Annotated in this window: 106 protein-coding genes (2 of these 106 running past the window's edge); 52 read left to right on the forward strand and 54 right to left on the reverse strand. The window is 71.7% G+C overall.

Annotated features, from left to right (window positions below):
• Positions 1–521, reverse strand: the 5' portion of a protein-coding gene (locus AB0C38_RS27585) for a PIG-L family deacetylase (RefSeq protein ID WP_360678449.1). The gene continues 274 nt to the left of window position 1, outside the view; the window shows 521 of its 795 coding nt (coding positions 1–521); it begins with the start codon at positions 519–521; its stop codon lies off the left edge, out of view.
• A 75-nt stretch (positions 522–596) separates the two neighbouring features.
• Here AB0C38_RS27585 and AB0C38_RS27590 point away from each other — a divergent pair, with 75 nt between their 5' ends.
• Positions 597–1,079: a DinB family protein gene (locus AB0C38_RS27590; protein WP_360678451.1), complete on the forward strand. Its 483-nt coding sequence runs from the start codon at positions 597–599 to the stop codon at positions 1,077–1,079.
• Here AB0C38_RS27590 and AB0C38_RS27595 read toward each other — a convergent pair.
• Both AB0C38_RS27595 and AB0C38_RS27600 read right to left on the reverse strand, forming a co-directional pair.
• Entirely contained in the window at positions 1,076–1,867 is a 792-nt protein-coding gene (locus AB0C38_RS27595) for a DNA-formamidopyrimidine glycosylase family protein (protein WP_360678453.1), read from the reverse strand. The genes AB0C38_RS27590 and AB0C38_RS27595 overlap by 4 nt on opposite strands.
• A 37-nt stretch (positions 1,868–1,904) precedes the next feature.
• On the reverse strand, positions 1,905–3,092 hold the full coding sequence (locus AB0C38_RS27600; protein ID WP_360678455.1) for a helix-turn-helix domain-containing protein: 1,188 nt from the start codon (positions 3,090–3,092) through the stop codon (positions 1,905–1,907).
• 21 nt (positions 3,093–3,113) lie between these two features.
• Here AB0C38_RS27600 and AB0C38_RS27605 point away from each other — a divergent pair, with 21 nt between their 5' ends.
• The gene (locus AB0C38_RS27605; protein WP_360678457.1) at positions 3,114–3,752 is read left to right on the forward strand and encodes a hypothetical protein; all 639 of its coding nucleotides are present in this window, start codon (positions 3,114–3,116) and stop codon (positions 3,750–3,752) included.
• Positions 3,753–3,804: 52 nt separating this feature from the next.
• Here AB0C38_RS27605 and AB0C38_RS27610 read toward each other — a convergent pair whose 3' ends face one another.
• Entirely contained in the window at positions 3,805–4,959 is a 1,155-nt protein-coding gene (locus AB0C38_RS27610) for an MFS transporter (RefSeq protein ID WP_360678459.1), read from the reverse strand.
• Positions 4,960–5,006: 47 nt separating this feature from the next.
• On the opposite strand from AB0C38_RS27610, the gene AB0C38_RS27615 reads away from it, so the two are divergent.
• Entirely contained in the window at positions 5,007–6,419 is a 1,413-nt protein-coding gene (locus tag AB0C38_RS27615; protein ID WP_360678461.1) for a PLP-dependent aminotransferase family protein, read from the forward strand.
• Here AB0C38_RS27615 and AB0C38_RS27620 read toward each other — a convergent pair.
• A complete protein-coding gene (locus AB0C38_RS27620) occupies positions 6,405–7,031 on the reverse strand; it encodes a glyoxalase (protein WP_360678463.1) in 627 nt (208 codons plus the stop codon). The genes AB0C38_RS27615 and AB0C38_RS27620 overlap by 15 nt on opposite strands.
• A 109-nt stretch (positions 7,032–7,140) precedes the next feature.
• Between AB0C38_RS27620 and AB0C38_RS27625 the strand changes: the two genes are divergently transcribed.
• Entirely contained in the window at positions 7,141–7,557 is a 417-nt protein-coding gene (locus tag AB0C38_RS27625) for a hypothetical protein (RefSeq protein ID WP_360678465.1), read from the forward strand.
• On the opposite strand, the gene AB0C38_RS27630 is transcribed toward AB0C38_RS27625, so the two are convergent.
• Together AB0C38_RS27630 and AB0C38_RS27635 are read right to left on the reverse strand one after the other, a co-directional pair.
• Positions 7,545–8,915: a phosphatase PAP2 family protein gene (locus AB0C38_RS27630; protein ID WP_360678467.1), complete on the reverse strand. Its 1,371-nt coding sequence runs from the start codon at positions 8,913–8,915 to the stop codon at positions 7,545–7,547. The two genes, AB0C38_RS27625 and AB0C38_RS27630, sit on opposite strands and share 13 nt — an antisense overlap.
• Positions 8,916–8,951: 36 nt before the next feature.
• Positions 8,952–9,833, reverse strand: coding sequence for an aminoglycoside phosphotransferase family protein (locus AB0C38_RS27635; protein ID WP_360678469.1), 882 nt, complete (start codon positions 9,831–9,833; stop codon positions 8,952–8,954).
• Between the two features lie 82 nt (positions 9,834–9,915).
• On the opposite strand from AB0C38_RS27635, the gene AB0C38_RS27640 reads away from it, so the two are divergent.
• From AB0C38_RS27640 to AB0C38_RS27650, 3 genes are all read left to right on the forward strand, one after another.
• Entirely contained in the window at positions 9,916–10,473 is a 558-nt protein-coding gene (locus tag AB0C38_RS27640; protein ID WP_360678471.1) for a hypothetical protein, read from the forward strand.
• 67 nt (positions 10,474–10,540) lie between these two features.
• Positions 10,541–13,576 (forward strand): BTAD domain-containing putative transcriptional regulator, encoded by a 3,036-nt coding sequence (locus tag AB0C38_RS27645; RefSeq protein WP_360678473.1) that lies wholly within the window; start codon positions 10,541–10,543, stop codon positions 13,574–13,576.
• A 64-nt stretch (positions 13,577–13,640) separates the two neighbouring features.
• Positions 13,641–13,943, forward strand: a complete 303-nt coding sequence (locus AB0C38_RS27650; RefSeq protein WP_360678475.1) for a hypothetical protein — start codon at positions 13,641–13,643, stop codon at positions 13,941–13,943.
• A gap of 59 nt (positions 13,944–14,002) precedes the next feature.
• Here the strand turns inward: AB0C38_RS27650 and AB0C38_RS27655 are convergent, their stop codons facing one another.
• From AB0C38_RS27655 to AB0C38_RS27665, 3 genes are all read right to left on the reverse strand, one after another.
• On the reverse strand, positions 14,003–14,464 hold the full coding sequence (locus AB0C38_RS27655) for a phage tail protein (protein ID WP_360678477.1): 462 nt from the start codon (positions 14,462–14,464) through the stop codon (positions 14,003–14,005).
• Between the two features lie 94 nt (positions 14,465–14,558).
• Positions 14,559–15,554, reverse strand: a complete 996-nt coding sequence (locus AB0C38_RS27660; RefSeq protein WP_360678479.1) for an aldo/keto reductase — start codon at positions 15,552–15,554, stop codon at positions 14,559–14,561.
• An 11-nt stretch (positions 15,555–15,565) separates the two neighbouring features.
• Positions 15,566–16,435, reverse strand: a complete 870-nt coding sequence (locus tag AB0C38_RS27665) for a helix-turn-helix transcriptional regulator (RefSeq protein ID WP_360678481.1) — start codon at positions 16,433–16,435, stop codon at positions 15,566–15,568.
• 167 nt (positions 16,436–16,602) lie between these two features.
• Here AB0C38_RS27665 and AB0C38_RS27670 point away from each other — a divergent pair, with 167 nt between their 5' ends.
• Positions 16,603–19,377, forward strand: a complete 2,775-nt coding sequence (locus tag AB0C38_RS27670) for a tetratricopeptide repeat protein (protein WP_360678483.1) — start codon at positions 16,603–16,605, stop codon at positions 19,375–19,377.
• 22 nt (positions 19,378–19,399) lie between these two features.
• On the opposite strand, the gene AB0C38_RS27675 is transcribed toward AB0C38_RS27670, so the two are convergent.
• The 3 genes from AB0C38_RS27675 to AB0C38_RS27685 all read right to left on the reverse strand — a co-directional run bounded on the left by AB0C38_RS27675 (position 19,400) and on the right by AB0C38_RS27685 (position 20,963).
• Positions 19,400–19,978: a hypothetical protein gene (locus AB0C38_RS27675; RefSeq protein ID WP_360678485.1), complete on the reverse strand. Its 579-nt coding sequence runs from the start codon at positions 19,976–19,978 to the stop codon at positions 19,400–19,402.
• 48 nt (positions 19,979–20,026) lie between these two features.
• The gene (locus AB0C38_RS27680) at positions 20,027–20,479 is read right to left on the reverse strand and encodes a DUF6790 family protein (protein WP_360678487.1); all 453 of its coding nucleotides are present in this window, start codon (positions 20,477–20,479) and stop codon (positions 20,027–20,029) included.
• Between the two features lie 136 nt (positions 20,480–20,615).
• The gene (locus AB0C38_RS27685) at positions 20,616–20,963 is read right to left on the reverse strand and encodes a nuclear transport factor 2 family protein (RefSeq protein ID WP_360678489.1); all 348 of its coding nucleotides are present in this window, start codon (positions 20,961–20,963) and stop codon (positions 20,616–20,618) included.
• A gap of 71 nt (positions 20,964–21,034) precedes the next feature.
• On the opposite strand from AB0C38_RS27685, the gene AB0C38_RS27690 reads away from it, so the two are divergent.
• From AB0C38_RS27690 to AB0C38_RS27700, 3 genes are all read left to right on the forward strand, one after another.
• Positions 21,035–21,850: a MerR family transcriptional regulator gene (locus AB0C38_RS27690; RefSeq protein ID WP_360678491.1), complete on the forward strand. Its 816-nt coding sequence runs from the start codon at positions 21,035–21,037 to the stop codon at positions 21,848–21,850.
• A 134-nt stretch (positions 21,851–21,984) separates the two neighbouring features.
• Positions 21,985–22,539 carry a sigma-70 family RNA polymerase sigma factor gene (locus AB0C38_RS27695; RefSeq protein ID WP_360678493.1) on the forward strand — a complete coding sequence of 185 codons (555 nt, stop codon included), beginning with the start codon at positions 21,985–21,987 and terminating at the stop codon, positions 22,537–22,539.
• A 28-nt stretch (positions 22,540–22,567) separates the two neighbouring features.
• The gene (locus AB0C38_RS27700; RefSeq protein ID WP_360678495.1) at positions 22,568–23,593 is read left to right on the forward strand and encodes a hypothetical protein; all 1,026 of its coding nucleotides are present in this window, start codon (positions 22,568–22,570) and stop codon (positions 23,591–23,593) included.
• 66 nt (positions 23,594–23,659) lie between these two features.
• Here the strand turns inward: AB0C38_RS27700 and AB0C38_RS27705 are convergent, their stop codons facing one another.
• On the reverse strand, positions 23,660–24,334 hold the full coding sequence (locus AB0C38_RS27705) for a dienelactone hydrolase family protein (RefSeq protein WP_360678497.1): 675 nt from the start codon (positions 24,332–24,334) through the stop codon (positions 23,660–23,662).
• Between the two features lie 66 nt (positions 24,335–24,400).
• Here AB0C38_RS27705 and AB0C38_RS27710 point away from each other — a divergent pair, with 66 nt between their 5' ends.
• Positions 24,401–25,753 (forward strand): TrpB-like pyridoxal phosphate-dependent enzyme, encoded by a 1,353-nt coding sequence (locus AB0C38_RS27710; protein WP_360678499.1) that lies wholly within the window; start codon positions 24,401–24,403, stop codon positions 25,751–25,753.
• A 21-nt stretch (positions 25,754–25,774) separates the two neighbouring features.
• Here AB0C38_RS27710 and AB0C38_RS27715 read toward each other — a convergent pair whose 3' ends face one another.
• Positions 25,775–27,049 (reverse strand): diguanylate cyclase, encoded by a 1,275-nt coding sequence (locus AB0C38_RS27715; protein ID WP_360678501.1) that lies wholly within the window; start codon positions 27,047–27,049, stop codon positions 25,775–25,777.
• A gap of 207 nt (positions 27,050–27,256) precedes the next feature.
• Here AB0C38_RS27715 and AB0C38_RS27720 point away from each other — a divergent pair, with 207 nt between their 5' ends.
• Positions 27,257–27,514, forward strand: a complete 258-nt coding sequence (locus AB0C38_RS27720; protein ID WP_360678503.1) for a hypothetical protein — start codon at positions 27,257–27,259, stop codon at positions 27,512–27,514.
• A gap of 30 nt (positions 27,515–27,544) precedes the next feature.
• Here the strand turns inward: AB0C38_RS27720 and AB0C38_RS27725 are convergent, their stop codons facing one another.
• The 3 genes from AB0C38_RS27725 to araD all read right to left on the reverse strand — a co-directional run bounded on the left by AB0C38_RS27725 (position 27,545) and on the right by araD (position 32,523).
• Positions 27,545–28,744: an MFS transporter gene (locus tag AB0C38_RS27725; RefSeq protein WP_360678505.1), complete on the reverse strand. Its 1,200-nt coding sequence runs from the start codon at positions 28,742–28,744 to the stop codon at positions 27,545–27,547.
• A gap of 51 nt (positions 28,745–28,795) precedes the next feature.
• Positions 28,796–30,595, reverse strand: a complete 1,800-nt coding sequence (locus AB0C38_RS27730) for a VanW family protein (RefSeq protein WP_360678507.1) — start codon at positions 30,593–30,595, stop codon at positions 28,796–28,798.
• Positions 30,596–30,813: 218 nt separating this feature from the next.
• Positions 30,814–32,523: an L-arabinonate dehydratase gene (araD, locus tag AB0C38_RS27735; RefSeq protein WP_360678509.1), complete on the reverse strand. Its 1,710-nt coding sequence runs from the start codon at positions 32,521–32,523 to the stop codon at positions 30,814–30,816.
• A gap of 76 nt (positions 32,524–32,599) precedes the next feature.
• Here araD and AB0C38_RS27740 point away from each other — a divergent pair, with 76 nt between their 5' ends.
• Genes AB0C38_RS27740 through AB0C38_RS27750 form a run of 3 tightly spaced genes read left to right on the forward strand, consistent with a single transcriptional unit; the run spans position 32,600 to position 34,737 of the window.
• Complete coding sequence (locus AB0C38_RS27740) at positions 32,600–33,253, forward strand: GntR family transcriptional regulator (RefSeq protein ID WP_360678511.1); 654 nt, start codon at positions 32,600–32,602, stop codon at positions 33,251–33,253.
• Entirely contained in the window at positions 33,250–33,741 is a 492-nt protein-coding gene (locus AB0C38_RS27745) for a metallophosphoesterase (protein WP_360678513.1), read from the forward strand. Before AB0C38_RS27740 ends, AB0C38_RS27745 begins: the two co-directional genes overlap by 4 nt.
• A gap of 9 nt (positions 33,742–33,750) precedes the next feature.
• On the forward strand, positions 33,751–34,737 hold the full coding sequence (locus AB0C38_RS27750; RefSeq protein WP_360678515.1) for a PHP domain-containing protein: 987 nt from the start codon (positions 33,751–33,753) through the stop codon (positions 34,735–34,737).
• Here AB0C38_RS27750 and AB0C38_RS27755 read toward each other — a convergent pair.
• From AB0C38_RS27755 to AB0C38_RS27765, 3 genes are all read right to left on the reverse strand, one after another.
• The gene (locus AB0C38_RS27755; protein WP_360678517.1) at positions 34,727–35,284 is read right to left on the reverse strand and encodes a L,D-transpeptidase family protein; all 558 of its coding nucleotides are present in this window, start codon (positions 35,282–35,284) and stop codon (positions 34,727–34,729) included. The genes AB0C38_RS27750 and AB0C38_RS27755 overlap by 11 nt on opposite strands.
• On the reverse strand, positions 35,284–36,129 hold the full coding sequence (locus tag AB0C38_RS27760) for a chitosanase (protein ID WP_360678519.1): 846 nt from the start codon (positions 36,127–36,129) through the stop codon (positions 35,284–35,286). The genes AB0C38_RS27755 and AB0C38_RS27760 overlap by 1 nt, the downstream gene beginning before the upstream one ends.
• 264 nt (positions 36,130–36,393) lie before the next feature.
• Entirely contained in the window at positions 36,394–36,984 is a 591-nt protein-coding gene (locus AB0C38_RS27765; protein ID WP_360678521.1) for a TetR/AcrR family transcriptional regulator, read from the reverse strand.
• Between the two features lie 65 nt (positions 36,985–37,049).
• Here AB0C38_RS27765 and AB0C38_RS27770 point away from each other — a divergent pair, with 65 nt between their 5' ends.
• Both AB0C38_RS27770 and AB0C38_RS27775 read left to right on the forward strand, forming a co-directional pair.
• A complete protein-coding gene (locus tag AB0C38_RS27770; protein WP_360678523.1) occupies positions 37,050–38,516 on the forward strand; it encodes an NAD(P)/FAD-dependent oxidoreductase in 1,467 nt (488 codons plus the stop codon).
• A complete protein-coding gene (locus AB0C38_RS27775; RefSeq protein WP_360678525.1) occupies positions 38,503–39,336 on the forward strand; it encodes an SDR family oxidoreductase in 834 nt (277 codons plus the stop codon). The genes AB0C38_RS27770 and AB0C38_RS27775 overlap by 14 nt, the downstream gene beginning before the upstream one ends.
• A gap of 49 nt (positions 39,337–39,385) precedes the next feature.
• Here AB0C38_RS27775 and AB0C38_RS27780 read toward each other — a convergent pair whose 3' ends face one another.
• Together AB0C38_RS27780 and AB0C38_RS27785 are read right to left on the reverse strand one after the other, a co-directional pair.
• Positions 39,386–40,546: a saccharopine dehydrogenase NADP-binding domain-containing protein gene (locus AB0C38_RS27780; protein WP_360678527.1), complete on the reverse strand. Its 1,161-nt coding sequence runs from the start codon at positions 40,544–40,546 to the stop codon at positions 39,386–39,388.
• A 49-nt stretch (positions 40,547–40,595) separates the two neighbouring features.
• On the reverse strand, positions 40,596–41,231 hold the full coding sequence (locus AB0C38_RS27785) for a GPP34 family phosphoprotein (RefSeq protein WP_360678529.1): 636 nt from the start codon (positions 41,229–41,231) through the stop codon (positions 40,596–40,598).
• A 174-nt stretch (positions 41,232–41,405) separates the two neighbouring features.
• Between AB0C38_RS27785 and AB0C38_RS27790 the strand changes: the two genes are divergently transcribed.
• The 5 genes from AB0C38_RS27790 (at position 41,406) to hrpA (ending at position 49,105) form a co-directional block, all read left to right on the forward strand.
• Positions 41,406–42,869: an APC family permease gene (locus AB0C38_RS27790; RefSeq protein WP_360678531.1), complete on the forward strand. Its 1,464-nt coding sequence runs from the start codon at positions 41,406–41,408 to the stop codon at positions 42,867–42,869.
• Complete coding sequence (locus AB0C38_RS27795) at positions 42,866–43,483, forward strand: GNAT family N-acetyltransferase (protein WP_360678533.1); 618 nt, start codon at positions 42,866–42,868, stop codon at positions 43,481–43,483. Before AB0C38_RS27790 ends, AB0C38_RS27795 begins: the two co-directional genes overlap by 4 nt.
• The gene (locus tag AB0C38_RS27800) at positions 43,480–44,643 is read left to right on the forward strand and encodes a lactate 2-monooxygenase (protein ID WP_360678535.1); all 1,164 of its coding nucleotides are present in this window, start codon (positions 43,480–43,482) and stop codon (positions 44,641–44,643) included. Before AB0C38_RS27795 ends, AB0C38_RS27800 begins: the two co-directional genes overlap by 4 nt.
• A gap of 116 nt (positions 44,644–44,759) precedes the next feature.
• Positions 44,760–45,095: a hypothetical protein gene (locus AB0C38_RS27805; RefSeq protein ID WP_360678537.1), complete on the forward strand. Its 336-nt coding sequence runs from the start codon at positions 44,760–44,762 to the stop codon at positions 45,093–45,095.
• 116 nt (positions 45,096–45,211) lie between these two features.
• Complete coding sequence (gene hrpA, locus AB0C38_RS27810; RefSeq protein ID WP_360678539.1) at positions 45,212–49,105, forward strand: ATP-dependent RNA helicase HrpA; 3,894 nt, start codon at positions 45,212–45,214, stop codon at positions 49,103–49,105.
• Between the two features lie 170 nt (positions 49,106–49,275).
• On the opposite strand, the gene AB0C38_RS27815 is transcribed toward hrpA, so the two are convergent.
• Positions 49,276–50,967 carry a bifunctional 3'-5' exonuclease/DNA polymerase gene (locus AB0C38_RS27815; protein WP_360678541.1) on the reverse strand — a complete coding sequence of 564 codons (1,692 nt, stop codon included), beginning with the start codon at positions 50,965–50,967 and terminating at the stop codon, positions 49,276–49,278.
• A gap of 151 nt (positions 50,968–51,118) precedes the next feature.
• Here AB0C38_RS27815 and AB0C38_RS27820 point away from each other — a divergent pair, with 151 nt between their 5' ends.
• The gene (locus tag AB0C38_RS27820; RefSeq protein WP_360678543.1) at positions 51,119–52,753 is read left to right on the forward strand and encodes an acyl-CoA synthetase; all 1,635 of its coding nucleotides are present in this window, start codon (positions 51,119–51,121) and stop codon (positions 52,751–52,753) included.
• Here the strand turns inward: AB0C38_RS27820 and AB0C38_RS27825 are convergent.
• Positions 52,748–53,122: a nuclear transport factor 2 family protein gene (locus AB0C38_RS27825; protein ID WP_360678545.1), complete on the reverse strand. Its 375-nt coding sequence runs from the start codon at positions 53,120–53,122 to the stop codon at positions 52,748–52,750. The genes AB0C38_RS27820 and AB0C38_RS27825 overlap by 6 nt on opposite strands.
• Between AB0C38_RS27825 and AB0C38_RS27830 the strand changes: the two genes are divergently transcribed.
• Complete coding sequence (locus AB0C38_RS27830) at positions 53,121–56,084, forward strand: LuxR C-terminal-related transcriptional regulator (RefSeq protein WP_360678547.1); 2,964 nt, start codon at positions 53,121–53,123, stop codon at positions 56,082–56,084. The two genes, AB0C38_RS27825 and AB0C38_RS27830, sit on opposite strands and share 2 nt — an antisense overlap.
• A 129-nt stretch (positions 56,085–56,213) precedes the next feature.
• Here AB0C38_RS27830 and AB0C38_RS27835 read toward each other — a convergent pair whose 3' ends face one another.
• Positions 56,214–57,140, reverse strand: a complete 927-nt coding sequence (locus AB0C38_RS27835) for a hypothetical protein (protein WP_360678549.1) — start codon at positions 57,138–57,140, stop codon at positions 56,214–56,216.
• 438 nt (positions 57,141–57,578) lie between these two features.
• On the opposite strand from AB0C38_RS27835, the gene AB0C38_RS27840 reads away from it, so the two are divergent.
• From AB0C38_RS27840 to AB0C38_RS27855, 4 genes are read left to right on the forward strand one after another with little or no spacing between them, the layout of a single operon-like run.
• Positions 57,579–58,331 (forward strand): SDR family oxidoreductase, encoded by a 753-nt coding sequence (locus tag AB0C38_RS27840; protein WP_360678552.1) that lies wholly within the window; start codon positions 57,579–57,581, stop codon positions 58,329–58,331.
• Complete coding sequence (locus AB0C38_RS27845; protein WP_360678554.1) at positions 58,328–59,383, forward strand: phosphotransferase family protein; 1,056 nt, start codon at positions 58,328–58,330, stop codon at positions 59,381–59,383. The genes AB0C38_RS27840 and AB0C38_RS27845 overlap by 4 nt, the downstream gene beginning before the upstream one ends.
• Complete coding sequence (locus tag AB0C38_RS27850) at positions 59,384–60,040, forward strand: histidine phosphatase family protein (RefSeq protein ID WP_360678556.1); 657 nt, start codon at positions 59,384–59,386, stop codon at positions 60,038–60,040.
• 10 nt (positions 60,041–60,050) lie between these two features.
• Positions 60,051–60,968, forward strand: coding sequence for an SMP-30/gluconolactonase/LRE family protein (locus AB0C38_RS27855; protein ID WP_360678558.1), 918 nt, complete (start codon positions 60,051–60,053; stop codon positions 60,966–60,968).
• A gap of 4 nt (positions 60,969–60,972) precedes the next feature.
• On the opposite strand, the gene AB0C38_RS27860 is transcribed toward AB0C38_RS27855, so the two are convergent.
• On the reverse strand, positions 60,973–61,488 hold the full coding sequence (locus tag AB0C38_RS27860) for a hypothetical protein (RefSeq protein WP_360678560.1): 516 nt from the start codon (positions 61,486–61,488) through the stop codon (positions 60,973–60,975).
• A gap of 36 nt (positions 61,489–61,524) precedes the next feature.
• On the opposite strand from AB0C38_RS27860, the gene AB0C38_RS27865 reads away from it, so the two are divergent.
• The gene (locus AB0C38_RS27865; protein WP_360678563.1) at positions 61,525–61,908 is read left to right on the forward strand and encodes a VOC family protein; all 384 of its coding nucleotides are present in this window, start codon (positions 61,525–61,527) and stop codon (positions 61,906–61,908) included.
• A 39-nt stretch (positions 61,909–61,947) separates the two neighbouring features.
• Positions 61,948–62,649, forward strand: coding sequence for a tyrosine-protein phosphatase (locus AB0C38_RS27870; protein ID WP_360678565.1), 702 nt, complete (start codon positions 61,948–61,950; stop codon positions 62,647–62,649).
• Positions 62,650–62,653: 4 nt separating this feature from the next.
• Here AB0C38_RS27870 and AB0C38_RS27875 read toward each other — a convergent pair whose 3' ends face one another.
• From AB0C38_RS27875 to AB0C38_RS27890, 4 genes are read right to left on the reverse strand one after another with little or no spacing between them, the layout of a single operon-like run.
• Complete coding sequence (locus AB0C38_RS27875) at positions 62,654–63,481, reverse strand: enoyl-CoA hydratase family protein (RefSeq protein ID WP_360678567.1); 828 nt, start codon at positions 63,479–63,481, stop codon at positions 62,654–62,656.
• Positions 63,478–64,170: an SDR family oxidoreductase gene (locus AB0C38_RS27880; RefSeq protein WP_360678569.1), complete on the reverse strand. Its 693-nt coding sequence runs from the start codon at positions 64,168–64,170 to the stop codon at positions 63,478–63,480. The genes AB0C38_RS27875 and AB0C38_RS27880 overlap by 4 nt, the downstream gene beginning before the upstream one ends.
• Positions 64,167–65,684, reverse strand: coding sequence for a benzoate-CoA ligase family protein (locus tag AB0C38_RS27885; RefSeq protein WP_360678571.1), 1,518 nt, complete (start codon positions 65,682–65,684; stop codon positions 64,167–64,169). Before AB0C38_RS27885 ends, AB0C38_RS27880 begins: the two co-directional genes overlap by 4 nt.
• Complete coding sequence (locus AB0C38_RS27890) at positions 65,677–66,429, reverse strand: creatininase family protein (RefSeq protein WP_360678573.1); 753 nt, start codon at positions 66,427–66,429, stop codon at positions 65,677–65,679. Before AB0C38_RS27890 ends, AB0C38_RS27885 begins: the two co-directional genes overlap by 8 nt.
• Before the next feature lie 47 nt (positions 66,430–66,476).
• Between AB0C38_RS27890 and AB0C38_RS27895 the strand changes: the two genes are divergently transcribed.
• From AB0C38_RS27895 to AB0C38_RS27915, 5 genes are all read left to right on the forward strand, one after another.
• A complete protein-coding gene (locus AB0C38_RS27895) occupies positions 66,477–67,292 on the forward strand; it encodes a PaaX family transcriptional regulator C-terminal domain-containing protein (protein WP_360678575.1) in 816 nt (271 codons plus the stop codon).
• Entirely contained in the window at positions 67,289–68,083 is a 795-nt protein-coding gene (locus tag AB0C38_RS27900; RefSeq protein WP_360678577.1) for a tryptophan 2,3-dioxygenase family protein, read from the forward strand. Before AB0C38_RS27895 ends, AB0C38_RS27900 begins: the two co-directional genes overlap by 4 nt.
• Positions 68,080–69,273, forward strand: coding sequence for a kynureninase (locus AB0C38_RS27905; protein ID WP_360678579.1), 1,194 nt, complete (start codon positions 68,080–68,082; stop codon positions 69,271–69,273). The genes AB0C38_RS27900 and AB0C38_RS27905 overlap by 4 nt, the downstream gene beginning before the upstream one ends.
• A gap of 168 nt (positions 69,274–69,441) precedes the next feature.
• On the forward strand, positions 69,442–70,515 hold the full coding sequence (locus tag AB0C38_RS27910) for a Glu/Leu/Phe/Val dehydrogenase dimerization domain-containing protein (RefSeq protein WP_360678581.1): 1,074 nt from the start codon (positions 69,442–69,444) through the stop codon (positions 70,513–70,515).
• Complete coding sequence (locus AB0C38_RS27915; RefSeq protein ID WP_360678583.1) at positions 70,512–71,321, forward strand: serine hydrolase; 810 nt, start codon at positions 70,512–70,514, stop codon at positions 71,319–71,321. The genes AB0C38_RS27910 and AB0C38_RS27915 overlap by 4 nt, the downstream gene beginning before the upstream one ends.
• On the opposite strand, the gene AB0C38_RS27920 is transcribed toward AB0C38_RS27915, so the two are convergent.
• Entirely contained in the window at positions 71,306–72,253 is a 948-nt protein-coding gene (locus AB0C38_RS27920) for a LysR substrate-binding domain-containing protein (RefSeq protein WP_360678585.1), read from the reverse strand. The genes AB0C38_RS27915 and AB0C38_RS27920 overlap by 16 nt on opposite strands.
• 84 nt (positions 72,254–72,337) lie before the next feature.
• On the opposite strand from AB0C38_RS27920, the gene AB0C38_RS27925 reads away from it, so the two are divergent.
• Positions 72,338–73,291, forward strand: a complete 954-nt coding sequence (locus AB0C38_RS27925; RefSeq protein ID WP_360678587.1) for an MBL fold metallo-hydrolase — start codon at positions 72,338–72,340, stop codon at positions 73,289–73,291.
• Between the two features lie 51 nt (positions 73,292–73,342).
• Here AB0C38_RS27925 and AB0C38_RS27930 read toward each other — a convergent pair whose 3' ends face one another.
• Both AB0C38_RS27930 and AB0C38_RS27935 read right to left on the reverse strand, forming a co-directional pair.
• Positions 73,343–73,528: a DUF5302 domain-containing protein gene (locus tag AB0C38_RS27930; protein ID WP_360678589.1), complete on the reverse strand. Its 186-nt coding sequence runs from the start codon at positions 73,526–73,528 to the stop codon at positions 73,343–73,345.
• Between the two features lie 82 nt (positions 73,529–73,610).
• Positions 73,611–74,567 carry a winged helix-turn-helix transcriptional regulator gene (locus AB0C38_RS27935; protein WP_360678591.1) on the reverse strand — a complete coding sequence of 319 codons (957 nt, stop codon included), beginning with the start codon at positions 74,565–74,567 and terminating at the stop codon, positions 73,611–73,613.
• A gap of 137 nt (positions 74,568–74,704) precedes the next feature.
• Between AB0C38_RS27935 and AB0C38_RS27940 the strand changes: the two genes are divergently transcribed.
• From AB0C38_RS27940 to AB0C38_RS27960, 5 genes are read left to right on the forward strand one after another with little or no spacing between them, the layout of a single operon-like run.
• Positions 74,705–76,177: a carotenoid oxygenase family protein gene (locus AB0C38_RS27940; protein WP_360678593.1), complete on the forward strand. Its 1,473-nt coding sequence runs from the start codon at positions 74,705–74,707 to the stop codon at positions 76,175–76,177.
• On the forward strand, positions 76,174–77,871 hold the full coding sequence (locus AB0C38_RS27945) for a class I adenylate-forming enzyme family protein (RefSeq protein WP_360678595.1): 1,698 nt from the start codon (positions 76,174–76,176) through the stop codon (positions 77,869–77,871). Before AB0C38_RS27940 ends, AB0C38_RS27945 begins: the two co-directional genes overlap by 4 nt.
• A gap of 4 nt (positions 77,872–77,875) precedes the next feature.
• Positions 77,876–79,072, forward strand: a complete 1,197-nt coding sequence (locus AB0C38_RS27950) for an acetyl-CoA acetyltransferase (RefSeq protein WP_360678597.1) — start codon at positions 77,876–77,878, stop codon at positions 79,070–79,072.
• Positions 79,069–80,052 carry an LLM class F420-dependent oxidoreductase gene (locus AB0C38_RS27955; protein ID WP_360678599.1) on the forward strand — a complete coding sequence of 328 codons (984 nt, stop codon included), beginning with the start codon at positions 79,069–79,071 and terminating at the stop codon, positions 80,050–80,052. The genes AB0C38_RS27950 and AB0C38_RS27955 overlap by 4 nt, the downstream gene beginning before the upstream one ends.
• A 2-nt stretch (positions 80,053–80,054) precedes the next feature.
• On the forward strand, positions 80,055–80,573 hold the full coding sequence (locus AB0C38_RS27960) for a pyridoxamine 5'-phosphate oxidase family protein (RefSeq protein WP_360678601.1): 519 nt from the start codon (positions 80,055–80,057) through the stop codon (positions 80,571–80,573).
• On the opposite strand, the gene AB0C38_RS27965 is transcribed toward AB0C38_RS27960, so the two are convergent.
• Positions 80,563–81,405 (reverse strand): SGNH/GDSL hydrolase family protein, encoded by an 843-nt coding sequence (locus AB0C38_RS27965; RefSeq protein WP_360678697.1) that lies wholly within the window; start codon positions 81,403–81,405, stop codon positions 80,563–80,565. The two genes, AB0C38_RS27960 and AB0C38_RS27965, sit on opposite strands and share 11 nt — an antisense overlap.
• A 111-nt stretch (positions 81,406–81,516) precedes the next feature.
• On the opposite strand from AB0C38_RS27965, the gene AB0C38_RS27970 reads away from it, so the two are divergent.
• Entirely contained in the window at positions 81,517–82,755 is a 1,239-nt protein-coding gene (locus tag AB0C38_RS27970; protein WP_360678603.1) for a helix-turn-helix domain-containing protein, read from the forward strand.
• Positions 82,756–83,020: 265 nt separating this feature from the next.
• On the opposite strand, the gene AB0C38_RS27975 is transcribed toward AB0C38_RS27970, so the two are convergent.
• Together AB0C38_RS27975 and AB0C38_RS27980 are read right to left on the reverse strand one after the other, a co-directional pair.
• The gene (locus AB0C38_RS27975) at positions 83,021–83,446 is read right to left on the reverse strand and encodes a hypothetical protein (RefSeq protein ID WP_360678605.1); all 426 of its coding nucleotides are present in this window, start codon (positions 83,444–83,446) and stop codon (positions 83,021–83,023) included.
• Positions 83,447–83,529: 83 nt separating this feature from the next.
• Positions 83,530–84,396 (reverse strand): alpha/beta hydrolase, encoded by an 867-nt coding sequence (locus tag AB0C38_RS27980; RefSeq protein WP_360678607.1) that lies wholly within the window; start codon positions 84,394–84,396, stop codon positions 83,530–83,532.
• Positions 84,397–84,463: 67 nt separating this feature from the next.
• On the opposite strand from AB0C38_RS27980, the gene AB0C38_RS27985 reads away from it, so the two are divergent.
• Complete coding sequence (locus tag AB0C38_RS27985; protein WP_360678610.1) at positions 84,464–85,219, forward strand: TetR family transcriptional regulator; 756 nt, start codon at positions 84,464–84,466, stop codon at positions 85,217–85,219.
• A gap of 97 nt (positions 85,220–85,316) precedes the next feature.
• Here the strand turns inward: AB0C38_RS27985 and AB0C38_RS27990 are convergent, their stop codons facing one another.
• The 10 genes from AB0C38_RS27990 to AB0C38_RS28035 all read right to left on the reverse strand — a co-directional run bounded on the left by AB0C38_RS27990 (position 85,317) and on the right by AB0C38_RS28035 (position 95,814).
• Positions 85,317–85,961: a TetR/AcrR family transcriptional regulator gene (locus AB0C38_RS27990; RefSeq protein ID WP_360678612.1), complete on the reverse strand. Its 645-nt coding sequence runs from the start codon at positions 85,959–85,961 to the stop codon at positions 85,317–85,319.
• A gap of 80 nt (positions 85,962–86,041) precedes the next feature.
• Positions 86,042–87,733, reverse strand: a complete 1,692-nt coding sequence (locus AB0C38_RS27995; RefSeq protein ID WP_360678614.1) for an NAD(P)/FAD-dependent oxidoreductase — start codon at positions 87,731–87,733, stop codon at positions 86,042–86,044.
• A complete protein-coding gene (locus tag AB0C38_RS28000) occupies positions 87,730–88,485 on the reverse strand; it encodes a carbon-nitrogen hydrolase family protein (protein ID WP_360678616.1) in 756 nt (251 codons plus the stop codon). The genes AB0C38_RS27995 and AB0C38_RS28000 overlap by 4 nt, the downstream gene beginning before the upstream one ends.
• Entirely contained in the window at positions 88,482–89,873 is a 1,392-nt protein-coding gene (locus AB0C38_RS28005) for an amino acid permease (RefSeq protein ID WP_360678618.1), read from the reverse strand. The genes AB0C38_RS28000 and AB0C38_RS28005 overlap by 4 nt, the downstream gene beginning before the upstream one ends.
• Positions 89,874–89,947: 74 nt before the next feature.
• A complete protein-coding gene (locus AB0C38_RS28010; RefSeq protein WP_360678620.1) occupies positions 89,948–91,276 on the reverse strand; it encodes a HAMP domain-containing sensor histidine kinase in 1,329 nt (442 codons plus the stop codon).
• Between the two features lie 2 nt (positions 91,277–91,278).
• Positions 91,279–91,989: a response regulator transcription factor gene (locus AB0C38_RS28015; protein ID WP_360678622.1), complete on the reverse strand. Its 711-nt coding sequence runs from the start codon at positions 91,987–91,989 to the stop codon at positions 91,279–91,281.
• Between the two features lie 16 nt (positions 91,990–92,005).
• Positions 92,006–92,671 (reverse strand): IclR family transcriptional regulator, encoded by a 666-nt coding sequence (locus tag AB0C38_RS28020; protein ID WP_360678624.1) that lies wholly within the window; start codon positions 92,669–92,671, stop codon positions 92,006–92,008.
• A 51-nt stretch (positions 92,672–92,722) separates the two neighbouring features.
• Positions 92,723–93,535, reverse strand: coding sequence for a sugar phosphate isomerase/epimerase family protein (locus tag AB0C38_RS28025; protein WP_360678626.1), 813 nt, complete (start codon positions 93,533–93,535; stop codon positions 92,723–92,725).
• Positions 93,535–94,668, reverse strand: a complete 1,134-nt coding sequence (locus AB0C38_RS28030; protein WP_360678628.1) for a DUF993 family protein — start codon at positions 94,666–94,668, stop codon at positions 93,535–93,537. The genes AB0C38_RS28025 and AB0C38_RS28030 overlap by 1 nt, the downstream gene beginning before the upstream one ends.
• A 105-nt stretch (positions 94,669–94,773) precedes the next feature.
• Positions 94,774–95,814, reverse strand: a complete 1,041-nt coding sequence (locus AB0C38_RS28035; protein WP_360678630.1) for a LacI family DNA-binding transcriptional regulator — start codon at positions 95,812–95,814, stop codon at positions 94,774–94,776.
• A 216-nt stretch (positions 95,815–96,030) separates the two neighbouring features.
• Between AB0C38_RS28035 and AB0C38_RS28040 the strand changes: the two genes are divergently transcribed.
• From AB0C38_RS28040 to lpdA, 3 genes are all read left to right on the forward strand, one after another.
• Positions 96,031–96,435: a nitroreductase family deazaflavin-dependent oxidoreductase gene (locus tag AB0C38_RS28040; RefSeq protein WP_360678632.1), complete on the forward strand. Its 405-nt coding sequence runs from the start codon at positions 96,031–96,033 to the stop codon at positions 96,433–96,435.
• Between the two features lie 54 nt (positions 96,436–96,489).
• A complete protein-coding gene (locus AB0C38_RS28045) occupies positions 96,490–97,260 on the forward strand; it encodes a lysophospholipid acyltransferase family protein (protein ID WP_360678634.1) in 771 nt (256 codons plus the stop codon).
• 103 nt (positions 97,261–97,363) lie between these two features.
• On the forward strand, positions 97,364–98,755 hold the full coding sequence (gene lpdA, locus AB0C38_RS28050; protein WP_360678636.1) for a dihydrolipoyl dehydrogenase: 1,392 nt from the start codon (positions 97,364–97,366) through the stop codon (positions 98,753–98,755).
• Here the strand turns inward: lpdA and AB0C38_RS28055 are convergent.
• Positions 98,745–99,197: a GNAT family N-acetyltransferase gene (locus AB0C38_RS28055; protein WP_360678638.1), complete on the reverse strand. Its 453-nt coding sequence runs from the start codon at positions 99,195–99,197 to the stop codon at positions 98,745–98,747. The two genes, lpdA and AB0C38_RS28055, sit on opposite strands and share 11 nt — an antisense overlap.
• Before the next feature lie 152 nt (positions 99,198–99,349).
• On the opposite strand from AB0C38_RS28055, the gene AB0C38_RS28060 reads away from it, so the two are divergent.
• From AB0C38_RS28060 to AB0C38_RS28070, 3 genes are all read left to right on the forward strand, one after another.
• On the forward strand, positions 99,350–100,237 hold the full coding sequence (locus tag AB0C38_RS28060) for an NADP-dependent oxidoreductase (protein WP_360678640.1): 888 nt from the start codon (positions 99,350–99,352) through the stop codon (positions 100,235–100,237).
• 136 nt (positions 100,238–100,373) lie between these two features.
• Positions 100,374–102,275, forward strand: coding sequence for a S8 family serine peptidase (locus AB0C38_RS28065; protein ID WP_360678642.1), 1,902 nt, complete (start codon positions 100,374–100,376; stop codon positions 102,273–102,275).
• A 61-nt stretch (positions 102,276–102,336) separates the two neighbouring features.
• The gene (locus AB0C38_RS28070) at positions 102,337–103,071 is read left to right on the forward strand and encodes an SDR family oxidoreductase (RefSeq protein ID WP_360678644.1); all 735 of its coding nucleotides are present in this window, start codon (positions 102,337–102,339) and stop codon (positions 103,069–103,071) included.
• Here the strand turns inward: AB0C38_RS28070 and AB0C38_RS28075 are convergent.
• Positions 103,068–104,072, reverse strand: coding sequence for an SDR family oxidoreductase (locus tag AB0C38_RS28075; protein WP_360678646.1), 1,005 nt, complete (start codon positions 104,070–104,072; stop codon positions 103,068–103,070). The two genes, AB0C38_RS28070 and AB0C38_RS28075, sit on opposite strands and share 4 nt — an antisense overlap.
• Before the next feature lie 71 nt (positions 104,073–104,143).
• Here AB0C38_RS28075 and AB0C38_RS28080 point away from each other — a divergent pair, with 71 nt between their 5' ends.
• Positions 104,144–105,022, forward strand: coding sequence for a LysR family transcriptional regulator (locus AB0C38_RS28080; protein ID WP_360678648.1), 879 nt, complete (start codon positions 104,144–104,146; stop codon positions 105,020–105,022).
• Positions 105,023–105,280: 258 nt separating this feature from the next.
• On the opposite strand, the gene AB0C38_RS28085 is transcribed toward AB0C38_RS28080, so the two are convergent.
• A complete protein-coding gene (locus tag AB0C38_RS28085) occupies positions 105,281–106,729 on the reverse strand; it encodes an ABC transporter substrate-binding protein (protein WP_360678650.1) in 1,449 nt (482 codons plus the stop codon).
• Positions 106,730–106,826: 97 nt separating this feature from the next.
• On the opposite strand from AB0C38_RS28085, the gene AB0C38_RS28090 reads away from it, so the two are divergent.
• Entirely contained in the window at positions 106,827–108,161 is a 1,335-nt protein-coding gene (locus AB0C38_RS28090) for a hypothetical protein (protein WP_360678652.1), read from the forward strand.
• On the opposite strand, the gene AB0C38_RS28095 is transcribed toward AB0C38_RS28090, so the two are convergent.
• The 4 genes from AB0C38_RS28095 to AB0C38_RS28110 form a co-directional block, all read right to left on the reverse strand.
• The gene (locus AB0C38_RS28095) at positions 108,151–108,684 is read right to left on the reverse strand and encodes a GNAT family N-acetyltransferase (protein WP_360678654.1); all 534 of its coding nucleotides are present in this window, start codon (positions 108,682–108,684) and stop codon (positions 108,151–108,153) included. The genes AB0C38_RS28090 and AB0C38_RS28095 overlap by 11 nt on opposite strands.
• Before the next feature lie 105 nt (positions 108,685–108,789).
• A complete protein-coding gene (locus tag AB0C38_RS28100; RefSeq protein WP_360678656.1) occupies positions 108,790–110,367 on the reverse strand; it encodes a glycoside hydrolase family 13 protein in 1,578 nt (525 codons plus the stop codon).
• A gap of 34 nt (positions 110,368–110,401) precedes the next feature.
• On the reverse strand, positions 110,402–111,271 hold the full coding sequence (locus tag AB0C38_RS28105) for a carbohydrate ABC transporter permease (RefSeq protein WP_360678658.1): 870 nt from the start codon (positions 111,269–111,271) through the stop codon (positions 110,402–110,404).
• A protein-coding gene (locus tag AB0C38_RS28110) for a sugar ABC transporter permease (RefSeq protein ID WP_360678660.1) crosses the window boundary here: on the reverse strand, positions 111,268–111,692 show its 3' end. 550 nt of this gene lie beyond the right edge of the window; 425 of the gene's 975 nt are visible here — the last part of the coding sequence; its start codon lies beyond the right edge, outside the window — the gene reads right to left on this strand; the stop codon is at positions 111,268–111,270. The genes AB0C38_RS28105 and AB0C38_RS28110 overlap by 4 nt, the downstream gene beginning before the upstream one ends.

Here is a 111,692-nt window from a genome sequence, read left to right on the forward strand (position 1 = left end):
TCCACCGCCGTTTCGAAGCCGCGTTGCATGAACTCGCGGTTGAACGTCGCCTGGAACACGCGCGGCGTGCCCGCCAGTTCCGCCGCCCGGAGCCCGACGCGGTGCACCTGGATGTGGTCCGGGTGGCCGTAGTCGCCGTTGTCGTCGTAGACCGTCAGGACGTCCGCGGACTCCTCGCGCAGGATCGCCGCCAGCTGCTCGGCCGCCTTCTCGACGTCCGCCCGCCAGAAGCACGCCGGCTCGTCGTTCGTCGGCTCGCCCATCATCCCGGAGTCGCGGTAGCCGAGGAACTCGACGCGTTCCACCCCGAGGATCTCGGCGGCCGCCTGCGACTCCTGCACGCGCCGCTCCCACAGTTGTTCGCCCTCGGCGAGAAAGCCCTCGGGGACCTCGCCGACCTCGCCCCGGGTGGCGACGACGAGCACGACGCGGTGCCCCTCGGCGACGGCCTTGGCCATCACCCCGGCGGTGCGCAGGCATTCGTCGTCCGGGTGGGCGTGGAAGGTGACCAGTGTTGCCATGTCTCCGACGCTACCGAACGCCACCGACAAAAACCGCCCGCCAAGGTGCGCTCCTGCCCGTTAGGGTCCGCGGTCGTGGCCGACGACGAGAAGCGCACGCTGCTGACTTTCCTGCACGCCCAGCGCGAAAGCGTCCTGGCGATCCTCGGCGGACTCGGCGAGGACGCCCTCACGACCCCGGTCCAGCCGGTCGGCTGGACCCCGCTCGGCATGGTCGAGCACCTCGGGTACGCCGAGCGGCACTGGTTCCAGGAGATCGTCACCGGGACCGCGGACCCGGTCGCGTGGCCGGACGACCACGAGCCGTTGACCACACCCCGATCCCCGGACGTCGTCTTCGCCTTCTACCGCGAGCAGTGCCGCCGGTCCGACGAGATCTTCGCCGCGACGCCGTTGTCGGCGGTGCCGGAGCTGCGCCACCCCACGCCGCTCGCGGACGACATCGCCGACCTGCGCGGGGTGGTCCTGCACATGATCGAGGAGACGGCCCGGCACGCCGGCCACCTGGACGTCGTCCGCGAGCTGATCGACGGCCGCACCGGGCTCGGGCCGCGCTAGGCCTGTTCCTTCGCGCACCACCAGGTCGACCGGCCGCCGACGGTGCCGTGTGCCATCTCCGCGCCGCAGCGGGGGCAGTGCCCGCCCGCCCGGCGGTGGCCGATGATCTCGCCCGTGTGCACGCCGCCGTGCCTGATCGCCGCGCGCAACGCCTTGCGGAGTGCCCGGTGGAGGTTCGCGAGGTCGTCGCCGCCCAGTTCGTGCACCGGGCGGGCCGGGCTCACCGCCGCTTGCCACAGGGTTTCGTCGGCCAGCAGGTTCCCGATCCCCGCCAGCACGGACTGGTCCAGCAGCCGCGCCTTCACCGGCGCCCGCCCCCGGCCGACGCGCGATCGGAAGTCCGCGCGCGACACCTCGCCGGCGTCCGGGCCGAGCGCGTCGAGGTCGGGGTCGAGCCGCACGCGGCCGAGCCGGCGGGTGTCGAACAGCCGCAGCTGTTCGCCGTCGGCGAAGGTGATGCCGAAGCGGAACCACTCGGGCTTCTCTTCGCGGTCGTAAGAGCGTCCGGGCGGCCCGCTCCGGCCGGCGAACCGCAGCTGCCCGGCCATCCCGAGGTGCAGGCCGAGGTTCGGGCCGGGCTGCCCGTCACCGTCTTCCGTTTCGCACCACAGCGTCTTGCCCCGCCGGTGCGCCTCGGTCAGCCGCCCGCCCCGCAACGCGCCGGCGATGTCCCCGGGCGCGTGCGGCCGGCAGACCCAGTCGTCGTGGTCGTCGACGTCGCGGATCTCGCGGCCGAGCGCGTCGGCGAGGACCTGGCGGGCGAGCTCCACTTCGGGCAGTTCCGGCACGCCGACCAGTCTGGCGGCTCCGGCGCCCGGCCGCAGGTCACTCCGGTCGCATCCACTCGTAGAGCCGGTGCCCGGGATCGGTGAGGTCCGGCGGCGCCACCGTCCGGTCGATGACGAACGCCCTCGCGACGAACCCGAAGTGCCGGTTGGTGCCGACGGTACGGCGCAGGTACGCCTGGTTCACCGGTCCGAGCACCGGATCGGTCAGGCACCGGGCCGCGGCCAGGGTGCCGCGGGCGTACATGCCGGCGCAGATCGTGATGGTGCGCCGCCGGTCGATCGGGTTGACGCCGCGGAAGAACAGGATCACGTCTTCGTGGAGGATGCGCGAGCCGTATTCGTCGCCGAGAACGGGGTTGAACCGCTGCGTCTCTTCCCCGTTGGCGACTTCCAGGCTGAGCCAATCCGTTTCCGGGAGGCGCGGCGACATCTTCACGGGCAGGTGCAGGGTGGAGAACATGTCGCGGGTCAGCATGTTGAAATCCGACCCGCCGATCACCACCAGGTGGCTGGAGTAGTCCGCGGGCTGCAGCTCGCTCGTCGTCGCGAATTTCACGTCGTGGTTCGGGTTCAGGGCACGAATGTGGCCGAACAGGTGGATCAGCGTGTCCGGATCGGTGTAAGTCAGCAGATCGACGTAGTCGGGATCCCGGGGGTCGCTCGTCGAGAAATTGTTGACCATCGACTCCGGGATCCGGCCGCAGGTGATCATCACCGGCTCGTCCGGCGGGAACCGCCAGATGTCGGGCACCTCCCCGTCCGCCGGAGCCGAAACGATGTCCGCGGGTTCCTCCGGCCGGCCGCCCACCGTCTTTTCCCAGGCGCTCGTCCACGCCGCCCGGTCGGCTTCGGGCAGCCCGAAAGCGTCCAGCAGGGCCAGGAGCAGATCCCGGCGCGGGGCGCGCCGGCCGGCCAGGACCCCGGCCACCGTGGAGCGAGGCAAGGTGTACCCGCGTTTCTCGCCGAGCCGTTCGATATCGCGCAGTGACGGATTCCCGGCGCGCACCCGGCATTGCCGGAGCAATTCGGCCAACTGGGTGAGCGTCGTGACCACGGACGGGTCAAGGTCACCGAATGGCCCGGGTCGGGAAAGAGGCATCTTGACATCGTGTCCCAAGTCGGCCGGTTTTGTCCCACATCGTCTCACCCCTTCGCGTTCGTCTCCGTGTGTCCGCGGATGTGGTGCGACAAGGCCTCGTGACTGTTCAATCGTCTCCTGGTACATCGGCCCTGTCGGGGGGTGGGCATGCTTCAAGAAGGTCAGCTCGTCTACGGATTCGTCGTCGCGGTGGACGTCGAAGGGTTCTCCCGCATGGGAATCCTCGACCAGGCCGCAGTCCTGCTGAGGCTGAAGGAGGTGCTCGACCGGGCCGCGGAACGGGCCGGGCTCGACCGCGGCGAATGGCTCCGGCAACCGCGGGGGGACGGTGAGCTGGCGGTGCTGCCCGCCGATTCCGACGTTTCCCGCGTCGTCGCCGACTTCACCCACGAGGTCGTGGAAGAACTGCGGCGGGGCAGCCGGCCGCGGCTGCGGCTGCGGATTTCGATGCACCACGGAGCGTTGACCGCGGGGGTGTTCGGCCCCATCGGGGATGCCCTCATCGTCGCCTGCCGGTTGCTCGACGCGGAATCCGCGCGGGAAGCGCTGGCCCGCCACCCCGGCGAAGACGCCGTGGTGGTCGTCTCGCAGCGCTTGTACGAAGACGTCGTCGCCACGCGGTTCCGCGGTCTCCGGCCCGATCGGTTCCGGCCGCTGACCGAGCGGGCGAAGGGCCGGACCTACTCCGGATACGTCTGCGTGGGCAGCCCCAAGGCCGCGGCGCCCGCGCTGGAGGACGTGGTCCCGGCCGGGCACGGCACGGTGATCGAACTGCCGAACGGATGACATCTGGAGGGCGGCCGCCGCGTCGTGGTGAGACCGCCGCGGCGGCCGCCGGTCAGGGGCGCCGGTCGCGGCGGACCAGGGCGAGCGCCGGGACGATCACCACGGCGGCGAGGACGAACGTCACCGGGTAGCCCACCGAGCCGATGAGCAGCCCGGCGCCCAGCGCGCCCGCGGCCATGCCGAGGTCGTAGGCGGCGTTCCAGATCGCGCTCACCGCGCTCTCGCCACCGGCCGGCACCCGGGCGTACATCAGCGTCAGCGTCGCGTTCTGCAGCGCGCCGAACCCGGCGCCCAGCACGACCGCCCCGCCGATCACCAGGGCCGGGGTGCTGGTGGCCGCGATGGCCGCCATGCCCACGGCGGACAGCACCACTCCCGGCACCAGCAGGAGGCCGGGGCCGTGGCGGTCGCCGACCCGGCCGGCGACCCACCGGGCCGCGGTGGCCGCCGCGGGCTGGGCGAGCAAGGCGAACGCGGCGACCCAGGCGGGCTGGCCCGAAGCGGCGAGCGGGAGGAAGGTGACCAGGACGCCGACCGCGGCGGCCGACACCGCGAAGACCGTCGCGGGCCGGGTCAGCACGGGGTTGCGCAGGCCCGCGAGCACGCCGTGGCCGCCGTCTTCCTTGGGCGTCGCGTCGTACCGCGGCAGGCCGGGCACCGAAACCAGCGCGAGCAGGGTGGCCACCGCCGTCGCCACGAACACCGGGGTGAAGCCCCAGTGCGCCGCCGCCCACACGCCGGCCGGCAGCGCCAGCAGGCCGGGGATCCCACCGACGATCCCGACGAGCGCGAGGCCCTCGCCGCGCCGGTCCGCCGGGATCAGCAGGGCGGTGACGGCGCCGCCGGCCACGACGGCGATCGCGAACCCGATCCCGCGCACCACGCTGACCCCGATGATCACCCAGACGTTCGAGCTGACCGTGAGGAGCAGCGTCGGCGCGCCGAGCAGGATCAGCCCGGTGGCCAGCGCCCACCGGTAGCCGACCCGGGCGACCAGCCGCGGCGTCACCAGTTCGGCGGCCACGGTGGCGAGCAGCAGCGCGACCGTCGCCAGCCCGGCACCGCTGTCCGAGCCGGACTGCTTCGCGAACAGCGGCACCACCGAAAGCGGCAGGTAGAAGCCGATCGACGACCCGAAGATCGAGACGAAGCGGATGAGCAGGGCACGGGATACCAGCCTCGGCCGGATTTGCAGGTCAGCGGTCATGACAAGAACGTTAGAAGGGAACTGGGTCACCGGTAAGGTCCAGTTCCATGGCTGTGGAGTGGGCCGGTTTGGGTCCGGAACTGTTGTTCACGATCGACCGCGAGAGCGGCGCGGGCCTCCGTTCGCAGTTGGAGGACCAGCTGCGCGACGCGATCCGCGGCGGCCGGCTGGCGGGCGGGGAGCGGCTGCCGTCGTCGCGCGAGCTCGGCCGCGCCCTCGGCCTGTCGCGGGGGCTCGTGCAGGACGGCTACGCCCAGCTGCAGGCCGAGGGCTACCTGACCAGCCGCCCGGGATCGGCGACGCGCGTGGCGTCGGTCGCCCGGCCGGCCGAGCCACCCGAGGCGCGCCCGCCGGAGCGGCCCCGGCACGAGGTCGCCGACTTCCGCCACGGCGTCCCCGACCTGCGCCTCGCGCCGCGCGAAGACTGGGCGTGGGCCGTGCGCGAGGTCTGCCGCACCGCGCCGAACAGCGCCTTCGACTACGGCGACCCGATCGGCGACCGGCGGCTGCGGGAGGTGCTCGCGGCGTACCTGCGGCGGGTGCGGGCGGTCGCGGCGACGGCGGACCAGGTCGTCGTCTGCAGCGGCATGGCCCAGGCGCTCGGGCTGCTGCTGCGCGCCCTCGCCGACGACGGCATCGGCACCATCGCGGTCGAGGACCCCGGCATCGTCCGGTCGACGACCGAGCAGGCGAACGCCGCCGGGCTGGCCGCCGTGCCCGTCCCGGTCGACGAGCACGGCGTGGACGTCGCCGCGCTCGACCGCAGTGGCGCGCGGGCCGTGCTGGTGACCCCGGCCCACCAGTGGCCCACCGGCGTGGTGCTCGCCGGGCACCGCCGTCAGGAGCTGCTGGCGTGGGCGCGGCGGTGCGACGGCGTCGTCATCGAAGACGACTACGACGCCGAATTCCGCTACGACCGCGACCCGGTCGGCTCGTTGCAGGGACTCGACCCCGACCGCGTCGTGTCGCTCGGCACGGTCAGCAAGTCGCTGGCGCCGGCGTTGCGCCTGGGCTGGCTGGTCGCCCCCGCGCGGCTGCTCACCGCCTTGGCGCGCGGCAAGCACGTCACCGACCGCGGGAGCCCGGGCCTCGACCAGCTGGCGCTGGCCCTGCTCATCGAGTCCGGGCGCTACGACCGGCACCTGCGCCGCGCCCGCACCGAGTACGCGGCCCGGCGCGAGACGCTCGTCTCGGCGCTGGCCACCCACGCGCCCGGTCTCCGCGTCACCGGGCTCGCCGCCGGGTTCCACGCGATCCTGCACCTGCCCGCGGGCGCCGACGAGGAGCAGGTGATCACCCGGGCGGCCGAGCGTGGCGTCGGGCTCTACGGCCTCGCCCGGATGCACAGCACGCCGTCCGCGACGCCCCCGCGGCTCGTCCTCGGCTTCGGCGACACGCCGCAACGCTCGATCGAAGCGGGGATCGCCGCCATCGCGGACCTCTTGTCAGGCGTCGAGTGACTGGGTGGTGGCGACCTCCCAGGCGAACCCGTCCGGGTCGGTGAACGGCGCGGCGGCGTTGACGGCGATCCGGTGCGCGCCGGTGCCTTCGGGAGCGACGCCGGCGTCCTTGGCGAGGGCCTTGCGCCGGTACAGCGCGAGCTTGACGGGGTTCGAGCCGGCGTCGAACTCGACGTACATGCGGCCGAAGGCCTTCCCGACGGTGAAGCCCTGGTCGGTGTAGAACTTCTTGCTGGCGACGATGTCCTGGACGCCGAGCAGCAGCACGACGGCGTCGAACTTCCGGGTGGCGGGGCCGGTGTTCTTCTTCGCGGAGGTGGCGACCTTCCAGATGGCGCCGTCGGGTGCCTGGACGACGCCGCCGTAGCCCCACATGGACTTCGCGGCGGGCTTGAGCGTCGTGGCGCCGGCTTCGACGGCGGTGCCGAGCAGCGAGTCGACGTCGGCGGGCTGGGCGACGGTGAGGGAGAGGGTGTAGCCGCGGAAGCCGGTGGACGGCTGCTGCTGCTCGCGGAACCGGAGCTGGGTGGTGAGCCCGAAGGCGGCGGAGTAGAAGCGCTCGGCGGCCGCGGTGCCGGCCACCTCGAGGGTGATGGAGTCGATGTTCGTCATGCCGGTAACGCTAGGTCCGGGGCGATGACCAGCGCTTCTCGATTCCTGATCGGTTGGCGCCGGGAAAAATCGGCCGCGGGGACGGGCGCCGGGCCGATACGGTCGCCTGATGACCGACCTCCGCGAGTTCCGCCGGGCCTGCTACGAAGCGGCCCGTCGTACCGGCGGCCGGGTCGTCGAGTTCCGGATCGCCGACGGCGTCACCCCGAACTTCCACCAGGGCGTCATCGACTACGGCGACCGTCGCCTCTCGATCACCTGCACCCGGGACCGGACCGAGCCGGTCGTCGCGGTCGCCGAACCACGGGCGATCGACGAGAGCGCGGTCGCCTGCGGGCCTTTGACGTTCGTCGACGCGCACGAGCTCGTCGCGGTGCTGGCGGAACATCCCGCGTTCCGCGTGCTGACCGTGGCCGATCTGGCCGGGCCGTTCGATGCCGGGACCTGGCCCGGCTATCACCCGGCCGACCTCAAGTACTTCGCGCCGGCCGATCTGGGCGAGGTGCTCTTCAACTACTGGGACTGATCCGGCACCTGGAGTTCGACCCGGCTGCGAAGGTAGCCGTCGCTCGACGTGCGGGCGATCCGGACGGCCTCGGTCACCAGGTCGTGCAGCTCGGCGGGGTACTGCCGCGGATCCAGCGGCAGGCCCGGCAAGATGCACCGCCGCACGTCGAGGTCGGTCTCGGTGACGAAGCGGCGCAGGGCGATTTGGTGGTACCGCTCGGAAAGGTCGCCGACCACCTCGAAGTCGACGACGAGCTCCGCCCAGTACCAGGCACGCGCGGCGCCCGCCATGTCGGGAGCGGTGCCGCTGTCGAGGTAGTCGATGAGCGCGAGCTGGACGCGATCGCGGCCGAAAGCGGTGATGGCGGGTTCGACGAGCTGCCGGTTGACGCTCGGGTCCGGTTCGTGAACCGCGGCCCGCAGCAACGGTTCGAACCACTCCTCGGGCACGGGACCCGCTTCGGCCGCCCGGCGCGCGACGGCGTCGCCGGCCGACTTCCGGGCTCGGTCCTGCCACCACTCGCCGTCGGCCGGATGCGGGACGCCGACCAGGTCGAGCAGGTCCCGCAACAGGGAGTCGTAGGCAGCCGAACGGTCGGTCGTGCGCCCCGGCAACGGCGAGAGGGGAACCGGTCGCCGGGATCGGGCGAGGCGGCCCCACACCGTCGCGGCGAGGATCGAGACGGCCAGCAGGGTGACGCTGCCGACGACGTCGAGAACGTAGTGGTTCCCCGTGGTGAACACGACCGCGGTCATGAGCAGCGGGAACGACCACGCCACCAGCGCCAGGCGTCGATGCGTGCCCCGGAGCGCGAACCACACGGCGTACGCGCACCACAGCGACCAGCCCACGTGCATGCTGGGCATGGCCGTGTAGTGGGTGGGACTCGTCCAGCTCGGCTGGTCCAGGATGTCGTACCTGGCAACGATGTCGACGGCACCCGGCAGCGCGAACCGCGGCGGCGACATCGGCACCGCCCAGTAGACCGGCAGGACCAGGGCCATCATCGCGACCATCGTCCGGCGGACCTGGCGGTAGACGCCGGCGTGCCGGACGAACACCCACAGCAGTACGCCGGCGACCACCACGTAGTACAGCCGGTACACATACACCGCCAGCTGGGCGAGGACCGGGTTCCCGGCCAGCCAGGTGTTCGCGCTCAGCTCGATGTCGAGGTGTACCGCGTGTTCCGCGGACTGGAGGGCCAGGGCGTTGGCGGTGGCGACGGCGAAGTCTTTGCCCGCAGCGGCAGCGAGCCGCGCGAAGAGCAGAAACCAGAGAAGCAGCAGGATCAGCTCGACGAGCACAGCGGGCCGCGCACCGACACCCCGGAAGAGCGCGCCGGCCCGACGTCTGTCAGCCGGCGGTGGATTCACGCGGTCACCATAGCGTCCGCTGGGTCGATCGTGTGATCACCGAGTCAGGGCGAGCAGTTCGTCGACTACCGGCTCCGGACCGCCGTTCGAGAGGTACGCGATGGCGAACATCGGGGCGATCACCTGACTCCAGGCGTACAACCGGTCTCCGTCGAGCCCGCATGCGGTCGCCACCCGCTGACAACGGGCCTCCACACCCTCGTGCCCGGCCCCGGCCACCACGTAGTCGACGGCGTCGAAGCACGGATCGCCCAGGCACGCCTTCGGGTCGATCGCGACCAGACCTCGCGACGGACCGCCGTCGAGGACGTTGCCGAGGTGCAGATCGCCGTGCAGCAACACGATTCTCGCCTGAGTGTCCAGCAGGGCCGCGCAGCGCCGGATCGTCCGCTGCCACGTGCGCTGGTCGATCCGCGCGCCGATGGCCGGCTCGGACAACCGCCGGCCGACCCGGGCGACGGCCTCGTCGCACCGGCCGCGCAGGTCCCGCGGCCAGTGCGCGGGCGGGGGCACGGCGTGCAGGGCGGCAAGCAACTCTCCCCACCGCCGCGGCAACGACTCGGGTGGCAGGTCTTCGGCTTCCGTGCCGGGCCGGATCTCCTCCAGCACCATCGCGCCGGCCTCGGCATCGACGGCCAGCATCGCCGGTACCCGGCCGGAAGACGCGAACACGCGCAGCATCTCCACTTGCGCGGTCAGCAATGCCCGATCCGGGCTGAGCTTGAGCACCGCCGGCGTTCCGTCACCCCAACGGCAGCGCAGGACGACCGAGGAGGCCCCGCTCGCGAACAGCTCACCGGGCACGAGTCCCCACCGGGCGGCCAGCCGCGCGGCGAGGGCCGGGACCTCGGCGAGCCACCCCGCGGCTCCCGGCCCGAACCGAGCCACCAATGGCGCGCCGGCCTCTTCGATGTCCACCCCGGCAGTCTGCACCGGTCGCGATCGATCCGGACGGGCTGTTCGCCGACTGCTCCGAAGGGGTGCGTTCGGTATCACGGCGATGGCGGTCCGCGTCTACAGGGAGCACGTCGCCACAGCCGTCGTCGGCGACCCCGGTGGGTGGTGGGAGCTGGTCGGCATGGTGACCGAGCGGGAAGAGACCTGGCTGCTGGAGGAGTACAAGCTGCTTTCCGCGCACTACTTCCACGAAGACCAGGTCTACTTCCGCATGGGCGGACTGCTCATCACGCTGAACAGCGCGCTGATCGCCTTCTCGGCGACCTCGAGCGGGGTGCCCAGGTTGCCGCAGGTCGTGCTCGTGCTGTTTTCCGTGTTCGGTCTCGCCGTGACGCTCGCGTGGATGGCGATGTTGTGGCGGATCCGGGCCGTCCGGCAAGTCAGCAGCAGCCGGATCGGGGAGATCGAGGCCGCGCTCGAAGCGACTTGGTCGGCCGAGGTTCCTTCGCCGCGGATCCGCCTGCACATGCGGGAGCGGATGTCGGCGACGTCCGGGCGCCTGCCGTCGAGACTGGCGACCAGCGTTCCCGCGACCGCGCTGTTCCTGGTGGTTCCCGGGGTGGCGGCCGTCTACTGGATCTGCCTGCCGTTCTGGCGCTGAGGCATCGGGAGGACCGCGGTCGTATCCAGGTGGCCGGCGGTGCCCACGTGTAGGTGTGGAGCTGACCGTGCGTCCGGAGGGACAGGCCGGTCCGGGCGCTCTGCCTCGCCGGCTCGACACCGAGATCCCGCGCCTGCGGCTGGTCGACCTGCTCGCCCTGCGGTGGGGCCGGCCGCTGACGCTGCTGGTCGCCGGTGCGGGGTTCGGGAAGACCACCGTGCTGGCCCAGGCGGTCCGGGCGCACCTGCTCGCTCCGCGCGGCATCGACGCGTGGGTGAGCTGCACCGCGCGGCACGGGGATTGCGCCGCCCTCACCGCTGCCGTGCTCGACGCGCTGCCGGGCCGGCCGGACGCGCGAACCCCGCTGGACGTGCTGATCCGGCTCGCTCCCCTCGAGGTGTGCCTGATCTTCGACGACGTCCACGAGATTCCCGCCGGTTCGCCGGGGGCCGCCCTGCTGCGCGAGCTCGTCCGGACGCTGCCGGCGACCGCGCACCTCGTCCTTTCCGGGCGGGAGCTGCCGGACCTGCCGCTGGCCCGCCGCGAGGCGGCCGGCGAGCTGCTCCGGATCGGCGCCGGGGAACTGTCCTTCACCGACATCGAAGTGTGCGCGCTCGCCCGGAAGCTCGGGCGGGAGCCGGCGCTGGCCCGGCCGCTGCGGGGCTGGCCTGCCCTGGTGCGGCTGGCTTTCGCGGCCGGCCCGGGAGCGCCGTGGCGCTTCGCCCGGGAAGAGATCCTCAGCCGTGTTCCCGGCGGGTGGCGACGGGCGCTGGCCGCGTTGGCCGCGCTGGGCACCGCCACCGGGGACGAGGTCGCCGCGGTCACCGGCGAACCCGTCGACCTGGACGCGCTCGTGACCCGGATCCCGCTGGTCGACGTGCTCGGCGACGGCCGGTACCGGGCACACGACCTGTGGACCGAAGCGCTGTCCTGGACGTCGGCCGCGCCGGAGACGCGCGACCTGCACCGGCGCGCCGCGGCCGTCCTGACGGCCCGGGGTGATCTGGCGCGGGCCGGCACCCTGGCCTGCCGCACGCGGGACTGGTGCCTGCTCGCCGACCTGTCCGTCGAGCTGGTCATCACGACGCTCTCGGCGCTCCCGTCGGCCGTCGCGCGGTGCTGGCTCGACGCGGTCCCCGCGCACGAGGCAGCCGGCCCGGCGTTCCTGTTGCTGCACGCCGCGGCCTTGCACGCGGCCGACTTCGCCGATCCCCGGATCGATCCCCTGCTCGACCGGGCCTGGCACGCCATGCGCGAGTCAGGTGGCGGCGACGCCGGGCTCGTCGCCGTGCTCGCGCAGGCCGGCATCGCCGCGCACTCGAGGGCGGACCTGGCGCGGCTGGCCGAGCTCGCCGAGCGGGCCGGCCTCCTCGACCCGGCCGGTCCGATCGTCCGGTGCCTGCGGCACACCGTCGCGGCGACGCTCGCCGAGATGGGTGGTGACCCGGAGGCCGCGCTCGCCGAGATCGTCCTCGCCCCGGTGCTCGAGGTGCCGCGCGTGCTGGCGCTGTCCACGCTGCGCTTCCACTACCACTGCCTGGACATGTGCGGGTTCGGCGGCGAGGCCGCCGAGCTCGCCGACCGCACGGTGTGCGTCACCAGCGACGAGAACGTCCGGTTCGCCGCGGCCATCGCGCGCTGGTTCGACGGCGACCCGGCGGACCTGGCTCGGCTGCGTGCGGTGTCGGCCCGGCTCGGCCCGGAAGCCGGGACGTCCCGGGACACGTTCGTGACCACCGCGTGCCTGGCCGTGATCGCGTCGTGCGTCGGGGACGGGCCGCCCGCCCTGTCCTCCGGCGCGCCGGAGGATCACGACAACCCGCGGGACGCCGTCCTCGTCTCGGCGGCGAGCGCCGCGGTCTCGGTGGCCGGCGGCGACGATCCCGCCGCACGCCGGACCTACGCCCGCCACCTGGAGCGGTGGCCGGTCGAAGCGCCGTTCAACGAGCGGCACCTGCGGCGCTTCCTGGCCCTGGGCTACGTGCTGAGCGAACGCCTGCGGGATCGGTGGGAGCGCGCCGAACTGGGCCCGTCGCACCGGCGCGCCCGCGACGCCGCGCGCGCCCTGGTCCGCGCGCGGGCGGGCGACCTGACGCCGGCGGGGCTGCTCGCCCCGGCGCACGCCCTGTGCCACCTGCCCCTGCCCTGGTCGGTGGAGCTGGCCACCAGGCTGGCGGCCGCCGGCGAACCCGCCGGGGCCGAGCTGGTCCGCCGGCTGGCCGACCCGGTCGGACCGGCCGTGCACCGGTGGCTGCGGCAGTACGAGCGATCGGCCGAGCCGGCACTGGCCGCCGGCGCCGCCCAGCTGCTCGGCGCGCTTCCCAGCCCGCCGTTGCACCGCGCCCACATCGAGGTGCTCGGGGCGATGCGGGTGACCCACGACGGTGTCCCCATCGCCGCCCCGCAACTGCGGCGGGTCCGGGTCCGGCAGTTGCTCGGCGCGCTGGTGCTGCGTCCCGTGCTGGCGCGCGAGCAGGCCATCGAACTGCTCTGGCCGGACCTGGACCCGGCCGACGCCGCCCGCAACCTCCGGGTCACCCTGACCCACCTTCGTAGCCTGCTCGAGCCCGGCCGGTCCGCGGGCGACGCGAGCTTCCACCTGCGCACCGACCGGGATTCGATCCGGCTGGTGCGGTCGCCCTGGCTCCAGGTCGACCTGTGGACCTTCGACCGGCTGGCCGACCGGGTGGCACTGGCCCGGGCCGACGGCGACGTCGACCAGGCCGCCGACCTGCTCGCCACGGCGGTGTCGTTGTGGTCCGGTGAACCGCTGCCCGACCTGCGCGACCTGGCCGACTCCCACGTCGCCATCGAGCTCGACCGGATCCGGGTGCGGCACGTCCGGAACCTGCTCGAACTCGGCGAGCTGCGCATGGTGGCCGGCGAACCGGCCGAGTCGGCCCGGCTGGCCGTCCGGGCGCTCGCCATCGAACCGTACGACGCCCGCGGTCACCGGCTCGCCCTCGCCGCCGCCATCAAGGGCCGTGACCCGGCGCGCATCGAGGCGGTGCGCAGCACCGTCCTGACCGCCCTGCGGCAGCTCGGCGTCGCACCCGACCCGGCGACGAAGCTCCTGCTCGGCCGCCTGACCACGATCGGTTAGCGCTCGATTAACGCCGTCCTGGCACCGTCATTCCGGTCAGTCGACAACGAGGGAGACCAGAGCGATGGCGACACTGGAACTGATCAACCTGCACTGCCACAAGCGGCAGGACGTCACCGGCCACGACGAGGCGCGGCTCACGGCCGGCGGCGTCGCGCGGACCTACGTCATGGACAAAGGCGGGGACAAGTCCCTGAAGGGCTGGAACTCCGTGTTCACCGGCACCACGACGGTGATCCTGGACGAGATGAACGGCGACAACCACACCCGGATCGGCAGCGCGCCGATCACGGAGAACGGCAACCCGAAGACGGTGGACTTCAAGACGTCCGGCGCGTGGTACACGCTGTCCTTCAAGGTGTCGTGACCGCCGGTGTCACCGGATCGGGCCGGCCGTCGGCGCAGTGCCGGCGGCCGGCCCGGAAGTCAGTACCGGTTCTTGATCACGAAGTAGGAGCCGCGGATCGTGCCGGCCAGCTTCGACTTCTGCCGGGCGAACTTGAACGAGCCGAGTTCCGCGGGGACTTCCATCCCTTCGGAGAGCTTGAACCCGACCGCGCGTTTCCCGGCGTCTTCGAGCGTGTACATCACGTTGATCGAAAGACCGTTTTCGTAGAAGACGTAAGCCATCCGGATGTTCTCGACCTCGAATTCGCTCGCTTCGAGCGCGGGAGAGGCGATGACGATGCCGCGTTCTTCTTCGAGGATCCGGTGCACCCAGTCCACAGTGGACGTGGCAGCGCCCGCGGGCTCGACCGTGAAGACGTGGTCGTACTTGTTCTTGAAGTACCGGGCTTCGTTCGCCCGCAGTCCGGCGAGCGCGGCCGCGACCGGCGACGACTCGAGGCCGGCGGTCGAGACGGCGGTGAAGTCCACGGCGTGGGGCATGACGGCTTCCTCCGGGGTCGAACTCAGCGAACGCGCTGGTAGCGACTGTAGACGACCCGGGCGCTCACGGTCCGGGACGCGGCGAACCGCGCGCTCAGAGCTCCATCAGGGCGAGGCTCGCCGCGGTGTTCCGGTCGCCGATGACCTCGTCCGGCCGGATGGCCTCGTCGAGCTCCTTCACCTGCCGTGACGACAGCACGATGTCGACCGCCGCGGCGTTCTCCTCGATGTGCCGGAGCCGGGTGGTGCTGGGGATCGGCACGATCCCGTCGTCCTTCGCGAGCAGCCAGGCCAGGGCGAGCTGCGCCGTGGTGCAGCCGACCTCCTCCGCGACGGTGCGCACCCGTTCGACGAGCGCGAGGTTCCGGCCGAGGTTGCCGTTCTGGAAGCGTGGCTGCAGCCGGCGCAGGTCGTTGGGTTCCAGACCGTCCAACGTGGTCACTTCGCCGGTGAGCAGGCCCCGGCCGACCGGCGCGTACGCGACGACGCTGACGCCGAGCTCCTGCGCCGCGGGCAGGATCTCGTCCTCGAGATGGCGGCTGAGCAAGGAGTACTCGCTCTGCAAGGCGGTGATCGGATGGATCCCGTGGGCCTGGCGCAACGTCTCGACGTTGACCTCGGAGAGGCCGAGGTACCGCACCTTGCCCGCTTGGACCAGGCTCTTCATCGTGCCGATCACCTCCTCGAGCGGCACGTCCGGGTTCCGCCGGTGGAGGTAGTACAGGTCGATGTGGTCCGTCTCGAGCCGCCTCAACGACTCGTCGACCGAGCGCCGGATGTATCCGGGCGAGTTGTCCACGACGCGGTCGTTCCCGCTTCGGACGAAGCCGCACTTCGTGGCCACCACGACGGAGTCGCGCCGGCCGCGCAGGGCGCGCCCGACGAGCCGTTCGTTGGCGGACTCGCCGTAGGGGGGCGCACCGAAGGAAGGCGCCGTGTCGATGAGGGTCATCCCGTGGTCGATGGCCCGGCGGATGGTGTGGATGCCCGCCGCCTCGTCGGCCCGGCCGTAGAACTCCGACATGCCCATGCAGCCGAGTCCGATGGCGGAGACCTTGAGTCCCGACTCTCCGAGTTCACGTATCTGCATCTGCCGGGTCCTCAGCGGTTTGCCGCGCGCTCGATGAAGGCGCGCGAGTCGTCGGGGTTCAGTGCCATCGAGCTGAGCAGTTCGAACTCCTGCACGTACTGGTGCACCTCGCTCTCGGTGTCGATGAAGAAGAACCTGGTCTTGTTCTCCAGGTAGACGACGTCCGGCCGGTTGGTGGCCATCGACTGCAGGACCGAGAACGAGCCGGAGGTCACCGGCGGGATCCCGGACTTGAAGAGCAGGACCCGGATGTCGATGTCCGGCCACGCCGCGAGATCGGCCAGGTGCCTGAACTGCGCACGGGTGACGCTGTTGTCGATCCGCCCGTCGGGTGTCCGGATGTGCCGCCGGAACGCGGCCTCGTCGATCACGGCGGACAGCCGCATGGGCGGGTTCTCCCGCCGCAGGACCGCCTGCCGCCGACGCGCGATGTCGATCCGCCGGTCGACCTCGGTCGGCGCGGGCACCTGCAGGGTCGACTGGATGACGTGCCGCGAGTACTCCGAAGTCTGCAGCAGCGCGTGGGGGACCAGGGCGCAGTAGCAGCGGAGCTCGACGGAGCCCGATTCCAGCTTGATCAGGCTGGAGTACCCCGAGGACAAGCTGTTCGCGTAGGCGTCCCACCACCCTTGCGCCCGGGCCGAGGCGGCGAGCCTGCGCAGGTACTCGGCCTTTTCGTCGAGGACCTCATAAAGTTCGAACAGCGACTCGAGGTCGTCCTGGCCGATCCCGATCCGTCCCGTCTCGATCCGGGAGACCTTCGACGTGGACCAGCCGAGCCGCTCCGCGACGTCCTTGCCCGTGAGACCGACGGTCGAACGGAGCAGCCGGAGCTCGCGAGCCAGCTGACGCTCGCGCGCGGACGGTGCGTCCTGCGTCATGAGCCGGATGCCCCTCTCGGAGTAATGCGTGCCGAATGTCGCGGTAGTCCTCAGGGGATCATACGGCAGATCTTGCCCGATGGTTCCCGTGCAATATTGCAATCACTCTACCCTGCCTTCTTGCGCTGACTCATCCTGGTAGACGCCCTTCGGGAGGAGGACCGCTCATGTTCGAGGGATATCCGGAGGTCGTCGGAACGACTGCCCGATCGACGGGGTTCGACGTCGAAGCCGGTTTCGTGCCCGATCAGCGGCGCGAGGCGAAGTTCGGTGCTTCTTCGCCGGTCCACGCCATCCGGTCGGTGGACCGGCGGCAGGCGGTGCACCGGACGATTCTCATCGTGGACGTCGAGGGGTTCGGGAACCCGCAGCGGACGAACCGTGACCAGGTCACGGTTCGCGGCGGGGTGTACCGGGCGCTGCGGGTGGCTTTCGAAGCGGCCGGAATACCGTGGGACAGCTGTGACGTCGAGGACCGCGGGGACGGCGTGTTCGTCCTCGCCGGGGCGGAGGTGCCCAAGGCCGCGTTCGTCGAGTCGCTGCCGAGGGCCCTGGCCACGGCCCTGCGCCGGCACAACAGCACGCACCGGGGCCCGGAGCGGGTCCGGCTGCGGATGGCGCTGCACGCCGGTGAGATCACCTACGACGAGTTCGGGGTCACCGCGAAGTCGATCAACCTGGCGTTCCGGCTCCTCGACGCGCCGCCGCTGAAGGCGGCTTTGGCCGGCTCGCCGGGCGTGCTGGCGCTGGTCGTCTCGTCCTGGTTCTTCAACGAGGTGGTGCGGCACAGTTCGATCGAGGACGCGACCACCTACCGGCACGCCGATGTCACCGTCAAGGAGTCCGCCCTGCGGGCGTGGATCTGCCTGCCCGATCACCCCTACGCGCCGGAAGACGCGCCCCTTCCGCCGCGAGCGCCGGTGCCCCGGTTGCCGGCCCGTCCCCGGTCGTTCACCGGCCGGACCCGGGAACTGGCCGAGCTCACGAAGTCGTTGCCGGTGACGGCGGACGGCGCCGTCACGATCGTGGCGATCGTCGGCATGGGTGGCATCGGGAAGACCTGGTTCGCCCTGCAGTGGGCCCACGAGAACGCCCACCTGTTCCCCGACGGGCAGTTGTACGTGAACCTGCGCGGGTTCGACCCGTCGGGCGCGCCGGTGGAACCGGTGGAAGCGATCCGCGGATTCCTCGACGCGTTGCGGCTGCCACCCGGAACGATCCCGCTCGACGCCGAGGGGCAGGCGGCGCTGTACCGGGACACGGTGGTGGACCGGCGGATGCTGATCGTGCTGGACAACGCCAGGGACAGCGTCCAGGCGGCGGCCCTGCTGCCCGACAGCCCGGGCTGCACCGTGGTGATCACCAGCAGGAACCAGCTGACCGGGCTCCTCACCACCCACGACGCCCGGTCCTTGACCTTGGACGTGCTGGACGCCCCGGAAGCCAGGGAACTGCTCGCGAAGCGCCTCGACCCCGGCCGGGCCGAGACCGATCGGACGGCGGTGGACGAGCTGGTGACCTACTGCGCCGGCCTCCCGCTCGCACTGGGGATAGTGGCGGCGTACGCGGCGACCCACGCGGATCTTCCGCTGACGCTGCTGGCCGCCGAGCTCGGTGAGGCGTCGGCCCGGCTGGACGCACTCGACGGCGGCGAGCTCACCTCGAACCTGCGCGCCGCGCTGTCCTGGTCCTACGACGCCCTCGAACCCGAAGCCGCGCATGTGTTCCGGCTGCTCGGCGTCGCGCCGGGCCCGGCCATCGGGCTGCCCGCGATCGCGGTCCTGACCGGCCTGCCCGCCGGCCGGGTCACGGCGCTGATCCGGCAGCTCGAGAACGCGCATCTGGTGCAGCGCCAAGGGGCGCCCCGCTACCGCATGCACGACCTCATCCGGCTCTACGCGGGGGAGCGGGCCGCCGAGACGCCGTCCGGCGGGACACCGGCCTTGCGGCGGCTGGTCTGCTTCTACATCCATGCCAGCTACGCGGGCGAACGGCTCCTGTACCCGCACCGCAAACCGATCGACGTCGGAGACCGGCCGAACCACTTCGCCACCCCGGACTTCGTCGACGACGCCTCGATCCTCGCGTGGTTCGACACCGAACACGCCGGCCTGCTCGCCGCGCAGCAGGCCGCGGTCCGGCACGACTGGCCGGAGCTGGTCTGGCAGCTCGCCTGGACGATGCACGGCTACCTGGTGCGGCGCGGGCACCTGCACGACCAGCTCACGACGTGGGGCGTCGCACTCGCCGCCGCGGAGCAGCTGGACGACCCCGAGCTGGAAGGGCATGCGCACCGCCTGCTCGGCCAGGCCTACACGCGGGCCGGCCTGCGGGCCGAGGCGTCCAGCCACCTGCACCGCGCGCTCAGCCTGGCCAGGGAAACCGGTGACGCGCACGGGGAAGCCCGCGCCTACCACGACCTCACCTGGGTCTGGCGCCGGCTGGACGACCGCCTGGCCCTGGACTACGCCGACCTCGCGCTCCGCCTGTTCCGGACGTTGGACAACCCGGTGTGGGAGGGAGAAGCGCTCAGCATGATCGGCTGGTACCAAGCGCTCCTGGGCGACTTCGAGCAGTCCAGAGCCTCCTGCGAGCAGGCGCTGACGCTGTTCGTCCGGTACGGCAACCGGCAGGGCCAAGCCGTCACGCTGGACTGCCTCGGCTACATCGAGCACCACTGCGGACGCCACGACCGGGCGCTGATCCGGTTCCGGGAGTCCCTCGAACTGTGCCGGGACCTGGGTGCGACGTACTACGAGGCGGACACCCTGGACCACCTGGCCCGGACCCACGCCGCACTGGGCCAGCACACCGAGGCACGCCAGGCCTGGCTGCGCGCCCTGGCCCTGAGCCGCGCCCAGCACCGGACCACCGACACGAACCGCATCGCGCGCCAGCTGGCCGATCTCGACGGCGAGACGGCGTTGAGCCTGACGTCCTGAACCGGTTCCTCCGCCACCTGGTTCAGAGCCCCTTGACCCGTTCGACGAGCTCGTCGCGGTACTCCCGCACCGCCGGCAACTCCGGTTCGTCGCCGGTCGTCCGCTTCAGCGCGCCTTCCAGGATCTTCAGCCCCTGGCGTTCGTCGCCGTGCGCGTCCGCCTGCCGCGCGGCGTTCTCCATGGCTTTGGCGAGCTTGGTCCGCGCCTCGGGTTCCTTGGCGGCCTTGTTGATCCGGATCCAGTTGCCGCCCGGGTCGACGACGGTGAACCCGGTGTACCGGTCGTTGCGCAGCCGCGGCCGGGTCATGCGCGGGATGCCGGAGATGAGCAGTTTTCCGTGCACGGACCGCATCCCCGCCGCGAAGGCATCGAACAGCTCGCCGGTGTCCGCCACGATGACCAGGCAGGTGCTGTACGACTGCGCCGGGTCGTAGCCGTCCATCCCGAAGAAGTGCAGGTTGATGTCTTCCCGGCGCACCGCGACGTGCGGGTTCGGCCGCGTCTGCCGATAGGTGATCTCGAAGCCGAGCATCTGGTAGAACGACGCGATCTCGTCGATGGAAGGGCAGGGCAGGAGCGGAATGGTGAGTTCGTTGGCCACCGCCCGAAGGTAAGCCTGGACCGGCCGAAACGACACGGAGCTATTTGCTCATGCGAACGCCCGGCGGGGCGTGGCGGCGGCCAGGCGCCGGGACCGCACGGCGAGGACGATCATGACGGCCGGGATCAGCAGGTCGTTGACGAGGACGCCGCCGGTGTTGCCGGGGGCGTGGTCGCCGTTGGCGAACCACTGGTAGACGTGGCCGGCGAGGGCGCCCCACAGGAACATGCCGCCGCCGAGGCCGATGGTGATGCGCTCGCGTGCCGATGCCGATGCCGAAGCGGCGCGAAAGCCCATGATGGCCAGCCCGAGGTTGGCGAAGGCGATCTCGAACAGGAAAGGCGTCCGAGGGAAGCCGATCGCGAGGACACCCTCCGGCTGGCCGAGCTCCTCGAATCCGACTGACGGCGCCGCTTCGGCCTGACAACGTCGCACCATGCAGAACAGCGACGACGGACTTCGGGCCGGCAGCGTCACCTTCCGGCTGGCTGATGCCAGCATGCGCCCGGTCGTCGAACAGCTGGGACAGCTGGAACGGCACGACTTGTCGCAGTGGACGGGAGATCTGCCGGGCCCTGCGGGGCTGTCGGCTGCCGCACCAAGCCGGACGAGCCCCGTCGCACCGCGCTTCCGTCCTTCACGGTTCGATCACCAGTTCGGCGATGCGATCGCCGTCCAGGGTGAACCGGAACCGCAGGTCGGCGACCCCGCCGGGGAAGTCACCCTCGAGGTGGTGCACCGCCACGTAGTGCTCGTGGTCGACGCGGTGGGCCGAGACGAGTGTCGTGGTGTAGGTGTACTCGCTCGCGGCGCGGCCGAGCCAGTCGCGGATCTCGTGCCGGCCGCGGTGGGTCCGGCCCTCGTCGATGACGACGGCGTCCTCGGTGTAGCAGGCCAGCGCCGGGTCCAGGTCACGGGCCTGGTGGGCGGTCAGGTAGCCGGTGATCACCGCGGGCAGCTCGCGCGTGTCGATCGCTTCACTCATGCCGGCCACGGTGGGGCCTCCCGCGGGGAGAGGGTCAAGCGCGCCGGGTGAGGTGCGTGCACAGTGGGGGGATGTTCCGTGGCCTGACGATCGGCGAGTTCGCGCAGCTGACGCATCTGAGCGTGCGGACCCTGCGCCGGTACCACGAGTCCGGGCTGCTGGAGCCGGCCTCGGTCGACCCCGCCAGCGGCTATCGGTACTACACCGCCGACCAGATTCCCGCCGCGCAGGTCATCCACCGGCTGCGGGAGCTGGACGTGCCGCTGGCCGACGTGGCCAAGATCCTCGCGACCGAGGACGCAGCGGAGCGCGCGGACCTGGCCGGCGGGCACCTGCGGCGGCTGGAGGAGCAGCTGGACCGGACCCGCGCCGCGGTGGTGTCGCTGCGGCGGCTGCTGCGTCCGGACGACGGTGGGCTGGACGTCGAGCTCCGCTCGGTGCCGGCGAGGACGGTCGCCGCGGTCGAGGACGTCGTCGACCACCACGACGTCCTGTCCTGGTACGGCGAGGCGATGGCCGAACTCGACGCCGCGGTCGCCGGCCTGCCCTCGCTCGGGCCGCCGGGCGGCCGCTACGCCAACGAGGTGTTCACCGGCGGCCGGGGTGCGGTCCTGGTCCACCGGCCCGTCGCGGACCCGCCGGTCCGCGGCCGGGTGCGGCCCGTGCACCTCCCACCCGCGGAGCTCGCGGTCGTCGTCCATCGCGGACCCCATGACGACATCGACGTCACCTACGGCCGGCTCGGCGCCTGGGTGGTCGATCACGCCCTCGTCGTGGACGGCCCGGTCCACGAGACGTATCTCGTCGGCCCGCGCGACGATCCGGACCCGGCGACCTGGCGGACCGAGATCGGCTGGCCCGTGTTCCGGCTCGCGTCCTCGCTGTGACCGCTCCGCCACCTCACAGTTGCGCACACGTCGCCTGACCAGCGATGTTCGTCATGGGGTGACCCAGTCTGAACGCTTTGGGCACGCGCTGGCAAAGACGGGGTGTCAGGGCGAAGCGAAACCCGAGGAGCTTCATGTCGTCAGACGCGGAACTGATCGGTAGGTCGCTGCGCGGAGACACCGATGCCTTCGTGGAAGTGATCAGCCGACACGAGACCGCGCTCGGGAACTACCTGGCGCGCAGAGTGGGGCGGCAGGCGGCCGAGGACGTGCTCGGCGATGTGTGGGTGGCGGCTTACGAGTCCCGTGCGAACTATGACCTTTCGTATCCCGAAGCCAGGCCTTGGTTGTACGGCGTCGCGCTGAACAAGCTGCGCCGGCACTGGCGGTCCGCACCGGCCGAGGAGCCGGCGCCGGACCTGACCGGCGTGGCGAGTGACTGGGATCCCTGGCCGGCGGTGGATGCCCGCGTGGACACCCAGGCACTGCTGAGCAGGGCACTGGCTCGGCTCAAACCGGAAGAGCGGGAAGTGCTGGGCCTGGTCGCCTGGGAGGACCTGACCGTCGCCGAGGCCGGGCGGGTGCTCGACATCCCGGCCGGCACGGCCCGCCGCCTGTTGCACCAGGCGCGCAAGGCATTGCGTGAAGCCCCCGAAGTGGTCGCGCTGCTGCAAGTCCCGACAACGTGAAAGACAGCCCATGGATGAAATGGATCTCATGAAGAATCTGCGTGACGTGCCGTCCCCCGGTCCCGAGGCCTATGACCGTGCCCGCACGGCACTGCAGGCGGCGATGGGGGAACCCGTGGCCACGGTCGTGCGACCGAAGCGCTGGTTCTCCTGGCCCAAGGCCGGCGTCGCCGCCGTGGGCGCGGCAGCCGTCGCGGCGGCTGTGGTGCTGGGTACGTCGGGCGGCAGCGTCCCGGCCGGCCCGTCCGGCGCGGCCCCGCGGGCGGCCGAGGCCCCGCCGGCGGTCGAGGCGCCGCTGGTGAAGCTGGCCTCCGCGGTCCGGGCGGCCGGCACGCAGCCAGGAGACGCGTCGGTGATCGTCAACACGAAGTTCGGGCTGGACGACAAACCGGACCTCAACTACACCCTCTACACCGACAAGGGCCAGCAGTTCACGGGCGACTCGGCGAAGACCCTGGTGGACGCAGTCGCCAAGGGCGACGCCGAGCCTGCTACGCCGTACGACGGGAACGTGATGGCGGCGGCCCGTCTCGCCGCGAACGGCGACGTGGACAAGGCCAGGATCGCGATGATCACCGCGGCCGGCAATGCCCTGGGAGTCGGCCTGAGCCCCGCCGAGGCCGACAAGGCCTGGGCGGCCGCCCAAGCGGAGACCGCGGACATGTTCCGCAAGATCGGCAAGCCGGTGCCCGACCCCAAACCGCGGCCGACGGGCAAGGACCTGGAAAACCTCATCAACAACCACCTGTGGAGCAACGCCCAGCACGCGCTGTTCGCCAACGCCGCCGATGCGGAGGTCCGCGCGGGCGTGCTGAAGCTGTACGCGACCATCCCGGACATGATCGTCGGCAAGACCAGCATCGACGGCCAGGCCGCGCTGACCCTCACCACGCCCCCCGCCATCCTGGGCGGCAGTTCGGACGTCCTCACCATCAACGCCGACAACGGCCTTCCGATCCGTGAGGAGATCACCACGGCGGAATCCAAGCGCTATGTGGTGAACTACAAGTCCTTCCGCGTCACCCTCGCCGACGTGGCCGCGGGCAAGATCTGATCCGCGTACCGGACTGTCCTGGGAGGGCCGAGATCATCTCGGCCCTCCCAGGATCGTTCTGTCTCTCTAAGCCGGCAGGGTTCGGCGGAGGAACTCCGTGGTCAGGGCCCAGGCCCGCGCCGCCGCTTCGGGGTGGTGGAACATCGGCGCCACGTTGTTGTGGAACGCGTGTCCCGCCTCTTCCTGCACGTGGATCTCCGCGCCCGGGTGTGAAGCCGCCGCGGACTCGACCACGGCCACGTCGGACCGGGGGATGAACGGGTCCTGGCCGCCGAAGTGGAACTGGATCGGGCACGTGATCTTCGCCAGGTCCGCGATCTGCCCCGCCACCGTCGAACCGTAGAACGACACCGCCACGTCCGGGTCGCCCTCGGCGGCCGCCGCGAACGCCAACGACCCGCCCAAGCAGAACCCCAGTACCCCGACGCCGCCGGAAACCGCGGGCTGGGCTCGGAGGTGGGCCACCGTCGCCAGGACGTCCGAAAGCCCGAGCGCCGGGTCGAAAGTGGACGCGACCTTCATCGACGCCGCCACGCCCGCTTCGTCGTGGGTGGACGACCAGCCGGGCGCCGTCCGCCGGAACAGGTCGGGAACGGCCACGACGTAACCGGATGCGGCCAGGTCCGCCGCCACCGAGCGCAGGTAGTCGTCCAGTCCGAAGATCTCCTGGACCAGCACCAAGCCCGGGCCACGACCCGACGGCGGCAGCCACACCGGGAGGTCCGTCAGCACATCGGTCATTGGAAGGACCTTACTGGCTCCGCGGCCGGAGGCGTCCTAAGTTGAGGTGCCGACCAAGGAGGCTCGATGGCTGAGCAGACCAAGTACATCCTGGACGAAGCCGATCTCCCTACCCAGTGGTACAACGTCATCCCCGACCTGCCCGAGCCGCCACCGCCGCCGCTGCACCCCGGCACGCGCGAGCCCGTCGGCCCGGACGACCTGGCTCCGCTCTTCCCGCAGGCGCTGATCGCCCAGGAAGTGACGACTGATCGCTATGTCGACATTCCGGAAGAGGTCCGGGACGTCTACCGGCTCTGGCGGCCGTCACCGCTGTACCGGGCGCGCCGGCTGGAGAAGGCGCTCGGTACGCCGGCGCGGATCTACTACAAGTACGAAGGCGTCAGCCCGGTCGGCTCGCACAAGCCGAACACCGCTGTGCCGCAGGCGTTCTACAACGCGCAGGAGGGCGTCACCCGGCTGACCACCGAGACCGGCGCCGGCCAGTGGGGGAGCGCGCTCGCGTTCGCCTGCGCCCAGTACGGGCTCGAGTGCGAGGTCTGGCAGGTGCGCGCGTCCTACGACCAGAAGCCCTACCGCAAGCTGATGATGGAGACGTTCGGCGCGACGGTGCACCCCAGCCCGTCCGAGCTGACCGAGTCCGGCCGGGCGATCCTCAAGGAGCACCCGGACTCGACCGGCAGCCTCGGCATCGCGATCAGCGAAGCCGTCGAGCAGGCGGCGCAGGACCCGGACACGCGGTACGCGCTGGGCAGCGTGCTCAACCACGTGCTGCTGCACCAGACGATCATCGGCGAGGAGGCGCTGAAGCAGTTCGAGCTGGCCGGCGACACCCCGGACCTGCTCGTCGGCTGCACCGGCGGCGGGTCGAACTTCGGCGGGCTCGCGTTCCCGTTCCTGCGGGAGAAGCTGGCCGGCCGGATGGACCCGGTGATCCGCGCGGTCGAGCCGGCCGCGTGCCCGTCGCTGACGCGCGGGAAGTACGCCTACGACTTCGGCGACACCGCCGGGCTCACGCCGTTGCTGAAGATGCACACGCTCGGCCACGACTTCATCCCGGACCCGATCCACGCGGGCGGCCTGCGCTACCACGGGATGTCGCCGCTGATCTCGCACATCTACGAGCTCGGCCTGATCGAGGCGATCGCGATCGGGCAGCAGGAGTGCTTCTCGGCGGGCGTGCGGTTCGCGCGTGCCGAGGGCATCATCCCGGCGCCGGAGCCGACGCACGCGCTGGCCGCGTGCATCCAGGAAGCGTTGAGGTGCAAGGAAACCGGCGAGGAGAAGGTGATCCTGACGGCGCTGTGCGGGCACGCGCACCTGGACCTGCCGGCGTACGGCGCTTACCTGGCCGGGGACATGGTGGACAACGAGCTGTCGGCGGCCACGCTCGACGCGTCGCTGGCCACCCTCCCGTAGCGCTCGGCTCGCCCGGAGATCTCAGAGGACGTCGGGGATCTCCGGGCGGGAGAGCTCGGTGCGGGTACCCGCCAGCACCACGCGGTCGCGGCCCGCCGCCTTCGCCTCGAACACCGCGTCGTCGGCCGCCTGCAGCAGGATCGTGTACTCCGTCGCCGTTTCCGGGTAGACCGCCGCGCCGATCGACGCCGTCAGGCCGTCGATCACCTCGGGCTTGCCCGGTCGGATCACCGGGACCGCCACCTCGATCCGCGCGATCGCCGCGCGGATGCGGTCCGCGATGGCCACGATCTCCGCGCTCGTCGCGCCCGGGAGCAGCACCACGAACTCGTCGCCGCCGAAGCGGCCGACGTAGTCGCCGGAGCGCACCGAGCTCTGGATCGCCGCCGCGATCGCGCGCAGGACCTCGTCGCCCGCCAAGTGGCCGTTGCCGTCGTCGATGGCCTTGAAGTGGTCGAGGTCGATCATCAGCACGCCCGCGGTCGAGGCCAGCTCGGCGGCGCGGGCCAGCTCGTTGCGCGCCAGCTGGACCCAGAACTCCGGGGCGAGCAGCGCGGTCTTGGAGTCCGTGCGCGCGGCGGCCTGGAACTGCGGCAGCAGCAGGCCGATGTGCAGCGCCACCGGCGTCACCATGAGTACCGGCAGCAGCCACGGCCGGACCGTCATCACCAGCGCGATCCCGCAGCCGACGCCGACCGCGGCCAGCACGATCAGCACGTCCGACGGGTTGCCGAACGCCTGCCGCGGTGGCTTTCCCGGGTTGCTCATCAGGATCGCGAGGATCACCAGCACGTAGTTGAGTCCGAAGTAGACGATCCCGGACAGCAGCAGCGCGGTCATCCCGCCGAACCCGTCCAGGTACGGCACGTACGGCGCCACGTGCCCGGTGCCGGCCGACAGCACGGCACCCGCCGCGAAACAAGCGAGAATGACGGTGGCCCCGGAGAACACTTTCCGGTGAATCACGCCTCGTCGTTTGTAAACGCGGACCCAGGAATGGGCATAACTGACGACGATGACGAGCGTGGCCAATGGCGGCGGCAGCAGGAGCAGGCCGGCGAAGATCCAGATCGACTGCAGGTGCATGTGCGGCCGGCCGTCGGCGGCCAGCTCGCGGATCCGCTCGATGCGTTGCGCCGCTTCGAGATGCACGATCTCGCCGGCCAGGATCAGGCCGCACCAGAGGACGGACTGGGTCGTGACCGGCACGAGCGCGGTCGTCGAAAGAACCGCGACCAGCGCCAGCGCGTCGACGACGAGGACATAGCCGAACACCGGAGTGGCCAGCTTCCACATCGCCCACGTACGGATACCCGATCGTGGACGTTCTGAGCTGGGCTTTCGCCCTTGGGACCCGGACAATCCCACGAAACGCCCTTCTGCTCAGGACGGAACCCTGCGCGGAAATCGTCACTGTAATCGAATGAACGCGGTGTGTCACTAGGCTGGTCGGGCTACCGTCCGATCACGCACGGTGCAAGATCCCATCGAACAGGAGAAATCATGTCGCACTTCCTGCCCAACGCCAACATCGTCCCGTCCCGCCGGCGCGCGCAGCGGCCGACCGACTGGACGCGGCAGCTCCCCACCGACTGGACCCGTGCGATCCCGACGGACTGGACCACGCGCCAGCTGCCGACCGACTGGACCGCGCGCGAACTGCCCACCGACTGGACCGTCCGCGAGCTGCCGACCGATGGGACCCGCCCCGGCGTCTCGTCACCGCTGCCGCAGTGCCCCACCGACTGGACGCGGTCCTGACCAGGACCCGGTGACCGGCAACCCCGCCGGTCACCGGGGTTCCGGTTGCGCTCGCCGCCACAACGTCGCCGCGCCGAAGGCGGCCACCACACCGATCGCCCCGGCTCCGGCGACGACCCCGTGCGGTGCCGCGCGTTCGGCCGCGACGCCGGCCAGCACCACGCCCACTCCCTGCGACACGCGCAACGCCGTCAGCGCGAACCCGAACGCCTGCGCGCGCTGGGCTTCCGGCGTCAGCTGGACGAAAGTCGTGTTGGCGATGAGGTTGTACGAACTGGCCACTCCGGACAGTGCGAGCAACGCCAGCGTGGCCCCGAGATCCGGCCGCAGCGCGCACCCCAGCAACGCCGCGCACGCCAGCACCGCCAGCGGCCCGAGCAGCGGGCCGCGCCGTTCGGGCGGAACCCGCGACAACGCCGCCATCCCGATCACGTTGCCGAGCGCGTACGCCCCGAGCAGCAGCCCGACCACCACCGCGCCGCCGCCCAGCTCGGCCGCGTACGGTGCCGCGATCGCCTCACCCGCGATGTAGATCCCCGACACGCACCCCAGCGCGACCAGCGCGAGCCGGCGCCGGTCGCCGACCACCACCGTCCAGCCCGCCCGCACGTGACGCCACCAGCGGACGCCCGAAGACTCCCGCGGTGGCCGGGACCGGACCCCGCTGACCAGGAACAGCGCCGACGCCGCGAAGCTCGCCGCGTCGGCGAGCAGGGCGCCGCCGGTGCCGACGGCCGCCACGAGCAGCCCGCCGAGGGCGAACCCGGCGACCTGCCCCGCCTGCACCAGCATCATCAGCAGGCCCATCCCGGGTACGAACGTCTCGCCCGGCAGCACTTGCGGCAGCAGCGCCGCACGCGCGGAGTTCCACACCGGGTTGAACAGCTGGACGCCGATCAGCAGGGCCGCGACCGCCGGCAGCGGCAGGCCGGGCCACGCCATCGCGGCGACCGCCACCGCGCGCAGGACGTCGGACAGGACCATCACCGCACGCGGCGGGTGGCGGTCGGCCAGCCCGGACAGCAGCGGCCCGCCGACGAGGTCGGGCAAGAACGTCAGCGCGTACGTCAGCGCGGCCCAGCCGGGCGAGTTCGTCCGGTCGTACACCAGGATCGACAGCGCGACCCGGGCCAGCTGGTCACCGGTGACCGAGACGAGCTGGGCGGAGAACAACGCCCGGAACTCGGCCACCGCGAGGACGTCCCGGAACCCCGCCGCACGCGTCGCCATGGGCACCCACGGTACCTCCGCGGACGCGCTGCGTGAACGGCCGTTAGGAGGTCACTGCCCTTCGCCGCACGTGATTTTCGGCTGCGGGTTGTAACGGACGTTGCGGGTCGAGCGGCTGACCTCGCGGCCGGACGCGGCGTCCTTGAGCACGCGGGTGTCGCTCGTGGTGAACCCGGGCGCGCCGTTGGAGGCGTGGCAGTTCTCCGCCGGGCCCGGCTTCGTCGGCGGGTCGGTCGGGTTGGACCGGCCGCCCGGGATCGACTCGACGGTGTAGCGCTTGGTGCCCCACAGCTTCACGGTGATCGACGACGGCGTCCAGATCGTCTGGATCGCGATGCCGGTCGCCGAGTCGTTGGTGAACTTGATGTCGATGACGCTGGCGCCGTTGGGGTTCTGGAACACCGTCGCCTCGCGCGCGGCGGGGTAGCGGCTGATGTAGTAGCTGTGCTCCTTGTGCCCCGCGTCCTTCATGCCCGAGAAGTACGACGCGTTGTACAGCGTCGTCGCGAACTGCGAGATGCCGCCGCCGACCTCGCGCGCCGGGGCGCCGTTCTCGATTACGCCGGCCTCGACGTACCCCTGCGGCTTGCCGCGCGGGCCGGTGAACCCGTTGAGGCTGAAGGTTTCGCCCGGTTTGACGATGGCGCCGTTGACCTTCTGTGCGACCACGCGGATGTTGGTGCCGGAGTCGGCCGCGAAGCCGTTCGTGGTGAACTCGCCGACGACCTCCTTGACGCCGAGCTGGTTCGCCTGGTCGGTCGTCACCTTCGCCGGGCTGTCCTTGTAGATCGCCGGAACCTCGCGGCCGTCGGTCTTCTTCAGAACGTCGGGCAGCGGCTTGAGGCTCGGGTCCCAGTCGATGGTCCGGCCGTCGGTCGACGGGTCGACCGTGGGCTTGCCGCCTTCGAAGACGATGGTCGCCTCCTTGCCCTCCTTCTCGGTGGACTTCAGCTGCGGCTTGGCGGCGTCGGCGATCTTGGCGTTGTCGATCTTCGGCGTCAGCCCGCCGCCGTCGGCGGGCTCGAAGCTCAGCGCCGCGGCGATCGCGTCCGGCTTCACGGTGGCGTTCTTGCCGTCGCCCTTGACCACCAGCGGGCCCGAGACGGCGGGGCGCGCGAACTGCTCGAGCGCGGCCTGGACGCCTTCGGGCGTGGTGCGGACCGGCGTGCTGGTGACCGGCAGCGCCAGGGTTTCCCCGCGCGCCCACTTCTCGACGACGGCGGCCTTCGCGGCCTCGACGTCGAGCTTCTGCCCGGGCTTCGGCGCGACGGCGACCGGGTTCGTGCCTTCGAACTTCACGGTGCCCTCGGCCGGTTCGCGGTCGACCTGGCCGCGGAGGCTGTCGAGGGCGGCGGCGAGCTTGGCGTCGTCGGCGTGGCTGACGACCCCGACCTCGCGGCTGGAGAACAGCGACGCGAGCCGGCTGAACGGGTTCAGCGGCTGTTCGCCGGCCTGGTCGAGGGTCCGCGGCCAGTCGAGCTTCAGCCCGGCGAGCGTCGGCGACAGGGAGCCCTGGACGTCGCCCGCGGTCACGGCGAGGGGGCGCGTCAGCCGCGGCTCGATCTGCCCGCGCAGCTCCTGCTCGGCGGCCTGGCGGTCCATGCCGCCGACGTCGATCCCGGCGACGGTCACCCCGCGCGGGACGCTGCCCTGGCTGACCAGCAGGTCGATGCCGTAGATCGCGACGAGCAGGCCGAGCGCGCCGCCCGCGATCAAGCCGGCTTTGCGCGGGTTGATCCGCTGAGCGAGCTTGCGGAGGGGAGTGGGCTCCGGGTCCGGTTCGGGCCGGACGACCGGCAGGACGTCCGTCTGCTCACCGTGTGACTCGGGCCAGCGCGGTTCGTACGGCAACTCTCCACCCCTTCGACGCGACGCCGGATCGCACCGGTGACGACGTCAGCGTACGGGGCACCCGGACAAGCCGTACGACTCGCCCTAACGGGGGATGAACCGGTCACGCAGTGGCGGTCATGAACGACTCGTTCAGGTCGTCGGACGAGGTGAACGACTCGTTCATGACGTTCCGGCGGCACCTCAGCGGGCCTGGGGCGCTTGGCCGCTTGGCACCCTCAGCGCGCGTCGGGTTCGGGATTCGCTCCCGCGCGGGCCAGGAAGTCGAAGTCGCAGCCTTCGTCCGCCTGCGTGATGTGTTCGCTGTACAGCGCCCCGTAACCGCGCTCGAACCGCGGCGCCGGCGCCACCCACGACTCCCGGCGCCGTGCCAGCTCCTCATCGGACACGTCCAGGTGCAACCGCCGCGAAGGGACGTCCAAAGTGATCAGGTCGCCGTCGCGGACCAGGGCCAGCGGGCCGCCGACGTGCGACTCGGGCGCCACGTGCAGCACGCACGCGCCGTAGCTCGTGCCGCTCATCCGCGCGTCGGAGATCCGGACCATGTCCCGGACGCCCTGTTCGAGCAGGTGCGCGGGGATCGGCAGCATCCCGTATTCGGGCATGCCCGGGCCGCCGAGCGGGCCGGAACCACGCAGCACCAGCACCGAATCGGCGGTGATCGAAGGGTCGTCGATCCGCTTCTTGAGGTCCGGGTAGTCCTCGAACACCACGGCCGGGCCGGTGTGCGTCAGCAGGTGCGGTTCGGCGGCGATGTGCTTGATGACCGCGCCCGACGGCGCCAGGTTGCCGTGCAGCACCGCGACTCCGCCTTCGGCCGCCACCGGGTTGTCGCGCGGCCGGATGACGTCGTCGTTGTGCACAGCCGCCTGCGCAAGGTTCTCGCCGAGCGTCTTGCCGGTGACGGTGGGCCGGTCGGTGTGCAGCAGGTCGGTGAGCCGCGACAGCAGCCCGGGCAGGCCGCCCGCGTAGTAGAAGTCCTCCATCAGCCAGTCGCCGCCCGGGCGGATGTTCGCCAGCACCGGCACGCGCCGCGCGATCACGTCGAAGTCGGCCAGCGAAACCGGGATCCCGCTGCGTCCGGCCATCGCGATCAGGTGGATCGCGGCGTTGGTCGACCCGCCCAGCGCCAGCACCGTCGTGATGGCGTCCGCATAGGCCCGCTTGTCCAGGACCTGCGTGATCGTCAGGTCCTCCCAGACCATGTCGACGATCCGCGCGCCGCTCGCCGCGGCCATCCGGTGGTGGGCCGAGTCGACGGCGGGGATCGACGCGGCACCCGGCAGCGTCATGCCGAGCACCTCGGCCGCCGACGTCATCGTCGACGCTGTCCCCATCGTCATGCAGTGCCCGGGCGAGCGGGCGAGGCCGCGCTCCAGTTCGGACATTTCGGCGTCGCCGATCAGCCCCGCGCGCTTGTCGTCCCAGTACTTCCACATGTCGGTGCCGCTGCCGAGGACCTCGTCGCGCCAGTGTCCGCGCAGCATCGGCCCGGCCGGCACGAAGATCGCGGGCAGCCCGGCGCTCGCCGCGCCCATCAGCAGCGCCGGCGTGGTCTTGTCGCAGCCGCCCATCAGGACGGCGCCGTCGATCGGGTAGGACCGCAGGATCTCCTCGGTCTCCATGGCCAGGAGGTTGCGGTAGAGCATCGGCGTCGGCTTCTGGTAGGTCTCCGACAGCGTGGCCACCGGGAACTCCAGCGGGAAGCCGCCCGCCTGCCAGACGCCGCGCTTGACCTGCTCGGCGCGTTCGCGTAGATGCATGTGGCAGGGGTTGATGTCCGACCACGTGTTGAGGATGCCGATGACCGGTTTCCCGAGGTGCTCGTCCGGGTTGTAGCCGAGCTGACGGCTGCGGGCGCGGTGGCTGAAGTTGCGCAGTTCGTCGCCGCCGAACCACCGGTGGCTGCGGAGCTCCTCGGGTTTCATGGGGTCCAGTATGGCATCTGATATATGATCCCGCGGGCCTGGTTGAATGGGCTTCGACACGAGCGAGGAGCGCATCATGACCGGGACGTTCAGCCTGCCCGCCTCCCGGACCGAGGTGGTCCTGGAGGAGATCCGCCGGGGCATCCTCACCCGGGAGCTGGTGCCCGGCCAGCCGCTCGTCGAAGCGGAGCTGGCCGCGCGGCTCGGCGTGTCGAAGACGCCGGTGCGCGAGGCGCTCAAGGTGCTTTCCAACTCGGGCCTGGTGACGTTCAGCCCGTACAAGGGCGCGTCGGTGGTCACGGTCGACGCCGAGCTCGCGAAATCCGTCTACGACGTGCGGATGGTCCTGGAGCCGGAGGCCGTCCGGCGGACAGTCGAGCAGCGCGACGCCGCGTTGCTCGACGACGCGGCGGAGGCGCTGAAGGAGGCGTCGGCGGCCATCGCGGACAAGAACCAGGCCGCGCTGAGCCTGCTGAACCGCCGGTTCCACCGCGCCCTCTACCGCGGCTGCGGCAACCCCCTGCTGATCAGCATCCTCGACGACCTCAAGGACCGCGCGGCGCTCATCAGCATCGTCGGCTGGGAGGCCAACCCCAGCTGGAAGAAGGAGTGGAACGAGCACAAGGCGGTGCTCGCGGCGGCCAAGAAGGGGGACGCCGAGGGCGCGGCCACGCTGCTGCGCGACCACATCGGCGGGTTCCTCGAGCGGGTCCTCAAGGCCATCGGATGAGGCTGCTGCTCATCTCGGACACCCACGCCCGCGCGCTGCCGGAGCGGGTGTGGACGGAGGTGAGCGCGGCCGACGTCGTCGTGCACGCCGGCGACTGGGTCGAGACCGGCCTGCTGGACGAGCTGGAAGCCCGCAGCAAGCGGCTGATCGGCGTCTACGGCAACAACGACGGCGCCGACCTGCGCGCGCGGCTCCCGGAGATCGCCCGGGCGGACCTCGACGGCGTGCGCCTGGCCGTGATCCACGAGACCGGCGCGAAGCAGGGCCGCGAGCAGCGGTGCGACGCGCAGTTCCCGGACACCGACGTGCTGGTCTTCGGGCACAGCCACATCCCGTGGGACACGACGACCCCGGCGGGGCTGCGGCTGCTCAACCCCGGTTCGCCGACCGACCGCCGCCGCCAGCCGTTCTGCACCTACCAGACCGCCCGGATCTCGCAAGGTGCGCTGGTGGACGTCGAGCTGCACGAACTGCCCCCGAGGGGGTAGACAGGTCCCATGGATCCGGCATGGGCCTTGCGGGAGATCGCGTTCCAGCTCGAACGCGCGGGAGAGCCGACGTACCGCGTCCGCGCGTTCCGGAACGCGGCCGCGACCGTCGACAAGACCGGCGCCGAGCAGCTGGCGCAGCTGGCCGAGAACGGCACGCTCACGTCGTTGCCCGGCATCGGCAAGGCCACCGCGGGCGTCATCGAGGACGCGCTGGCCGGGCGCGACCCGGCGTACCGGGGGAAGATCGTCGAGAAGGAGCTGCCTTCCGGCGAACCGCTGCGCTCGGCGTTGCGCGGCGACTGCCACACGCACTCCGACTGGTCGGACGGCGGCAGCTCGATCGGCGAGATGGCCGTCGCGGGGCGGGACCTGGGTCACGAGTGGATGGTGCTGACCGACCACTCGCCGCGGCTGACCGTCGCGAACGGGCTCTCGCCGGACCGGTTGCGGACGCAGATGCAGATCGTCGCCAAGGCCAACGAGCTGATGGCCCCCTTCCGGCTGCTGCAGGGCATCGAGGTCGACATCCTCGACGACGGCGCCCTCGACCAGGAAGAGGAACTGCTGGGGCAGCTCGACTTCGTCGTCGCGAGCGTGCACTCGAAGCTGCGCATGCCGGCTCGTGACATGACCCGGCGGATGCTCGCCGCGGTCCGGAACCCGCACACCCGGGTGCTCGGGCACTGCACCGGACGGCTGGTCGTCGGGAAAGGCCGGCCGCAGTCGGAGTTCGACGCCGAGGCGGTGTTCACCGCGTGCCGCGAGAACGGCGTCGCGGTGGAGATCAACTCGCGCCCGGAACGGCTCGACCCGCCGATGAAGCTCCTGCGCCTGGCCGCGGAGATCGGCTGTGAGTTCGCCATCGACAGCGACGCGCACGCGCCGGGCCAGCTCGACTGGCAGGGCTACGGCTGCGAGCGCGCGATCGAGGCGGGGATCGGGCCGGAGCGGATCATCAACACCCGCACGGCGGAAGCGCTGCTCAGCCGCTGATCTCGACGACCGGGTGCTTCGCCGGATCGAGCCAGCGCAGCAGGACTTCGAGGTCGGGCTTCGGGATCGCGACGCAGCCCGCGGTCGGCTCACCGTTGGTGACGTGCAGGAAGAACGCCGAGCCGGCGCCGGGGACCACCGGGTCGCGGTTGTAGCCGATGACGACGGCGTGGGCGTAGACCGGGCCCGCCTCGCCGAGGTTCTCGCCGGCGGCCTCGTCGAACGGGCAGGTCCCGGGAGCGCCGGAGAAATGCCTGTTGTAGTAAGGGGAACCGACGTCGGACACCCACCAGTCGTTCGTGGTGACCAGGCGGTACGGCAGCCGGGTTTCCGCGGGCTCGATGCCGAACGCCTCGGTCAGCGGCCACGCGCCGACCGGGGTGCGCGCGGTCGACTCACTGGCCCGGCCGACGCCGTCTTTCCCGATCCACGCCGGGATCGGGCCGAGCACGCGGATCCGGTCGCCACCGGTGTGTTCCCAGGCCGTGAGGACGGCGGTGGCCGCCGTCGCTTCGTTCGCGACGACGGCCACCACCTGCTGCGTCATCAGTTGATGGTGTAGGAGTCCCCGTAGACCTTCCACTTGAGCGGGGTGTGCAGGTCGAAGTTGCCCGCGTTGAGGAACACCAGCTGCTCGGTGTCGACGCGGGAGGTGTCGGCGTGCGCCTCCTCCTGCTTCATGATGACCTTGCGGGCGTCGAAGAACGCCTTGAGGTAGGCCGTCTCGTCGCCGCCCTGGGCCGGCGTCTTCGCCTTCTTCATCGCGGCCTTGCGGATGCCGCCGAAGCTGTCGGAGCTGTCGCCGGGGCCGTGCATGACGATGGCGTCGTAGTAGGCGAACTGGCCGAGGTTGCTCAGCCCGTCCGACTTGCCCTGGCTCACCGACGGGTTGAAGTACACGCGGTCGCGCTCGCTGTTCTGGGCGTTCTGGAACTCCGTGGTGGCCGCGGCCTGCTTCCACGCGCTCTCGAACGCCGAACCGAGCCCGCTGTGCGAGTCGGTGCCGTTCACCTTGCGCAGCGCGGGAAGGTACTTGGCGAGGGGGTTGTTCGGGACGGAGTTCGTGTAGGCCTCGACGAGCTCGAGCATGTCGCCGGTGCCGGAGCAGAACCCGATGATGCCCGCGGTGTAGCCGCGGCCGTCGCCGATGTCCTCGATGTACTTGTACTGCGCCTTCCAGTCCAGCGAGGAGTTTTCCGCGCTGGAGACCAGCTTCATCGCGATCTCCTTCTTCGCCGCGACCGAAAGGTCGCCGGTGGCGAGCACGGACGCGCTGCTCGCGGCCAGTGGCGCGGGTGCTGCCGAGGAGAGTGCGGGGGTGGTGATCACGAGGGTCGCGACGGAGGCCGCGCCGAGCGCGCCGATGAGGACCGGCCGCAACTTCTTGCTCATGGGGAAACCCTTTCCGCGGGGTCGGCCGTGGGGGAGCACGGTTTTTTCGGGCATAGCGGACGAAGCCTGGAATTCGGCGGCTTTTCGGCCGTCGCCTTCAGGGCTTCGGGTGGTGCTGCGGCGTAGCGCCACGGTAGCGAAGGGTGAGGTGCTTCACAAGAGGCGGAAGATGTTCATGTTCCTGAACAGCGCGTTTCCGTCCTCAATGGACTCGGATTCGGCAATTAGGTAAATCCGGGAAGGGAAAGCAGACTATTTCGCGGCTCAGCGGATCCCGGCGAACAGGCGGATGACGTCCGGCAGGACGGTGACCGGGATCGTCGGGTCGATCGCCCGCTGGACGCCGAGGCCGATGCCGAGGCTGAGCAACGCCGTCGCGGCGTCGTCGGCCGACATCGGGAGCGTGATCCCGAACCGTTCGGCGTACCCGCCGAGCAGGCCGGCGATGGTGTCGCGGATGGCCTTGTCCCGCGTGGCCAGCTCGGCGCGCACGTGCGGGTTGCGCCGGGCGTTCGTGGCGAACTCGACCTCGAGGGCGGTCCACGCCTCGTCGCCGATGCTGCGCTCGGCCCAGGTCTGGAACGCGGCGAGCAGCCCGTCCACGCCGTCGGCGCCGACCAGCGCCTGGGCGACCAGTTCGACCTGCTCGTCGTGGATCCGGTCGAGCACCGCGAGGCAGAGCTCGTCCTTGTTGCGGAAGTTCGAGTACACCGCGCCCTTCGAGTACCCGGCTTCGTCCGCGACCTTCTCCAGCGACGTCAGCGAGTAGCCGTCGCGCAGGAAGAGCAGCTTGGCGGTCTCGATCAGCTGCTCGCGGGTGCGCGCCTGGCTTTCCGCGCGGGTGAGTCGGGCCATGGGTCCACTCTAGCCAGGTCGGAATCAGGGTACCGATGGTATTGAGATACTGTTAGTCTCCGAAAATGGAACAACGTCACTTCGCGGTCCTCGTCGTCGGTGCCGGGGCATCGGGGCTGGGCGCGGCCATCCGGCTGGGCCAGGCCGGCGTCGACGACCTCGCCGTGCTGGAGAAGGCCGGCGCGCTCGGCGGGACCTGGCGCGACAACACCTACCCGGGCTGCGCCTGCGACGTCCCGTCCGCGCTGTACTCGTACTCGTTCGCGCCGAATCCCGGATGGACGCGCGCGTTCGCCGGGCAGGCCGAGATCCGCTCGTACCTGCGGGACACGGCCGCGCGGTACGGCATCACACCGAAGATCCGCTACGGCGTCGAGGTGACGCGGGCCCAGTGGAACGGTTCTTTGTGGGAGCTGGAGACGACCCGGGGTCCGTACACCGCCCGGATCCTGGTCGCCGGCACCGGGCCGTGGCACGAGCCGCTGGTCCCGGACCTGCCAGGCCTCGGCGCCTTCCCGGGCGAGGTCTTCCACTCCGCGCGCTGGAACCACGGCTACGACCTGGCGGGCAAGCGGGTCGCGGTGATCGGCACCGGCGCGTCGGCGGTGCAGTTCGTCCCGCGCATCGTCCCGGAAGTCGGGCGGCTGCACCTGTTCCAGCGCACGGCGCAGTGGGTGCTGCCGAAGCCGGACCACCCCGTGCCGGGCGTCGAGCGGTTCCTGCTGCGGCGGTTCCCGGCGCTGCAGCGGGCGTTGCGCGGTGCGGAGTACGGGGCGATGGAGACGCTCGGCTTCGGGTTCCGGCACCCGTGGCTGCTGCGGCAGGTGCAGAAGATCGGGCTCGCGCACCTCCGGCTGGCGGTGCGGGACCCCGCGCTGCGCCGGATGCTGACGCCGGACTACACGCTCGGCTGCAAGCGGCTCCTGATGTCCAACACGTACTATCCCGCGCTGACGCAGTCCCATGTGGACGTTCACCCGACAGCGGTGCGTGCGGTCGACGGACGCCGGGTGCTCGGTGCGGACGGATCGTCGGCCGAGGTCGACGCGGTCATCTTCGGGACGGGCTTCCACATCCTCGACATGCCGGTGTCGTCGCGGGTCTTCGACGGCGACGGCCGCAGTCTCGACGACCATTGGAAGGGCAGTCCCCAGGCGTACGCGGGGACGACGGTGGCCGGGTTCCCGAACCTGTACCTGCTGCTGGGGCCGAGCTTGGGGACCGGGCACTCGTCGGCGTTCATGATCCTGGAGGCCCAGCTGCGCCACACGGTGGAGGCGGTGACCCGGACCCTGCGCTCGGGCTGGACGTCGGTGTCGGTGCGCCCGGAGGTGCAGGCGGCGTTCAACGCGGAGGTCCAGGCCGCGCTGCCGGGGACGGTGTACCAGTCGGGCGGGTGTGCCAGCTACTACACGGACGTCAACGGGCGCAACAGTTTCAGCTGGCCGTTCTCGACGGCGCGGCTGCGGTCGCGGGTGGGCACGTTCGACGAAGCGGACTACGAGATCGGGAGGGCCCATGCGGTTCGCTGAAATCCGTCCCCGCGACGCGGTGGTCGCGATCACCGGCGGGGCGCGGGGGATCGGCCGGGCGACCGCGGCGAAGTTCGCCGCCCGCGGCGCGACGGTTTGTGTCGGCGACCTGGACACCGCCTTGGCCGCGGAGGTCCCGGGCGCGCACGGCTTCCCGCTCGACGTCACCGTCCGGGAGTCCTTCGACACCTTCACCGCCGCCGTCACCGAGCGGTTCGGCCGCGTCGACGTCCTCGTCAACAACGCCGGCGTGATGCCGCTCGGCGACTTCCTCGAAGAACCCGACGAGGTCGGCCGGACCACTCTCGACGTGAACGTCCAGGGGCTGGTCCACGGCTTGCGGTCGGTGCTACCCGGGATGATCGCGCGCGGCCGGGGGCACGTGGTGAACGTGGCCTCGATGGCCGGGAAGATCCCGCTGCCGGGCATGGCGGTGTACAACGCGAGCAAGTTCGCGGCGGTCGGCCTGACGGCGGCGGTCCGGCGCGAGTACGCGGCGACCGGGGTCAGCGTCAGCGCGGTGCTGCCCGGCGCGGTGCGGACCGAACTGGCTTCCGGGGTGAGACTGGGCGGTGCCCTGCCCACCGTGGATCCGGAGGACGTGGCGAGGGCGATCGTCGGGACGCTGCGGGCCCGGCGCGCGGAGACGGCAGTGCCGCGGTGGCTCGCCGGCTGGGACCTGCTGGCCGCGCTCACCCCCGAACCCGTGATGTCGTGGGCCCGCCGGGTGATCGGCGACGACCGGGCCCTGACCGAACTGGACCCGGCGGCCCGAGCGGCTTACGTCCGGCGGGTCTCGGCACAAGTCGGTCGCGAATGACTCATTCGAGACCTCCGGCGCCGCGAATGAGTCATTCGCGGCGCCGGGGTCAGAGCGTCGCGAAGCGCAGGCCCGCTTTCGTGAGCCGGTCGATCAGCGCGTCGCCCATCGCCGTCGCCGTGGTCACCTGGCCCGCCGTTTCCGGGAGGTCGTCCGTCGCCAGGCACAGTGCCGATTCCGCGAGCATCTTCGCCGTTTCGTCGTAGCCGGGGTCGCCGCCGGACACCTCGGTCACGACCCGCGAACCGCCGCCTTCGCCGATGAACCGCACCGAGAACCACGACCGGGCCCGGCGCTCGGGGCTCGGGCCGTTGCCGGGTGCCAGCAGGCGGGAAAGCCCGCGCCGCGCGGGCGGGATCTGCGCCGCCGCGAGCAGCGCGCCCGCTCCGGCCACGCCGCCCGCCAGCACCGGCAGGTGCTTGACCGCGGCGAAGTGCCGGTAGGTGAAGTCCGGCCCGTAGCGCTCGGACGCCGCCGCCGACCGGCGGACGACCTCGGGGTCGATCGTCGGCAGCGGCACCGCCCACCAGCCCGGGCCGGCGACCCGGTGCGGCCGGCCCAGCGGCGCGCGGGCGAACCGCCCGGCCGGTCGCGGCTCGGCCGCCGCCCGCTCGCGGGCGATCCGGGCCCCGGCCGGGAGCCGGGACATGATGGTCAGCGCGCTGAGGAACGTCCCGCCCGACGGCATCCCGCTCGCCCGGACGTAGCCGTCGACGCGCAGCGGCACGCCTTCGGGCAGCTGCTTCACCGTGAAGTACGCGCCGAGGTCGTGCGGGATCGAGTCGAAGCCGCACGCGTGCACCAGCCGCGCGCCCGTCTCGCGGGCCCGCCGGTCGTGCGCCAGGTACATCCGGTCGACGAACTCGGGCTCGCCGGTCAGGTCGACGTAGTCGGTGCCCGCCTCCGCGCACGCCGCGACCAGCGGTTCGCCCTGCGTCAGGTACGGGCCGACGGTCGTGATCACCACCTTCGTCGCCTCCGCGACCGCCCGCAGCGACGCCGGGTCGCCGGAGTCGGCGACGAGCAGGTCGAGCGCACCGAACCGGTCGTCGATCGCGGCGAGCCGCGCCCGGACGGCTTCGAGCTTGCCGCGGTTGCGGCCGGCCAGGGCCCAGCGCAGGTCCGCGGGCGCGTGGCGGGCCAGGTACTCGGCCGTCAGGCCACCGGTGAACCCGGTGGCGCCGAACAGGACCACGTCGTGCGCGCGCATGTCTCCTCCTGGGGACGTCGACGGCGGACGCGCCCAGGTTACCCGCCAGTCACTTCCGGTCGCCCGTGTAGACGACAGCGGCCGCCACCGCCGCGACGCCGCTGATCACGTCGGAGATGCGCCGCGGCATGGCGTGGTGGGTGTCGGCCGTCCAGGCTCGCATGTGCGCCCGGCCGAGCTCCGGTTCGCACAGGTCGTCGACGCCCGCGGTCCAGGCCAGCAGCGCGAGGCACGCCGCGTGCGGGTCGGGCCGGTCGACGCCGAACACGGCGGCCCGCGCCTTGCTGCGCGCCGCCGTGGACACGAGCAGGTCCGCCGGCGGGTAGCGGTGCCGGCGCCGCAAGAGCATGGGGGTCCGCCGGACGAGCCCGAGCGCGACGAGGTTGTCGGCGGCGACCGACGGCAGTTCCCCGCGCAGGTGGTCCACCCAGTCACGCACGCTGTGCGTCCCCGTTTCCGAAACGATTTCGGAAAACACGTGATCGGCGGTCGGAATACCCGGCGGCCGCCCGGCGATCGGGCGGACCTTCCGGTCCTCGACCGTGATCCGGTCGGTGAAGAGCAGGTCGCACAACGCCGCGCCGGCGAGCCCGATGCCCAGCGACGTCCGGCTGAGCGACGGACGGCCGCTGAACTCGTCGTGCCCGAGGAAGAAGAAGGAATCGACCAAGGTGAGCCGGCGCATGACGGAAAACGGCCCCCTGGGCGATCGCGGTGAGGATGCCGAAGATAGCGGTACGGCCTCGCCGCGCTTTCGGTGCCATCACGTTTTACCCCGAACGGACGTACCGCCTTCGGGGGCCGAGCCCCTACTCTGGGGCGCCGCCGCCAAGATCACCTACGGCGCGGGGAAGGGTTCATGGGTACCCATGCACCGGGGAACGGCCTCGGTAGAAGGCGGCTCGGCGCCGTCCAGATCGTCTTCTTCGTCGTCGCGGCGGCGGGTCCGCTGTACGCGATCGCCGGCGGGGTCTCGGCGACCTACGCGGTGACCGGCAGCGTCGGCGTGCCGCTGTCGTTCGTGCTGCTGGCCCCGGTGCTCGCGCTGTTCGGCGTCGGGTACGCCGCGATGAGCCGGTACATCACGAACGCCGGCGCGTTCTACCCCTATGTGGCGCACGGGATCGGGCGGTCCGCGGGCACCGCCGTCGCCTACGTGACGGTGCTCGCCTACAGCTCGATCCAGACCGGCGTCTTCGGCCTGTTCGGCCTTTCCGTCTCCACCTGGCTGAACACGACGTTCGGCTGCGACCTGCCGTGGTGGCCGATCGCGCTGCTGATGGTGCTCGTCGTCGGCGCCGGCGGCGTGCTGCGGATCGACCTCGACGCGAAGGTGCTCGGCGTCGCGCTCGGCCTCGAGGTCGTGGTGCTGGTCGTGCTGAACGTCGGGATGTTCAGCCACCCGGCCGGGGGCACCGTCTCGCTCGTCCCGCTCTCGCCGTCGAGCCTGTTCACGGCGGGCGTCGGGGCGGTTTTCGCTTTCTCCATCGCGGTTTTCCTCGGGTTCGAGGGGGCGGCGACCTACGGCGAGGAGTGCCGCGACCCGCGCCGGACGGTCGGCCGCGCGACGTTCATCGCGGTCGGCCTGACCGCCGTGCTGTACATCGTCACCTCGCTCGGGATGGCGGTCGCGACCGGTCCGGACCACATCGTCGAGCGGGCCGGCGCCGAAGGACCGGGCCTGCTGTTCGGGCTCGGCGGGCAGTACGTCGGCACGGTGTTCGCCGACACGGCGTACGTGCTCTTCCTGACCAGCCAGTGCGCCGCGCTGCTGAGCCTCCACAACGCCGTCGCGCGGTACTTCTTCGCGCTGGGCCGGGACGGGCTGCTGCCGGAGAGCTTCAGCCGCACCAGCAAGCGCACCGGCGCGCCGATCGGCGGCTCGCTGGTGCAGACCTCGATCGGCCTGGTCATCGTCTCGCTCTTCGCGCTGGCCGGCCGCGACCCGTTCACCGACCTGTTCACCTGGACCGGCGTCACCGCATCGACGGGCGTCACGATCATCATGATCGCGGTCTCGCTGTCGGTCATCGGGTTCTTCCGCCGTCGCCCCGAGCAGGAGACGTGGTGGCGGCGGGTGGGCGCGCCCGCGCTCGCGGCGGTGACGCTGACCGCGATCCTGGTGCTGATCATCGTCAACTTCGACGTCCTGCTCGGCCCGGCGGGGGCGGTCCCGCTGCTGCGCTGGGGGCTGCCGGGACTGCTGGTGCTCGCCGGTCTCGCCGGCTTCCTGCGCGCCGAGGCGCTGCGCACGCGGCGCCCGGACGTCTACGCGGGGATCGGCGGCCCGCTGCGGGAAGAAGACGTGGTGACGACGTCGTGAGCGACGTCCGCGCCGCGGATCCGTCCGAAGTGGACACCGTGGCCGGGATCCTGGTGGCGGCGTTCCAGGACGACCCGATGAGCCGCTGGGTGTTCCCGGACGACGAGCGGCGCCGCACCGTTTCGCACCCGGCGTTCTTCGGCGCGCTCCTCGAGGCCGGCTTCGCGACCGGGCACGTCGACGTGACCGGGGACCGGACGGCCGCGGTGATCTGGCTGCCCGCCGGCGGAGACGGCGACGAGCCGATCGCCGGGCTGGATCCCACGGAGGCGGCCCGGCTCGACGTCCTCCTCGGCACGATGGCCGGCCTCGAACCGCCCGGACCGCTCTGGCACGCGCAGTTCGTCGGCGTCCGGCCCGGACACCAGGGCCGGGGAGTCGGCGGGCGGCTGCTGCGTCACGGCCTCGACCGGGCCGACGCCGAGGGCGTGCCCACCTACCTGGAGGCCAGCTCACCCGGCAGCACGCGGCTCTACCGGCGGCTCGGGTTCCGCGACCACGGGCCCGCGTTCCGCCCGCCCGGCGGCCCGCCGATGCAGCCGATGCGGCGTTCCCCGGCCGGCGCCGTTACCGGCGAGTACAGTGCGCGTTCGACCGCGAGGAGGCAGACGTGACCGAACGCTTCGGCAGCTACCAGAACGAGCTCTACCTGCAGGGACTCGGTGGGGTGCTGCCGCCGTGCTCGACCGACGCGACGAAGCTCGAAGCATCGGCGCGCGAGGTCATGGCCCCCGGTCCGTTCTCCTACGTCGCGGGCTCGGCCGGCTCCGGCGCGACCGCCCGCGCCAACCGCGAGGCGTTCGACCGCTGGCGCGTCGTGCCGCGGATGCTGACCGGCGCCACCGACCGCGACCTCTCGACCACGGTGCTCGGCACCCGGCTGGCCGCGCCGGTGGCCGTCGCGCCCGTCGGCGTCCAGTCGATCGTCCACCCCGACGCCGAGTCCGCGACCGCCCGCGCCGCCGCCTCGGTGGGGCTCCCGTTCATCCTGTCCACGGCGTCCTCGACCGGCATCGAGGACGTCGCCGCGGCCAACGGCGAGGGCCCGCGCTGGTTCCAGCTGTACTGGCCCGGCGACCCGGACGTCTGCGCGAGCCTGCTGGCCCGGGCGAAGGCGGCCGGCTACACGGCACTGGTCGTCACGCTCGACACGTGGACGCTGGCCTGGCGACCGTCCGATCTGGACCAGTCCTACCTGCCGTTCCTGCAGGGCGAGGGGCTCGCCGTCCCGTTCACCGACCCGGTGTTCCTGTCCCGGCTGGAGAAGACGCCGGAAGAGGACCGCGGCACGGCGATCCTGACCTGGATCGGCATGATCACCGGCACCGACCGGACGTGGGACCAGCTGCCGTTCCTGCGCGAGCACTGGGACGGCCCGATCGTCCTCAAGGGCATCCAGCACGTCGCCGACGCGCGCCGCGCGGCCGAGGCCGGGATGGACGGCATCGTGGTCTCGAACCACGGCGGCCGCCAGGTCGACGGCGCGATCGGGGCCCTGGAAGCGTTGCCCGGGATCGTCGCGGCGGTCGGCGACCGCATGGAGGTGCTGTTCGACTCGGGCGTCCGCACCGGCGCGGACGTGCTGAAGGCGATCGCACTGGGTGCGCGGGCGGTGCTGGTGGGCCGCCCGTGGGTGTACGGGCTGGCGCACGCGGGCGAGGACGGCGTCCGTCACGTGCTGCGCAGTTTGTTGGCCGAATTCGACCTGACCATGGGACTTTCCGGCCACCGGACCCTCGCCGACCTGGGCCCGGACTCGCTCCAGCGGACGTGAGATAACAAAACGGGAAAACCGGGGACAGCTCGGGAACCGGCCGCTACTGTTCGAGTCCCATTGCGGGCCGTCGGGGCGGCCGGCTCCTGTTTCCCTTTTCCCGTTGGGGGTTTTCCATGTCTTCGATCATGATGCGGATCGGCATTCTGTTCGCCGTCCTCGGCTTCGGCTCGCTCGCGCTGGAGCAGTTCGACTACGAGTTCCGGCTGCTGTCCTGGGCCACCGACATGCAGCCCGGCTTCGGCATCGTGCTGGGCCTCGTCGGCCTCGCGCTGATCGGTGGCTCGGTGGCGATGAACCGCGCCAAGTCCGCGCCGCAGCCGCAGCAGCAGGCGGCGCCGGGTCAGTTCCCGGGCCAGCAGCAGCCGTACGCCGGTGGCCAGCCGCAGCAGTTCCAGGGCCAGCCGCAGTCGCAGCAGCAGTACCCGCAGCAGCCCGGCCAGCAGGGCTGACGTCCGTCTCGACGGCCCCGCACCACCCCGGTGCGGGGCCGTTGGCGTGCCGCCGGTCACGCGACGGGGATATTGAGAGGCCGGTGCCGTCACGCACGGCTATCCTCGGTCCAAGCATGTCCACGTCATCCCCTTTCGAAGCGCTGCGTGCGCGCCTGCCCGAGCTGATGCCGCGCGACGAGCAGCGGCTGCGCCGGCGACTCGATGGCGCCCGCAAAGCCCGCGACCGCGACGACGCCCTCGCGCGCATCTCCGCCGACATCGACCAGGCCGAGCTGCGCCTCGCGTCGCGCCGCGAGAGCGTGCCCAAGATCGAATACCCCGAAGAGCTGCCGGTCAGCAGGCTCAAGGACGAGATCGGCGCGGCGATCGAGAAGCACCAGGTCGTGATCGTCGCGGGGGAGACCGGCTCGGGCAAGACCACCCAGCTGCCGAAGATCTGCCTCGAGCTCGGCCGCGGCATCCGCGGCCAGATCGGCCACACGCAGCCGCGGCGGCTGGCCGCCCGCACGGTCGCCGACCGGATCGCGAGCGAACTGAAGACCGAGCTCGGCCAGACCGTCGGCTACAAGGTCCGGTTCACCGACCAGTCCGGGCAGGACACGCTGGTCAAGCTGATGACCGACGGCATCCTGCTGGCCGAGATCCAGACCGACCGCTCGCTGCGCCAGTACGACACGCTGATCATCGACGAGGCCCACGAGCGCAGCCTCAACATCGACTTCATCCTCGGCTACCTCAAGCAGCTGCTGCCGCGCCGCCCCGACCTCAAGGTGATCATCACCTCGGCGACGATCGACCCCGAACGGTTCTCGAAGCACTTCGACGACGCGCCGATCGTCGAGGTCTCCGGCCGGACGTACCCGGTCGAGACGCGCTACCGGCAGCTGGCCGACCCCGAAGATCCCGAAGGTGACGACGAGCGCGACCAGACCCAGGGCATCCTCGACGCCGTCGAGGAGCTGTGCGCCGAGGGTCCGGGCGACGTCCTGGTGTTCCTCTCCGGCGAGCGCGAGATCCGCGACACCGCGGACGTGCTCAACCGGGCGAACCTGCGGGGCACCGAGGTCCTGCCGCTGTACGCGCGGCTGTCGGCGGCCGACCAGCACCGCGTGTTCCAGCAGCACACCGGGCGCCGGGTGGTGCTCGCGACCAACGTCGCCGAGACGTCGCTGACCGTGCCGGGCATCAAGTACGTCGTCGACCCGGGCACGGCGCGGATCTCGCGCTACAGCCACCGCACCAAGGTGCAGCGGCTGCCGATCGAACCCGTGTCGCAGGCGTCGGCGAACCAGCGCAAGGGCCGCTGCGGGCGCACGTCCGACGGCATCTGCATCCGGCTGTATTCCGAAGAGGACTTCGAGGCGCGGCCCGAGTTCACCGACCCGGAGATCCTGCGGACCAACCTCGCGTCGGTCATCCTGCAGATGACGTCGCTGGGCCTGGGCGACATCGCGGCGTTCCCGTTCGTCGAGCCGCCGGACCGCCGTCAGATCAGCGACGGCGTCGGGCTGCTGCAGGAGCTGGGCGCGTTCGACAGCGCGGCCGCCGGGAACAGCGACCGGCGGCTCACCGACACCGGCCGCAAGCTCGCGCAGCTGCCCGTCGACCCGCGGATGGGCCGGATGGTGCTGGAGGCCGCTCGCAACGGGTGCGTCCGCGAAGTGATGATCATCGCGGCCGCGCTGTCCATCCAGGACCCGCGGGAGCGGCCGGCGGAGAAGCAGCAGGCGGCCGACCAGCAGCACGCGCGGTTCGCCGACCCGACGTCGGACTTCCTCGCCTACCTCAACCTCTGGGAGTACGTCGCCGAGCAGCAGAAGGCGTTGTCCGGCAACCAGTTCCGCCGCATGTGCCGTACCGAGTACCTGAACTACCTGCGCCTGCGCGAGTGGCAGGACATCTTCAGCCAGCTGCGGCAGCTGGCGAAGCCGCTGGGCATCTCCCTGAACACGAACACGACCCCGGTCGACCCGCAGCGCGTGCACACGTCGCTGATCGCCGGGCTGCTCTCGCACATCGGGCTCAAGGACCCGGCCAAGGGCGACTACCTGGGCGCGCGCGGTGCTCGTTTCGGCATCTTCCCCGGGTCGGCGTTGTTCAAGAAGCAGCCGCGGTTCGTGATGTCGGCCGAGCTGGTCGAGACGTCGCGGCTGTGGGCGCGGGTGAACGCCCGGATCGAGCCCGAGTGGGTCGAGCCGCTGGCGGGGCACGTCGTGAAGCGCAACTACTCCGAGCCGCACTGGGAACGCAAGCAGGGCGCGGTGATGGCGACCGAGAAGGTGACGCTGTACGGCGTCCCGCTGATCGCCGACCGCCGCGTCAACTACGGGCGGATCGACCCCGAGATGTCGCGCGCGCTGTTCATCCGGCACGCGCTCGTCGAGGGCGACTGGCAGACCCGCCACCACTTCTTCGCCGAGAACCGCGCGCTGCTGGAGGAGGTCGAGGACCTCGAGAACCGGGCGCGGCGCCGTGACATCCTCGTCGACGACCAGACGCTGTACGAGTTCTACGATTCCCGGGTCCCGGCCGACGTCGTCTCGGTGCGCCACTTCGACACGTGGTGGAAGAAGACGCGCCACGAGCAGCCGGACCTGCTCTCGTTCGAGAAGTCCATGCTCATCAACGAGACCGCGGGCGGCGTGCGCGAGGGCGACTACCCCGACTCGTGGACGCAGGGCACGCAGGTCTTCAAGCTGACGTACCAGTTCGAGCCGGGCGCGGACGCGGACGGCGTCACCGTGCACGTCCCGCTGCCGGTGCTGAACCAGGTGACCGAGGACGGGTTCGACTGGCAGGTGCCGGGTCTGCGTTCGGAGCTGGTGACGGCGCTGATCAAGTCGCTGCCGAAGGCGTTGCGGCGCAACTTCGTCCCGGCGCCGGACACCGCGAAGTACGTCCTTTCGCGAGTGTCCCCTTCGGACGGTCCGCTGCTGGAGGTGCTCGGCCGCGAGCTGCGCGCCCTGCGGGGCATCACGGTGCCGTACGCGGACTGGGACCTTTCGTCGGTGCCGGAGCACCTGAAGATGACGTTCCGGGTGGTCGACGAGCGCGGCAAGAAGGTGGCCGAGGGCAAGGACGTCTCGGCGTTGCAGCGGCGGCTGGCGCCGAAGGTCCGGGAGACGATCTCGAAGGCGGCCAACACCCTCGAAAAGGCCGGGCTGACCAAACCTTCGTTCGGCTCGCTGCCCCGGGTGTTCGAGTCGACCCAGCGCGGCCACGACGTCAAGGCGTACCCGGCTTTGGTGGACGAAGGCGCGTCGGTGGCGGTGCGGCTGCTGGACACGCCGGGCCAGCAGCAGCACGCGATGTGGGCGGGCACGCGGCGGATGCTGCGGCTGAACCTGAACTCGCCGATGAAGTTCATCACGCGCTCGCTGTCGAACTCGTCGAAGCTGGTGCTGAACCGGAACCCGCACGGCAGCGTGGCGGCGCTGCTCGAGGACTGCGTCGACTGCGCGGTGGACGCCCTGATGGCCGCCGGCGGCGGCCCGGTGTTCGACGAGACCGGGTTCAAGGTCCTGCTGGAGAAGGTCCGAGCGGGCCTGCACCCGGTGGTACTGGACGTACTGACGGACGTCGAGAAAATCCTCCGCGCGGCGAACGACGTCGAGGTGGCGTTGCCTGGTACGCGCGGCCCGGCGGAGTCGCTGTCGGACATCCGGAGTCAGCTGTCAGGCTTGGTGTACCCGGGTTTCGTGACGGCGGCGGGTGCTTCGCGGCTGCGCAACGTGGTCCGGTACCTGCAGGGAATCTCGCGCCGGCTGGAGAAGCTGGTTTCGGAGCCGACGCGCGACCTGCAGCGGACAGCGGACATCGCGTGGATCACGTCGGAGTATCGCGAGGCGCTCGCTTCCCTTCCGCCGGGAACGTCGTCCCCGGCACTCGACGAGGTCCGCTGGATGATCGAGGAACTGCGAGTTTCGTTCTTCGCCCAGACGTTGGGGACAGCGCACCCGGTATCGCTGAAACGGATCACGAAAGCCATCGACGACGCCCTCGCCTGACGCCGTGTCGCCCCTCCAATCACGAGTGTCGGCTCCCCGATCACGCGAGTTACGCCTTCAATCACGCGAGTCACGTCTCCGGTCACGCGAATTCCGGCCATCGCACGTGATTGAAGGGGCATCACGCGTGATTGGAGGGTCGACTCGCGTGATCAGAGGGTCGACACGGGTTACTTCGCGTCGGCGTAGGTGTCGACCGGGGCGATGTGCAGGGGGAAGCGGACCGGGCAGGCCGGGCCGAACAGCATCCTTGCCGCCTCCGTCACCGCGTCCGTGATCGCCGTGGACACCTGCTCGGCCAGCTCGGCCGGGGTGTGGACGATGACCTCGTCGTGCTGGAAGAACACCAGGTGCGCCGGGGCCGGGAGGCTGCGGCGCAGCGTCGCCAGCATCACCGCCGTCATGTCGGCCGCGCTGGCCTGGACGACGAAGTTGCGCGTGAACCGGCCCCAGCCGCGGGACGCCCGGCGGGCCTTCACCTCGCCGGCCTCGTCCGAAGCCAGGCCGCCGGTCAACGCCCGCCAGGCGGCCGACGGCGCGGGAGAGGTCCGGCCCAGCCGGGAGCGGACCCGCTCGCCGCGCTCGCCCGCCTGTGCGGCGTGCTCCACATAGGACACCGCGTCCGGGAACCGCTGGCGCAGCAGGGCGAGCAGCGGTCCTGCCTCGCCGGACGTGCCGCCGTACATCGCCGACAGCATCGCGATCTTCGCGCGGGCCCGGTCGTCCCGGTCGTCGTCCGGTGACAAAGGGACCCAGTGCGCGCCCGAGAACAATGCCTCGCCGAGCCGCGCGTACAGGTCCGTCGCCGCCGCGACGTCGGCCAGCCTGCGGTCGCCCGACAACGCCGTCAGCACCCGCGGTTCGAGCTGGGCGGCGTCGGCCACCACCAGCTTCCAGCCCGGGTCCGCGCGGACGCACGTGCGCAGCACCTTCGGGATCTGCAGCGCCCCGCCGCCGCGGCTGGCCCAGCGCCCGGACACCACCCCGCCGACGACGTAGTGCGGGCGGAACCGGCCGTCGGCGACCCACTCTTCGAGCCACGCCCAGCCGTTCGCCGTGTACAGCCGGGACAGCTCCTTGTACTCCAGCAACGGCGCGACAGCCGGATGATCGATGCCCTTCAGCAAGTACTTCCGCGCCGCCGGCACCTCGATCCCGGCGCGGGCCAGCGCCCGGACCACGCTCGGGGGCGAGTCCGGGTTGACCGCGCGCCCGCCGAACGCCTCGGTGATCTTCGCCGCCAGCTCGACCAGCACCTTCGGCCGCTCTCCGGCGCGCACCCGTGGACCGAGCCGGGAAACCAGCAGCGCCTCGTGTAGGTCGGCGCGCCACGGCAGGCCGTCGGCCGACATCTCCACCGCGGCCAGCGCGCTCGCCGACTCGGCGGCGAGCAGCAGCCGCATCCGGTCCGGGTGCTCGGCGGCGGCCACCCGCCGCTCCTGCTCCGCGAGCACGCGCCGGACCGCCGTGACGACCGTCACGCCCTCGGGCAGCGTCGGCACGCGGGTCTCGAACAACGTCGGCTGCGCCAGCTCGACGGCGGTCGAGTCGGGCGGCGGTTCCTCGCCGTTCGCCCTGGCCCAGGCCGCGCGCAGGCTCCGCGACTGTCCTTCCTGACCCTCGTACGCCAGCAGCAGCCCTTCGGCCAGCGCGAGGTCGTAACAGCGTTGGACGCGCAGCCCGGCCGCGACCAGCACTGGGTACACCGCCTCCACCGAGGGGAACACCCACCGCGGGTCGAGCGAAGCCTCCAGCTCCCGGGCCAGCGCCACGAAACCCGCTTCGTCCAGGCCGTTCGCCGCCGAGGACGGAGAATGCACGGTGAAGCTCCCGTCCTCCTCCCGCCCGGCGATCACCTGCACGAACACATTGTGCCGACCACCACCGACAGTTTCCGCGCGGTCGCGGCTGGTGCGTTTGCCGCGTGGTTGGTTTACTCTCCAGTAGCCCCCATACCGCCGGTACGCCTGCCGTCGGCATGGGCTCTCTTCCCGCAGCAACGGAGGTGCCTGGATGAGTCTGGTCGCGCTCGCCACGCAAGTGGCGGACAAGGTGGCCGAGACGGCCCGCAGCGTCGACGTGATGCGGCGGGCCGGTCTGGTTCCCTTCCCCCGGCTCGACGAAGGGGTCCGCTCCCTGGTCGCGCTCCGCAAGTTCGGCCCGTTCGCCGGCGCGAACCACATCTCGGCGCGCCGCGACCCGACCGCCGTCGGCATCGTCGACGAGCTCGGCCCGCTGACCTACAAGCAGCTCGACGACCAGTCGAACGCGCTGGCCAGGGCCTGGTCGGAGCGCGGGATCAAGCCGGGCCAGGTCGTCGCCGCGCTCTGCCGCGACCACCGCGGCCTGGTGATCACCATGGCCGCGTCGGGCAAGCTCGGCGTCCGCCTGCTGCTCATGAACACCGGCTTCGCGAAGCCGCAGCTGGCCGACGTCGCCAAGCGCGAGGGAGTCACCGCGCTGGTGTACGACCAGGAGTTCACCGGCCTGCTCGACGCCATGCCCGACGGCGTCGAGCGCTACCTGGCCTGGGTCGACCCGGACAGCGACCTGACTGGCCGGGACGTGCCGGTGCTGTCCGAGATCATCGCCAGCACCGACGACCGGCCGTGGCCCGCGCCCGCCAAGCCGGGCGGTTTCGTGCTGCTGACCAGCGGCACCACCGGCACGCCGAAGGGCGCGCCGCGGCCGCACACCTCGGCGCTGGCCTCGGCGCAGTTCCTCGACCGGATCCCGCTGCGGTCCAACGAGGCCACCTACATGGGCGCGCCGCTGTTCCACGGCACCGGCCTCTCGCAGTTCATCCTCTCCTTCGCGCTCGGCTCGAAGGTCGTGATGCGCCGCAAGTTCACACCGGAGGAGGCGCTGCGCGGCGTCGCCGAGCACAAGTGCACCGCGCTCGTGCTGGTGCCGACCATGCTGCAGCGCATCGTCGACCTCCCCAAGGACGTCCGGGAGAAGTACGACACGTCGGCGCTGCGGATCATCTTCGTCGCCGGCTCGGCGCTGTCGCCGGACCTGGGCAACCGCGCGAACGAGGCGTTCGGCCCGGTCGTGCACAACCTCTACGGCTCGACCGAGGTCGCGGTGGCGACGGTCGCGACGCCGGAGGACTGGGCGAAGGCGCCGGGCACGGTCGGCCGCGCGCCGGTCGGCTGCAAGGTGGCGCTGTACGACGAAAAGGGCGGTCGCGTCACCGAGCCCCACGTCACCGGCCGGGTCTTCGTCGGCAGCGGCCTCAGCTTCGGCGGCTACACCGACGGCCGCCACAAGGAGATCATCGACGGCCTGCTCTCCAGCGGCGACGTCGGCCACTTCGACGCCGACGGCCTCCTGTTCATCGACGGCCGGGACGACGAGATGATCGTCTCCGGCGGCGAGAACGTGTTCCCGATCGAGGTGGAGAACCTCCTGGTCGAGCGGGAAGACGTGCTGGAAGCGGCGGTGATCGGCGTCGAGGACCCGGAGTTCGGGCAGCGCCTCAAGGCGTTCGTGGTGCTGGCGGACGGCGCGAAGCTCGACGTCGAGGGTGTCCGCGACTACGTCAAGGCGAACCTGGCGCGCTACAAGGTGCCGCGGGACGTCGAGTTCCTCGATGAGCTGCCCCGCAACGCGACCGGGAAGGTGCTGCGGACCAAGCTGTCATGAGCCGCGCTGGACGTTGACGATCTGCCAGCCGCCGGCGCGCCGGGCCGCCACCACCGTGCAACCCGCGCCGTCTCGGTGACCCGTCGCGACGCCGATCGACGGCGTCACCCGCAGGTCCGTCCACCGGAACGCGCCCGCGGGGGCCCGGCCGGGCCAGGCGTCCCGGTCGAGCACGCGGCCGTCCGGGCCGTCGCCGCGGAAGTCCGCGGCCAGCAGCGGCTCCCACGCGGGCGCGTCGCCGCGCGCCTCGGCGTCCCGCCAGCGGGTCAGCAGCTCTTCGAACGTCTCCACGTCCTCGAAGGTCGCAGCCGCCGCGCGCCAGGACATCTGCCACCTGGCCGAGATCCGCTGGCAGACTGGCCGGGCCATGACCGAGACGAAACTCCTCCCCGCCGGCACCGTGACCATCCTGTGCGCCGGTGACGCGCCCCCGGTCGTCTTCGCCACGCCCGAAGAAGCCCTCGCGAGCCTGACCGCCGGACCCGCCGCCCTCCACACCGGCGAAGCGCTGGTCCGCGACGACGGCACGCCCACCGGACCCGCCGTCCGGCGCTGCGAACTGCTGCGCGACCTGGCGACCGACGGCCGGACGCTCCTCTCGGCCCCGGTCGCCGCGGCCCTGCCCGGCGCCACGCTGCACGACCTCGGCGTCCACCGCCTGCCGGACCTCACCGCGCCGGAGCGGATCTTCCAGCTCGGCGGGACCCCCGGGCCGCTGCGCTCGCTCGACGCGGTCCCGAACAACCTCCCCGTGCAGCTGACCGGGTTCGTCGGCCGCGAGACCGAGGCCGGCGAGGTCCGGGGACGGCTGGCCGGCGGCCGGCTCGTCACGCTCGCCGGGCCGGGCGGCAGCGGCAAGACCCGGCTGGCCGCCCAGGTCGCGGCCGCGGCGGCCGGGCGGTGGCCCGACGGCGTGTGGTGGGTCGAGCTCGACGCCGTCACCGGGCGCGCCGAGGTCGCCGAGCTGGTCGCCACGACGCTCGGTGTGCCGGTGGAACCCCGTGCGGGAGCCGCCCGTTCGGTCGCGACGGAGCTGCGCGACCGGCGCGTCCTGCTCTGCCTCGACAACTGCGAACAGGCCCTCGACGGCGTCGCGGACCTCGCCGTCGAACTGCTCCGGTCGTGCCCCGAGGTCGCGGTGCTGACGACCAGCCGGGAACCCGTCGGCGTGCCGGGGGAGACGGTGTGGCGGGTGCCGCCGCTGGCCGTCGAGGAGGCCGTCGCGCTGTTCGTCGAACGGGCCGGCGCGGTGCGGCCGCTGTTCACTTTGGACACTTCGAGCGCGGCCGCCGTCCGGTCGGTATGCACCCGGCTCGACGGCATCCCGCTGGCCGTCGAGCTCGCCGCCGCGTGGCTCGGAACCCTTACCCCGCACCAGATCGACACCGGTCTCGACGACCGGTTCGCCCTGCTCACCCGTGGCCCGCGCGGGGTGCCGGCACGGCAGCAGACCCTGGCCGCGTCGATCGCGTGGAGCCACGACCAGCTCGGCGAAGACGACCGCGCGGTGTTCCGCCGGCTCGCCGTGTTCGCCGGCGGGTTCACGCTCGACGCGGCGGGCGGCCCGGCCGCGCTGCCCGCGCTGGGCCGGCTCGTCGACAAGTCCTTGGTGCTGGCCGAAAACGGCCGCTACCGGCTGCTGGAGACGCTGCGCGAGTACGCGGCGGCGCGGCTGGCCGAGGCGGGGGAGGCCGACGCCGCCCGCGATCGCCACCTCGGCCACTTCCTCGCCCTCGCCGAAGCCGCCGAGCCCGACCTCGACCGGGACAAGGACGCTTGGCGCGCGCGGATGGAACCCGAGCGCGACAACCTCCGCGCGGCCCTGGAATGGGGGCTGGCGCAGGAAGATCCCACGCGAGGCCGCCGGCTCGCCGCCGCCGTCGCGTGGCTGTGGAACCTGCGGGGCCGCGGCCACGAGGGCCTGGCGTACCTGAAGCGCGCGGTCGCCCGCTGCCCGGACGAGCGGTCGGCGTTGCAGGCCCGGTTGCTCACCGGGATGGGTCTGGTCGCCGACACGACGGCGCCGTTCGACGGCGAGGCCGCACGCCTGGGCCTGGAGATCGCCACCGAACTCGGCGAGGCGGGGCTTCGCGCGCGATGCCTTTCGCTGACCGCGCTCGGGCACCTGTACACGGACTTCGACGCTGCCTGGGACCTCGCTCTCGAAGCCGAGAAGGTCGCCGAAGCCGCCGGAGACGGCTTCGCGCGCGACAGTGCGTTGATGCTGCGCGGGATCATCCTCCACGCCCGGGACCGGCACGACGAAGCCGATCCGTTGTTCGCCGAAGCGGCCGAAGGGCTCCTTCGCCGCGGCGACCGCGGACTCGCATCGACGGTCCTCAGTGCCCAGTCGGCGAGCGCGCTCGTGTCGGCGGACCTGCCGCGGGCGCGTGAATTCGCCGAGCGCGCCGTCGAGGTCGCCGCGCCGCTCGGGGACTTCCACCGCGTCAACACGACGTTGTGCCGGCTGGCGATCGTGCACTGCCTGGCCGGCGACGTCGACGCCGGGTTCCGCGTGATGGAACCGTTCCTGCGGCTCCTCGAAACCGCGGGCGACGTCTTCGTGCCGGGCATGGCCGGGGTGATGGGCGAGCTGCACCGGCGTCGCGGCGAGTTCGAAGAGGCCGCGCGCTGGTTCGAGCGCGAAGCCATCCCCGGGACGTACATGGCGTCGCAGGGGCTCGCCGAACGCGGTGCCATCCTGCGCTCGCTGGGCCGCGCCGAGGAGGCCGCGGAGGTGCTCGCCACCGCCGTCGAGCTGACCCGGCGCTGGGGCCTGCGGTCGGCTCTGGCCGAGGTCCTCGACCAGCAGGGATACCTGGCCGGCCCGGAGCAGGCCGCCGAGCTGCACCACGAGGCGCTGGCGCTGCGCCTCGACCACGGCCTGCGCCTGGGCGTCCTGGGCAGCCTGGACGCGCTGACCACGCTCCTCGCCCGCACCGGCCGCGACGCCGACGCCGCCCGGGTGTTCGTCTCGGCCTCCCGCGTCCGCGCCGAGCTGGGCTTTCCGCGCCGCGCCGGGGAGCAGGCCGAGCTGGACGCGCTCGGGCTCGCGACCGGCGAAGCGCCGATGAGCCTCGACGACGTCGTCGCGTTCGTCCGCCGGACCCGGGGTGCGCGCGGCCGGCCGTCGAGCGGCTGGGGCAGCCTGACGCCGACCGAGCTGGAGGTCGTGAGGCTCGCGGCCGAGGGCGGCACGAACCCGGAGATCGGCGCCCGGCTGTTCATGAGCCGCGGCACGGTCAAGACGCACCTCGCGCACGTCTACGCCAAGCTCGGGATCGCGAACCGCACCGAACTGGCCACCCTCGCGGCCACCCACCTGGGCTGACGCCGTACCCGGAGGGTCGGCTCACGTACCGGAAGAGTCGGCTCGCGTACCTGGAGGGTCGGCTCACGAACCGACTGCCCAGGTACGCGAACCGACTGTCTGGGTACGCGAACCGACTGTCCGGGTACGTCAGTCCCAGTCGATGCCGAAGACGCCGGGGCCGAAGTCCAGCGCCACCGCGTGCACGCCGTCGCCGCCGTCGAGCTTGAGCTGGCGGCGGGTGCCGGAGCCCGTCGCCCCGTTGCGGGTGTACTGCCAGCACCGCTCGGGTGCCGTGCCCGGGGCGAACCGGACCTCCAGCAGGTACTCCCGGACCGGGCGCCGGAACTCGCGGTAGCAGGTGTTGCGGCACTCCGGGTACGGCGGCCCGCCGTTGGTCAGCGTGTACTCGATCAGGTGCGTCTCGCCCCGGTCGATCGGCTCGTCGAAGATCAGCTCGGCGACGATGAGCCCGTGGGCCTCGTCGACCTCGGCGCGCCCGACCCGGCAGTTGCGCACCGCGTGCAGTTCCGGCGCGCCGGCCGCCGGGTCGTCCTGGGTGTAGACGAGCAGCCAGCGGTCCTGGCCGTCGGCACCCGCCTGGAACACCGCCCGCGCGGTGACCGCGCGCTGGCCGCCGTCCTCGGCGATCTCGCACAGGTCGTGCAGCCCGACCAGCTTCAGCGGGTGCTGACGCTCGAGCGCGTCCGGCGCGCCGACCTTGTCCAGCAGCGGCTGCAGCGTCTCGCGCGGGAACGACATGGGCTCGCCGCCCGCCTGGCGCCGGCCGGCACCGCCGCGGGGCCGGGGCGGGGGCAACAGCCCGAGCAGGGACCCGGCCGGGACGTCGAGGATCTCTTCCAGCGTGCGGACGGCCGAGAGCGAGCTCTGCCGTTCCGGCTGGCGCTTGCCGGACTGCCAATAACTGAGGGCGGTGACGCTGACGACGACGCCGCGGGCACGCAGCCGCGCCTGGATCCGGTCGAGGGACAGGCCGCTGGTGGCGATGGCCGCGCGCAGGTGGGTGGCGAACGCGGTGCGCTCACCCTGCTGACCGCCCGCCGTGCTGCTCGCCATTGCCGATCCGACCCGCCCCGTGCCGTCCCCCGACGATCCCCGACATCGTGCACGTTAGCAGGATCTCCCCGGCCGTCCGCGCCCGTCTTCGCCCGGGTTGCCGGTGGCCGGGCCCCGGCGGCCGATCAGGCGAACGGGCTAGTACTGGCAACTGTGAACCATTGCCCCGGCCTGGGCGGACGCGCTTGTATGACCTTGCCCGCGCCGGTGGCTCCGCCTCCCCCTCACGGCCCATCCGGGTGCGGGCACAAGCCGTGGACAACGGCTCCGGCTCACCCGGCCGCGTTGTGCGACCGGCCGGGGTGGCCGCGCGATGACCGGTGGCCCGGCGACGCCCCCAGCGCCGGGCCACCGGTCTTATTACTTCCGGGTAGCCTCCACCTTCCTCCCCTCCACCACCCTCAACGGAGGCGCTTCGCGCCGCTGTAAGTTCTGGGCATGACGGTCCGGAAGAACATCCTGATCACCGGCGCGAGCAGCGGTTTGGGCGAGGGTATGGCCCGGCAGTTCGCGGCGAAGGGGCGCAACCTGGCCCTGTGTGCCCGGCGCACCGAGCGGCTCGAGAAGCTCGCGGCCGAACTGACCGCCGCGCACCCGGGGATCAAGGTCGTCACGCGCACCCTCGACGTCACCGACCACGACCGCGTGTTCGCCGTCTTCGAAGAGTTCCGCGCCGAGCTGGGGTCCCTCGATCGGGTGATCGTGAACGCCGGGCTCGGGAAGGGCCAGCCGGTCGGGAAGGGCCGGTTCGACGCCAACCGGCAGACCCTCGAGGTCAACTTCGTCGCGGCCGCCGCCCAGATCGAAGCCGCCGCCGGGATCTTCCGCGAGCAGGGCGCCGGGCACCTCGCCGTCGTCTCGTCGTTCAGCGCGATCCGCGGCCTGCCGGGCAACCTCACCGCGTACGCCGCATCGAAAGCCGGGATCTCGGCGTTCGTCGACGGCACCCGGCTGGAACTCAAGCGCAAGGGCATCACCGTCACCGACATCCGGCCGGGCTACATCGAGTCGGAGATGAACGACCGGATCGGCAAGAACCCCTTGCTGGCCAAGGCCGAAAGCGGGGCGCGGGCCCTGGTCAAGGCGATCGAGGCCGAGCGCGCCCGGGCCTACGTCCCGGCGTGGCCGTGGGTGCCGCTGAGCCTCGCGATGCGCGTGGTGCCGGCGTCGGTGCTGCGGAAGTTCGCATGACCACCGTCGAGGTGCGCGAGGAAGACGCCTTCGACCCGGCCGCGGTGCACGCCTGGCTGGCCGGGCGGGTCGAGGGCCTCGGGGCCGAGCCGCCGCGCGTCCGGCAGTTCCCCGGCGGCGCGTCGAACCTGACGTACCTGCTGACCTACCCCGGCCGCGAGCTGATTCTGCGCCGCCCGCCCGCCGGGCCCAAAGCGGCGTCGGCGCACGACATGCGGCGCGAGTACCGCGTGCAGCACGCGCTGCGGCCGGTGTTCCCGTACGTGCCGCGGATGCTGGCGTTCGGGGACGACCCGGCCGTGCTCGGCGGCGACTTCTACGTCATGGAGAAACTGGACGGCCTGATCCTGCGGGGCGACCTGCCCGACGGCGTGACGCTCACGCCGGAGCAGGCGCGGGCGCTGTCCGGCAAGGTCGTCGACCGGCTGGTGGACCTGCACGCCGTCGACGTCGGGAAGGCCGGGCTCGCCGACCTCGGCAAGGGCGCGGGGTACGTCGGACGGCAGATCCGCGGCTGGTCGGACCGGTACGTCGCGGCGCGCACGGACAACGTCGGCGACTTCGCCGAGGTCCGCGCGTGGCTGGCCGCGAACCAGCCCGGCGAGGTGAAGATCTGCCTGATCCACAACGACTACCGCCTCGACAACCTGGTCCTCGACGGCCCGTCGACGCTGAACATCGCCGGGGTCCTCGACTGGGAGATGGCCACGCTCGGCGACCCGCTGATGGAGCTGGGCAGCATGCTCGCCTACTGGGTCCAGGCCGACGATGACGACGTCATGCAGGCGAGCCGCCGCCAGCCGACGCACCTGCCCGGGACGTTCACGCGCGAAGAGTTCGTCGCGCGGTACGCGGAGAAGACCGGGCTCGCCGTGGGCGACTGGCGGTTCTACGAGGTCTACGGCCTGTTCCGGCTCGCCGCGGTGCTGCAGCAGCTGTACCGGCGCTACCACGACGGCGCCACCCGCAACCCGGCGTTCAAGGACTTCTGGCAGTTCGTCGGGTACCTCGACTGGCGCTGCCGGGAGATCATCGCGAAGGGGAGTGCCTGAGTGGGCGCGATCTACCTGGTCCGGCACGGGCAGGCGTCGTTCGGGGCCGAGGACTACGACGCGCTGTCCCCGCGCGGCTTCGACCAGTCCACTGTGGTCGGTGCGGAACTCCTGCGGCGCAACGTCTCCTTCAGTCAGGTCCGGTCGGGAACGCTTGCGCGGCAGCGGGACACCGCGGCGACGGCGCTGAAGGTCGTCGGCACCGATGTCCCGGTCGTCGAGGACGCGCGCTGGAACGAGTACGACCACGTCGACATCGCTCTGCACCACGCCGGAGGTGCGCCGCAGGAGGATTCCCGCGCGTACCAAGGGCTCCTGGACGCGGCGCTGACGGCGTGGACCTCGGCCGGAGACGGTGGCCCGTGCGCCGAGACGTGGCCGGCGTTCCTAGCCCGCTGCCGGGACGCGCTCACGGACCTGGTGGCGTCGCTGGGCAAGGGCGAGCACGCGGTCGTGTTCACCTCCGGCGGCGTGATCGCCACGCTCTGCGGCCTGCTGATGGGGACGCCGGAAGCCGGGCTGCTCAAGCTCAACCGCGTCACGGTCAACGGCGGGATCACGAAGCTGGTGTCCGGCCGTGGTGGCGTTACCCTGTTGTCCTTCAACGAACATCCGCACTTCGAGGCGGACGCGGCCCGGTTGCTCACCTATCGGTAGGAGGCGCTCGATGCGGTTCGGCGAGGTCACGGTCATCCCGGTGAACGGGCACGGCCCGGAGGACGTCGTGGTCGACGGCGAAGGCCGGATCTACGCCGGCGTCGACGACGGCCGCATCCTGCGCCTGTCACCCGACGGCCGGCGCATCGACGTCATCGCCGACACCGGCGGGCGGCCGCTGGGGCTGGAGCTGTACGGCGAGGACGAGCTGCTGATCTGCGACGCGCGGGCTGGCCTGCTGGTGGTGCCGCTGGCCGGCGGCGCGGTTTCGACCTTGGCCACTTCCGCTTTGGGTCTCGACTTCGTGTTCTGCAACAACGCCGCGGTGGCTGCCGACGGGACGGTGTACTTCACGGACTCGTCGCGCCGCTTCGGCATCGACAACTGGCGCGACGACCTGATCGAGCAGACCGGCGGCGGCCGGCTGCTCAGGCGTTCCCCGGACGGCTCGATCGACCTGCTCCTCGACGGCCTGCAGTTCGCGAACGGCGTGGCCCTGGCCCCGGACGAGTCGTTCGTGGCGGTGGCGGAGACGGGCGAGTGCCGGGTATCCCGGGTCTGGCTGCGCGACGGCCGGTCGGACGTGTTCGTCGACGGGCTGTGGGGCTTCCCGGACAACATTTCGACGGGCACCGACGGGCTGATCTGGATCACGCAGGCATCCCCGAAGGTGCCGGCGCTGGACGTGGTCCGCCGGATGCCGGCGTTCCTGCGGGCGGGCGTCCGCGCGCTCCCGACGTCGTTGCAGCCCCGGCCCGGGCGTGAGGTGGGAGTCCTGGGCGTCGCGGCGGACGGCAAGGTGGAGCGCGAGCTGCGCGGCGAGATCGACGGGTTCCACATGCTCGTCGGGGTGCGGGAGTGGCAGGGGAAGCTGTACTTCGGTTCGCTGGAGGAAGACGCGATCGCGGTGACGGCAACCCTCAGGTGATGCGTCAGGACCAGGTGCGGCGCAGCCGTATGACGATGCGCCAGAATGTCATGCGCGTTCGACGGAAGACGCGTCCGGCGATCGTATCGAGCCGGACGAGCTGTGACCCATACCTCGACCACCTGCGTCCGGCGGCGTCGACGAATTCGAGTCCGCGGACTGCGCAATCCTCACTTGTCTCGAGCAGGACGATGGTTTCACCCGGACCGACGGCGTGCTCATAGTCGGGCTTCTTGCCACCTCTGTCTGTATCTTCGCCGAAGGTCTTCGAGAGGCGTAGCGCTGACGGGTTGCGGTAGCCGACTGTTGACCAGATGAGCAGACTCGTGCACGGAAGGTCGCTCGCGTTTTTGATGAGGATGCGGTGTGGTTCATTCTCAGTGCGGGATCGCTGCACCCAGGCGGCTACTTTGTTCGCTTGGTCGCGCACCTTCTCGCGCCGATCACGCTGGACAACGGTCAACGTCAGCACGAGCGCGAGCCCGCCGAAGTACGCCGGAACATTGCCCCAGTCGACCATCGAGCAAGCATATGGGGCGCCACCTAGCATGAGAACATGCTGAGCAATGTCCGGTTCGAATCGCGTCTCCCGACCCAGGACCTCGAACGCGCCCGGCGCTGGTACAGCGAAAAGCTGGGCCTCGAGCCGGTCGAGGAGCGCGAAGGCGGACTCCGCTACGAAGGCGCGTCGGGAGTCTTCTGCCTGTACGCCTCGGCAGGCGTGTCCGACGGGTCCTTCACCCAGGCCGGGTTCTACGTCGACGACCTCGAAGCGGCCGTCGCGGCCCTGCGCGAACGTGGCGTGGTCTTCGAGGAGTACGGGGACGGCGGCATCGTCGAGATCCAGGGGAACTACCCGAGCAAGGGCAGCGGCGAGCGGGCCGCGTGGTTCCGCGACAGCGAAGGCAACCTTATCGGCCTCGCCGAAGTCGTGCCCTGAGCGACCCAACCGGAACGGTGGCCGACGCGTCCTGCGGACATGACCGGTGGCAGAGAGCTTTTGTGGGACGGGTGTGTCAACGTCCGTGATCTGGGCGGGCTGGGGCAGGTCAGGCCGGGCGCGATCGTCCGGATGGAGGCGCCGGATCGGTTGAGCGAGGCCGGGTGGGCGGCGGCCTGGGCCTACGGGGTCCGGACCGTCGTCGATCTGCGGAATGCCGACGAATGCGGGCCGGACCGCGCGCCGAGGCCGACCGGGATCACGACCGTGCGCGCACCGCTGGACCCGGTGGGCACGCCCTTCTACGAGCACTGGGAAAAGATCGACAACCTGGGCTCTCCGCTGTACTACCCGGCCCTGCTGGCCGAGCACCCGGAACCGGTGATCGCCGCCGTGCGGGCCATCGCCGGCGCCGCGCCCGGGTGCGTGGTGATCCACTGCGCCGGCGGCAAGGACCGGACCGGGCTGCTCGCCCTGGTGCTGCTCACGCTGGCCGGCGCGGCTCCGGAGGCGATCATCGCCGACTACCTGCTGACCTACGACCGGATGAAGCAGCGGTACGACGAGCTCGGGGCCCGGGACCAGCTCACCGCGGTGACCGAGGTCCTCGCGAGCCACGACACGACCATCGAAGCGTCCCTCACCTCGACGGTCGCGTCGCTGACGATGCCCGGCTTCCTCCTCGGGAACGGGCTGTCCGAACCCGAGCTCGCGACCTTGCGAAACCGCTTGCTCGCTTGAGAGGTCAGCGGCCGGTCCACCGGGGTTCGCGCCCGGCGGACCACGCCGCGTAGAACTCCTTGTGGTCCTTGGCTGTCATCAACAGTGCCTGCGTCATCGCTTCCAGCTCGATCGCGCTGCCCAGGTCCATGTCCAGCTCGCGGGTCAGCAGCACCTTCGTCGTCGCGTACGCCAGCGCCGGGCCGTCCGCCAAGCGGCGGGCCAACGCCGAAGTGGTGGCCGCCAAGTCAGTATCGGGAACCACCTGCGTGGCCAGACCGATCTCGGACGCCCGCGACGCCGACACCTTGTCGCCCAGGATCAGCAGCTCCGTCGCGCGGCCCAAGCCCACCAGCCGGGGCAAGAGGTACGCCGACCCCATGTCCGCCCCGGCCAGCCCCACCTTCGTGAACAGGAATGCGAACTTCGCCGACTCCGCCAGCAGCCGGAAGTCACTCGCCAGGGCGATCACCGAACCCGCGCCCGCCGCCACGCCGTTCACCGCCGCGATCACCGGCAGCGGGCACTCGCGCAGCGCCTTCACCACCGCGCCCGTCATGCGCGTGAACTCCAGCAGCTCCGCCGTCTCGAACTTCTGCAGCTCGCCGATGATCTCCTCGACGTCGCCGCCGGAGCAGAACCCGCGGCCCTGCCCGGTGATCACCAGCACCCGCACGTCTTCGTGCTGCGGCAGCTCCAGCACCAAGTCCCGCAGGTCGGCGTAGACGTCGAACGTCAGCGCGTTCAGCTTCTCCGGCCGGGTGAACGTCACGGTCGCCACGCCGTCGGAAACGGTGAACCCGAAGTGTTCCCACTCCTTCGTCAGCGGTGCGGTCGCGCGGAACGGGCTCATGACTGGATTCCTCCGCCGTCGAGTACGAGGGTCTGGCCGTTGATCGCGGCGGCTTCGGGCGCCGCCAAGAAGGAGACGGCGAACGCCACCTCCGAAGGTTCCAGCAGCCGGCCCAGCGGGGACGCCGCCGCCAGCGCCGACTCCGCGTCGTCCACCGAACGTCCGGTGCGTTCCTGGATGCGCGCCACCGAAGTCGCCGTCATGTCGGTGCGCACGAACGCCGGGCAGACCGCGTTCGCCGTGACGCCGGTGCCGGCCAGCTCCGCCGCGACCGCCCGCATCAGCCCGGCCGCCGCGTGCTTCGACGCCGTGTACCCGGCCGTGTAGCGGTAGCCGACGTGCGACGCCGTCGACGCCACCGTGACGATCCGGCCGCGGTCCCGCGAGCGCATCCCCGGCAGCACCGCGCGCGTGCACAGGAACGCGCCGGTCGCGTTCACCTCGATCTGCTCGCGCCAGTCGGCCAGCGACGTCCGCGAAAGCGGTGCGCTGGAAGAGATCCCGGCGTTGTTCACGAGCACGTCGACCGGTCCCGCCGCCGCGAAGTAAGCCGTGACGGCGTCTTCGTCGGTGACGTCGCATTCGGCCCGGCCCGGCGCGAGCACCTTGTCTCCCGCGGACCGGAACCGCTCGGCGATCGCGGCGCCGATCCCGCGCGTGCCGCCGGTGACCACGACCAGGCGGCTCATGCCGGGCCCGCCAGCGCGCGCCGGTCGAGCTTTCCGTTGGCGGTCCGGGGAAGTTCCGTCATGAACACCACTTCGCGGGGGTACTTGTGCTTGGCCAGGTGGGCTTTCGCGTGGTCCTTCAGCTCGTCCGCGGACGCCGCCGCACCGGCCCGCAGGACGACGTACGCGCGCGGCACGACCAGGCCGTCGACCTCGTGGCCGACCACCGCGCAGTCCACGACCGCCGCGTGGCCGAGCAGGCAGTCCTCGATCTCGCCGGGCGCGACGAACACTCCGCCGACCTTCAGCAGCGCGTCGGCGCGGCCGTGGTGCCGGAAGAACCCCTCGGACCGGCTGAACAGGTCGCCGGACGTCAGCGTGTCGCCGTCGAACGTCTTCTTGGACTTCTCAAGATCGCCGAAGTACTCCAGCGCGATCGTCGGCCCGGTCACCCGCAACGGCCCGATTTCCCCATCCGGCAACGGGTTTCCCAGCTCGTCGACGACCTGCGCGCGGTAGCCGGGCACCTCGGTGCCGAGCGTGCCGGCCCGCGCGGCACCCGGGCGGTTGGACAGGTAGATGTGGTAGGCCTCGGACGAGCCGATCCCGTCCACGACCGGCACCCCGAAGGTCGCGTCCCACCGCCGGTGCAGCTCGGGGGGCAGCGCCTCGCCGGCGGACGTCGTCATCCGCAGGCAGCTCAGGTCCTGCTCGGCGGCGGCCGGGTGTGCGACCATCGCGCTCATCATGGTCGGCACGTTCACGAGGACGGTCGGGCGGTGGCGGGCGATCAGCTCGAACATCAGGTCCGCCGTGCTGCGCTCGGGGAACGCGATCCCGGCCGCGCCGACCCCGAACGGGAACAGCGCCACCAGGTCGCGCGCGTAGCCGAAGAACAGCTTGGGCACGGCGAGCACGCGATCGTCCTCGTGCAACCCGAGCACCTGGACGGCGTACCGCTGGAAGCTCTCGATGGGGCTGCGCAGGGTGTGCACGCACGCCTTGGGCGCGCCGGTACTGCCGGTGGTGAACTTCCAGATCCCGACGTCGTCCACAGTGGTCGGCGCCGCTTCCAACGTGTCCGGCGCGGCGTCCACGAGTGTCCGGAATGGACGTTCGCCGGGGAGCAGCTCGCTCTCCGGAACTCCGGTGACCAGCAGGTTCCGCGCGCCCGCCGAGCGCAGCGCGGGCAGCGTGACGGCGTCGGCGACCACCGCGACGGCCTCGGTGTAGCCGAGGTAGTACGTGTAGTCCTTGGGCTGGAGGAACGGGTAGACCTCGGCGGTGACCGCGCCGATCTTCTGCGCGCCGTACCAGGTCGCGACGAACTCTTCGCCGTCGCTCAGCGCGAGCAGCACGCGCTGTCCTTTGCGGACACCGGCGTCCCGCAGCACGTGCCCGACGCGGTTGGCCAGCCGCGCCAGCTCGTCGTAGCTCACCGACCGATCCCCGACGAACAGCGCGGTCCGGTCGCCTCGCCCCGAAGCCACGTGCCGGTCGAGGAAGTACGTGGCGAGGTTGAACGGCTCACTCACGGGCCAGCTCCCGGATCGCTTCCACCAGCAGGTCGGTCAACGTCGAGAAGGTTTCGAGGCCCTCTTCCGCGGTCGCTTCGGCGGGCTGGCCGCAGTAGGCGGCGGACATCCCCATCTCGCGGAAGCCGCCATCCTCGGGGGCCGAAGCGAGGCTCACGGGCACGTGCGGCAACGTCCGCATCAGCGGCTGGTCGACCAGCTCGGGCCGGTCGGCGAGCACGAGCGACGTCTCGTAGCGACCCGCGTGGCACTCGCCGGAGCGGAACTCCTCGGTCAGCCGCTGCGCGTGCCGCCGCCGGACCAGGTCGAGCAGGGCGACACGCCCGTCGTAGGCGAAGTTCAGCGTCTCGACCGCGCGCCTCAGCGTGATCAGGTGCGCGGGCTCGAAGTGGTTGTTGACCAGCAGGATCCGCCGGAGCCGCTGGCCGATCAGCGCGGCGCCGATGTCGACGAGCAGCGAGTGCAGTGTCTCCTCGCCGATGTGGACACCGCCGGCGAACCCGGCCGCGAACCGCGTCACGCCGTAGGGCACTTCGGGCAGCACGAGCACGTGGACGTCCTCGTCGGCGGCCAGCCGGTCGGCCGCGCGCTCGCACATCCCGCGGGAGATCAGCGGGTCGGTGCTCAGCGGCGCGTGCGGCCCGTGCGGCTCGATCGCGCCCAGGGGGAGCAGCAGCACCGGCGTGCGGTCGCCGTCCGCCAGTGCCGCGACCTGCCGCGAGCTGAGGTCCGCGAAGTACGTCACGCAAATCAAGCTACACCGCAGCGGCCTGAGGTGTATAGAGTTGCCGCATGCCCGGAGATGCCTTCGACGCCAGCCCCCAGGAGCTGGTCGTGACGTTGCTGGGCAGCTACGTGCACCCGCGCGAGACGCGCCGGGTGTGGTCGGGCGGCCTGGTCGCGGTGCTCGCCGAGCTGGGCTTCTCCGACGGCGCGGCCCGGATCGCGCTCACCCGCCTGGTGCGCCGCGGCCTGCTGCAGCGCCACCGCGAGGGCCGCACCGTGCACTACTCGCTGACGCGCCGCACCATCGTGTTGCTCGACGACGGCGACCACCGGATCTTCTCCCTCGGCCGCCGCGAGCGCGCCGCCGGCGAGTGGACCGTGCTCTGGCAGAGCATCCCGGAGAGCCGCCGCCAGGCCCGGGAACGCCTGGTGCGGCGGCTGCGGTTCCTCGGGTTCGGGCCGTACCAGGACGGCACCTGGATCGCCCCGCACGACCGCGAGGCCGAGGTCATCGCCCTGCTCGGCGAGTTGGACGTCGCCGAGCACGCCGGGCTGCTGCTCGGCCGGCCGTCGGCCGCGCTCGACGTCCGCCGCTTCGCCGGCCGGGCCTGGGACCTCGACGAGCTGGCCGCGCGCTACACCGCGTTCGTCGGGCAGTTCGGCGGGCACGCGGGCAAGGACACTTCGGACGCCGAAGCGTTCGAGGTCCACGCCCGCCTGGTGCACACCTTCCGGGCGTTCCCGTCGCTGGACCCGGAGCTGCCCGCCGACCTGGTGGCCGCGCCGGCGTGCCGGGCGGCGGCGGTCGAGTTGTTCCACGATCTGTACACCGCGCTGGCTCCCGCTGCCCAGCGCCATTTCGACGAGGTGACCAAGGGATGACCGAAACCAGCCAAGCGACCCAGGAAGCCTTGAGCTACACCTCGTACCTTGCGCTGGACGAGGTGCTGGAGGCCCAGCGTCCGCGTTCGGACGAGCACGACGAGCTGCTGTTCATCGTGATCCACCAGGTGTACGAGCTGTGGTTCAAGCAGATCCTGCACGAGGCCGAGTTCCTCCAGGAGAACCTGGCCGCGGGAAAAACCGCGCACTCGATGCGGATCCTGCGCCGGATCCTGACGATCCTCAAGGTCGCCGTCGCGCAGATCGACGTGCTGGAAACCATGACGCCCAGCCAGTTCACGAGTTTCCGCACCCGTTTGGACGCTTCGAGCGGCTTCCAGTCGGCCCAGTTCCGCGAGCTGGAGGCGGTGCTCGGACGGCGTGACGAGCGCGTGTTCGCGCACTACCCCGAGGGCGGCGAGCAGCGGAAACGCATCGCCGAAGCGATGGCCCGGCCGTCGTTGTTCGACTCTTTTCTCGCGTACCTCAAGGTTTCTGGCTACGCGGTCGAGTGTGACCGAGACGTCACTCGACCGGTGGAGCCCTCCCCGGCCCTGCAGGCGATATTGCTGGACGTGTACAGCGACGACGGCGGACCGTCGGTCGTCGCGGAATGTCTGGTGGATCTCGATGAAGGGATGCAGGAGTGGCGCTACCGGCACGTGAAGATGGTCGAACGCACCATCGGCGACAAGACCGGGACGGGGGGATCATCCGGCGCGACCTACCTGCGTACCACGCTCTTCCAGCCGATGTTCCCGGATCTCTGGGCCGTACGGAGCCGACTGTGACCACTTTGGACGACCTGCGCGCTGACCACAACGCGCTCGCCCCGCACTACTCCCGGTTCGGGGTGGCCGACCGCCTGCTCCTGTCCGGGCACTCGCACCAGGCGTGGCCGGACGTCGCGGAGGAGGGCCTGCGCGAGTCCTTCGCGGACGCCGCCCGCGACGTCGACGAGAAGTGGGGGCGCGCGTTCGCCAAGGCCGACGAACTGCGCGCGGGGTTCCGCCTGCTGCTCGGCGACCCGCACGGCGAGTACGCGCTCGGCGCGAGCACGCACGACCTGGTGCTGCGCTTCCTCTCGGCGATGGAGCTGCCGCGAAGACCGCGCCTGGTCACCACCGACGGCGAGTTCCACACCCTGCGCCGCCAGCTCGCCCGCCTCGAGGAGGAGGGCGTCGAGGTCGTGCGGGTGCCCCTGGAACCGGTGACGACGCTCGCCGAGCGCGTCGCCGGGGAAGTCGACGACAACACCGCGGCGGTGCTGGTGTCGGCCGTGCTGTTCGAGACGTCCCGGCTGGTCCCGGGGCTCGCGCACCTGGCCGACTCCTGCCGCGACCGGTCGATCGAGCTGGTCGTCGACGCCTACCACGCGCTCGGCGTCGTGCCGTTCCCGCTGCACGACCTCGGGCTCACGAACGCCTGGGTGCTCGGCGGCGGCTACAAGTACCTGCAGCTCGGCGAGGGCAACTGCTTCCTGCGGCTGCCCGCGCACGCCCAGGAGCTGCGGCCGGTGATCACCGGCTGGTACGCCGAGTTCGGCGCGCTCGCCGACGAACGACGTCCCGGCGGCGTCGCCTACGCCATGGGCGGTGACCGGTTCGCCGGCGCCACCTACGACCCGGCCAGCCACTACCGCGGTGCCCGGGTCCAGCGGTTCTTCGCCGAGCAGGGCCTCACGCCGGAGTTCCTGCGCGAGGTTTCGCAGCACCAGGTGGGGCTGCTCGCGTCGGTGTTCGACTCGCTCGGGTTGCCCGAGGACGCCGTCACGCGGGACCGCTCGGTGCCGCCGGAGCGGCTCGGCGGGTTCCTCTCGCTGCGCTGCGCCGACGCTTCCGGGCTGCAGGCGGCACTGGCCGCCCAGGGCGTCCGCACCGACAGCCGGGGCGCCCACCTGCGCTTCGGCCCGGCGCCGTACCTCTCCGACACCCAGCTCGAGACGGCGATGAACGCGCTCGACAAGGTGGTCCGCGGCTGATCACTCCCTTACCCGTCCGTATCGCGGGACCTCTACTGGTCTGCGTTCCGGAAGGGATCTAGGTTGGTGCCGGGAACCCGGGGCGGACGACCTCCGCACCGGCTCCCGACAACCGCTGAAGCGCGTCCCGGCCACGAACCGGACGCGGGAGACAAAGGAGTCACCACCGTGACCGAAGGAGTGTTCGCCCGGTCGTCCGGGCACGAACAGGTCGTGTACTGCCACGACCAGGCCAGTGGCCTGAAGGCCATCATCGGCATCTACTCCACGGCGCTCGGCCCCGCCTTGGGCGGGACGCGCTTCCACCCCTACGCCACCGAAGCGGACGCGCTCGACGACGTGCTCGCGCTGTCCAAGGGCATGGCGTACAAGAACGCGCTGGCCGGGCTCGACCTCGGCGGCGGCAAGGCCGTCATCATCGGCGACCCGAAGACGCTCAAGTCCGAAGCGCTGCTGCGCGCGTACGGGCGCTTCGTGCAGTCCCTGAACGGCCGCTACATCACCGCGTGCGACGTGGGCACGTACGTGCAGGACATGGACGTCGTGGCCCGCGAGAGCCAGTACGTCACCGGCCGTTCGCCCGAGGACGGCGGTGCCGGCGACTCGTCCGTGCTCACCGCGTTCGGCGTCTTCCAGGGCATGCGGGCCTCGGCCGAGCACGTCTGGGGCAGCCCGGACCTGGCCGGCAAGCGCGTCGGCGTGGCCGGCGTCGGCAAGGTCGGGCACATCCTCGTCGGGCACCTCGTGGACGCCGGCGCGCAGGTGACGATCACCGACGTCTACGCGCCCGCGATCGAGCGGACCCGGACCATCTACCCGTCTGTCCAGGTTGTGTCCGATGTGGACACGCTGCTGCGGGCCGAGCTGGACGTCTTCGCGCCCTGCGCCCTGGGTGGCGTCCTGAACGACGAGACCGTGCCGGTGCTCGGAGCCCGGATCGTCTGCGGCGCGGCGAACAACCAGCTCGCGCACGCCGGCATCGACAAGCAGCTCGCCGACCGAGGTGTGCTGTACGCGCCGGACTACCTGGTCAACGCGGGCGGCGTGATCCAGGTCGACGACGAGCGCCACGGCTTCACCTTCGAGCGCGCGAAGCGCAAGACGACGGCGATCTACGACACGACGAAGGCCGTGTTCGCGCTGGCCGAGACCGACGGCGTGCCCCCGGCAACGGCGGCCGACCGGCTCGCCGAGCGCCGGATGGCGGAGGTCGGGCGGCTGCGGTCCATCATGACCGGGTGAGTCTTTGTCCCGAAGAGATCTTCTCGGCGGTGGGCGTGCGGGGTTTCCTGCACGCCCGCTGTCTCGGTTCCGCTGCTTCCGTCGGTGTGGACGCCGATTCCCTCGTCGTCCTGGCGTCGGTGGTGAAGGTGCCGCTGGTCCTGGAGTTCGCCCGCCAGGTGGCGGCGGGCCAGCTCGACCCGACGGACCGGGTCCGCGCTTCGGCGGCCGACCGCCTCGGCGGCAGCGGTACGGCGGGCTTCGCCGACGACGTTTCGTACAGCTTGCGGGACGCGGCTTTGCTGGCGTTGTCGGTGTCGGACAACACGGCCGCGGACCTGCTGTTCGACTGCGTGGGCGTGGAGAACGTGCGGTCGCTGCTGGCGGAGCTGGGCTTGACGCGGACTTCCGTCATCGGCGCCCCGCGGGATCTCCTGCGCACGATCATCGACGACACCGCGGCCGGACTTCCCTTGCGGGCGTTGGATCCTTTGCGGACTTCCGCGACGACACCGCGTGAGATGACTGGCTTGTTGTCGGCGATCTGGCGCGACCCCGGGCCGGGCGCGCAGGTCCTCGAATGGATGTCGGCGCAGGTCAGCTGGCACCGGTTGACGGCCGGGTTTCCCCCGGAGGTCGCGGTGGCGGCGAAGACGGGGACCATGCCGGGGATTCGCAACGAGATCGGCATCGCGACGTACCCGGACGGGAGTGCGTACGCGGTGGCGGTGTTCACGGTGGGCGGAGCGGAGACGTTGCGACGACCGGACATCGACCGCGCGATCGGCGACGCGGCCCGGGCGGCGGTGGATCAGCTGCGGTCGTAGAACACGTCCCACGGGCGTGCCGCGCCCGGGTCCGGCGGCACGAGGCTCGAGACGCCGTCGTCCCTGAGGACGCCGGCCGCGATTTCGGCGAGTCTCGACGCCTGCGGGTGCGGGCTCGTCGACGGCCACGCGAACGCCGTCCGCGCCCGGAGGACTTGGTCGGTCAGCGGCCGCCAGACCACCCGCGGCTCCTTGCGCGCCCGCGGCTCGAACGCCACGCCGTGCCCCGCCAGGACCAGGCCGAGCACGAACTCCGGGTTGCGCGCGTGCCGGATGGACGCCGGGCGGAAGCCGTGGTCCCAGCACGTGCGCAGCAGCGCGTCGTAGCTCCCGGGCGCCGCCGCGCGCGGGGCGTGCACCAGGCCTTCCCCGGCGAGGTCGGCGAGGGCCAGCTCGGACCGGCGGGCCAGCGGCGAGTCCCGGGGGAGGACCACTCCCAGCGGCGTGTCGACGGCCGGCCCGAGGTCGAGCCCGACGACGTCCACCGGCAGCTGCAGGAGGCCGGCGTCGAGCTCGCGGTCGGCGAGGAGCCGGGCCTGCTCGGCGGTGGTCAGCTCCTGCAGGTCGAGCCGGACGGCGGGGTGCTGCGCGGCGAACTCCGTGAGGATCGCGGCGAGCACCCGGCCGGGCAGCTCCGGCGGCACACCCGCGCGCAGGGCGTCCAGCTCGCCGCGTTCGGCCTTCGCGACGAGCGCCGTCATCCGGTCCCAGCGGCTCAGGAGATCTCTTGCTTCGGCGCGCAGCACCTCGCCGGCTTCGGTGAGCGTGACGCGGCGGCCGCGGTCGAACAGCTTCGCGCCCAGCTCGGCTTCGAGCCGCTTCACGCGCTGACTCAACGGCGGCTGCGCGATGCCGAGCCGGTCGGCGGCGTGGCCGAAGTGCAGTTCCTCGGCGACGACCAGGAAGTAGCGCAGCGAACGGAGGTGGTCCACGCTGCGATGATACCCGTCCGCATATCGACATGCCGACGTCTCGATCTTGGACAGCCGCGCCGGGTCCGTGATCGGGTGCCCGGTATGAACACAGGACTCAGCAGACGCGGGCTGTTCGGCGCGGGCGCGGCGGCGGCCACGATCCTCGCCGGGGTTTCGGCGGCCTCGGCGGCTCCGGTGCCCCGGGGGACGTCGCGGATGACGTTGCGGTGGTGGGGAAACAACGGCTGGGAGATCCGCGTCCCCGGCTCGACCGGGACCAAGACGGTCCTCATCGACCCGTGGTTGACGAGGTTCAAGACCGGGACGTACACGCCGGCGGGCGCGGACCCGCGCACCCCGCTCTCGGTGAACAAGGCGCTGATCGACGGCTACCTGGACCGCGGCGAGCTGCGCGCGGACCACATCCTGGTGACGCACGGCCACTACGACCACCTCACCGACGTCCCCTACCTGGCCAAACGCACCGGCGCGACGGTACTGGGCACCGAGACTCATTTGAGTCTCATGGCCGCGCTGGGCGCACCCGAGGACCAGCTGGCGATCGCGACCGGCGGCGAGGACCTGACGTTCGACGGCTACTCGATCCGCGTCTTCAGGTCCCTGCACTCGGCGACGGGCGAGCGGGCCCGGGTGCCGTTCCCCGGCTCGAGGCCGTTGTCCCGCCGGGATCGTCCTCGCGTGATCGAGGACCTGTACGAGGGTGGAACGCTGGCGTACCAGGTGACCGGCGGCGGCGCGAGCGTCCTGGACTTCGGCGGCTCGAACTACGTCGAGTCCGAGCTGGCGGGGTTGCGCCCGGACGTGGTGCTGGTGCCGGCGGGCGGCGCGAAGGTGACGCAGTACGTACCGAGGCTGCTGCGCACGCTGGGCAACCCGCGGTACGTCGCGGCGACGCACTGGGACGACTTCGACCTGCCGCTGGGCCAGGCGAAGGACCCGAACGGCGGCTTGGAGGTACTGCGGAAAGCCGTGGCGGCGGCGAGCCCGGCGAGTCAGTTCGTGGCGTTGGACCACCTGGGCGAGCTCACGCCGTAAACGCAGCGAAGGCCCCCACCGCGTGCGGTGGGGGCCTTCGGCACCAAAAGCTCAGCCGCTCTTGCGGCGGAAAGTCCTCTTGTTGGCCGCCGGGCCGTGGGCGTGCTGGTTCTTGCCGCCGGCGTTCTCGTGGGACGCTCCCGAGCGGGCGTGGGCCTGCTTGCGCTCCAGCGCTTCCCGGAACTTGCGCTTGACGTCGTCCTCCTCGCCGCTGGGCGACGGATTCGGTTCACTCATGCTTACCTCCGGAACTGACGACGTGTGACCGCTCCAGCCTGGCATCAGACATACCGCTTGGCGAGTCGATTACGTCACTCGGTCAGCGTTTGGGGGTGGGCACTCCGCCGAACTGCACCGACTGGCGGGTCAGCGGCCGGCCACAGTGGTCGCACAGCAGCATCGGCTGCAGCCGGTTGCCGCATTCGACGTGGTTCAGCGTGATGTCCGGCTCCTGGCCCACCACCTCGAACCCGCGCGACCACTCCGCGATGAACGCCAGCGCCGGGAAGAACGCCAGGCCCTTCGCCGTCATCCGGTAGTCGCGTGCGTCCGTCCGGGTCGTGGCCGTGCCGGTGCGCAGCACGCCGACCTCGACGAGCTTGCTCAGCCGGGCCGACAGCACGCTCGGCCCGATGCCCAGCTCGCGTTCGAACTCGGAGAAGTGGTGGCAGCCGAGCAGGGCCGACACCAGCAGGCCCGTCGACCACCGGTCGCCGAGCAGTTCCATCGTGTCGGGGAAGAACATCATCGGGTCGCCGGCCAGCGATTCGGCGTCCTTGCGGCGGAAGCGCTTGGACGCCGTCGCCGCCGCGACACCCGTGCTGTCCAGTCGCGAAGCGCGCACGTCCCGGGCGTCGACCCGGCGGCCGCAGGCGCCGCAGCCGAGGGGTGCTGATGTAGCCAGCTCGCAGTCGAGGTGGATCAGCGTCGGCAGCACCTCGCGGCGGCCGTCGACCCACTCGCGCTCCCAGGCCCAGATCGAAATCAGCAGCGGCCACAGCTCCAGGCCGCGCTCGGTGAGCCGGTACTCGTGCCGCGTGCGGCGCGCGTCCCGGTACGGCACGCGCGCGAGCATGCCCGCGTCCACCATGTCCCGCAGCCGCCCGGAAAGCGCGGTCGGCGAGATGCCCAGCCGCAGGCGCAGCTCTTCGTACCGCCGGAAGCGCAGGAACAGGCTCTGCAGGATCAGCAGCGTCCACTGGTCACCGACCAGTTCGAGTGCCCTGCGGAGCGGATCGCCCGCGGGCCGCACGCGCTGTGCAGTCGCTTCTGTCACCGACATCCCCCTTGTTACCTCGTGGCCCAGCGTACACCTGGCTACAGCAAAAGAAGCCTATTGACACCTGGGTACACAAATCATAGTCTCATCCTCATCAGCCAGCGCGGTGAGCCCGAGAGTCAGGGAGCAGCCCGATGACCAGCACCTCCGAACAGCCGCTGATGGTGGCCCGGACGGCGGACACGGACGAGGCCAACCCCTACCTCCTGGGCGTCTACGCCCCGGTCGGCACCGAGATCGACGCGGAAGACCTGCAGGTCATCGGCGAGATCCCGAAGGACCTCAACGGCGTCTACCTGCGCAACGGCCCCAACCCGCGGTTCGCCCCGGAAGGCCGCTACCACTGGTTCGACGGCGACGGCATGATCCACGCCGTCCACCTGGAGAACGGCAAGGCGCGCTACCGCAACCGCTGGGTCCGCACGAAGGCCTTCGAGGCCGAGTCCGAGGCCGGCCAGGGCCTCTGGACCGGCGTCATGGAGAACCCGGCGGACAACCCGTTCGGCAACGCGCACGGCCTGGGCCTCAAGGACAACGCCAACACCGACGTCGTCTTCCACCGCGGCCGGATCCTCGCGACCTGGTACCTGTGCGGCTCGCCGTACGCGGTCGACCCGCTCTCGCTGGAGACGCTCGGCGCCGAGGACTTCCTCGGCACGCTGGTCGGCGACATGATGGCCCACCCCAAGGTGGACGAGGCCACGGGCGAGCTCTTCTGGTTCGACTACGGCCCGCGCCCGCCCTACCTGCGCTACGGCGTCATCAGCGCGGACGGCAAGGTCGTCAAGACCACCGAGATCGAGCTGCCCGGCCCGCGCCTGCCGCACGACATGGCCATCACCGAGCACTACGCGGTGCTGATGGACCTGCCGCTGGTCCAGGATCTGCAGGCCGCGAAACAGGGCCGGCACAAGCTCCACTTCGACCGCTCGATGCCGAGCCGCTTCGGCGTCATGCCACGCTACGGAGACGGTAGCCAGATCAAGTGGTTCGAAGCGAGCCCGTGCTACATCTACCACGTCGTCAACGCCTGGGAAGAAGGCGACGAAGTCATCCTCGACGTCTGCCGCGTGCGGAAGCCGCAACCGCGGGCCGACGCCCACACGCCGCTGGCGAAGATGCTCTCCTACCTGCGGCTCGACGCCCAGCTGCACCGCTACCGCTTCAACCTGCGGACCGGCGTGTGCCGCGAGGCCCCGCTCGACGACGACAACACCGAGTTCCCGACCGTCGACTCCCGTGGCGTCGGCACGCGGAACCGGTACTCCTACGCGGTGCACATCTCGCCCGAGTCGACGCTGAAGTTCGACGGGCTCGTGCGCTACGACAATCTTGCCGGCTCCAAGACCGAATACCGGTTCGGTCCCGGCCGGTGGGGCAGTGAGGCGCCCTTCGCACCCCGCGATGGCGCATCCGCCGATTCGGCGGACGGTTATCTGGTGACGTTCGTGCAGGACGAGCGTGAGGGACGCTCGGAACTGGACATCTTCGACGCCGCCGATCTCGCTGCCGGACCCGTGGCCAGGGTCCTGCTTCCCCAGCGTGTCCCGCTCGGTTTTCACGCGACCTGGGTCCGGGCGGACCAGCTGGAAAACCTCCGTTCATGAGATGCCATCGAGAGGGTCGCGCCCGGGATTTCCGGACGCGGGGATGGTGGAGTGCGGAGACGATCGACCGGCTCGTGAAGGAGCGGGTAGGTGCCGACCCGGAGGGTCTCGCGCTGGTCGATCCACCGAACACCACCGCACTGGTCGGACGCGACCCGGTGCGGTGGACCTGGAACCGGCTCGACGAACGTGTCGACGTCCTGGCCGCGTTCCTGCTCGCCAGAGGGGTGCGAGCAGGTGACGTCGTGGCCGTGCAGCTGCCGAACTGCTCGGCCCTGGTCCAGGCGTTCCTCGCGATCGTGCGGATCGGTGCCGTGGTCACCCCGTTCCCGGTGTCCTACCGGGAACACGAGATGGGTCCGATGTGCCGGCGCACCGGGGCTGTCGCGGTGGTGACCGCAACCAGATACGGCGAGCACCCGCTCGCCGGGGCGGCCCTTGGGCTAAAAGGCGCTTCGGCGCCGTCGGTCCGGTTCGTCGTCGCCCGGGGGGACGACGAACCGGCCGGCGCCCTGGCCTGGCCCGAAGCACCACTGTCCACAGCGGAGCAATCCACTTTGGACGCGTACTTGAAAACGCTCGACACCGACGTGAACGACTGCGTGACGATCTGCTGGACGTCCGGCACCGAAGCCGAACCGAAAGCCGTCCCGCGCTGCCACGGCGACTGGCTCGCGACGGCCGCGGGCTGCGCGCAGGCGGCCGGCCTGACCAGCGACGACGTCCTGCTGTCCCCGTTCCCCATGACGAACATGGCCGGCATCGGCGGGATGTTCCTGCCGTGGCTGCTGACCGGCGCCGTGTTCGTCCCGCACCACCCGTTCGACCTGCCGGTGTTCCTGGGGCAGCTCGCGACCGAACGCGTGACGTACACGCTCGCGCCGCCGGCGTTGCTGACCATGTTGCTGCACAACGAAAAGATCCTGTCCGGAGTGGACCTCTCCGCGCTCGGGAAGATCGGCTCCGGCTCGGCGCCGCTCTCGCCGTGGCTCGTGCGCACCTGGGCCGAGCGGTACGGCATCGACATCATCAACTTCTTCGGCTCCAACGAAGGCACCGCGCTGCTGTCCGGTCCCGTGGACATCCCGGACCCGGACCAGCGGGCGAGCTTCTTCCCGAACTACGCCTCCGATGTCACCTGGTCGACCCCCGTCGCCGGGTGGACGTCGGTGCGGTTGCACGACCCGGTCACCGGCGAGCGCGTGACCGGACCCGGGCAATCCGGCGAGCTGCACATCGCCGGGCCGACGGTGTTCGCCGGCTATCTCACGCAGGTCGGCGAGTCGCTGGACACGTCGTCGTTCGACGAGGACGGGCACTTCCGCACCGGCGACGTCTTCGAGATCGCCGGCGAGCGCGGGGAGTTCCTCCGGTACGTCGACCGGATGAAGGACCTGGTCATCCGCGGCGGGATGAACATCTCGCCGGCCGAGGTCGAGGGCCTGCTCGCCGGCCACCCGGACGTCGCGGACGTCGGTGTCATCGGCGTGCCCGACGACGTCATGGGGGAGCGGGTGTGCGCGGTCGTCGTGCCGGGCGAGCGCAAGCCGTCGCTCGACGAGCTGGTGGCGTACCTGCGCGAGAAGAAGGTGGCCGCGTTCAAACTGCCGGAACGGCTCGAGTACGCCGACGCCTTGCCCCGCAACCCGGTGGGGAAGATCCTGAAACGGCAGCTGCGGGAAAGTCTGGAGTGAGGCCATGACCGTGTTCGTGCTGGGTGGGGCGCAAACCGACTTCGCGCGCAACTACGCGAAGGAGGGACGCGGGATCCTCGAGCTGTTCGCCGAGGTCGTGCCCGCCGCCCTCGCGGACGCGGGCGTGAGCGCGGCGGACGTCGGGGTCGCGCACGTCGGCAACCTCGCGGCGGAGCTGTTCACCGGCCAGGCCCAGCTCGGCGGGCTGCTGGTGGCCGCGGTGCCGGAGCTCGACGGCGTGCCCAGCACCCGGCACGAAGCCGCGTGCGCGTCCGGCAGCACCGCCGTCCTCGCCGCGTGCGCGGACCTCGAAGCGGGCCGCTACGACCTGGCGCTGGTCGTCGGGGTCGAGCTGATGCGCAACGTCGACGGGCAGCGGGCGGCCGAGCACCTCGGGTCCGCCGCGTGGGCCGGGCACGAAGCCGTCGGCGCGAAGTTCCCGTGGCCCGCGCTCTTCGCCGACGTCGCTTCCGCGTACGACGAGCGGTACGGACTCGACCCCGACCACCTCGGGCAGTTCGCGGAGCACGCTTTCGACCGCGCGACGCTGAACCCGCTCGCCCAGGCCCGGGACTGGCGCTTCCCGGCCGGCGCCTTCGGGGCCGACGACGAGCTGAACCCGCTGATCGAAGGCCGCCTGCGCAAGCAGGACTGCGGCCGGATCACCGACGGCGCCGCGGCGGTCCTGCTGGCCTCGCCCGCGTTCGCCGAGCGGCTCGGCGGCGGGTTCCCGCGCATCGCGGGCTTCGGGCACCGCACCGCGCACATCGGCCTCGCCGGGAAGATCAAAACCGACGGCGAGTACCTGTTCCCGCACCTGCGCGGCGCGGTCGTCGACGCCTACGAGCGTGCGGGCGTGCCCGGGCCGGACGCGCTCGACGTCGTCGAGCTGCACGACTGCTTCACGATCACCGGGCTGGTCGCGCTCGAGCACCTCGGTGCCGCGCCGCCCGGGGACGGCGGGAAGTTCATCGCCGACGGCGGCCTCGACACCGCCGGGATCAACCCGGGCGGCGGCCTGATCGGGCTCGGCCACCCGGTCGGCGCGACCGGCGTCCGCATGCTGCACGACGCCGCCCGGCAGGTGAGCGGGACGGCGGGCGCGACCCAGGTAGAAGGCGCGCGCACGGCGTTGACGCTCAACGTCGGCGGCTCGTTCACTACGGTCGTGACCATGATCGTCACGGGAGAGACTGCGTGAGGCTTTCGGTGTCGCTGGGGCTCTGGCAGGACCGCCCGCCGGAGGAAGCCCTGGAAACCGCGCGCGCCGCCGAGGCCGCCGGGTACCCGGAGCTGTGGATCGGCGAGATGGCGACGTGGGACGCGTTCGCGCTCGGCACGGCGATCGGCGCGGCGACTTCGCACATCTCGTTGACGTTCGGGCCGCTCGCGGTCACGGTGCGGGACCCGGCGACGATCGCGATGGGCGTCGCGTCGGTCGCGGCGCTGACCGGCCGGTCGACCGGGGTCGCGCTGGGCACCTCCAGCGACGTCGTGGTCCGCGGCTGGCACGGCCGGTCCCGTTCGCGCGCGGCCACCGCGCTCGAAGAGTCCGCGATCGCCGTGCGGCAGCTGGTCTCCGGCGAAAAGTCCACTGTGGACGGATCCGTGGTCGGTTCGCAGGGCTACCGGTTGCGGCTGGCCGCCCCGAAGTCGCCGCTGACGATCGCCGCGTTCGGCCCGCGCGCCCTCGCCGTCGCCGCGCGGCACGCCGACCGGATGGTGGTCAACCTGGTCAGTCCCGCCGCGGCGGCGACACTGGTGCGCGGCATGCGGGAAGCGGCTTCGCGAGCGGGCACCACGCCGCCGCCGGTGGCCGCGTGGGTGGTCGGCGCCGTCGACCCGGGGCAGGCCGAGATCGAGCAGCTGCGTCGCGGCGTGGTCGGGTACCTCGCCGCGCCGGGTTACGCCGACATGTTCCGCGCGGCCGGCTTCGGCGACCTGATCGACTTCGCGCGCACCCGGCCGCACCCGCGTGAGCTGCTGGCGGCGGTTCCCGTCGAGGCCATCGCCACGGTGGGCCTGCTGGGCTCGCCGGCGGAGATCGCCGCGAAGGCCCGGGAGTACGCGGAAGCCGGGATCGACGAGCTGGCGATCGTGCCCGCGACCAGCGACAACGACCCCGGCGGCGAAAAAACTCTCGTTGCGTGTCGATCCGCCGTCGTCCCGTTCGACGCGTAAGCATGACTGAGCCGACGAAGACCAAGAACCTCGACCAGAACGGCCGCCCGGCGCTGCCGTGGAGCCGGGCGCGCGACGCCCTCGCGACCCAGACCCCGCACGAGAACCTGACGTTCTTCGTCGGGACGGTCCGCCCCGACGGCCGGCCGCACGCCGCCGGTGTCGGCGCGATCTGGGTCGACGACGCCCTCTACTTCGTGAGCGGGCCCGGCACGCGCCGGGCCCGCAACCTGGCGGCGAACCCGGCGTGCAGCGTCTCCGTCCGCCTGAGGGACCTCGACCTCACCTTGGAGGGCGAGGTCGAGCAGATCGCCGACCCCGCCACCCTCGAACGGGTGGCGGCCGTCTACCGCGAGGGCGGCTGGCCCGCGACGGTGTCCGGCGGCGGGTACGACGCGCCGTTCATGGCGCCGAGTGCGGGACCCGCGCCGTGGCTGCTGTACCGGCTCCGGCCGACCCGGGCGATCGGCGTCGCCGGCGCCGAGCCGAACGGCGCCACCCGCTGGGACTTCACCCCCTGACGGTCGCCGCGACGAGCGCCCCGATGCCCCGCATGCCGGTGGCGTTGGGGTGCAGCGGTGCCGCGACCGACGTCGGGATCACGCTCTCGAACCACTTGACGCCCGGCAGCTTGCAGACGTCGTGCCCGATCGACGCCGTCCGGACGTCGACGTAGTGCGCGTTGTGCGCCGCCGCCTGACGCGCCAGGGCCGCGTTCGTCTTGTCGATGCTGCCCTGGATGTAGTTGGCGTCGCGCGGGGTCAGCGGCGCGATCGGCCAGCACCCGTTGCGGGGCAGGTAGGTGCCGTACCCGGCGACGTAGACCTCGGCGTTCGGCGCGTGCGCGTGGATGGCGTCCAGCAGCGCGCCCCACGTCGGTTCGAACGCGGCGATCTTCTCGGCCAGCTGGTCGTGGCCGCCGGCGGTGTACCTGTCCACGCAGTCGGGGTTGATGCCGGGCAGCAGGTTGATGCAGCTGGTCGCCGCGCCGACCAGACCGACGTCGTTGCCGCCGATGGTCAGCGTGACGGTCTTCGTGCTCGCGCCGAGCGCGTCCAGCTGCGGCGGGACCGCGCCGGTCTCCGTCGACTGCGGCGCGTACATGTCCGCGGTCGTCGCGCCGGAGCACGTGACGTCCTTGAGCGGGACGCCGAGCCGCTTCGCGGCGACGTGCGGGTAGTCCGCGAGGGACCGGAGACAGCCCGGGGACGAGAGGTCCGGGGGCAGGATCAGCGGGCCGGCCGCGGCCGAGTCCCCGAGCGCCACGTACTCCCCGGCGGTGCTCGCCTCCGCCGTACCCGCCGTCGTCGCCAGCGCCGCGACCATGATCGTGATGAACGCCGTTGTCCTCACTCGCACGCCGTCCTCCTTGACGTTGTGCTTACGGTTGGTCTCCGTGACACCATCGGCACCGAGGGTGGCCGGATCGACTGGGAATCCGCGCAGAGATCGAGGGGATCGGTTGTGACGGAGCACAAACCCGGCGGGGACCTGGCCCTCGGCGGGCAGCGCGTCCACGAGCGGCTCACCCAGGAGGAGCCGGAGCTGATCGCACGGGTGCTGACGCGCATCCAGGAGGACGTCGCGGACTACCGGCGGCTGCCGGTCGAGGAGCTCGCCGGCGACATCGCGCGGATCACCCAGCAGGCGGTGCGCGCGTTCGCCCGGAGCCTGCGCGAGGACCGGCAGCTCAACGACGCCGAGCTGCGGCAGATCGGCGCGTCCGCGGTGCGCCGGGCCGAGGAGGGCTTTCCGCTGGAAGCCGTGCTGACCGCGTACCACGTCGGGGCGCGGGAGATCTTCGCCGTCGGCTCGGCCGACGCGGGCAGCACGGACGTCGCCGACCTCCTCGACGTCGCGGACCGGGTGCTCGCGTTCGTCGGCACGGTCACCGGCGCGGTCACGCGGGGCTACCTGGAGGAGCTGCGGACGAAGGTCGGGCAGGAGCACACCGCGCGTCGCACGCTGCTTTCGGTGCTGGCCGACGGCGGGCCGGTCGACGTCGTCGCCCGCAGTGCCGGGATCACGCTGCCGGCGCGGTACCTGGTGCTGAGCGTCGAGCTGGGGCCGCACGCCGACGAGGCGTCCCCGGGTGTCGACGCCGACATCGCGATCCGCCGGAAGCTGCGGCGGTTCCTGGCCGCGTTCGAACGTTCCTGCGGCGACGGCGTCCTCGCGTCGTTGGACGGCCCGGGTGGGCTGGTGCTGCTGCCGCTGGCCGGGCGGCTGTCGGCGGTCTCGGAGTGGGGTTCGGTGCTGGACACGGCCGGGCGCGCGGCGGGCGTGGACGTCCTGGCGGCGGCCGACACGGCGACGCCGCCGGAGGTCCGGCTCGTGGCGGGCCGCACCGGCGAGGTGCTGGAGGTGCTGCGCTGGTTCGGCCGCCCGCCGGGGCTCTACCGCCTCGACGACGTCCTGGTGGAGTACCAGCTGACCCGTCCGGGCGAGGCCCGCGACCGGCTGGCGGCGGTGCTCGCGCCGCTGGACGCGCACCCGGAGCTGGTCGAGACGCTCTCGACGTACCTGGAGCTGGACACGAACCGCCGCCGCACGGCGGCTCGCCTGCACGTCCACCCCAACACGGTCGACTACCGCCTGCGCCGGGTCCGCGACCTCACGGACATCGACCCGCTCCACCCGGCCGGCCTCCCGCGCATCATCGCGGCCCTGGCCGCCCGCCGAGCCTCACTCCCACGAACCTGACCGACCCCCCCCCAGGTACGCAACCCGACCCTCCAGGTACGCGACCCGACTCTCCAGGTACGCGACCCGACCCTCCAGGTACGCGAGCCGACCACCGGGGTACGCGTGTCGTCCGTTCAATCATGCGAGTCGACCCTCCAATCACGCGAGTTCCGCCCTCAATCACGCGAGTTCCGGATCTGATCACGCGAGTTCGGTGTACCGGAACGGACGACTCGCGTACCCGGACGGTCGGCTTGCGTACCTGGAGGGTCGGCTCAAGTGATCAGGCGCGGGACTCGCGTGATCGGAGACGGAACTCGCGTGATTGGAGAGCGATCTCGCGTGATTGGGGGGTCGACACGGGGTGGCGGGGGGCCGGGATGCGGACCGGCACCGGAGTGCGGGAGATGAGCCGGGCGAGGAAGCCGAAGGCGACGAGCACGGCGAAGGCCAGGGCCGCGGCCGCCGAGGTGGGGGTGAAGGTGAGTTCGCCGGCTCGGCCGAGCACGAAACCCGAGTCCAGCGCCCACGCCACCGCCGCGACCCCGATCGCGGCGGCAACCGAACTCCAGAACGCCGTCAGCAGCACCACCGCACCGAGCGCGACCAGCGCGTACCACGGGTGACCTGTCGCCCCGCACAGCTCTGCCGAAAGCACCGCGACCACCGCCGCGACGCAGCCGAACGGGAACCCGAACCCACCACTCATGCCGTCCAGGAAACCCCCGGCCGGAGACCGGGAGAATGAGCCAGGACGCCTTCCCTACGCCCGGACCCCGGGATCTTGACGCGCTATTGACCGGTCACGCGGCCGATCGCCTCCGCCAGCGTGGGCCAGACCGCGCGCGGCAGGTTGTGGCCCATGCCCGGGACGACCAGCAGTTCCGCGCCCGGGATCGCCTCCGCCGTCGCCTTGCCGCCGCTGACGTCGATCAGCGGGTCGGCGTCGCCGTGCACGACCAGGGCCGGCAGCCGCACCGAACGCAGCCCGGCCGTCCGGTCGCCGGAGGCCAGCACCGCCGCCGCGTGGCGCAGCGAGCCCACCGGGTGGCGGGCGCGGTCGTAGTGCAGCGTGGCTTTGGCCAGCAGGAACGCCTCGTCGTCCGGGTATCCGGGGGAGCCGAGCCGCTGATACCCGTCGACGCTGTCGGCCAGGGCCTGCTCGCGGGTCGACGCCGGCGGCCGCGTCAGCATCGCCAGCGCCCACGGCTGCGCCCGCCCGACCGCCGGGTCGCCGGTGGTCGACATGATCGACGTGACCGAAAGCAGCCGGTCCGGGTGGTCGATGGCCAGCTGCTGCACGATCATCCCGCCCATCGACGCGCCGACGACGTGCGCGCGTCCGATGCCGAGCGCGTCGAACAGCCCGACGGCGTCGTCGGCCAGGTCCGAAAGGCGGTACGGCGCCGTCGTCAGATCGCCGCCGGCCAGCGCGGCCAGGTCCGGCGCGGGAAGGTCGTCGAGCCAGGTGGAGAGCCCGACGTCCCGGTTGTCGTACCGCACGACGAAGAACCCGCGGGCGGCGAGCAGCTCGCAGAAGCCGTCCTCCCAGGTGATCATCTGGGCGCCCAGGCCCATCACCAGGACCAGCGGCGGACCGCCCGGATCGCCGAAGGTGTCGTACTCGAGCTCGAGACCGTTGGCCTGTGCGCGTGCCATATCCCGATCCTGCCGTACCCGTGCGGAGCTGGCACCGGTCCCACCCGTGCCGTTACCGTTACCCCCCATGCCGACCTCATCCTCGGGTACCGGACAGCGCCCCCGGTCGCGAGCCGCGGCGGGACTGCCGGCGCTCACGGCCGACCGCATCATCAGCGCGGCGACGACCCTGACCGGCGAACGCGGCCTCGACAACTGGACGCTGCGGGAGCTCGCCCGCGCGGTCGAGGCCTACCCGGCGGTGATCTACCACCACGTCGGCGACCGGGACGCGGTGGTGAACGCCGTCGTCGACCGGGTGGTCGGCCTGCTGGAGCTGCCCGATCCGGACCTGCCGTGGCAGGACTGGTTCACCGAGCTGCTGGCGAACCTGCGCGCGGTGCTGCGGGCCTACCCGGGCTGCGCGCGGCGGCTCGCGCTGTTCGGTCCGTCCGTCCAGGCGGCCGCGCGCAGCATCGACGCGGGCATCGGGGTGCTGCTGAAGGCCGGCTTCGGCCGCGAAAGCGTGCTGGCCTACAACCTGCTGGTGATGACCGCGTGCCAGTTCGTCGCGATGGAGGACGACCGCGACGGCGCCCTCGCGCTGCGGATCGACAACACCGAGACGTACGCGACCTACCGCGAGCGGGCCGACCTGCCGGGGATGGCCGAGCTGGGCGCGGCGATGCACGACCTGATGGGCGATCCCGACCTCGCCGCGGGGTACTACGCGCAGCTGTACGACTACGCGGTCCGAAGGTGTCTCGACGGACTTGCCCACCGGCTCGGAGAACTTCGCGAATCGGACGGCGAATCGGACGGCGAAGGGCTGACAGCGACTTGACAGTGCCCCGGCGTACCGTGAGCGTGCGTCGGCGGTTCGTCCGCTGACCCGGAGCCCCTGGCGCCCTCCTCCCCCTCGTGGCGCCGGGGGCTTCGGTCTATCCGCGGCCGTCCTGGCGCGGCGGTTCCGCCTGGATCGCCGGGAAGATCTCGCCGACCAGCGTGACGAGCGACTTGGACAGCAGCAGGTGCACCTGGGGGCGGGTCAGGGAGCCGCGCACGAGCCATTCGCGGCCGGCGGACTTCACCATCCCGCCGAACGCCCGCACGAGCGCGTTCAGCTCGAGGCCGTGTTCGCTTTCGCTGGACAGCCCGACGGCTTCGAGCACGCGGTCGGCGGATTCGCGGTCGGCCTCTTCGAGGATGCGCTCCACCTCGAGGTCGCGGCCGATGCCTTCGGGCGCGATCGCGGCCAGCCACATGCGCTCCTGGCTGGTGACCATGTCGAGGAACCACTCGATGGCGACGTCGGCCCGCAGCTCCAGGGGCCCCTCCGGCAGGATTTCGACGGCCAGCCGCGGCACGGTCAGCGCGCGCCGGATGATTTCCAGGTACAGCTCGCGCTTCGTGCCGAAGTAGTGGTTGATCAACCCCCGCGCGACGCCGGCCGCCGCGGCGATGTCCGAAGTGGACACTTCGGAGTAGGGACGGTCACCGAACAGCCGCGCCGCGCAAGCGAAGATCTGTTCCTTCCGTTCGTCCGGTTCCAGTCTTCGCCATCTCGGCGCCGGCTCGGTGTTCATGGTCCCATCGTCGCATGGCCGGTTGAGCCGGGCAGGACAGTCTCCCGCGTTGCCGGCACCGTGCCACGATCGGGGCACGGTCAGTCCGGCAGCGTGATCGGGGCGAGGTCCGCGAAACTGTCGCCGGGGCCCGGGTTCGCGGGGTGCGTCTCGCCGCCGAAGTGGTGCAGCACGCCCCAAACCGCGTTGAGCGCGGTCTGGACCGCGCCCTCGGCCCAGCCCGCCGTCCACGACACGTCGTCACCCGCGAGGAAGAGTCCGCGGTGACGCTCCGCCAGCTCGTCTTGCATGAAGTGCGTGAAGAGCCGGTGCTGGTAGCGGTAGTGCCCGGGCAGGTTCGCCTTGAACGCGCCCATGAAGTGCGGTTCCGCTTCCCACGACACCGTCACCGGGTCGCCGATGATGTGCCGCCGGACGTCGACGCCGGGGTAGATCTCCCGCAGCGACTGCAGCATCACTTCGACGCGCTCGGTCACCGAAAGCGGCAGCCACTTCAGGGAGTCGTCGGCCCACGTGTAGGACAGGCAGATCACCGCCGGCTTGGCCGGGTCGTCGCCGAGCAGGTAGGTGCCGCGCGGCATCCGGTCGGTGAGCGTCATGCTCATCGTGTCGCGGCCGGTCGCCGGGTCGCGGTCGAGCCAGAACGGCCGGTCGACCGGCACGAACACCTTCGACGACTCCATGTAGTGCGTGCGCTCGATCGCCGTCCAGTGGTCGATCGGGAACAGCGCTTCGTCGCATTCGATCTTGGACAGCAGCATCCAGCTCTGCGCGGTGAACACGGCCGCGGGGTACGTCCGGATGTGCCCGGACGCGTCGGTCACCGTGATGTTGTTCGGCGCCGTCCGGTGCAGCCGCGTGACGCCCGGGCGGGGCCCGCCTTCGTGCAGCGAGGCCAACGACGTTCCCGCGGGCCAGAAAGCCAGCTCCGACGGCGCGTGGTCCCACAGCCGCAGCGGGAGCTGCCGGCTGCCGCCGGCGATGCTGCGGTGCTCGTCGTCGGCGCCGGTGTAGACGACGCGCAGGATTTCCAGGATGGAGTTGGGGAAGTCGGTGTCCCAGCCACCGGTGCCGAAGCCGACCTGGCCGAAGATCTCGCGGTGGCGGAAGGAGGCGAACGCGGGGGAGGCGCAGAGGAAGCCGTAGAACGTCTGGTCGTCCAGCTTCGGGACGAGCTCGTTCCACAGCCGCTTGATCGTCTTCGCGTCGCGGTCGCGGATCGCCGTCTGCATCTCGGCGAACGACGCGTGCTCGGCCAGGGTCCGGTCCCACGCGGCGGCGACGTCGGCGAACACCGCGGGCAGGTCGGCCGGCGTCCGCGCGTAGTGGCTCTGCCCCTTGAGGTCGACGACCGTGCTCGGCGTCTCCGGCGCCAGCGGGTTGGGGAACGGCGTCGTCTCGAGGCCGACCTTGTCGATGTAGTGGAACAACGCGGTCGACGCGGGCGGGAAGCGCATGGCGCCCATCTCGGCGACGACGTCGTCCGGGCAGCCGGGGAACCGCACGGTGCGCAGCCGGCCGCCGATCTCGGCGATCTCGTGGACGACCGGCCGCAGGCCCAGTTTCATCAGCTCGTACGCGGTGACGATGCCGGAGAGCCCACCGCCGATCACCGCCACCTCGGTGCCGTGCCGTTCGGCCGGCACCGCACCCAGCCCGGCCGGGTGGGCGAGGTAGTCATCGTAGGCGAACGGGAAGTCGGGGCCGAACATCGTGATCGGGCGGCCCGCCGGCTCGTCGTGGTGGATCGCGGTCGGGACAGCGGAGGTCATGCGGTGGTTCCTCGGTACAGTTCGGGCCGCCGGTCGGCCAGGTGGGTGTTCTCGAGCCGGGACGCGGCGAGCGCGGCACGGGTGACTTCGGCGGTGATCAGCGCGGGAGCCGTCTGCGCCCGGGCCAGCACCTCGCCGGTCGGGGCGACGACGCAGGATCGCCCGCAGTAGGTCAGCTCCTGTTCGACGTCACAACGGTTGGCGTAGGCAACGAACAGCTGGCTCTCGTACGCCCGCGCCGGCACCACCGTGTCGGCGACCAGCTCGTACGGGCTCATCAGCGCGGTCGGTACGGCCAGCAGCTCCGTGCCGGCCAGCGCGTGCGCCCGCACCAGCTCGGGGAACTCGACGTCGTAGCAGATCAGCAGCCCGACCCGGACGCCGGCGACGTCGGCCTGCACCACCGGTTCGTCGCCCGGGGTGAACCACGCTTTGTCGAGGTCGCCGAACAGGTGCGTCTTGCGGTAGTTCGCCAGGCGCCGCCCGGTCGCGTCGACGAGCTGGACGCTGTTGTGGACGTTCCCGCCGTCGGCTTCCGGGTAGCCGTAGGCCAGCGCGACGCCGGTTTCCCGGGCCAGCGCGGACATCCTGGCGGCGGTCGGGCCGTCGGCGGATTCCGCGAGCTCGTGCGTCCGGGCGCCGATGTGGTAGCCCGTCGTGCTCATCTCCGCCGTGACGACGAGGTCGGCGCCGGACGAGGCGACGGCCTCGGGGAGCGCGTCGAACGGGCCCTGGTGGATCGCGACCTTCATGCGAGCCTCGACCGCCGGATGCCGTAGCCGAAGTAGATCAGCAGGCCCAGTGCCATCCAGGCGCCGAAGACCAGCCAGGTGGCGCCGTCGAGGCTGAACATCATGTAGCCGCAGCACAGCACGCCCAGCAGCGGCGTCACCGGCGAGAGCGGCACGCGGAACGAGCGCGGCCGGTCGGGCTGGCGCCGCCGCAGGAGCAGGACGGCGATGTTGACCAGCAGGAACGCGAAGAGTGTCCCGATGCTGGTGGCGTCGGCGAGCTTGCCCAGCGGGATGAACGCGGCCAAGGCGGCGACGAAGGCCGAGACCACCAGGGTGTTGATCCGCGGCGAGCCCGACTTCGGGTCCACTTTGGACAGCGACGGCGGCACGAGACCGTCGCGGGACATCGCGAACAGGATGCGCGTCTGTCCGTAGAGGACGGTCAGCACGACGCTGGAGATCGCCACGATCGCGCCGACGGCGAGCAGGCCGGCCCAGAACGGGCTGCCCGAAACGACGGAGAGCACGTGCGACAGCGCGGCTTCCCGGCCGTCGAACTCCTGCCACGGCAGCGCGCCGACGGCGGCCACGGCGACCAGGCAGTACAGCACCGTGACGATGCCGAGCGAGAGCAGGATCGCCCGCGGCAGGTCGCGCTGCGGGTTCTTCGCCTCCTCGCCGGCGGTGGACGCGGCGTCGAACCCGATGTAGGAGAAGAACAGCTTGGCCGCGCCGGCACTCATCCCGGCCAGGCCGAGCGGCAGGAACGGCGTGAAGTTGCGCGCTTTCACCGCGGTGAAGGCGATCGCGCAGAACAGCACCAGCGTCACGATCTTGACCGCGACCATGACGGCGTTGGCCCGCGCGCTCTCCTTGGCTCCGGACAGCAGTAGGAGCATCGCGAGGAGCACGACGACGATGGCGGGCACGTTGACGATCCCGCCCGAGCCGGGCGGCTGGCTCAGCGCGTCCGGGATGGCGAACCCGAAAGCCAGCCGCAGCAGCTCGTTGAGGTACTGCCCCCACCCGACGGCGACCGACGCCACCGAGACGCCGTATTCGAGGACCAGGCACCAGCCGCAGACCCAGGCGACCAGCTCGCCGAGCGTGGCGTAGGTGTAGGAGTAGGACGAACCGGACAGCGGGATCATGCCGGCGAGCTCGGCGTAGGAGAGCGCGGAGAAGAGCGCGGTGACCCCGGCGAGCACGAACGACAGGACCACGGCCGGACCGGCCACCGGCACGGCTTCGCCGAGGACGACGAAGATCCCGCTGCCCAGCGTCGCGCCGATGCTCAGCATGGTCAGCTGCCCGAGCCCGAGCGACCGCTTCAACGTGCCATGATCACTTTCGGCGACCAGGTCGGCGACCGGTTTCCGCCGCACCGTCGCGGCCCGCAGATTCATGCCGACGACGGTATCTGCCGTCTCCGGCGGGCAAAACAGGACAACGTTGCGCGTACAGATGAATCACAGGTGATTCATTGCACAGAACGTGTAGATCGTGGCGAATCGTTCCGTTCGCCACCCGGTTCGTCGGTCGGGAGGAGCAGGGTGAACGTCGGCGGGTCCGGCCGGCTCAGCCGTAGCCGGCCGCCTTCGGCCTCGGCGAGGCTGCGGGCCAGCCGCAGGCCGATGCCGTGCCCGGCCGCCGCCGTCGCGAACGGGTCCGTCTCGCCCAGGTCGGGGCCCTCGTCGGCGACGTCGATGGCCAGCGCGCCCCCGGCGTCGCGGGCGACCAGCGTCACCGTGCCGCGCCCGTGCGTCGCCGCGTTGTCCAGCAGGACGCCGAGCACCTGGCGGACCGCCGCGGCCGCCACCCGCGCCGGCGGCGGGTCCTGGCGGGTGATCCGCAGCGTGCGCCCGTGCGGCGCGAGCAGCGCCTCGCCGGCCTGCCGGACCTCCTCCAGGAGAGCGTCGAGAGCGAGCTCGGCCCGCGGCGCCCGGCGTTCGCGGCCCAGCGCCAGGAGGTCCTCGATGGTGCGTTCCAGCCGGTCGGCGGACGCGATCCCGGCGCGGATCGCCGCCCGCGGGTCCGCGTCCGGGGTCTCCAGCGCGGCCTCCAGCTGCAGGCGCAGCCCGGTCAGCGGGGTCCGCAGCTGGTGGGACGCCTCCGCGGAGAACGCCCGCTCGCGCTCGAGGGTTTCGGCGATCCGGGCCGCAGTGGCGTCCAGCGCCTCGCCGACGCGGTCGATTTCGGCGATCCCGGCGCGCGGGCTGCGGGCGGTGAAGTCGCCGGCGCCGAGCTGCCCGGCCGCCGCGGCCAGCTCCTCCAGCGGCCGGACCAGCCGCGTCGTGAACCGCCGGGCCATCAGCCAGCTCGCCCCGATCGCCACGATGCCCAGCCCGGCCATGCCGTGCCAGGTGAGCGCGATCCGCAGGGTCAGGGTGGACTCCGGCAGCGCGGCCCGGACGACCCCGGTCACGCGGGATCCGCTGAGCACCGGGACGGCCAACACGAGGTCGTCGCCCTCGGTCCCGGTGACGACGTCCACGGTCGCGCTCGCCGCCTGCCGCTCGATCGGCCCGCCGGCGGCGGGCCCGTGCCCGGCGAGCAGCCGCCCCTCCGGGGAGTAGACCCCCACCTCGGTCTCGGCTTCGTCCTCGTCGGCGGGCGGCGGCACCTCGGGTGTCAGCCCCGCGCTCAGCTCGTGCGACACGGCGAGCGCGGCGGCGTCCGCGGCCCGTTCCAGGCCGGTCGTGGCGTCGTCGTGGTAGTACTTCATCACCGCGATACCCAGCGGCAGCGCGAACAACACGGTCGCGACCAGAGCGGCCAGCACCGTCAGGGAGATGATCCGGCGGCGCACGGCTAGCCTTCGGCGACGGTCCGGGCGGGGTCCTCCAGCCGGTACCCGTGGCCGCGCAGGGTGGCGATCCGGGGCACCTCGGCGTCGGGCCCGGCCGCCGACGCGAGCTTGCGGCGCACCGCCGCGATGTGCACGTCCAGGGTCTTCGTCGAGCCGTACCAGTGGGCGTCCCAGACCTCGGACATCAGCGTCTCGCGGCTGACGGCGACCCCGGGCTGCTCGGCCAGCCGGGCCAGCAGGTCGAACTCCTTGGCCCGCAGCACGACCTCGTGCCCGCCCAGGGTGGCGCGGCGGCCGGCGATGTCGACGGTCAGCCCGCCGACGGTCACCGGGGGCCGGGCCCCGGCCGGCGCGCCGCGGCGCAGGTGCGCGCGCACCCGGGCCAGCAGCTCGCCCAGCCGGATCGGCTTGGTGAGGTAGTCGTCGGCGCCGGCGTCGAGGCCGACGACGACGTCCATCTCCTCCTGCCGGGCGGTCAGGATGACCAGCACCGAGGCGGGCAGCGCGGCCCGCAGGCGGCGGCAGACCTCGACGCCGTCCAGGTCGGGCAGGCCGAGGTCGAGGAGCACGAGATCGAAGTCGCCGGCCTCGGCCGCCTGCAGGGCGGTGCGGCCGTCGCGGCGCCGGCACACCTGGTAGCCGTGCAGTCGCAGGGTCGATTCGAGCACGCTGCCGATCGCGGCGTCGTCTTCCACCACCAGCAGGTTCGGCATGCCGGGAGCCTACGTTCTACTCCGGCCGGGCACCGAAACCGATCCGCGAAATGCGGCGTGAGGCTTCCGTCACGCCCGCCCCGAACTCCGCGACCGCCTCGGCCGTGAATCGGGTGGTCGGGCCGGTGACCGCCAGCGCGGCCAGCAGCCGTCCGTCGGCGTCGAGCACGGGGGCGGCGACGCTGGAGGCGCCCGGCTCCGGCTCGCCGTGGCTGACCGCGGTGCCTTCGTTCGTGCCGGAGAGCACCCGCCCGGCGGCCCCGCACCCGAGCGGCAGCTCGTCCCCGACGTGGCCCACGTGCCGGATGGCCCGCGTTCCGTCCTGCTGGGCCACGCAGACGAGCACCTCGGTGCCGCGGACGTACAGGCCGACCGTCTCGCCGTGCTCCCGGGCCAGCTCGCGCAGGACCTGGCGGACCGGCTCGGGCAGCTGCCACGCGGTGGTCGCGAGCTGGGCCCAGCGCAGCAGCCCCGGCCCGACGGTGACCCGCCCGTCCGGGCGCGTCCACAGCAGGCCGCGCTGCTCACAGGTGGCGACCAGCCGCAGCACCGTCGTCTTCGCCAGGCCGCTGGCGGCGGTGAGGTCCTTGACCGCCCACGTCCGGCGCTGTTCGGTGAAGAGCGCCAGCACGTCGAAAGCGCGCAGCACGCTCCGGACCGCTCCGTCGTCTTCCGCCATCATCGAGCGACCCCCCGTCCGCTGATGGACCCAGGGTACGGGCGGACGGCCGGCTCAGGCCACGAACCGCTCGAACGCCGCAACGGTCTCGGCGAGCACCTCCGCCCCCGGGCGGGCCCACAGCGCGGCGTTGAACACCTCGACCTCGATCGGGCCGGTGTAGCCGGCGGCCTCGACGCGGGCGCGCAGGTGGCGGTGGTCGATCGGGCCGTCGCCCGGCAGCGCCCGGCCCAGCAGCGGGTCGGGCAGCGGCACGAGGACGTCGCACACGTGGAACCCGGCGATCCGGCCGGCGGCCGCGGCGATCGACTCCTCGATCCGCGGGTCCCACCAGACGTGGAACTCGTCGACGATCACCCCGACCTGCCCGGCCGGGTGCTCGGCGGCGATGGCCAGCGCCTGGTCCACAGTGGACAGCACGGACCGGTCCGCGCACTGCATGGGGTGCAGCGGTTCCAGGCCGAGTCGCACGCCGCGTTCCCCGGCGTAGGGGGCCAGCTCGCCCACGGCGTCCGCGACCCGCTGCCGGGACGACTTGAGGTCCTTCCCCGCGACCCCGCCGACCACCAGCACGAGGACCTCGGCGCCCAGTGCCGCGGCCTCGTCGATCGCCTCCCGCGTCTGCGCCACACCGTCCACAGGGGACCCTTCCGGTGTCACGCCGGTGAAGAACCCGCCGCGGCACAACGACGAAACCCGGACACCGTGCTCCTTGAGCAGCCGCGCGGCCTCCTCGACGCCGGTTTCCGCCACCTTGTCCCGCCACAACCCGATCCAGCCGACGCCGGCCTCGGCGCACCCGGCCACCGCTTCGGGCAGCGACCAGGCCTTGGTGGTGATCTGGTTGAGGCTCAGCCGCGGGTCCATCACGCCACCCCCGCGACCTGCAGCAGGGGCCGCATCCGGGCGATGGCCAGGTCGGGGTCGGCGAGCACGCCGGCCTCGTCGGCCAGGCGCAGCAGCGTCGCGAGGTGGGTGATCGTGCGCGCCGACTCGGTCCCGGCGAGCATCCGGAAGTGCGCTTGATGGCCGTTCAAGTAGGCGAGGAAGACGACGCCGGTCTTGTAGTGCCGGGTCGGGGCGCGGAAGATCTCGCGCGCCAGCGGCACGGTCGGGTCGAGCAGGGCGTGGAACCCGGCGCGGTCGCCGTCGTCCAGCCGGCGCAGCGCCGCCGCGGCGACCGGCGCGATCGGGTCGAAGATGCCGAGCAGGGCTTCGCTGTGGCCCTGCTCGTCGCCCGCGATGAGCTCCGGGTAGTGGAAGTCGTCGCCGGTGTAGCAGGCGACGCCGGCGGGCAGCGCGCGGCGGAACTCGGTCTCGACCTCGGCGTCGAGCACCGAGACCTTCACCCCGGCGACGGTGCCCGCGTGCTCGGCGCACAGCGCCGCCAGTTCGCGCGCGGCGGCGCGGACGTCGTCGTGACCCCAGTAGCCGGCCAGCTCCGGGTCGAACTGCTCGCCCAGCCAGTGCAGCAGGACCGGGCCGCTCGCCCCGGACAGCAGCTTCCCGTAGGCCGCGTGGTAGTCGTCGGGGCCGTTCGCCGCCGCGGCCAGCGCCCGGCTCGCCATGACGACCGGGACCGCGCCCGCGCCGCCGACCAGGTCCAGCTGCTCGCGCCAGGCGTCCACAATGGACGCCGGTGTCGCCGGTCCGGTCGGGAGCTGGTCGGTGCCGACGCCGGCACACCACCGGCGGCCGGCGGCGATCGCGCCGGTGCGGGTGACCAGGTCCTTCGTCGTGGCCCAGTCGAGGCCCATGCCGCGCTGCGCGGTGTCCATCGCCTCGGCGACGCCGAGCCCGCACGCCCAGAGGTGCTCGCGGAAGGCCAGCGTCGTGTCCCAGTCGACGGCGCCGGGCTCGTCGGCGAGCGCGTCCGCCACGACGTGGGCGGCGGCGTAGGTGATCCGCGACGCCGGTGGCGTGGCCGGCGGTTCGGGCCGCGGCGGGCCGGACGGGGACCACTGCGCGAGCCCGCCGCCGGGAACCGGGAGCAGGAGCATCGGGAGACCTCCGGGAGTCGTCAGAAAGCGCTTTCTCGATTCCACGGTAGGGCCTGTGCCGGGGCACGACAAGGCCCTGCCGAGATGGCTTTTCGGGTGACGCCGTCAGCGCTTGGGACGCGCGGTGCTCTCCCGCAGGACGACCTCGCCGGAGAGCCGGACGGTCCGCGGCCGGGTGCCCCCGGCCCCCTTGATCGCCAGGTCCATCGCCCGCTCGCCCAGCTCCTCCAGCGGCAGCCGGACCGTGGTCAGCGCCGGGGCCAGGTCGCGGACCACCGGGATGTCGTCGAAGCCGGCGATCGAGATGTCGTCAGGCACGGACAGGCCTTCCTCGCGCAACGCCGTCAGCGCGCCGATCGCCATCACGTCGGTGACGGCGAAGACGCAGGTCGGCAGCTTGCGCTTGCGGCCGGCGAGCAGCCGCTTCGCCGCGTCGTAGCCGCCGTCGCGGGTGAAGGCGGTCTCGACGACGTCGTCCTCGTGCAGGGTGATGCCGTGTTCGGCGAGACCGTCGGAGAACCCCGCGAGCCGATCGACGACCGTGCTCAGCTGCCGCGGCCCGGCGAGCACGGCGAAGCGCTTGTGGCCGAGCCCGACCAGCGCCTTCGCCAGCGCCGCGGCGCCGCCCTTGTTGTCCGGCTGCACGGTGTCGATCTTGAGCCCGCGGTGGCGGCTGACCGCCGCGACCTGCCCGCCGCCGCGGCGGTAGGGCTCCAGCTCGGCGGCCATCGCGCGTTCCCACGCGCGGTCCTCGAACGCCGAGCCGATCAGCAGGATCGCCGCGGCCCGCTGCGCGCGCAGCGTCGAGACGTAGGCGACCTCGCGGTCGGGGTCGCGGAAGGTACCGGCCAACATCACGAGCAGGCCGTTGTCGGTGGCCACCCGCATCACCCCGCCGGCGATCGCCGCGAAGTACGGGTCGCCGACGTCGTGGCAGATCACGCCGACCGTGCGGTGGGTACCGCCGGCGAGCGCCTGCGCGTGCGCGTTCGGGGCGTAGGCCAGCTCGGCCGCGGCGGCGGACACCCGCTCCCGCAGGTCGGCGCGGACGGACGCGGTGCCGTTGAGCACCCGCGACGCCGTCGCGAGCGAGACGTTCGCGCTGCGTGCCACGTCTTCCAGTGTCACGTGCGGCCGGGCCTTCATGGCTGGCTCCTCCAGGTCGGTCTCGAGTGTCTCCGCATGCTCGGTCGGTGCAATCTACTGGGAGGGGGGTGGGCCGGGAGAAGCCGCTGGCCGGGGGACCTGACCCGTTCGAGTGAATCGGGCGGGGAAGATCGGTGGCGGCACGTGTGTTCGAAACAAGGAGAACTTTCAAGTGGTGAGTCCGCCACTGCCGATCGACCGCGAAAGGAACCACGCATGCTGTTCGGTGACGAGCACGTCCGCCGCTACGAGGAAACCGACGGAGAGGTCGGCCACGAGTGGAAGGAAGGCGTCCCGACGCTGGTGCTGACCACCAAGGGCCGCAAGACCGGGCAGGAGCGCAAGTTCGCCCTGATCTACCAGGAGGTGGACGGCAACCCGGTGATCGTGGCCTCCAAGGGCGGCGCCCCGAACCACCCCGGCTGGTACTTCAACCTCGTCGAGACCCCCGAGGTCGGCGTGCAGGTCAAGGCGGACAAGTTCACGGCGACCGCCCGTACGGCCGAGGGCGAAGAGCGCGCGAAGCTGTGGGAGAAGCTGGCCGCCGTCTGGCCGGACTACGACGAGTACGCGAAGAAGACCGACCGCGAAATCCCCGTGGTCGTGCTCGAGCGCGTGTGATCTGCGCCGCGTTCGGCGTGCGGGGGGTCCGATCCACCCGGTCGTCGGCTACGGATGACAGTCATGGACCGCTGGACCGCCCTGGACCTCGAGGGTGAGCTGCTCACCCGACGCCGGATGATCGCCTACGGCCGGCGCTTCGCCCGCGCCGGCCGGGGCGCCTGGTACAGCTTCGCGATCGAGGTGGTCTGGCAGTTCCTCGTCCAGACGACCCGCTTCCGGGTGCGCGGCTCGCACCACATCCCGAAGTCCGGGGGCGTGCTGGTGGCGTCGAACCACCTGTCGTTCGCCGACCCGGCGACGCTGACGGCGTTCTGCCTGGCCGCCGGCCGCGTGCCGCGGTACCTGGCGAAGGCCTCGCTGTGGAAGCTGCCGGTCCTGGGCCGCGTGATGCGCTCGGGGCGCCACATCCCGGTCTACCGCGGCGCGGCGACGGCGGCGGAGGCCTACCGCGACCTGGTCGCCTCGGTGCGGGACGGCGAGTGCGTCGCGGTCTTCCCGGAAGGTACGTTCTCGAAGGACCCGGCCGGCTGGCCGATGCGCGGCAAGACCGGCATCGTCCGCGCGGCCCTGGAGACCGGCGCGCCGGTGATCCCGGTGGCCAACTGGGGCACCCACCACCTGCTGCCGTCGACGGCGTGGTTCCCCCGCGGGCTGCCGCGCAAGACGGTCGACCTGCTGGCGGGACCGCCGGTCGACCTCTCGGACCTCGTCGGCCGCGAGCTGACCCGCGAGGTGCTGGAAGAGGCGACGGCGCGGATCATGGCCGCGATCACCGAGCTGCTCGTCTCGCTGCGCGGGGAGCGGCCACCGGTCGCCGCCTGAGTCCCGGGTCACCCCGCCGCGGGGTGCCGGGAAGGGTAGCTCCGCCTTCCTCCCCGCCGCCACCCTCAACGGAGACGCTTCGCGCCGCTGTAGATTCGAGGGTATGAGTGCACAACACTTCGATGTAGTCGTTCTGGGGGCCGGAGTCGGCGGGTACGTCGCGGCGATCCGCGCGTCGCAGCTCGGGCTGAGCGCCGCGGTGGTCGAGGAGAAGTACTGGGGCGGCGTCTGCCTGAACGTCGGGTGCATCCCGTCGAAGGCGCTGCTGCGCAACGCCGAGCTGGCGCACGTCGTGACGCAGGAGGCGAAGGCGTTCGGCATCTCGTCCGACAGCCCGATCAAGGTCGACTACACGGCCGCCTACGAGCGGAGCCGGAAGGTCGCCGACGGGCGCGTCAAGGGCGTGCACTTCCTCATGAAGAAGAACAAGATCACCGAGTTCGACGGCCACGGCAACTTCGTCGACGACCACACCCTCGAGGTGAACGGCTCGCAGGTGACGTTCGGCCACTGCATCATCGCGACGGGCGCGACGACGAAGCTGCTGCCGGGCACCTCGCGCAGCTCGCGCGTGGTGACGTACGAAGAGCAGATCCTTTCCAGTGAGCTGCCGTCGAGCATCATCATCGCCGGGGCCGGCGCGATCGGCGTCGAGTTCGCCTACGTGCTGCACAACTACGGCGTCGACGTCACGATCGTCGAGTTCCTCGACCGGATGGTGCCCCTGGAGGACGCCGAGGTGTCGGCGGAGCTGGCCAAGCGGTACCGCAAGCTCGGCATCAAGGTGCTGACGTCGACCCGCGTCGAGTCGATCGACGAGTCGGACGCGTCGGTGCACGTGACGGTGTCTTCGGAGAAGGACGGCAAGCAGGTCCTCGAGGCGGACAAGGTCCTGCAGGCGATCGGCTTCCAGCCGCGGGTCGAGGGCTACGGGCTGGAGAAGACGGGCGTCGCGCTGACCGACCGGGGCGCGATCGCGATCGACGGCCGCGGCCGCACGAACGTCCCGCACATCTTCGCGATCGGTGACGTGACGGCGAAGCTGATGCTGGCGCACGCGTCCGAGTCGATGGGCGTGGTCGCGGCGGAGACGATCGCGGACGCGGAGACGATGGAGCTCGACTTCCCGATGATCCCGCGCGCGACGTACTGCCAGCCGCAGATCGCCAGCTTCGGGTGGACCGAGGAGCAGGCGCGCGAGAAGGGTTTCGACGTCCAGGTGGCGAAGTTCCCGTTCACGGCCAACGGAAAAGCCCAGGGGCTCGGGGACGCCGGCGGGTTCGTCAAGCTGATCAGCGACCGCACCCACGGCGAGCTGATCGGCGGGCACCTGATCGGGCCGGACGTGACGGAGCTGCTGCCGGAGCTGACTTTGGCCCAGCAGTGGGATTTGACGGTGCACGAGGTTTCGCGGAACGTCCACGCGCACCCGACGCTGGGCGAAGCGGTGAAGGAAGCCCTCCACGGCCTCGCCGGGCACATGATCAACATGTAGGGATGTCGAAGCGCAGCTCCGGCCGGTCCCACCGCACCTTGGGTGGGACCGGCGGGATAGTGCCGACGCGCCGTGCGCCCATGCGGAGGTAGAACGGCAACGCGGGCGGGTGCGAGACGACGCGGACGCTGCGCATCCCTCGCTCGTGGGCTTGTCCGAGCATGTGCGCGATCAGGCGCGCCCCGAGGCCGAGCCCCTGCGCGGTGTCCGCCACGAACAGGATGTCGAGCTCCGGCGGGTCTTCGAGCAGCGAGTAGAAGCCGAGAAGCTCGCCGCCGGCCATGGCGGCGAAGGTCGGATTGCGGTCGACGTAGCCGGGCGTGACCGCGTAGCCGTCGAGGATGGACGCGTAGTCGCCTTGGTAGGCGGAGGAAGCGTGCATCAGCGCGGTCAAGGCGCCGGCCTGGGCAGGCGTGGCGGCGAGGATTTCGGGCTGGCCCATGCGTAGCAGCCTACGGTGGAACCATGACGTGCTCGGGCGGGCGCGAAAACTCGCGCTCCCGCAACCGAAGACCAAAGCTGCCCGCTGGAAACGGCGATGGCCGGAGCTGACCGTCTTGACTTCAAGGTAACTCGAAGTATCAGACTGGCGTCATGAAAGCCGCAGCGTTCACCGAGTTCGGTGGCCCCGAAGTCCTTCGCGTCCTCGATCTGCCCGAGCCGCACGCCGGGCCGGGACAAGTCCGCGTGCGCGTCAGAGCCGCCGGGGTGCAGCCCTACGATGCCGCCGTGCGGGCCGGGTGGGAGCCGCCCGGTCTTGCCTTGTCCTGGCCTCGGGTGCCCGGCAACGAGTTCGCCGGCGTCGTCGACGAAGGCGATGTCGAAGCAGGTACGGAAGTCCTCGGCTTCACCGCCGTCCAGGCCGCCGCCGAGTACATCGTCGTGCCCGCCACCGACGTCACGCCGAAGCCGCCGGAAATGCCGTGGGAGGTCGCCGGCGGGTTCTCCGCCGGCATGCAGACCGCGTCGATCGCCCTGGAACTGTTGCGGGTGCGGGAAGGTGAGACGCTGCTCGTGCACGCCGCCGCCGGGTCGGTCGGCACCGCCGCCGTGCAGCTCGCGATCCTCAAGGGCGCCAAGGTGATCGGCACCGCGAGCGAGGCAAACCAGGACTACCTGCGCGAGCTGGGCGCCACGCCCGTCGTCTACGGCGAAGGGCTGAGGGAGAGCGTCGCGTCGCTGGGGGTCGACGTCGTGCTCGACGGGGCGGGCGGAGAAGCGCTCGATCTCTCACTCGAACTGGTGACGGACCGGACGAGGATCCTCACCCTCGTCGACCACGGCCGGGCGGCGGACCTCGGCGTGCTCGTCTCGAAGTCCGGACGCTCCGCCGCGCGTCTCGCGGAGCTGGCGGCGCTCTACGCGAAGGGTGACTTGCGGTTCCACGTCCGGCGCGCCTACTCGTACACCGAGGCCGCGGCGGCTCATCGCGAGATCGAGACCGGGCACGGCCGGGGAAAAATCGTTCTCACGTTCCCCTGATCGTTCCAGCATGTGGGCGGGCGGACGTTCCCGACTTTGGTCGCTGGTTCCCCGCCCGGTCACTATTTAGATTCTCCCCATTACACCCGGTCGGGTGTCATTCGGTCGAGCGACCGAGTACCGCAGGGAGAAATCGATGGTGAGATTCAGCCGGGTCGCCGCGCACGCGGTTCCGCTGACGGTCGGCGCGTTGCTGCTGACGACGGGGGTTTCGGTGGCGCAGCCGTCCACGGTGGACGCGGCGGCCGCGCGCACCGAGGCGGGCATCACCGCGCTCCAGGGCATTAAGAAGAGCCTGACCCCCGCCGAGCGCAAGCAATCGAGCCAACTGGTCGTCGAGAAGCGGTTGCGAGCCGACCGGTCCCTGGCCGCGAAGCTCCCCGACTACCGCTCGGGCGTCGGCGTCAGTACCGCGGGCACCGTCTCGGTCGACATCGCCGCCACCCGCGACCAGGCCGTCGCGAACGCGGTCAAGGCCGCGGGCGGCACCGTCCGCTTCGCCTCGCCGGACGGTTCCGTCCGCGCCGACCTCCCGCTGGCCGCGGTGGACGCGATCGCCGGCCGCGCCGACGTCGCCGAGATCAAGCCCGCCGCCCAGGCGACGACCTGGAGCGAGCAGGGCAACCGGGACTTCGGGGTGGCCGCGCAGGCCGCCGCCGCGACCCAGGTGTCCGAAGGCGACAAGGCGCACGGTGCCGACACCGCCCGCGCGACCTACGGCGTCAGCGGCTCCGGCGTCAAGGTCTGCGTGCTCTCCGACGGCGTCGACTCGCTCGCGAAGTCGCAGAGCGCCGGCGAGCTGCCGACGGTCGACGTCCTGTCCGGCCAGAAGGGCAGCGGCGACGAGGGCACCGCGATGCTGGAGATCATCCACGACCTCGCGCCGAACGCCGCCCTCGGTTTCGCGACCGCGTTCACCAGCGAAGCCAGCTTCGCCGCGAACATCCGCGCGCTGCGCACCACCGGCCACTGCACGATCATCGTCGACGACGTCGCCTACTTCGACGAGTCGCCGTTCCAGGACACGCAGGTCGCGCAGGCCGTCAACGACGTCACCGCGGCGGGCGTCCTGTACTTCTCCTCGGCCGGCAACTCGGGCAACGCGACCGACGGCACCAGCGGTTACTACGAAGGCGACTTCCGCGCCTCTGCGACGAAGATCAGCGGTATCACCGGCACCCCGCACGACTTCGACCCGAGCGCCACGACGCAGAACTTCGACGCGCTGTCCGCCGGCTCGCTCGGCAAGCCCGTGACGCTGTTCTGGTCCGACCCGTGGGGCAAGTCCGCCAACGACTACGACCTGTTCGTCCTGAACTCGTCGGGCAGCGTCGTGGCTTCGAGCGAGAACGGCCAGTCCGGCTCGCAGAACCCGTACGAGATCGCGAGCGTGCCTGCCTCGGGCTCCGGCTACAAGGTCGCGGTGGTCAAGTACAGCGGCGCCGACCGCTTCATCGCGCTCAACGTGATCCGCGGCCGCTTCGTCGGTTCGGGTTCGCTGAAGGCGTTCAGCACCAACGGCGTCACGAACGGCCACTCGTCCGCGGCGAACGCGTTCAGCGTGGCGGCGGCCCCGGCCGGCCCCGCGTTCACGCGGCCGCTGGAGACCGGTGACCCGGCCAACCCGACCGGCCCGTACCCCGGTCTGTTCACCGCGTCGAGCAAGTGGGAGCGGTTCTCCTCCGACGGCAAGCGGCACCTCTTCTACAACGCCGACGGCACCGCGCTCACCCCGGGCAACGTCTCCTCGACCGGCGGCACGACCCGCACGAAGCCGGACATCACGGCCGCCGACGGCGTGGCGACGTCGGTGACGGGATTCCAGCCGTTCTACGGGACGTCGGCGGCGGCCCCGCACGCGGCGGCGATCGCGGCGCTGCTGCTGTCGGGCAAGCCGACGGCGACCCCGGCCCAGATCCGGTCGGCGCTGGTGTCGTCGGCGATCGACCTGGGCACGCCCGGGTTCGACACGGTGACCGGCAACGGCGTGATCATGGCCGGCCCGGCCCTCGCGGCACTGGGTGTGGCGGCCAAGTAGGTTCCGTTCGTTCGAAAGAGGGCCCGGTGTTCGCCGGGCCCTCTTTCGTTAGGGTCGGGGCATGGTGAAGACGGCAGTCGTGACCGGGGCCGGTTCGGGCATCGGCCGGGCGGTGGCGCGCGCCCTGCTCGACGACGGCTGGTCCGTCGCCCTCGCGGGACGGCGCTCCGATGCCCTCGCCGAAACCGCCGGCCGTCACGAAGACGCGCTCGTGGTGCCCACCGATGTCTCGGACGAGGAGTCGGTCGCCGCGTTGTTCACGGCGGTCCGCGACCGGTGGGGGCGGCTCGACCTACTCGTCAACAACGCCGGGATCGGTGCCGCGGGGACCGTGGCCGACCTGTCCGTCGAGGACTGGAAACGGACCGTCGACATCAACCTCACCGGCATGTTCCTCTGCGCCCGCCAGGCGGTGCGGCTGATGCGGGACCAGGACCCGCGCGGCGGCCGGATCGTCAACAACGGTTCGATCTCCGCGCACGCCCCGCGGCCCGCGAGCGTCGCGTACACCGCGACCAAGCACGCGATCACCGGCCTCACCCGGTCGATCTCGCTCGACGGCCGCGCGTGGAACGTCGCCTGCGGGCAGATCGACATCGGCAACGCCGCCACCGAGATGACCGAGCGGATGGCCGCGGGCATCCCGCAGGCGGACGGCCGGGTGATCGCCGAGCCGACGTTCGACGTGCGCCACGTGGCGGACGCGGTGTTGTACATGGCGGGGCTGCCGCTCGACACCAACGTCCAGTTCCTCACCGTCACCGCGACGACCATGCCGTTCATCGGCCGCGGCTAGGGGATCACCCGCGCCTTCCGGAACTCGTCGAACAGCCGGTAGAACATCTGCTCCGTCTCGACGTAGGTGTGGAATCCCGCGCGGCGCGCCTTCGACGTGTCCGCGAACATGTCGTAGTCCCAGCCGAACACGAAGTCGCCGAACGACCATGAGGCCGACACGTCAGCGTACGACGCCGAAAGGCCGTGGCGAGCGGCCATGGAAGTCCACAGTGGAGCCTTGTCGGCCATGACGTCCACAAGGGACATCCGCAGCGGCGGCGCCACCTCCAGCCCGAAGTACGCCGCCAGCTTCGGCCACAGCTCGCTCCACCGGAACAGGTCGCCGTTCGCGATGTTGAACGCGCCCTCCTGGCCCGTTGCCCAGACCGTCGCCTCGGCCAGCAGGCCCGCGTCCGTCATCTCCAGGAGGCTGTCGTACGCGCCCGGCTTGCCCGGGAACCGCAGCGGCAGGCCGAGCTCCTTCGAGATCGACGCGTACACCGCGATCACCAGCGCCAGGTTCATCGGGTTCCCCAGCGCCGTGCCGCCGACCACCGACGGCCGGATCGCCGACCACGTCCACGAGCCCGCCCGCCGTTCGAGGAACGACTGCTGGTCGACGTTGAACTCCGGCGGCATGTGCCCGGCGTCGGTCTCGCGCGCCGGCGTCTTGAACGGGCCGAGGTGCGCGCCGTAGACCTTGTACCCCTGCAGCAGGCTGACGTGCTCGAGGGCGGCCGGGTCCACCGCGTCGACGAGGTTCGTCAGCATCGCCAGGTTCGGCGGGACCAGCTCGGCCCACGTCGGCCGGTCCTGGTACGCCGCGTAGAAGAGGTGCGTGACGCCGGTCAGCGCCCCGACCTTGGCCCGGGTGTCCGCCGGGTCGAGCAGGTCGACGGCGAGCCCGCCGCGCCGGGAGAGACCGATGACGTCCCAGCCGCCGTCCGCCCGCAGGTGCTCGACGAGGTTCCGGCCGATGATCCCGTTCGCCCCGGCGACCAGGGCTGTCTTGCGTTCCATGGCTTCGAGCCTGCGCGCGCCGGTGCAATAAGTCCAAGGCATAGTTGTCACGTCGGCGATAAGCTGAGTTCATGACAAGCTTGCGGCAGCTGGAGTACCTGGTCACGGTGGTCGACACCGGCTCCTTCACCCGCGCGGCCGAACAGCTGCACGTGACGCAGCCCGCGTTGTCGCACCAGGTGCGGGCCCTCGAACAGGGCCTCGGCGGGCCGCTGCTGGAACGCCTGCCCCGCACCGTCCGGCTCACGCCGATGGGCCGGGCGATGCTGCCGCACGCGCGGGCGGCGCTGGCCGACGCCGAACGCGCGCGCTGCGCCGCCCGGCTCGCGTCCGGCACGACGGCGGGGGAGCTGCAGGTCGCGACGGTTTATTCGATGAGCCTCGGCGTGCTGCCGCCCGCGCTGCGCGTGTGGCGGCGCGACCGGCCCGCCGTCGACGTCCGGCTGATCGAGTTCCGGCACGCCGCCGAGCTGCGTGACGCGATGGCCGCCGGCGAGGCCGACGTGGCGCTCGGGCCGCTGCCTACGGACTGGTCAGGCCCCGTGCGCCCGCTCGGTGTCGAGGAGTTCGTCGTCGTGCTGCCGGCGGACGGAGCCGGCGAGGACGACAAGACCGGCGTCGTCGACCTGGCGACGCTCGTGGACTGCGCGTGGGTGCACTACGCGCCCGGCAACGGCCTCGCGGAGCTGGTCGACGCGGCCTGCGCGGCGGCCGGCTTCCGCCCGCGCGCGGCGGTCCGCACCGAGCAGACGGCGGCGGCGCCGATCCTCGCCGCGGCAGGTCTCGGCCCGGCCCTGGTCCCGGCGAACGTCCTCCCGGCGCGGTTCGACGGGCGTGTTTTGCGGCCGAGCGTGCCGGTCCGCCGGACGCTGGCCGCCTACACGCGCGCCGCGCCGGACCCGCTGACCACGGCGTTCATCGAGACGCTGGTCGAGCACGCCGCGGTCTAGAGGCGCGCCGGCCACGGGTGCCCGCCGAACGTCTTCCCGAGTGCGTCCGCCAACGGTGCCAGATAAGGGATCCCGTCCGCCGAGACATTGCCGAGGCCGGCCACCGCGCGACGTCCGACGGCCGGCACCAGACGTCGTCCACGCCGGCCGGCAGGACCTCGCCGCGCTGCGCGGCCGGAGCGTGTCCGGCGGGTCCGCCGCCCACCACTCCCACGACGCCCGCGCCTCCCGGGCCGCGAGCTGGCCCGGGGTCCCAGGTCACGAAACCCCGATCCCCGCCAGTACCGGCCCCGCGAACGGCGTCGTCCGGACGTCGTGGACCCGCGACGACCAGACCGCGTGGCCGTGGCCGGACCACAGCGGGGCCACCGGGAGGTCGCGCAGCAGCTGGTTCTCCGCCAGGCGGTACAGCTCGCCCGCTTCCTCCGGTGTGGCCGCGGCGTCGGCGAGCTCCAGGTTCTGGCGGAACACCTCGTCGGTGTAGCCCGACTCCGACGCCAGCCGCGACAGCAGCTCATACGGGCTCGCGGTGACCAGCGAGATGTCCAAGGTGGACGGACCGTCCGACTGGCCGGTCGTCGGGGAAGCCTGCGCCGTCACGGAAACGTCCAGGGACTTGTGCAGGCCGACCACCAGGGTCCGGGTCCAAGCCTCGGTCGAAGGTCCGAAGTAGACGGTCGCGCCGCCCGGGAAGGCGGCCTGCTGCAGCAGCGCCTTGCCCGCCGCCGCGTCGAACGTGCACGGCCGGCACGTGCCCGAACGCTCGCCGGGGGCGTCCGCCGGGGGCAGCAGTGCCCTGGCCGGGTCGGCCTGGTGCGCGAGCGGGCCGGCTTCGAGTGCCGCGCGGTCGACGCCGAGCGCGAAGCCGTGGCGGACCGTCGCGTCGGCGAACCGCGGGTTCGCCACCGGGAACGCCAGGTAGCCGGCTCGCGGCAGTGCCCAGGTCGCGTGGTGGTCGTCGCCGAAGTCGACGTGCATGGCGTCGTGCTTCTCGCCGGGGACCTCGGTGGCGAGGTCGAGGGTGCCCGCCTTGACCGCGTCGTACTGGGCGGCCGGATCGCCGACGCGCAGCTCGATTTCCCCGGCCTGTCCGGAACCGACGCGCTTCAGCGTGCCGCCCGAGCCGGGCCGCCACCCGCCGTCGAGCCGGTACGGGCCGTTGCCGACGGGTGCCGCGGCGAACCCCTTCCAGTCGCGCGAGGCGAGCACCGACGCGGGCAGCGGCACCAGGCCCGGCGCCGAGAGCAAAGCCGGCACCTGGCCGGACGGGCGATCCAGGACAAGGGTGATCGTGTCCGGCGCCGAGGCCTGGATCTCGCGGGCGCGCAGCAACTTCGTCAGCACCGGCGCGGAAACCCACTGCGAAGCCGCGACCGCCCGCCAGGTGTCCACATAGGACTGGGCGGTGACCGGGGTGCCGTCGTGGAACGTCGCCGGCCGCAGCTTGACCGTCCAGTGCACCCGGTCGGTGCTCTCGATCGACTCGGCCGCGCGCGGCGTGAGCTTCCCGGTTGCCGCGTCGTAGTCGGCGAGCGGGGTCCACAGCACGCCGGTCACCAGCCGGCCCGCCGGGTCGGCGACGTCGGCGGGCAGCAGCGTCGCGGGCTCCCGGATGCCCGCGGACAGGACGCCGGGGCGGGCCGGGCCGGCATCGGAACAGCCCGTGACCGCGAGGGCCACGACGGCGAGCAAGACGAGCAGGCGCATGGGCCAGTCCTACCAGTCAGCCGCCAACCAAAGGTGCTTGTGTCCGGTTGATCTCCGTCGTACCGTTCCCCGGGGATCACGCGTTCTGGGAGGTTTCGTGCGCACCTGGCTCCGGTCGTGCTTCGCCGCTGTCACCGTCAGCGCCACGCTGGTCGCGACCGGGCTCCCGGCCGCTGCCTGCGGCGAGGACGACAAACCCGCTGCTCCCGCCGCCCGCACCCTGGGCGACCCGGGCGCGATCAAGAACGTCAAGGCCGTCGGCAACGTGCCGGACGCCGCCGGCGCCATCTCGGTCAACTTCCTCGACTACGGCCGCCGCGACGTCATGGTCGTGTCCGGCGAGTTCGGGCTGAAGGTCTACGACCTGACCAAGAACCCGGCCGCGCCGAAGCTCGTCGGGCAGGTCAGCCTGCCGGGCCTCTGGGAGACCGAGGACACCGAGGTCGACCAGAACCGCAAGCTGGTGTTCCTCTCCCGCGACCCCCGCGCGTTCGGCGGCACCACGCAGACCGGCGAGTCCGGCATCTACGTCGTCGACGTCGCGAAGCCCGAAGCGCCGAAGATCATCAGCTACGTGAAGTCGCCCGCCGGGCACACCACCAGCTGCGTCGACGGCTGCCGCTACCTGTGGACGGGCGGCCCGTCGAAGGCCGCCGACCAGCCCGCGGAGTGGGGCGGCCGGCCGATCTGGGTCACCGACATCCGCGACCCGCGGCACCCGAAGGTCGACCCGGAGCCGATCGAGCTGGCCCGCAACGACGGCAAGACCGACTACGTGCACGACGTCCAGGTGGACGGCAACGGCGTGGCCTGGGTGTCCGGCCGCGGCGGCGTGCGCGGCTACTGGACGGACGGCGTGCACCGCGACCCGCTGACGAACAAGGTCCGGCGCGCGACGGCGCACGAGCCGATCCCGTACGCCGGCGGCGGCATCGCCGAGACGGCGGCGCCCTCGCGGTTCATGCACAACAGCTTCCACCCGGCCGGTCACCGCGTCGGTGACGGCGCCTGGCGCGGCCAGGACCTGATCTACGCGACGGAGGAGAACTTCGTCGACGGCTGCGCGGGCGACGGCGTCCTGACGATCTCGTCGCTCAAGGGCTCCTACCACGGCGAAGGCTGGCGCTCGACGCCCGAGCAGCCGTTCCGCCTGGAGAGCGTCGGCACGTGGGGCGTCAACGGCCAGGAGGGCAGCGACCCGGCGTCGGCCGACTGCTCCGCGCACTACTTCGACGTCCGCGGCAAGATCCTGGTGCAGTCGTTCTACGCGCAGGGCACGCGGTTCCTCGACGTCAGCGACCCGACGAACCCGCGCCAGATCGCCTACTACCGCCCGGGCGACGCGAGCGCGTGGGCGCCGTACTGGCACGGGAAGTACGTCTACGTGGCCGACAACGCCCGGGGCATCGACGTCCTGCAGCTCACGAAGTAAGCGGCTCACCGGTCGGGCACCAGTAGCGCAGGCGCCCGGCCGGGCTGGTGTCCGTGAGCACGCCGCCGTTGCGCTCGATCACGCGCCGCGACGCGTGGTTGTCCGGCGCGCAGGTCAGCAGGGCGCGGTCGATGCCGGCGGCCCGGGCGGCCCGCAGGACGGCCCGCAGCAGCGCGGTGGCGTGGCCCCGGCCTCGCGCCGCCGGCCGGATGTCGTAGCCGATGTGGCCACCGAACTCGCTCAGCTCTTCGGTGAGCCGGAGGTTGAGGCGGGCCCGCCCGAGGTAGCGCGGGCCGGCGACCCACCAGTAGACGCGATGGGCAACCCGGTCCCGGGCGACGGCGGCCGTGCCCCGGAGGCCGGCCTCGAGCAGGCTCTCGGTCCACTGCCGGAACGCCGCCGGGTCGGCGAGGGCCTCCGGCCGGAGGTCGGTGTGCAGCCCCTCCTGGTGGTACTCGCGCAGGGCACCGACGAACGACTCGCGGTAACGCGCACCGGGGACGGCCAAGCGGGGTTCGGACACCGTCCGACCCTCGCGAACGGCGACGGCCGGCGCAAAGCATTTTCGGCGTGATCCACCGGAGGCCGCCGCCGGGTCGCGGCGGCGACGGCCTCCGGTGAGCCTTCGTCAGCGGCGCAGCCAGACCGCCGTGTCAATGGGCAGGGAGTCCGTGACCGGGCCGCTGGCCAGCAGGATCTCGCCGTCGGGGAGAGGGACCGGCGCGTCCGAGAAGTTCAGCGCGAACGTGAACCCCGGTTCGATCCGGAACGCCAGCACCCCCTCGCCCAGGGAGAGCCACTCCAGCTCACCCGTGGGGAGGTCCCGCCGCAGCCGCAGTCCCGAGCGGTACAGCGACAGCATCGACGCCGGGTCCGCCGCCTCGGCCTCCGCCGTGTAGTCCCGCCATTCCGGCGGCTGCGGCAGCCACGCGTCCCCGGTGCCGAAGCCGAACGGCGGCTCCGAACCCGACCACGGGATCGGCACCCGGCAGCCGTCGCGGCCCGGGTCGGCGCCGTTCGTGCGGGCCCACACCGGGTCCTGGCGCAGCTCGTCCGCGATGTCCAGGACCTCCCACAGGCCCAGCTCTTCGCCCTGGTAGACGTACAGGCCACCGGGCAGCGCCAGCGTCAGCAGCGCCGCCGCCCGGGCACGCCGGGTGCCCAGCTCCCGGTCCACCGGCAGCTCGTGCAGCCGGTTCGCGAAGCTGAACCCCGTGTCGCCCTGCCGGCCGTAGCGCGTGACGTGCCGCGTGACGTCGTGGTTCGACAGCACCCACGCGGCCGGCGCCCCGACCTCGTCGTGCGCCCGCAACGTCCGGGAAATGACGTCCTGGAAGCGCGAGGCCTCCCACGGGCAGACCAGGAAGTCGAAGTTGAACGCCGAGTGCAGCTCGTCGCGGCGCAGGTAGCGCGCCGCGCGGGACATGTCCGGCAGCCACATCTCGCCGACCAGCACGCGCTCGCCGCCGTAGCTGTCGGCGATCTTGCGCCACGACCGGTAGATCTCGTGCAGGCCCTCCATGTCGGAGAACGGCGTCTCGTCGCCGTTGTCGACGTCGGGCAGCCGCGGGTCCTTGACGAGCCCGTCGGCGACGTCGATGCGGAAGCCGTCGACCCCGCGGTCGAACCAGAACCGCAGCACGTCCTCGAACTCCTGGCGGATGTCCGGGTTCTCCCAGTTGAAGTCCGGCTGGCGCGAGCTGTAGAGGTGCAGGAACCACTCGCCGTCCGGCACGCGCGTCCACGCGGACCCGCCGAAGCGCGACTTCCAGTTGTTCGGCGGCTCGGCGCCGTCCGGCCCGCGGCCGGGGCGGAACCAGAAGCGTTGCCGCTCCGGCGAACCCGGGCCCGCCTCGAGCGCGGCCTGGAACCACCGGTGCTCGTCGGAGCAGTGGTTGGGCACGATGTCGATGATCACCCGGATGTTGCGGGCGTGGGCCTCGGCGATCAGGTCCTCCGCCTCGGCGAGCGTGCCGAACAGCGGCTCGATGTCGCGGAAGTCGGCGACGTCGTAGCCGCCGTCGTCCATCGGCGACGGGTACCACGGGGTGAACCAGATCGCGTCGATCCCCAGGTCGGCCAGGTGGTCCAGCCGGGCGCGGACGCCGGCGAGGTCGCCGACGCCGTCACCGTTGCCGTCCGCGAAGCTGCGGATGTAGACCTGGTAGATCGCCGCGCTCCGCCACCAGCCGGTTTTGTCGGTCACGAAAGTGCCCTCCTAGTCGTCGTGTAAACCCGGCTCAGCCCTTGACGGCGCCGGCGGTCAGCCCGGCGAGGATCTGCCGCTGGAAGGCCAGGAACAGCGCCACCATCGGCAGGCTGGCCAGCACCATCCCGGCGACGAGCACGTTGAGCGGCATGTCGATCGCCACCCGTTGCAGCATCACCGAGAGCGTCTGCTTTTCGGTGTCCGGGAACACCAGCAGCGGCCAGATGAAGTCCTTCCACGCGGTGACCACCGCGAGGATCGACACCACGGCCAGGATCGGCCGCGAGATCGGCAGGATGATCCGCCAGAGCGTGCGCACCGGCCCGGCGCCGTCGATGCGCGCCGCCTCGATCAGCTCGTCCGGGATCTGGTCGAAGAAGCGCTTCAGCAGGTAGATGTTGAACGCGTTCGCCGCGGCCGGGAGCCAGACCGCCGTCGGCGAGTTGATCAGGTTGAGGTGCACGAGCGGCAGGTCCGTCACCGTCACGTACGTCGGGACGAGCAGGGCCGTGGCCGGCAGCATCAGCGTGGCCAGCATCAGGCCCAGCACGACGTTGCCGAACTTGGGGCGCAGCTTCGACAGCGCGAACGCGGCCGGGACGTCGATGGCCAGCTGCACCAGCCACGCGCCGCCGGCGACGATCAGCGTGTTGAGGAAGTACTTACCCAGGCTCAGCTGGTTCCAGGCGTCGGCGAAGGTCTCCGGGTGCCACTCGTGCGGGATGAGCGTCGCCGGCGTCTGCGCCAGCTCCTGCGGTGACTTCATCGCCCCGGTGATCACCCAGTACAGCGGGAACATGAACGCCAGCAGGAACACCACGAGCGTGCACGCGAAGACGACGCCGTAGACGACCTTGCCGCGCGGGCTGCGCAGCGCGCCGGGGGAGACGAGGGTTCTCATGACTGGTCCGCCTTCCGCGTCAGCCGGACGTACCACGCCGAGAACACGCCGAGCGCGATGAACAGCAACAGGCTCATGGCGCTCGCCGCGCCGAAGTCGTTGTAGACGAAGGCGTACCGGTAAAGCAGCAGGAGCACGGTGACCGTCGAGTCGTCCGGCCCGCCGCCCGTCATCACGTACGGCTCGGTGAACACCTGCATCGTCGCGACGATCTGCAGCAGCAGGAGCACCAGCAGGACGAACCGCGTCTGCGGGAACGTCACGTGCCGCAGCCGCTTCCACAGCCCGGCGCCGTCGAGCTCCGCGGCTTCGTACAGCTCGCCGGGGATCGTGCCGAGCGCGGCCAGGTAGATCAGCGTGGTACTGCCCATGTTGGCCCACGTCGAGACGAACACCAGCGACAGCATCGAGGTGGTGGAGG

The organism is Amycolatopsis sp. NPDC048633 (assembly GCF_040650695.1).
Lineage (GTDB): Bacteria > Actinomycetota > Actinomycetes > Mycobacteriales > Pseudonocardiaceae > Amycolatopsis.

Coding starts and splice junctions, on each gene's coding strand:
- AB0C38_RS28055 (WP_360678638.1), bottom strand. CDS start 99,197: ATGGGCCAGCCCGAAATCCTCGCCGCCACGCCTGCCCAGGCCGGCGCC.
- AB0C38_RS28085 (WP_360678650.1), bottom strand. CDS start 106,729: ATGCGCCTGCTCGTCTTGCTCGCCGTCGTGGCCCTCGCGGTCACGGGC.
- AB0C38_RS27760 (WP_360678519.1), bottom strand. CDS start 36,129: ATGAGCAAGAAGTTGCGGCCGGTCCTCATCGGCGCGCTCGGCGCGGCC.
- AB0C38_RS27755 (WP_360678517.1), bottom strand. CDS start 35,284: ATGACGCAGCAGGTGGTGGCCGTCGTCGCGAACGAAGCGACGGCGGCC.
- AB0C38_RS27610 (WP_360678459.1), bottom strand. CDS start 4,959: ATGACCGCTGACCTGCAAATCCGGCCGAGGCTGGTATCCCGTGCCCTG.
- AB0C38_RS27765 (WP_360678521.1), bottom strand. CDS start 36,984: ATGGCCCGACTCACCCGCGCGGAAAGCCAGGCGCGCACCCGCGAGCAG.
- AB0C38_RS27900 (WP_360678577.1), top strand. CDS start 67,289: ATGACCGAAACCAGCCAAGCGACCCAGGAAGCCTTGAGCTACACCTCG.
- AB0C38_RS27605 (WP_360678457.1), top strand. CDS start 3,114: ATGCTTCAAGAAGGTCAGCTCGTCTACGGATTCGTCGTCGCGGTGGAC.
- AB0C38_RS27660 (WP_360678479.1), bottom strand. CDS start 15,554: ATGCAGATACGTGAACTCGGAGAGTCGGGACTCAAGGTCTCCGCCATC.
- AB0C38_RS28020 (WP_360678624.1), bottom strand. CDS start 92,671: ATGATGGCGGAAGACGACGGAGCGGTCCGGAGCGTGCTGCGCGCTTTC.
- AB0C38_RS27840 (WP_360678552.1), top strand. CDS start 57,579: ATGACGGTCCGGAAGAACATCCTGATCACCGGCGCGAGCAGCGGTTTG.
- AB0C38_RS27830 (WP_360678547.1), top strand. CDS start 53,121: ATGACCGAGACGAAACTCCTCCCCGCCGGCACCGTGACCATCCTGTGC.
- AB0C38_RS27825 (WP_360678545.1), bottom strand. CDS start 53,122: ATGGCCCGGCCAGTCTGCCAGCGGATCTCGGCCAGGTGGCAGATGTCC.
- AB0C38_RS28060 (WP_360678640.1), top strand. CDS start 99,350: ATGAAAGCCGCAGCGTTCACCGAGTTCGGTGGCCCCGAAGTCCTTCGC.
- AB0C38_RS28015 (WP_360678622.1), bottom strand. CDS start 91,989: ATGCCGAACCTGCTGGTGGTGGAAGACGACGCCGCGATCGGCAGCGTG.
- AB0C38_RS27710 (WP_360678499.1), top strand. CDS start 24,401: ATGGCTGAGCAGACCAAGTACATCCTGGACGAAGCCGATCTCCCTACC.
- AB0C38_RS27930 (WP_360678589.1), bottom strand. CDS start 73,528: ATGAGTGAACCGAATCCGTCGCCCAGCGGCGAGGAGGACGACGTCAAG.
- AB0C38_RS27725 (WP_360678505.1), bottom strand. CDS start 28,744: ATGGCGACGCGTGCGGCGGGGTTCCGGGACGTCCTCGCGGTGGCCGAG.
- AB0C38_RS27750 (WP_360678515.1), top strand. CDS start 33,751: ATGGATCCGGCATGGGCCTTGCGGGAGATCGCGTTCCAGCTCGAACGC.
- AB0C38_RS27835 (WP_360678549.1), bottom strand. CDS start 57,140: ATGGCGAGCAGCACGGCGGGCGGTCAGCAGGGTGAGCGCACCGCGTTC.
- AB0C38_RS28005 (WP_360678618.1), bottom strand. CDS start 89,873: ATGAATCTGCGGGCCGCGACGGTGCGGCGGAAACCGGTCGCCGACCTG.
- AB0C38_RS27845 (WP_360678554.1), top strand. CDS start 58,328: ATGACCACCGTCGAGGTGCGCGAGGAAGACGCCTTCGACCCGGCCGCG.
- AB0C38_RS27950 (WP_360678597.1), top strand. CDS start 77,876: ATGACCGTGTTCGTGCTGGGTGGGGCGCAAACCGACTTCGCGCGCAAC.
- AB0C38_RS27705 (WP_360678497.1), bottom strand. CDS start 24,334: ATGACCGATGTGCTGACGGACCTCCCGGTGTGGCTGCCGCCGTCGGGT.
- AB0C38_RS27740 (WP_360678511.1), top strand. CDS start 32,600: ATGACCGGGACGTTCAGCCTGCCCGCCTCCCGGACCGAGGTGGTCCTG.
- AB0C38_RS28035 (WP_360678630.1), bottom strand. CDS start 95,814: ATGAAGGCCCGGCCGCACGTGACACTGGAAGACGTGGCACGCAGCGCG.
- AB0C38_RS27985 (WP_360678610.1), top strand. CDS start 84,464: ATGCCGACCTCATCCTCGGGTACCGGACAGCGCCCCCGGTCGCGAGCC.
- AB0C38_RS28080 (WP_360678648.1), top strand. CDS start 104,144: ATGACAAGCTTGCGGCAGCTGGAGTACCTGGTCACGGTGGTCGACACC.
- AB0C38_RS27620 (WP_360678463.1), bottom strand. CDS start 7,031: ATGACGAACATCGACTCCATCACCCTCGAGGTGGCCGGCACCGCGGCC.
- AB0C38_RS27690 (WP_360678491.1), top strand. CDS start 21,035: ATGTTCCGTGGCCTGACGATCGGCGAGTTCGCGCAGCTGACGCATCTG.
- AB0C38_RS27775 (WP_360678525.1), top strand. CDS start 38,503: ATGCGGTTCGCTGAAATCCGTCCCCGCGACGCGGTGGTCGCGATCACC.
- hrpA (WP_360678539.1), top strand. CDS start 45,212: ATGTCCACGTCATCCCCTTTCGAAGCGCTGCGTGCGCGCCTGCCCGAG.
- AB0C38_RS27680 (WP_360678487.1), bottom strand. CDS start 20,479: ATGCTGGCATCAGCCAGCCGGAAGGTGACGCTGCCGGCCCGAAGTCCG.
- AB0C38_RS27615 (WP_360678461.1), top strand. CDS start 5,007: ATGGCTGTGGAGTGGGCCGGTTTGGGTCCGGAACTGTTGTTCACGATC.
- AB0C38_RS27870 (WP_360678565.1), top strand. CDS start 61,948: ATGACCGGTGGCAGAGAGCTTTTGTGGGACGGGTGTGTCAACGTCCGT.
- araD (WP_360678509.1), bottom strand. CDS start 32,523: ATGAAACCCGAGGAGCTCCGCAGCCACCGGTGGTTCGGCGGCGACGAA.
- AB0C38_RS27625 (WP_360678465.1), top strand. CDS start 7,141: ATGACCGACCTCCGCGAGTTCCGCCGGGCCTGCTACGAAGCGGCCCGT.
- AB0C38_RS27805 (WP_360678537.1), top strand. CDS start 44,760: ATGTCTTCGATCATGATGCGGATCGGCATTCTGTTCGCCGTCCTCGGC.
- AB0C38_RS27655 (WP_360678477.1), bottom strand. CDS start 14,464: ATGCCCCACGCCGTGGACTTCACCGCCGTCTCGACCGCCGGCCTCGAG.
- AB0C38_RS27855 (WP_360678558.1), top strand. CDS start 60,051: ATGCGGTTCGGCGAGGTCACGGTCATCCCGGTGAACGGGCACGGCCCG.
- AB0C38_RS28040 (WP_360678632.1), top strand. CDS start 96,031: ATGCTGTTCGGTGACGAGCACGTCCGCCGCTACGAGGAAACCGACGGA.
- AB0C38_RS27650 (WP_360678475.1), top strand. CDS start 13,641: ATGGCGACACTGGAACTGATCAACCTGCACTGCCACAAGCGGCAGGAC.
- AB0C38_RS27980 (WP_360678607.1), bottom strand. CDS start 84,396: ATGGCACGCGCACAGGCCAACGGTCTCGAGCTCGAGTACGACACCTTC.
- AB0C38_RS27990 (WP_360678612.1), bottom strand. CDS start 85,961: ATGAACACCGAGCCGGCGCCGAGATGGCGAAGACTGGAACCGGACGAA.
- AB0C38_RS27880 (WP_360678569.1), bottom strand. CDS start 64,170: ATGAGCCGCCTGGTCGTGGTCACCGGCGGCACGCGCGGGATCGGCGCC.
- AB0C38_RS27700 (WP_360678495.1), top strand. CDS start 22,568: ATGAAGAATCTGCGTGACGTGCCGTCCCCCGGTCCCGAGGCCTATGAC.
- AB0C38_RS27785 (WP_360678529.1), bottom strand. CDS start 41,231: ATGCGCCGGCTCACCTTGGTCGATTCCTTCTTCTTCCTCGGGCACGAC.
- lpdA (WP_360678636.1), top strand. CDS start 97,364: ATGAGTGCACAACACTTCGATGTAGTCGTTCTGGGGGCCGGAGTCGGC.
- AB0C38_RS27975 (WP_360678605.1), bottom strand. CDS start 83,446: ATGAGTGGTGGGTTCGGGTTCCCGTTCGGCTGCGTCGCGGCGGTGGTC.
- AB0C38_RS28105 (WP_360678658.1), bottom strand. CDS start 111,271: ATGAGAACCCTCGTCTCCCCCGGCGCGCTGCGCAGCCCGCGCGGCAAG.
- AB0C38_RS27860 (WP_360678560.1), bottom strand. CDS start 61,488: ATGGTCGACTGGGGCAATGTTCCGGCGTACTTCGGCGGGCTCGCGCTC.
- AB0C38_RS27715 (WP_360678501.1), bottom strand. CDS start 27,049: ATGTGGAAGCTGGCCACTCCGGTGTTCGGCTATGTCCTCGTCGTCGAC.
- AB0C38_RS27670 (WP_360678483.1), top strand. CDS start 16,603: ATGTTCGAGGGATATCCGGAGGTCGTCGGAACGACTGCCCGATCGACG.
- AB0C38_RS28000 (WP_360678616.1), bottom strand. CDS start 88,485: ATGAAGGTCGCGATCCACCAGGGCCCGTTCGACGCGCTCCCCGAGGCC.
- AB0C38_RS27600 (WP_360678455.1), bottom strand. CDS start 3,092: ATGTACCAGGAGACGATTGAACAGTCACGAGGCCTTGTCGCACCACAT.
- AB0C38_RS28070 (WP_360678644.1), top strand. CDS start 102,337: ATGGTGAAGACGGCAGTCGTGACCGGGGCCGGTTCGGGCATCGGCCGG.
- AB0C38_RS27820 (WP_360678543.1), top strand. CDS start 51,119: ATGAGTCTGGTCGCGCTCGCCACGCAAGTGGCGGACAAGGTGGCCGAG.
- AB0C38_RS28045 (WP_360678634.1), top strand. CDS start 96,490: ATGACAGTCATGGACCGCTGGACCGCCCTGGACCTCGAGGGTGAGCTG.
- AB0C38_RS27665 (WP_360678481.1), bottom strand. CDS start 16,435: ATGACGCAGGACGCACCGTCCGCGCGCGAGCGTCAGCTGGCTCGCGAG.
- AB0C38_RS27780 (WP_360678527.1), bottom strand. CDS start 40,546: ATGCGCGCGCACGACGTGGTCCTGTTCGGCGCCACCGGGTTCACCGGT.
- AB0C38_RS27790 (WP_360678531.1), top strand. CDS start 41,406: ATGGGTACCCATGCACCGGGGAACGGCCTCGGTAGAAGGCGGCTCGGC.
- AB0C38_RS27720 (WP_360678503.1), top strand. CDS start 27,257: ATGTCGCACTTCCTGCCCAACGCCAACATCGTCCCGTCCCGCCGGCGC.
- AB0C38_RS27695 (WP_360678493.1), top strand. CDS start 21,985: ATGTCGTCAGACGCGGAACTGATCGGTAGGTCGCTGCGCGGAGACACC.
- AB0C38_RS27745 (WP_360678513.1), top strand. CDS start 33,250: ATGAGGCTGCTGCTCATCTCGGACACCCACGCCCGCGCGCTGCCGGAG.
- AB0C38_RS27995 (WP_360678614.1), bottom strand. CDS start 87,733: ATGACCTCCGCTGTCCCGACCGCGATCCACCACGACGAGCCGGCGGGC.
- AB0C38_RS28025 (WP_360678626.1), bottom strand. CDS start 93,535: ATGGACCCGCGGCTGAGCCTCAACCAGATCACCACCAAGGCCTGGTCG.
- AB0C38_RS27770 (WP_360678523.1), top strand. CDS start 37,050: ATGGAACAACGTCACTTCGCGGTCCTCGTCGTCGGTGCCGGGGCATCG.
- AB0C38_RS27940 (WP_360678593.1), top strand. CDS start 74,705: ATGACCAGCACCTCCGAACAGCCGCTGATGGTGGCCCGGACGGCGGAC.
- AB0C38_RS27945 (WP_360678595.1), top strand. CDS start 76,174: ATGAGATGCCATCGAGAGGGTCGCGCCCGGGATTTCCGGACGCGGGGA.
- AB0C38_RS27895 (WP_360678575.1), top strand. CDS start 66,477: ATGCCCGGAGATGCCTTCGACGCCAGCCCCCAGGAGCTGGTCGTGACG.
- AB0C38_RS27925 (WP_360678587.1), top strand. CDS start 72,338: ATGAACACAGGACTCAGCAGACGCGGGCTGTTCGGCGCGGGCGCGGCG.
- AB0C38_RS28065 (WP_360678642.1), top strand. CDS start 100,374: ATGGTGAGATTCAGCCGGGTCGCCGCGCACGCGGTTCCGCTGACGGTC.
- AB0C38_RS27865 (WP_360678563.1), top strand. CDS start 61,525: ATGCTGAGCAATGTCCGGTTCGAATCGCGTCTCCCGACCCAGGACCTC.
- AB0C38_RS27640 (WP_360678471.1), top strand. CDS start 9,916: ATGGCGGTCCGCGTCTACAGGGAGCACGTCGCCACAGCCGTCGTCGGC.
- AB0C38_RS27960 (WP_360678601.1), top strand. CDS start 80,055: ATGACTGAGCCGACGAAGACCAAGAACCTCGACCAGAACGGCCGCCCG.
- AB0C38_RS28030 (WP_360678628.1), bottom strand. CDS start 94,668: ATGCTCCTGCTCCCGGTTCCCGGCGGCGGGCTCGCGCAGTGGTCCCCG.
- AB0C38_RS28075 (WP_360678646.1), bottom strand. CDS start 104,072: ATGGAACGCAAGACAGCCCTGGTCGCCGGGGCGAACGGGATCATCGGC.
- AB0C38_RS27685 (WP_360678489.1), bottom strand. CDS start 20,963: ATGAGTGAAGCGATCGACACGCGCGAGCTGCCCGCGGTGATCACCGGC.
- AB0C38_RS27875 (WP_360678567.1), bottom strand. CDS start 63,481: ATGAGCCCGTTCCGCGCGACCGCACCGCTGACGAAGGAGTGGGAACAC.